General features: G+C 46.6%; 93 protein-coding genes and 1 tRNA gene (1 of these 94 running past the window's edge). 48 read left to right on the top strand and 46 right to left on the bottom strand.

What is annotated here, in order from left to right; translation table 11 throughout:
* The 6 genes from L3C95_RS35150 to ggt form a co-directional block, all read right to left on the bottom strand.
* Window positions 1–2,751, bottom strand: partial view of a translocation/assembly module TamB domain-containing protein gene (locus L3C95_RS35150; protein ID WP_236394442.1) — the 5' portion only. 1,965 nt of this gene lie to the left of the window's left edge; 2,751 of the gene's 4,716 nt are visible here — the first part of the coding sequence; it begins with the start codon at window positions 2,749–2,751; the stop codon falls past the left edge of the window.
* A gap of 209 nt (window positions 2,752–2,960) precedes the next feature.
* On the bottom strand, window positions 2,961–3,839 hold the full coding sequence (locus L3C95_RS31140) for a TraB/GumN family protein (protein ID WP_236394440.1): 879 nt from the start codon (window positions 3,837–3,839) through the stop codon (window positions 2,961–2,963).
* Window positions 3,840–3,841: 2 nt separating this feature from the next.
* Window positions 3,842–4,888, bottom strand: coding sequence for an aminotransferase class I/II-fold pyridoxal phosphate-dependent enzyme (locus L3C95_RS31135; RefSeq protein ID WP_236394438.1), 1,047 nt, complete (start codon window positions 4,886–4,888; stop codon window positions 3,842–3,844).
* A 4-nt stretch (window positions 4,889–4,892) separates the two neighbouring features.
* Complete coding sequence (locus L3C95_RS31130; RefSeq protein ID WP_236394436.1) at window positions 4,893–5,321, bottom strand: hypothetical protein; 429 nt, start codon at window positions 5,319–5,321, stop codon at window positions 4,893–4,895.
* Between the two features lie 9 nt (window positions 5,322–5,330).
* On the bottom strand, window positions 5,331–5,861 hold the full coding sequence (locus L3C95_RS31125; RefSeq protein ID WP_236394434.1) for a DUF1572 family protein: 531 nt from the start codon (window positions 5,859–5,861) through the stop codon (window positions 5,331–5,333).
* Window positions 5,862–5,882: 21 nt separating this feature from the next.
* A complete protein-coding gene (gene ggt / locus L3C95_RS31120) occupies window positions 5,883–7,583 on the bottom strand; it encodes a gamma-glutamyltransferase (RefSeq protein ID WP_236394432.1) in 1,701 nt (566 codons plus the stop codon).
* Window positions 7,584–7,743: 160 nt separating this feature from the next.
* On the opposite strand from ggt, the gene L3C95_RS31115 reads away from it, so the two are divergent.
* The 3 genes from L3C95_RS31115 (at window position 7,744) to L3C95_RS31105 (ending at window position 13,645) form a co-directional block, all read left to right on the top strand.
* The gene (locus tag L3C95_RS31115; RefSeq protein WP_236394430.1) at window positions 7,744–10,518 is read left to right on the top strand and encodes a TonB-dependent receptor; all 2,775 of its coding nucleotides are present in this window, start codon (window positions 7,744–7,746) and stop codon (window positions 10,516–10,518) included.
* 182 nt (window positions 10,519–10,700) lie between these two features.
* Complete coding sequence (locus L3C95_RS31110) at window positions 10,701–11,081, top strand: toxin-antitoxin system YwqK family antitoxin (protein ID WP_236394429.1); 381 nt, start codon at window positions 10,701–10,703, stop codon at window positions 11,079–11,081.
* A 50-nt stretch (window positions 11,082–11,131) separates the two neighbouring features.
* The gene (locus L3C95_RS31105; protein ID WP_236394427.1) at window positions 11,132–13,645 is read left to right on the top strand and encodes a M14 metallopeptidase family protein; all 2,514 of its coding nucleotides are present in this window, start codon (window positions 11,132–11,134) and stop codon (window positions 13,643–13,645) included.
* Between the two features lie 224 nt (window positions 13,646–13,869).
* Here L3C95_RS31105 and L3C95_RS31100 read toward each other — a convergent pair whose 3' ends face one another.
* The 15 genes from L3C95_RS31100 to L3C95_RS31030 all read right to left on the bottom strand — a co-directional run bounded on the left by L3C95_RS31100 (window position 13,870) and on the right by L3C95_RS31030 (window position 27,705).
* Entirely contained in the window at window positions 13,870–14,472 is a 603-nt protein-coding gene (locus L3C95_RS31100) for a redoxin domain-containing protein (RefSeq protein ID WP_236394425.1), read from the bottom strand.
* 121 nt (window positions 14,473–14,593) lie between these two features.
* On the bottom strand, window positions 14,594–15,565 hold the full coding sequence (locus L3C95_RS31095) for a YihY/virulence factor BrkB family protein (RefSeq protein WP_236394423.1): 972 nt from the start codon (window positions 15,563–15,565) through the stop codon (window positions 14,594–14,596).
* Between the two features lie 10 nt (window positions 15,566–15,575).
* The gene (gene mltG, locus L3C95_RS31090; RefSeq protein WP_236394420.1) at window positions 15,576–16,637 is read right to left on the bottom strand and encodes an endolytic transglycosylase MltG; all 1,062 of its coding nucleotides are present in this window, start codon (window positions 16,635–16,637) and stop codon (window positions 15,576–15,578) included.
* A gap of 69 nt (window positions 16,638–16,706) precedes the next feature.
* On the bottom strand, window positions 16,707–17,045 hold the full coding sequence (gene secG / locus L3C95_RS31085; protein ID WP_236394418.1) for a preprotein translocase subunit SecG: 339 nt from the start codon (window positions 17,043–17,045) through the stop codon (window positions 16,707–16,709).
* 10 nt (window positions 17,046–17,055) lie between these two features.
* Window positions 17,056–18,240 (bottom strand): hypothetical protein, encoded by a 1,185-nt coding sequence (locus tag L3C95_RS31080; protein ID WP_236394416.1) that lies wholly within the window; start codon window positions 18,238–18,240, stop codon window positions 17,056–17,058.
* 47 nt (window positions 18,241–18,287) lie between these two features.
* Window positions 18,288–18,803, bottom strand: a complete 516-nt coding sequence (gene lptE, locus L3C95_RS31075; RefSeq protein ID WP_236394414.1) for an LPS assembly lipoprotein LptE — start codon at window positions 18,801–18,803, stop codon at window positions 18,288–18,290.
* 55 nt (window positions 18,804–18,858) lie between these two features.
* Complete coding sequence (locus L3C95_RS31070) at window positions 18,859–20,112, bottom strand: sigma-54 interaction domain-containing protein (protein WP_236394412.1); 1,254 nt, start codon at window positions 20,110–20,112, stop codon at window positions 18,859–18,861.
* A gap of 68 nt (window positions 20,113–20,180) precedes the next feature.
* Window positions 20,181–21,602: a tRNA (N6-isopentenyl adenosine(37)-C2)-methylthiotransferase MiaB gene (gene miaB, locus L3C95_RS31065; protein ID WP_236394410.1), complete on the bottom strand. Its 1,422-nt coding sequence runs from the start codon at window positions 21,600–21,602 to the stop codon at window positions 20,181–20,183.
* A gap of 85 nt (window positions 21,603–21,687) precedes the next feature.
* Complete coding sequence (locus L3C95_RS31060; protein WP_236394408.1) at window positions 21,688–22,314, bottom strand: response regulator transcription factor; 627 nt, start codon at window positions 22,312–22,314, stop codon at window positions 21,688–21,690.
* Window positions 22,298–23,167 carry a sensor histidine kinase gene (locus L3C95_RS31055; protein WP_236394406.1) on the bottom strand — a complete coding sequence of 290 codons (870 nt, stop codon included), beginning with the start codon at window positions 23,165–23,167 and terminating at the stop codon, window positions 22,298–22,300. Before L3C95_RS31055 ends, L3C95_RS31060 begins: the two co-directional genes overlap by 17 nt.
* A gap of 1,191 nt (window positions 23,168–24,358) precedes the next feature.
* Complete coding sequence (locus L3C95_RS31050; protein WP_236394404.1) at window positions 24,359–24,940, bottom strand: histidine phosphatase family protein; 582 nt, start codon at window positions 24,938–24,940, stop codon at window positions 24,359–24,361.
* 59 nt (window positions 24,941–24,999) lie between these two features.
* Window positions 25,000–25,668, bottom strand: a complete 669-nt coding sequence (locus L3C95_RS31045; RefSeq protein ID WP_236394402.1) for a response regulator transcription factor — start codon at window positions 25,666–25,668, stop codon at window positions 25,000–25,002.
* Window positions 25,669–25,731: 63 nt separating this feature from the next.
* The gene (locus tag L3C95_RS31040) at window positions 25,732–26,472 is read right to left on the bottom strand and encodes a sensor histidine kinase (protein ID WP_236394400.1); all 741 of its coding nucleotides are present in this window, start codon (window positions 26,470–26,472) and stop codon (window positions 25,732–25,734) included.
* 37 nt (window positions 26,473–26,509) lie between these two features.
* Window positions 26,510–27,172 carry a hypothetical protein gene (locus L3C95_RS31035; protein WP_236394398.1) on the bottom strand — a complete coding sequence of 221 codons (663 nt, stop codon included), beginning with the start codon at window positions 27,170–27,172 and terminating at the stop codon, window positions 26,510–26,512.
* 23 nt (window positions 27,173–27,195) lie between these two features.
* Complete coding sequence (locus L3C95_RS31030; RefSeq protein WP_236394396.1) at window positions 27,196–27,705, bottom strand: hypothetical protein; 510 nt, start codon at window positions 27,703–27,705, stop codon at window positions 27,196–27,198.
* A 283-nt stretch (window positions 27,706–27,988) separates the two neighbouring features.
* Between L3C95_RS31030 and L3C95_RS31025 the strand changes: the two genes are divergently transcribed.
* Window positions 27,989–28,597 carry a MarR family transcriptional regulator gene (locus L3C95_RS31025; RefSeq protein ID WP_236394394.1) on the top strand — a complete coding sequence of 203 codons (609 nt, stop codon included), beginning with the start codon at window positions 27,989–27,991 and terminating at the stop codon, window positions 28,595–28,597.
* Window positions 28,598–28,727: 130 nt separating this feature from the next.
* Here the strand turns inward: L3C95_RS31025 and L3C95_RS31020 are convergent, their stop codons facing one another.
* Entirely contained in the window at window positions 28,728–30,185 is a 1,458-nt protein-coding gene (locus tag L3C95_RS31020) for a PLP-dependent aminotransferase family protein (protein ID WP_236394392.1), read from the bottom strand.
* Between the two features lie 65 nt (window positions 30,186–30,250).
* Here L3C95_RS31020 and L3C95_RS31015 point away from each other — a divergent pair, with 65 nt between their 5' ends.
* The 8 genes from L3C95_RS31015 (at window position 30,251) to L3C95_RS30980 (ending at window position 37,429) form a co-directional block, all read left to right on the top strand.
* Entirely contained in the window at window positions 30,251–30,607 is a 357-nt protein-coding gene (locus L3C95_RS31015; protein WP_236394391.1) for an ArsR/SmtB family transcription factor, read from the top strand.
* A 76-nt stretch (window positions 30,608–30,683) separates the two neighbouring features.
* Window positions 30,684–31,292, top strand: coding sequence for a TetR/AcrR family transcriptional regulator (locus L3C95_RS31010; protein ID WP_236394389.1), 609 nt, complete (start codon window positions 30,684–30,686; stop codon window positions 31,290–31,292).
* A gap of 52 nt (window positions 31,293–31,344) precedes the next feature.
* Complete coding sequence (locus L3C95_RS31005; protein WP_236394387.1) at window positions 31,345–32,586, top strand: TolC family protein; 1,242 nt, start codon at window positions 31,345–31,347, stop codon at window positions 32,584–32,586.
* Between the two features lie 18 nt (window positions 32,587–32,604).
* A complete protein-coding gene (locus L3C95_RS31000) occupies window positions 32,605–33,537 on the top strand; it encodes an HlyD family secretion protein (RefSeq protein WP_236394385.1) in 933 nt (310 codons plus the stop codon).
* A gap of 2 nt (window positions 33,538–33,539) precedes the next feature.
* Entirely contained in the window at window positions 33,540–34,463 is a 924-nt protein-coding gene (locus L3C95_RS30995; protein ID WP_236394383.1) for an ABC transporter ATP-binding protein, read from the top strand.
* Window positions 34,456–35,199 (top strand): ABC transporter ATP-binding protein, encoded by a 744-nt coding sequence (locus L3C95_RS30990; protein ID WP_236394381.1) that lies wholly within the window; start codon window positions 34,456–34,458, stop codon window positions 35,197–35,199. Before L3C95_RS30995 ends, L3C95_RS30990 begins: the two co-directional genes overlap by 8 nt.
* 11 nt (window positions 35,200–35,210) lie before the next feature.
* The gene (locus tag L3C95_RS30985; protein WP_236394379.1) at window positions 35,211–36,317 is read left to right on the top strand and encodes an ABC transporter permease; all 1,107 of its coding nucleotides are present in this window, start codon (window positions 35,211–35,213) and stop codon (window positions 36,315–36,317) included.
* Window positions 36,314–37,429 carry an ABC transporter permease gene (locus L3C95_RS30980; RefSeq protein WP_236394377.1) on the top strand — a complete coding sequence of 372 codons (1,116 nt, stop codon included), beginning with the start codon at window positions 36,314–36,316 and terminating at the stop codon, window positions 37,427–37,429. The genes L3C95_RS30985 and L3C95_RS30980 overlap by 4 nt, the downstream gene beginning before the upstream one ends.
* 68 nt (window positions 37,430–37,497) lie before the next feature.
* Here the strand turns inward: L3C95_RS30980 and L3C95_RS30975 are convergent, their stop codons facing one another.
* The gene (locus L3C95_RS30975; protein ID WP_236394375.1) at window positions 37,498–38,925 is read right to left on the bottom strand and encodes a PLP-dependent aminotransferase family protein; all 1,428 of its coding nucleotides are present in this window, start codon (window positions 38,923–38,925) and stop codon (window positions 37,498–37,500) included.
* Between the two features lie 574 nt (window positions 38,926–39,499).
* Here L3C95_RS30975 and L3C95_RS30970 point away from each other — a divergent pair.
* From L3C95_RS30970 to L3C95_RS30920, 11 genes are all read left to right on the top strand, one after another.
* Window positions 39,500–40,030 (top strand): ArsR/SmtB family transcription factor, encoded by a 531-nt coding sequence (locus L3C95_RS30970; RefSeq protein WP_236394373.1) that lies wholly within the window; start codon window positions 39,500–39,502, stop codon window positions 40,028–40,030.
* A 70-nt stretch (window positions 40,031–40,100) separates the two neighbouring features.
* Window positions 40,101–41,039: a DNA-3-methyladenine glycosylase family protein gene (locus L3C95_RS30965; protein WP_236394371.1), complete on the top strand. Its 939-nt coding sequence runs from the start codon at window positions 40,101–40,103 to the stop codon at window positions 41,037–41,039.
* Window positions 41,040–41,354: 315 nt separating this feature from the next.
* Window positions 41,355–41,864 (top strand): methylated-DNA--[protein]-cysteine S-methyltransferase, encoded by a 510-nt coding sequence (locus tag L3C95_RS30960; protein ID WP_236394369.1) that lies wholly within the window; start codon window positions 41,355–41,357, stop codon window positions 41,862–41,864.
* A gap of 572 nt (window positions 41,865–42,436) precedes the next feature.
* The gene (locus tag L3C95_RS30955) at window positions 42,437–42,847 is read left to right on the top strand and encodes a hypothetical protein (RefSeq protein ID WP_236394368.1); all 411 of its coding nucleotides are present in this window, start codon (window positions 42,437–42,439) and stop codon (window positions 42,845–42,847) included.
* A gap of 179 nt (window positions 42,848–43,026) precedes the next feature.
* Window positions 43,027–44,433, top strand: a complete 1,407-nt coding sequence (locus tag L3C95_RS30950) for a pyridoxal phosphate-dependent decarboxylase family protein (RefSeq protein ID WP_236394366.1) — start codon at window positions 43,027–43,029, stop codon at window positions 44,431–44,433.
* A gap of 40 nt (window positions 44,434–44,473) precedes the next feature.
* Window positions 44,474–45,391 carry an EamA family transporter gene (locus tag L3C95_RS30945; RefSeq protein ID WP_236394364.1) on the top strand — a complete coding sequence of 306 codons (918 nt, stop codon included), beginning with the start codon at window positions 44,474–44,476 and terminating at the stop codon, window positions 45,389–45,391.
* Window positions 45,372–46,307, top strand: a complete 936-nt coding sequence (locus tag L3C95_RS30940; RefSeq protein ID WP_236394362.1) for a GNAT family N-acetyltransferase — start codon at window positions 45,372–45,374, stop codon at window positions 46,305–46,307. The genes L3C95_RS30945 and L3C95_RS30940 overlap by 20 nt, the downstream gene beginning before the upstream one ends.
* A gap of 108 nt (window positions 46,308–46,415) precedes the next feature.
* Window positions 46,416–46,973, top strand: coding sequence for an NUDIX domain-containing protein (locus tag L3C95_RS30935; RefSeq protein ID WP_236394360.1), 558 nt, complete (start codon window positions 46,416–46,418; stop codon window positions 46,971–46,973).
* A 38-nt stretch (window positions 46,974–47,011) separates the two neighbouring features.
* Window positions 47,012–47,803, top strand: a complete 792-nt coding sequence (rlmB, locus tag L3C95_RS30930; protein WP_236394358.1) for a 23S rRNA (guanosine(2251)-2'-O)-methyltransferase RlmB — start codon at window positions 47,012–47,014, stop codon at window positions 47,801–47,803.
* Window positions 47,804–47,817: 14 nt separating this feature from the next.
* The gene (locus L3C95_RS30925) at window positions 47,818–48,663 is read left to right on the top strand and encodes a hydroxymethylglutaryl-CoA lyase (protein ID WP_236394356.1); all 846 of its coding nucleotides are present in this window, start codon (window positions 47,818–47,820) and stop codon (window positions 48,661–48,663) included.
* A gap of 9 nt (window positions 48,664–48,672) precedes the next feature.
* A complete protein-coding gene (locus L3C95_RS30920) occupies window positions 48,673–49,671 on the top strand; it encodes a GSCFA domain-containing protein (RefSeq protein ID WP_236394354.1) in 999 nt (332 codons plus the stop codon).
* A 1,295-nt stretch (window positions 49,672–50,966) separates the two neighbouring features.
* Here L3C95_RS30920 and L3C95_RS30915 read toward each other — a convergent pair.
* A complete protein-coding gene (locus L3C95_RS30915) occupies window positions 50,967–52,451 on the bottom strand; it encodes an MFS transporter (protein ID WP_236394352.1) in 1,485 nt (494 codons plus the stop codon).
* 166 nt (window positions 52,452–52,617) lie between these two features.
* On the opposite strand from L3C95_RS30915, the gene L3C95_RS30910 reads away from it, so the two are divergent.
* The gene (locus tag L3C95_RS30910; RefSeq protein WP_236394351.1) at window positions 52,618–54,858 is read left to right on the top strand and encodes a patatin-like phospholipase family protein; all 2,241 of its coding nucleotides are present in this window, start codon (window positions 52,618–52,620) and stop codon (window positions 54,856–54,858) included.
* On the opposite strand, the gene L3C95_RS30905 is transcribed toward L3C95_RS30910, so the two are convergent.
* Complete coding sequence (locus L3C95_RS30905; RefSeq protein ID WP_236394349.1) at window positions 54,855–55,451, bottom strand: tRNA-(ms[2]io[6]A)-hydroxylase; 597 nt, start codon at window positions 55,449–55,451, stop codon at window positions 54,855–54,857. The genes L3C95_RS30910 and L3C95_RS30905 overlap by 4 nt on opposite strands.
* Before the next feature lie 26 nt (window positions 55,452–55,477).
* Between L3C95_RS30905 and L3C95_RS30900 the strand changes: the two genes are divergently transcribed.
* From L3C95_RS30900 to L3C95_RS30890, 3 genes are all read left to right on the top strand, one after another.
* The gene (locus L3C95_RS30900; protein ID WP_236394347.1) at window positions 55,478–56,587 is read left to right on the top strand and encodes an aminotransferase class I/II-fold pyridoxal phosphate-dependent enzyme; all 1,110 of its coding nucleotides are present in this window, start codon (window positions 55,478–55,480) and stop codon (window positions 56,585–56,587) included.
* A gap of 51 nt (window positions 56,588–56,638) precedes the next feature.
* Window positions 56,639–59,062, top strand: a complete 2,424-nt coding sequence (locus L3C95_RS30895) for a penicillin acylase family protein (RefSeq protein WP_236394345.1) — start codon at window positions 56,639–56,641, stop codon at window positions 59,060–59,062.
* A gap of 75 nt (window positions 59,063–59,137) precedes the next feature.
* Window positions 59,138–59,210: transfer RNA gene (locus tag L3C95_RS30890), tRNA-Lys, on the top strand.
* A gap of 50 nt (window positions 59,211–59,260) precedes the next feature.
* Here L3C95_RS30890 and L3C95_RS30885 read toward each other — a convergent pair.
* A complete protein-coding gene (locus L3C95_RS30885; protein WP_262915994.1) occupies window positions 59,261–59,449 on the bottom strand; it encodes an SMI1/KNR4 family protein in 189 nt (62 codons plus the stop codon).
* Between the two features lie 437 nt (window positions 59,450–59,886).
* Here L3C95_RS30885 and L3C95_RS30880 point away from each other — a divergent pair, with 437 nt between their 5' ends.
* Both L3C95_RS30880 and L3C95_RS30875 read left to right on the top strand, forming a co-directional pair.
* Window positions 59,887–60,285, top strand: a complete 399-nt coding sequence (locus tag L3C95_RS30880) for a hypothetical protein (protein ID WP_236394341.1) — start codon at window positions 59,887–59,889, stop codon at window positions 60,283–60,285.
* 9 nt (window positions 60,286–60,294) lie between these two features.
* Window positions 60,295–61,002, top strand: a complete 708-nt coding sequence (locus L3C95_RS30875; RefSeq protein ID WP_236394338.1) for a hypothetical protein — start codon at window positions 60,295–60,297, stop codon at window positions 61,000–61,002.
* A gap of 5 nt (window positions 61,003–61,007) precedes the next feature.
* On the opposite strand, the gene L3C95_RS30870 is transcribed toward L3C95_RS30875, so the two are convergent.
* The 3 genes from L3C95_RS30870 to L3C95_RS30860 all read right to left on the bottom strand — a co-directional run bounded on the left by L3C95_RS30870 (window position 61,008) and on the right by L3C95_RS30860 (window position 63,725).
* Window positions 61,008–61,982 carry a hypothetical protein gene (locus L3C95_RS30870; protein ID WP_236394337.1) on the bottom strand — a complete coding sequence of 325 codons (975 nt, stop codon included), beginning with the start codon at window positions 61,980–61,982 and terminating at the stop codon, window positions 61,008–61,010.
* A 187-nt stretch (window positions 61,983–62,169) separates the two neighbouring features.
* Window positions 62,170–63,210 (bottom strand): hypothetical protein, encoded by a 1,041-nt coding sequence (locus tag L3C95_RS30865; RefSeq protein ID WP_236394335.1) that lies wholly within the window; start codon window positions 63,208–63,210, stop codon window positions 62,170–62,172.
* A 98-nt stretch (window positions 63,211–63,308) separates the two neighbouring features.
* Window positions 63,309–63,725, bottom strand: a complete 417-nt coding sequence (locus L3C95_RS30860) for a bacterial transcriptional activator domain-containing protein (RefSeq protein WP_236394334.1) — start codon at window positions 63,723–63,725, stop codon at window positions 63,309–63,311.
* Window positions 63,726–63,953: 228 nt separating this feature from the next.
* On the opposite strand from L3C95_RS30860, the gene L3C95_RS30855 reads away from it, so the two are divergent.
* Window positions 63,954–64,355, top strand: a complete 402-nt coding sequence (locus L3C95_RS30855) for a response regulator (RefSeq protein ID WP_236394333.1) — start codon at window positions 63,954–63,956, stop codon at window positions 64,353–64,355.
* Here the strand turns inward: L3C95_RS30855 and L3C95_RS30850 are convergent.
* Complete coding sequence (locus tag L3C95_RS30850; protein WP_236394332.1) at window positions 64,352–66,793, bottom strand: PAS domain S-box protein; 2,442 nt, start codon at window positions 66,791–66,793, stop codon at window positions 64,352–64,354. The genes L3C95_RS30855 and L3C95_RS30850 overlap by 4 nt on opposite strands.
* 300 nt (window positions 66,794–67,093) lie before the next feature.
* Between L3C95_RS30850 and L3C95_RS30845 the strand changes: the two genes are divergently transcribed.
* The 3 genes from L3C95_RS30845 (at window position 67,094) to L3C95_RS30835 (ending at window position 69,756) form a co-directional block, all read left to right on the top strand.
* A complete protein-coding gene (locus L3C95_RS30845; RefSeq protein ID WP_236394331.1) occupies window positions 67,094–67,840 on the top strand; it encodes a carbonic anhydrase in 747 nt (248 codons plus the stop codon).
* Window positions 67,841–67,987: 147 nt separating this feature from the next.
* Complete coding sequence (locus L3C95_RS30840; protein WP_236394330.1) at window positions 67,988–68,920, top strand: GlxA family transcriptional regulator; 933 nt, start codon at window positions 67,988–67,990, stop codon at window positions 68,918–68,920.
* A gap of 65 nt (window positions 68,921–68,985) precedes the next feature.
* Window positions 68,986–69,756: a DJ-1/PfpI family protein gene (locus L3C95_RS30835; protein WP_236394329.1), complete on the top strand. Its 771-nt coding sequence runs from the start codon at window positions 68,986–68,988 to the stop codon at window positions 69,754–69,756.
* 69 nt (window positions 69,757–69,825) lie between these two features.
* On the opposite strand, the gene L3C95_RS30830 is transcribed toward L3C95_RS30835, so the two are convergent.
* Window positions 69,826–70,425: a hypothetical protein gene (locus L3C95_RS30830; protein WP_236394327.1), complete on the bottom strand. Its 600-nt coding sequence runs from the start codon at window positions 70,423–70,425 to the stop codon at window positions 69,826–69,828.
* A gap of 423 nt (window positions 70,426–70,848) precedes the next feature.
* On the opposite strand from L3C95_RS30830, the gene L3C95_RS30825 reads away from it, so the two are divergent.
* A complete protein-coding gene (locus L3C95_RS30825) occupies window positions 70,849–72,219 on the top strand; it encodes a DHA2 family efflux MFS transporter permease subunit (protein WP_236394325.1) in 1,371 nt (456 codons plus the stop codon).
* 128 nt (window positions 72,220–72,347) lie between these two features.
* Here L3C95_RS30825 and L3C95_RS30820 read toward each other — a convergent pair whose 3' ends face one another.
* On the bottom strand, window positions 72,348–72,992 hold the full coding sequence (locus L3C95_RS30820; protein WP_236394323.1) for a DUF4919 domain-containing protein: 645 nt from the start codon (window positions 72,990–72,992) through the stop codon (window positions 72,348–72,350).
* A gap of 401 nt (window positions 72,993–73,393) precedes the next feature.
* Here L3C95_RS30820 and L3C95_RS30815 point away from each other — a divergent pair, with 401 nt between their 5' ends.
* Entirely contained in the window at window positions 73,394–73,939 is a 546-nt protein-coding gene (locus tag L3C95_RS30815) for a hypothetical protein (protein WP_236394321.1), read from the top strand.
* Here L3C95_RS30815 and L3C95_RS30810 read toward each other — a convergent pair.
* Entirely contained in the window at window positions 73,882–74,568 is a 687-nt protein-coding gene (locus tag L3C95_RS30810; RefSeq protein ID WP_236394320.1) for a hypothetical protein, read from the bottom strand. The two genes, L3C95_RS30815 and L3C95_RS30810, sit on opposite strands and share 58 nt — an antisense overlap.
* Before the next feature lie 191 nt (window positions 74,569–74,759).
* Here L3C95_RS30810 and L3C95_RS30805 point away from each other — a divergent pair, with 191 nt between their 5' ends.
* Together L3C95_RS30805 and ppsA are read left to right on the top strand one after the other, a co-directional pair.
* Entirely contained in the window at window positions 74,760–75,215 is a 456-nt protein-coding gene (locus tag L3C95_RS30805; protein WP_236394318.1) for a MarR family winged helix-turn-helix transcriptional regulator, read from the top strand.
* Between the two features lie 26 nt (window positions 75,216–75,241).
* Window positions 75,242–77,869, top strand: a complete 2,628-nt coding sequence (ppsA, locus tag L3C95_RS30800; RefSeq protein ID WP_236394316.1) for a phosphoenolpyruvate synthase — start codon at window positions 75,242–75,244, stop codon at window positions 77,867–77,869.
* A gap of 173 nt (window positions 77,870–78,042) precedes the next feature.
* Here ppsA and L3C95_RS30795 read toward each other — a convergent pair whose 3' ends face one another.
* Entirely contained in the window at window positions 78,043–80,295 is a 2,253-nt protein-coding gene (locus L3C95_RS30795) for an ATP-binding cassette domain-containing protein (protein ID WP_236394315.1), read from the bottom strand.
* A 331-nt stretch (window positions 80,296–80,626) separates the two neighbouring features.
* On the opposite strand from L3C95_RS30795, the gene L3C95_RS30790 reads away from it, so the two are divergent.
* Window positions 80,627–82,426 carry a c-type cytochrome gene (locus tag L3C95_RS30790; protein ID WP_236394313.1) on the top strand — a complete coding sequence of 600 codons (1,800 nt, stop codon included), beginning with the start codon at window positions 80,627–80,629 and terminating at the stop codon, window positions 82,424–82,426.
* Between the two features lie 111 nt (window positions 82,427–82,537).
* Here L3C95_RS30790 and L3C95_RS30785 read toward each other — a convergent pair whose 3' ends face one another.
* Window positions 82,538–84,706 carry a xanthine dehydrogenase family protein molybdopterin-binding subunit gene (locus L3C95_RS30785; protein WP_236394311.1) on the bottom strand — a complete coding sequence of 723 codons (2,169 nt, stop codon included), beginning with the start codon at window positions 84,704–84,706 and terminating at the stop codon, window positions 82,538–82,540.
* 75 nt (window positions 84,707–84,781) lie between these two features.
* Window positions 84,782–85,507 carry an AAA family ATPase gene (locus L3C95_RS30780; protein WP_236394309.1) on the bottom strand — a complete coding sequence of 242 codons (726 nt, stop codon included), beginning with the start codon at window positions 85,505–85,507 and terminating at the stop codon, window positions 84,782–84,784.
* Between the two features lie 311 nt (window positions 85,508–85,818).
* Between L3C95_RS30780 and L3C95_RS30775 the strand changes: the two genes are divergently transcribed.
* Window positions 85,819–87,363: an IS1182 family transposase gene (locus L3C95_RS30775; RefSeq protein ID WP_236394307.1), complete on the top strand. Its 1,545-nt coding sequence runs from the start codon at window positions 85,819–85,821 to the stop codon at window positions 87,361–87,363.
* 168 nt (window positions 87,364–87,531) lie between these two features.
* Here L3C95_RS30775 and L3C95_RS30770 read toward each other — a convergent pair whose 3' ends face one another.
* Both L3C95_RS30770 and L3C95_RS30765 read right to left on the bottom strand, forming a co-directional pair.
* Window positions 87,532–88,548, bottom strand: a complete 1,017-nt coding sequence (locus tag L3C95_RS30770) for an endo alpha-1,4 polygalactosaminidase (RefSeq protein WP_236394305.1) — start codon at window positions 88,546–88,548, stop codon at window positions 87,532–87,534.
* Window positions 88,549–88,881: 333 nt separating this feature from the next.
* Window positions 88,882–89,337: a hypothetical protein gene (locus L3C95_RS30765; RefSeq protein ID WP_236394304.1), complete on the bottom strand. Its 456-nt coding sequence runs from the start codon at window positions 89,335–89,337 to the stop codon at window positions 88,882–88,884.
* A 120-nt stretch (window positions 89,338–89,457) separates the two neighbouring features.
* Between L3C95_RS30765 and L3C95_RS30760 the strand changes: the two genes are divergently transcribed.
* The gene (locus L3C95_RS30760) at window positions 89,458–89,682 is read left to right on the top strand and encodes a DUF2905 domain-containing protein (protein ID WP_236394302.1); all 225 of its coding nucleotides are present in this window, start codon (window positions 89,458–89,460) and stop codon (window positions 89,680–89,682) included.
* Between the two features lie 242 nt (window positions 89,683–89,924).
* The gene (locus tag L3C95_RS30755) at window positions 89,925–90,872 is read left to right on the top strand and encodes a hypothetical protein (protein ID WP_236394300.1); all 948 of its coding nucleotides are present in this window, start codon (window positions 89,925–89,927) and stop codon (window positions 90,870–90,872) included.
* A 74-nt stretch (window positions 90,873–90,946) separates the two neighbouring features.
* Here the strand turns inward: L3C95_RS30755 and L3C95_RS30750 are convergent, their stop codons facing one another.
* Complete coding sequence (locus L3C95_RS30750) at window positions 90,947–91,711, bottom strand: hypothetical protein (RefSeq protein WP_236394299.1); 765 nt, start codon at window positions 91,709–91,711, stop codon at window positions 90,947–90,949.
* A 396-nt stretch (window positions 91,712–92,107) separates the two neighbouring features.
* On the opposite strand from L3C95_RS30750, the gene L3C95_RS30745 reads away from it, so the two are divergent.
* Genes L3C95_RS30745 through L3C95_RS30730 form a run of 4 tightly spaced genes read left to right on the top strand, consistent with a single transcriptional unit; the run spans window position 92,108 to window position 100,554 of the window.
* Complete coding sequence (locus L3C95_RS30745) at window positions 92,108–95,578, top strand: hypothetical protein (protein ID WP_236394297.1); 3,471 nt, start codon at window positions 92,108–92,110, stop codon at window positions 95,576–95,578.
* 25 nt (window positions 95,579–95,603) lie between these two features.
* On the top strand, window positions 95,604–96,719 hold the full coding sequence (locus tag L3C95_RS30740; RefSeq protein ID WP_236394295.1) for a DUF6443 domain-containing protein: 1,116 nt from the start codon (window positions 95,604–95,606) through the stop codon (window positions 96,717–96,719).
* Between the two features lie 18 nt (window positions 96,720–96,737).
* On the top strand, window positions 96,738–100,094 hold the full coding sequence (locus L3C95_RS30735) for an RHS repeat protein (RefSeq protein WP_236394293.1): 3,357 nt from the start codon (window positions 96,738–96,740) through the stop codon (window positions 100,092–100,094).
* 1 nt (window position 100,095) lies between these two features.
* Window positions 100,096–100,554: a hypothetical protein gene (locus tag L3C95_RS30730; protein WP_236394291.1), complete on the top strand. Its 459-nt coding sequence runs from the start codon at window positions 100,096–100,098 to the stop codon at window positions 100,552–100,554.
* 908 nt (window positions 100,555–101,462) lie between these two features.
* Here the strand turns inward: L3C95_RS30730 and L3C95_RS30725 are convergent.
* Complete coding sequence (locus L3C95_RS30725; protein WP_236394289.1) at window positions 101,463–101,816, bottom strand: DUF488 domain-containing protein; 354 nt, start codon at window positions 101,814–101,816, stop codon at window positions 101,463–101,465.
* Between the two features lie 303 nt (window positions 101,817–102,119).
* Between L3C95_RS30725 and L3C95_RS30720 the strand changes: the two genes are divergently transcribed.
* Together L3C95_RS30720 and L3C95_RS30715 are read left to right on the top strand one after the other, a co-directional pair.
* Window positions 102,120–102,422, top strand: a complete 303-nt coding sequence (locus L3C95_RS30720) for a hypothetical protein (protein WP_236394287.1) — start codon at window positions 102,120–102,122, stop codon at window positions 102,420–102,422.
* A gap of 87 nt (window positions 102,423–102,509) precedes the next feature.
* A complete protein-coding gene (locus L3C95_RS30715; RefSeq protein ID WP_236394285.1) occupies window positions 102,510–103,403 on the top strand; it encodes a DUF6263 family protein in 894 nt (297 codons plus the stop codon).
* A gap of 226 nt (window positions 103,404–103,629) precedes the next feature.
* On the opposite strand, the gene L3C95_RS30710 is transcribed toward L3C95_RS30715, so the two are convergent.
* Window positions 103,630–104,592 (bottom strand): hypothetical protein, encoded by a 963-nt coding sequence (locus tag L3C95_RS30710; RefSeq protein ID WP_236394284.1) that lies wholly within the window; start codon window positions 104,590–104,592, stop codon window positions 103,630–103,632.
* Window positions 104,593–105,061: 469 nt separating this feature from the next.
* On the opposite strand from L3C95_RS30710, the gene L3C95_RS30705 reads away from it, so the two are divergent.
* Window positions 105,062–105,823: a hypothetical protein gene (locus L3C95_RS30705; protein ID WP_236394282.1), complete on the top strand. Its 762-nt coding sequence runs from the start codon at window positions 105,062–105,064 to the stop codon at window positions 105,821–105,823.
* An 81-nt stretch (window positions 105,824–105,904) separates the two neighbouring features.
* On the opposite strand, the gene L3C95_RS30700 is transcribed toward L3C95_RS30705, so the two are convergent.
* The 5 genes from L3C95_RS30700 to L3C95_RS30680 all read right to left on the bottom strand — a co-directional run.
* Window positions 105,905–107,428, bottom strand: a complete 1,524-nt coding sequence (locus L3C95_RS30700) for a S41 family peptidase (protein WP_236394280.1) — start codon at window positions 107,426–107,428, stop codon at window positions 105,905–105,907.
* 151 nt (window positions 107,429–107,579) lie between these two features.
* Window positions 107,580–108,809 (bottom strand): MFS transporter, encoded by a 1,230-nt coding sequence (locus tag L3C95_RS30695; protein WP_236394278.1) that lies wholly within the window; start codon window positions 108,807–108,809, stop codon window positions 107,580–107,582.
* A 345-nt stretch (window positions 108,810–109,154) separates the two neighbouring features.
* Complete coding sequence (locus tag L3C95_RS30690) at window positions 109,155–111,356, bottom strand: GDSL-type esterase/lipase family protein (RefSeq protein ID WP_236394277.1); 2,202 nt, start codon at window positions 111,354–111,356, stop codon at window positions 109,155–109,157.
* Between the two features lie 421 nt (window positions 111,357–111,777).
* On the bottom strand, window positions 111,778–112,470 hold the full coding sequence (locus L3C95_RS30685; protein ID WP_236394274.1) for a T9SS type A sorting domain-containing protein: 693 nt from the start codon (window positions 112,468–112,470) through the stop codon (window positions 111,778–111,780).
* 426 nt (window positions 112,471–112,896) lie between these two features.
* Window positions 112,897–115,343: hypothetical protein (locus L3C95_RS30680; RefSeq protein WP_236394272.1), on the bottom strand; the 2,447-nt coding region annotated here is incomplete at its 5' end.

Here is a 115,343-nt window from a genome sequence, read left to right as displayed (position 1 = left end):
CGTGCCATCTGCAAAACCCTCTATACGCATGCTGGTCAGCTGGTAGGGTATCACGTCCGACAGGTTCAGGTTCTTCAGGTTCACGATAAATTTAGACTCGTCCGGGTTGAATTCGTTCGTCTCTACCGTAATACTCTGTTCGTTCCTCGTTACCTGCAGATTATGGATAGTCAGGAAGTCCTTGCTCCAGTAGATTTCATTGCCTGGCGTCACATTCCATTGCCGCTCGTTGACCGTAAACGCACTGTTGAGGAAGCTCACCTTCACACCCTCCGCCACTGTTATAACCCTGGCATAAAAACCATCCATGGTGGAAGAGTCTGCCGCCTGCAGGTCCACTTTGATATAGGAAGTATCCCTGCCGGAATTGGCGAGGATCAACGGATGCTGCAGCCATACCTTGTCGCCGGAAGATACCTTCCCGATGCTCGTGCTGATGTCTATCTTGTCGAAGGTCCCTGTGCTTTTCAGCTGAAGATTTTCGAAATGATAGTTCCTGTAAGAGGCCAGCGGCACGTTCACATTCAGGGCAAGGTTTCCTTTAATGGTATTCAGGTTGCCTTCTATGGTAGAGTTGTCAAAGCCGGAAATATCTTTTGAGAAGCCACGGATCAGTTTATCTACCTGTCCCAGCTGGAAGGCGAAAGAGAAATCCTGCTGGATATTGTCTTTCGGCGCAGTAGGGAAGTAGCTGGGGTAATATTTGTTCAGCAGGAGGCGGAACGCATCCGGCAGCTGCATGAAGCTATAGTTCCCTTTTACATATCCGCCTATCTCACTACCCTGGATGGCCAGCACCTTCACATTATTTTCCAGGTGGGTGGATACGTTGAGCGAGTCAAACTCCAGCCTGCGCTGGTCCTTGAACAGCGATACATTGTATACCCTGGCGGAACCGTTGAAGTTGTCTATGTTGTCGCCGGCAAAGTTGAGGGCCAGTTTGGCCTGCAGCACGATGGAATCGCTTGTCAGTTTTAAAGCTCTCAGGTTGCCATGGCGTATGTCGGAGTCGAAATCGAACACCGGTACATCACCGTTGAAGTCAATGGTACCGGCAAAATCCATATCCAGGTTGGGATCATTGACTGTCAGGGCGCCGTTGAAGAATTTACGGTTCATGTCCCCCTTGGTCTTGATATTATTGTAGCTGTAGCCGTTCAGTGTAATTTGCTGTACATCGGCGTCTACTGCCGCCTTCAGGGTCCTGAAGTTGAAGCCTTCCCCATTCAGTTTTGCGCTGAGGGAGATGGTAGATATCTCAGGCACGCCCATCAGGGCGCCTACATTGAAAGCATCTGTGGTGAGGCTTCCCGAATATACCGGCACATCCCTGTTCGTTTTGAAGTTAAGGTCGGAATTCAGGTTACCCAGGTTGGTCTGGAATTTACCATATGCTACGAAGTCATTTACGAAACCCGTAAAGGTACCAGCAAAACGGATGTTGTTCAGTCTTTCCAGTTGTACGGGGTCTATATTCCGCAGATCAGGGGCAATGCTGATGATATCAGCCCCTGTGGTCAGCAGTTCTTCTGCATTAAAGTCAATGTAGGTATCGTTGATATCCGGAAGGCCACGCATTTCCAGTCCTCCTTTCAGGCGGGTGGTAGTGCCGGCTTCCAGCCGGATATTGGATGCTTTCAGGTTGCTGACCGGCCCACGGGCGTCGCCGCTCAGGGAGATCTCTTTTTTCCAGTCGGATAGTTCGGGTGCAAAATAGGCGATATCGTCAGAATGCAGGCTGCTGTTCACAATATGCGCACGCATATATACCTCATCAATGTAACGGTTCATGTCACTGATATCAGCATACTGCATGGTATAGTAGTCGCGCAGGTGGCTGCGGTTGGTGAACAGGTCCATGTGGGAGAACTCCATCTCTACGGGCGACATTTTGAACTTTGCCGTCAGCTTTTTAACCTCGAAGCCACTGCGCTCTTTAGTGCTCATGGTCAGGTCGCCGATGATGCTGTCTTTTACCAGGCTGGTATTGGTCAGCGACAGGTCGATCTTATTGAAGCGGATATGATTGGGCGCAAAGTAACCTTTTTCTACCGGCGTCGGGTCTTCCAGATCATCCACCCCCAATGTACCATCCTTGATGGTTATTTCTTTCACCAGCAGCTTCCAGTTGGCACTGTTCCAGCGGAGGGCAGGAATGGCGGCCGTATCTGTCAGTGGGGCTGCCGGTGCAGGACGACGTTTCTTACGCAGGGGAGAAGCCGGGTACCGGGAAATGATAAACGTAGGTTTATCCAGCGTCAGCTCCTGTATATCAATGTTATGCAGGTTAAGGTCAATATTCTTGGCGTCGAGATAAATGCGTTTAGCCGCCACGCGCATGTCTTCTCCGACCCAGGCATCTATCTGGTTAATGCGCACATTGCGCAGATCCGTCTTGCGGAGGTCAAAAGACACACCGCCGCTGCCTTTGCGGGGCTTCAGGCTCGTATCGGGCGGAGCGCTGAATTCATCGACGATGAATTGATAGTTCCATACAGAATCATTCCTGTGGCGTATCAGGTTCACATCCGCATCATCCAGTCCGATAAACTTGATAACAGGTTTGTCCTGGAAAAAGAACCAGTCAGTAATGCGCAATTGCAGTACACGGGCATACAGCAGGGTATCTTTATGACGATCTTCTATCAGTGTGCCTTCCAGTCGGAGGCTGTTAAACAGGCGGATATTGACGTGATCGATCTCTACCCGGGTTCTCAGTTGTTCTGACAGGCGTTCGGTGACTTGATGCACCAGGAAATTCTGTATCGCCGGAATGTTCACCAGTACACCGATCAGGATGATCAGGCCCAGGATACTCAGGAAAATAACAGATAATATTTTACGTACTTTTTTCAGACGGCGATATTTAATCCGGCAAAAATAGTTGAATTACTTGATAGAACTATAAGAGAACGCAGAACTGCCGGCTATCGTCTGTGAGTATTGTATGAGTAGTGTAGTTATAACACAGGTTTAACAGTATATCCTTCTTTCCGCAACAGTTCAATTACCCCTATGTTTCCACCCAGATGTCCCGCGCCTACCGCGAAGAAAGTGGGCGCTTTTGCCGCTTCACTGCTGATGATACTTATCCAGTTACGGTTACGCCTGTCCAGCAGCAGCTCCTTGTACCTGAGCATATCTTCCATCTGGACGATCTGGTTGTATAATAACCGGATATCTCCCTGCTTATATGCACTTACCATCCTGCGATAATCTTCCCTCGATTTCGCCGTATCTGTAATGCTCTTCAGCATCATTGCGGCTTCTTCCGTATCGGGAATGCTGTCAAACATGGCCAGCTGGTCCAATATCGCTTCAAGTCCTTTGATCGGTAGCTGCTGCGCTTTGGCCAGTTTCACAAGTTCTACTTCTGTAGATACCGGCCTGTCGCAGGTAGTGGCGGCGAACTTCTGTAGCATGATGGAATAGATGATCAGTGGCTTCAGCTTATCCAATTGTGCCAGTTCGATGTTGAGACTATCATGGAACCAGGTGGACATTTTCGCATAATCAGCTGCCGCAAACAGCGCCTTGAAGGAATAGGGCTCCGGCATAAGTGCTGCGGACTGTATACGGCCTACTTCCTGTTTATCGTCGATATTCACCTCCAGGTACAGCGCTTTGGATTGCTTCAGCGCATCCAGGGCAGCGGAAGAGAAATGATGATCGTCCGGACAGATGGCATGAATGGTGCCATACAACCAGGACGGACTTTGCAGGCCTTTGCCGGATATTTCCCAGAGCAGGGAAGACTTTTCGGGGGCTGTCTGCTGGCCTTTGGCGGTTAACAACAGCAGGCTGCAGGAAAACAACAGGGAGATCTTTTTGAGTAACATGTCTATCTGTTTAAGAGTAACTTATGCAGTACATACAGGTCCTCCTCCGAATGCTGCGCAGAAACAATGATCCTGTTTACAGGAGGGCTATCCGGATTGGGATAGCCAAATGAGGAGATCATGATATCATGCTCCAGCAGGTATTTTTCAATACCGGCATTATCCTTCAGCAGGAATACCGGCAGATGGAAGGGGTTGTGCAAATATCCGATATTTCCCGTCAGTGATGTAAAATAATTGATCCGCTGCTGTAACAAGGCCCTTTGTTCAGCATGCAGAGAAAAACTTTGCAGGAAAGCCCAGGCATTGGCCGGCATCATGGGCGTGGCGCCGGTGAACAGGGGCAGCTTTTTAATGGCGGCAATATCTGCTGCATGTCCCGATACTACCCCTCCCTGAGCACTGTAAGCCTTGGCAAGGGATGCTGCAAGCAGATAACGTACGGGAGGATGCTGCGGCAGTGTATGTACGATGCCGTTGCCATTTGCACCGATCACCCCAATACCATGTGCATCGTCAATGAGCACGAGCACCTGCCGTTTCAGTTGTTGCAGCCAGGAGAAATCATTGATGGTGCTCGTAAGCGGATTCACACTGTCTGCCACAATTACAAAGCGCTCGTCCGGATGCGCATTGACCTTGTCGACCGTTGCTGCCGCCCAGGCAGACCAGTCCTGCACAGGAATGTGCGGCTGCCCTTTCCATAAAGCCGGATGTGCGGAGGGGGCATACAACAGTTCTCCCCTTGTCGCGGCATATTGCACTGCCGACTGGGAGGCCAGATAGCCGGAAGAAAAGGTAGCCGATGCCTGTTGCTGCAGCAATACGGCCAGCGCATGTTCCAGTTCATCATACAGCTGCAGCCTCGTGTTGGCGATACGCGAGGAAATAAAAGTCGTCCCGTATTCATCAATGCCCTGTTTCAGCAGCTCCTTAAAAGCAGGAAGTGCATGTAAACCCAGATAAGAAAATCCGGAAAAGAAGAGATATTCTTTTCCGGAAATGCTCGTTCTGCTGGTAGGCGTTGTATGTGTAAATTGTGCCTGCATGTCCTCATTCAGCTTTCGTCTTCAGTATAAAATAGTACTCCCCCGATTTCACCTTCATATCAAAATGCGTTTCATCAAGCTTCACAACGGTCACCAGGTTCTCTGCAGACCGCAGGCCATTGGCCGCAGTGACAGAGATGATCTTACCGTCACTCAGTAGTTTGTACTTGCCGGAATCCGGTTTATTGTCAATGGTGGCGATGAACAGGTTATTGTCAAGGAACTGGTAGTACACATTGGTATAATATCCTCGTTTCAGGTCAGTGGCCTGGTTGATCTGTGTAATATCGTAGGCCGATCCCGGTGGGACGACCACATCATACACCCGCCATTTTTTGTGTACCAGCAGTTTGTTGGTACGGCCGCTGTTACACGCGCTGAATGCAAGGGCCAGTACGACTGCACACAGAATGGCCTGTAATCTCATCTTCATGGTATACGCTTATTGTTTTTTTCCGAACATGTCCTGGTTGAAGGCCTGCGATTGTCCCTTAGGGATCGACAGGCTTTTCCAGTCAGACTTTTTGATCATTTTACCAATGTACACAATTTGCCCTACATGGTAGGGGATATGGCTTAGCTGCCTGTTGATGGCGTCCAGCACAATATGCGGCTCACTGCGGATGTAAACGGTCTTCTCCAGATCATCGGGTGTTAAGGCACTGATAGCATCCAGCATACATTTCCAGCCGGCTTCCCACAGTTTGATGATCTCTTCTGCGGATGCCTGGTCATCTTCAAACTCCACGTCCCTGTTGCGCCAGGGCTTTTCACCGTCGGAGTGCAGGAAGTCTGTCCACCGGGAATGCATGTTACCGCTGACATGTTTCACGATCAGGCAAACGCTGTTAGGCTCTCCTTCCGGCTGCCAGTGCAGCTGTTCGCCGCTGAGTATTGCCAGTGTCTGGTCGCCGAGTGATTTATAGTATGCGAATCTTTTCAGCACACTGTCCAGGAAGATCTGTCCTATCATACGTAAGTAGTTTAGTAATGATCAATAACCGGCAGCACTGTCATCGCCTCTTTTATCGCCTGCCGCTTCCAGCTGCCCTTTACTATTCACCTTAATGACCTCTGTACGTCCGATAGCGCCGCGGCGTACGATCTTATATCCTTTCTCTTTCAGATACTGTAAAGGCATCTCATCAAAGTCTTCCTCTACATCCACCTGGTCGGGCAGCCATTGGTGATGGAACTTAGGCGCATCTACCGCCTGCTGGGTGGGCAGGTTGAATTCAATGATATTGAGCAGGGTCTGGAACACGGAAGTGATGATGGTAGAACCGCCTGGTGTGCCCGCTACAATATAAGGTTTCTCCTTCTTCAGCACGATGGTAGGCGTCATAGAGCTCAACATACGTTTGCCCGGCGCAACAGCATTCGCTTCCGTTCCTACCAGGCCATACATGTTAGGCACACCGGGTTTTACACTGAAATCGTCCATTTCGTTATTCAGGAAAAAGCCTGCGCCGCCTACTACCACTTTGGAACCGTAGCCGCCATTCAGGGTGGTGGTCACCGATACGGCATTGCCCTCGCTGTCCATGACGGAAAGGTGTGTGGTCTCATCGCTTTCATAATAAACAGTTCCTGCGCCGGTCTGTTTACTGGAGCCGGCACGGTGTGGATCATAATCTTCCATGCGGGTGTGCAGATATTCGGGAGAGGTGAGCTGTTTTACCGGTACTTTCACAAAGTCAGGATCACCCAGGTATTGCGCACGGTCGGCATAAGCGCGGCGTTCTGCCTCGATCATGAGCTGCATGGCGTTGACAGAATGAAAGCCCCAGGCAGCCAGCGGATATTTTTCCACCATACCCATCATCTGCTGCAGGGCGATGCCGCCGCTGGAAGGTAATGGCATGGTAACAATACGGTACTTCTTATAGTAGAAGGATACGGCCGGGCGCTCTTTCGCTTCGTACGTCTTCAGGTCTGCCGCGGTGATCAACCCTTTGCCGCGTTTCATTTCAGCAATGATGAGGGCTGCAGTTTCCCCTTCATAAAAGCCCGCCCGGCCATTGGTGCTGATCCTTTTCAGGGTAGCGGCAAGGTCTTTCTGTAAGAGGGTATCGCCCGTTTTCCAGGGCTTTTTTCTTACAAAAGCGTTCGGCTGTGTATTGAGTTTGCTGAACAGTTCCTGTGTTGCATTCAGACCAGCGGCTTCCTTTTCGGTGATAGCGAAACCCTTTTCTGCCAGCATAATGGCAGGCGCGATGAGCTGCTGAATGGTCAGCTTTGCATAAGGGAGGGATGCAAAGATACCGGCTACGGTACCTGGTACGCCCGATGCCAGGTGACCATCCTGGCTGAGTTTTGTATTGGCATTGCCGGAGGCGTCGATGTACATATCGCGGGAGGCTGCTGCTGGCGCCTTTTCCCTGTAGTCGATGGCCAGGTCCTTCCCGTTTTTCAGGTGTGCTACCAGGAAGCCTCCACCTCCCAGGTTACCCGCTGCGGGATATACCACGGCCAGCGCCAGCTGGGTGGCAATCGCCGCATCTACCGCATTACCACCCTGCTGCAACATCTGCAGGCCGGCCTGACTGGCCAGCGGATGGGCTGATACCACGGCGCCATGACTGGCGGTAACACTTTTTTTAACTTGATAACGATAGGCATTAATCTGAGTTGGCTGCTGTGCATAAGCTGTGCTGGCAAGGATTAGCGCCAGTAAAACCGAAATCGTGCGCATGCGTTTATGAGTTTAGTCGACAATTGAATCTTGACAAGTTGTTCTAAATGCGCTGTCAAATTAGTATTTTAGATAATAGACAGACCAATTTGTTCTTGTAGCAATAACATAACCAAAAGAACAACTCAAAATCTAAAAACCCAAATCTAAATCGAATCTTATGTTACACCCGGTAACCTATCTGAGAGGCCTTTTGCTTCTTGTCTTCCTTACTTTATGTGTATCAGCGTCTTCGTATGGTCAGACCGGCACCATTACGGGCACCGTTACAGATGGCAAAGGACCACTGGCCAATGCCACCGTACACATTGAACACACCAATAAAGGAGGATATACCAATGCACAGGGACGTTTTACCCTGGAAATAGTACCCGGCAATCATACAGTGCTGATCAGTTATGTCGGGTATGCCGCCCAGCGTAAGTCAGTTACCGTTAGCGCCGGACAAACCACTACCGTGGATGTGACAATGGAAGCCAGCACCACCATGAATGAACTGGTAGTACTAGGCTCCCGTAGCCTGCCGCGTACGCAAACGGAAACGCCTGTACCGGTAGACGTTATCGATATCAAACGTGTTGCTGCCGACGCGCCACAGGTATCCATCAACCAGATCCTGAACTATGTGGCGCCATCCTTCAGCTCTGGTACACAAACCGTTGCCGATGGTACGGATCACATTGATCCTGCTTCCCTGCGCGGCCTCGGGCCCGATCAGGTACTGGTGCTGGTGAACGGCAAACGCCGGTACAATACCGCCCTGGTGAATGTGAACGGTAGCTTCGGCCGTGGCGCCGTAGGTACTGATATGAATGCTATTCCAACATCCGCCATCGACCGTATTGAGATACTGCGTGACGGCGCCGCCGCCCAGTATGGTTCTGATGCTATCGCCGGTGTGATCAACATCATCCTGAAAAGCACCGTGAACCGCCTGAATGTAAATGTGACCACCGGCGCCAACGTTACCTCGCAGGCAGACGATAATGTGGATGGTCAGACCGTGCAGACCGGCGTGAACTATGGTATTCCTTTAGGTGCAAAAGGAGGATACATCAACTTCGGCGGCTCTTACGATTACCGTAATTATACCAATCGTTCGGGCCCGTGGACCGGTGCTATCTACCGCGCCTATCCCGGCGGAGTAGATAAAACAGACTCTTTCCTGGTGGCCAACAAAATCACCCGCAACGACATCCGTATGCGCGCCGGCCAGTCCAAACTGCGCAGCGCACAGTTATTTGTAAATGCCAGCATCCCACTGGAAAACAATGCGGAAGTCTATTTCTTCGGAGGTATCGGTTACCGTAATGGAAATGCTGCAGGTGTGTACCGTTTGCCGCACGACAGCAGGAACATCCTGGACATCTATCCACTGGGCTTCCTGCCGGAAATACACAGTGATATTTACGACCGTTCCTTTGCTGCTGGTATACGTGGGAATCTGGGCGACTGGAAAGTGGATTTCAGCAATACCTATGGCCGCAATGAGTTTGGTTTCAAAGTGGAAAATTCATTGAATGCATCCCTGGGGAAAGCATCTCCGACACGCTTTACCTGCGGAGGACCTATCTTCACCCAGAACACCACCAACGTCGATTTCTCCCGCCGTTTTAATGTGCTGGAAGGATTGGATGTGGCCTTTGGTGCTGAACACCGCTTCGAGCAATACCAGCTCATAGCCGGAGCAGAGAACTCGTACACCGACTATGGACGCGCCAGGAAGATCGGGGTGGACGCTAATGGCAAAGACATCCTGATACCAGACCCGCAAGGCTCTGTCAATACCGTGTTCGGACCTGATGGTTCACCCAGGGCCGGTGGTGCGCAGGTATTCCCCGGCTTCCGTCCGGAAAATGCCATCAGGGCCACCCGTAGTGCCATCTCCGGTTATGTGGATGTAGAGGCCAATTTCTCATCCGCATTCCTGCTGGGAGGCGCCCTGCGTTTTGAGAACTATAACGATTTCGGTAGTACGCTGAACGGCAAACTCACAGCCCGCTATAAGCTGAGTGAGAAAACCGCCCTCAGGGCGTCTGCCAGTACCGGCTTCAGGGCGCCTTCCCTGCACCAGCGCTTTTATTCTTCTACTTCTACTTTGTTTGTGGACGGCGTGCCTTATGAAGTGGGTACCTTCACGAACGACAGCCGGCCTGCACAGCTGCTGGGCATCCCACAGCTGAAACCGGAAAAATCCAAAAGCTTCAGCGCCGGTTTTACCAGCACCTTTGGCAAGTTTAACCTGACGCTGGATGGTTACTTTACACATATCGACGATCGTATCGTATATACAGATCAGTTCTCCGGTAATAATGCTGATACAGCCTCCGCTGTCGACAAAGAGATCTACCAGCTGCTGTCACTCGCCAATGCCAACAGGGCAGCTTTCTTTGCCAATGCCATCAATTCCGAGACCCGCGGTATAGACCTGGTACTGACCTACAGCACAAAGCTGGGCAGGGGAACACTGCGTGCAGACCTTTCCGGTACCTACAGCTATACCCAGCGTGTTGGTCCCATCAAGGCATCTGAAAAGCTGAAAGGCAAAGAGAACATCTATTTCAGCCGCACCAGCAGGATCTACCTGGAAAGGACGGTACCTCGTGAAAAAGTGAACCTGACATTGACTTACAACATTGGTAAGTTCAATGCCTTCCTCCGTAACGTTCACTTTGGTACTGTGGAGGAAGCTACGAACGATCCGGCCTTCTTTCAGACCTATTCAGCTAAAGTCGTGACCGATGTGGCAGTGGGCTATAAGCTGACGCCCGCCCTGAAACTGAGCATCGGTTCCAACAATGTATTCGACGTATATCCGGACCTGGTAGCCAACCCTGCCAATACCACCAACAACCAGTTCAGGTACAGCAGAAGGGTAACACAGTTCGGTTACAATGGCCGTTTCCTGTTTGCAAGGCTGGAATTGAACCTGTAAGCGATCACTGTAACTAAATAGATATCAATGGAATGAATGTACCTGTCCGTTCATTCCATTGATATATTCATTTTTCCTGCTTTTTATATTATTATATTTTACTATATTGAGTATGCCTTTACAAGATTTTTATCTGCATCAGCATGTCCGGTGAACGAACTTCTATAAACAAATACAGCACATTGCTTCCAGGATTTCTTCTGTTACTGCTCGTGGTGAACGGGTCTGGTTGTATGGCGGCAGAGGAACACAAGAGCGAGCTGCTACGCCAGGTAATGCGGGAAGAGAACGGGCATATCCGGTGGAAGGTATATGGCTTTACTGACGATCCCTGCAAAGAAAGGGTAGAGATCTACTATGAGAACGGTACGCTGAAAGAAGTGTATTACCGGAAGGCGGGAAGAATGGAAGGTGTCAGGACTGTTTTCTTCGACAATGGCAAGCCCTCGGAAACAGGCCACTGGCATGAAGATAACAGGGTGGGGGAGTTTCGTTATTATCGCCGGGACGGAGCACTTGAATGCGTACAGTATTTCGGGCTGATAGGAGAAAGTGTAGAGTAGCAAAAACCCTTTCAATTGTTTATCTTAGGTAAATAAATTGAAGGTTCCATATGCGCAAATTGCTGTTATCGTCCCTTATACTGCTCATCGTACAGACAGGGTTCTCACAAGCGCTGCCAACGCCGGAACAGTTTCTCGGTTATGCGCCCGGAACACAGTTCACGCCCTACCACCGCGTACTTGACTACTTCAGAGCCGTTGCTGCTGTTACACCCAACATGCAGCTCACGCAATACGGCACTACCTACGAAGGCCGCCCACTGATGCTGGCGGTCATTTCTTCTTCTGAAAATATCAGCAAAACTGAACAGATAAGACAACATAACCTGGAACTGGCCAGTGGTAGCGGTAAGCCTGCCGCCGGCGATCCGGTAATTGTCTGGTTGAGCTACAATGTACATGGCAATGAAGCTGTTTCTACCGAAGCCGCCATGGTCACCCTGTACATGCTGGCCAACAAAGACAACAAAGAGCAGCAGGAATGGCTGAAGAATACGGTCGTGATCATCGATCCCTGCCTCAATCCCGACGGACGGGAACGCTATGTGAATTTCTACAACCAGGTGCATACACGTTATGCAGACCCTTTGTTGTTTGCCAGAGAGCACAATGAACCCTGGCCGGGCGGAAGGGCTAATCACTATTATTTTGACCTGAACCGCGACTGGGCCTGGCAAACGCAGATAGAATCACAGCAAAGGGTTATCCAGTATAGTCGCTGGATGCCGCAGGTACACGTAGACTTCCATGAACAGTCCATCGATGCCCCTTATTACTTTGCACCTGCCGCCGAGCCTTTCCACGATATCATCAAACCCTGGCAGCGCAGCATGCAGATGCTGATCGGTAAGAACAATGCCCGTTACTTCGATAAAGAAGGCTGGCTTTATTTTACCAAGGAATTTTTCGATATGTTTTACCCCAGCTACGGCGACACTTATCCTACCTACAACGGCGCCATCGGAATGACCTATGAACAGGGTGGAGGAGGACGTGCAGGACTGGCTGGTTTAAAACAGGATGGTGATACCCTGACCCTTACAGAACGTATTGCGCACCACCGCACCACGGGTTTGTCCACCATAGAAATAGCGGCACAACAGGCGCCGCTGTTGCTGAAAGAGTTCTCCCGGTATTTCTATGAGGCCATTCATGCGCCGGAAGGCCCTTACCGGTCTTATGTGGTGAAAGCTGCCGGCAACAACGAGAAACTGGCCTCCCTGGGCACTTTGCTCAACAGGAACGGTATTCGCTTCGGTTATGGCGCGGCCGTGAACCAGGCTAACGGATTTAACTACTTCAATGGTAAAACGGAGAACTTCAGTATAGACAAGGAAGACATGGTGATCAGCGCTGCACAGGCCAGGTCTAACCTGCTCAAAGTATTATTTGAACCCGATTCCCGTTTAGCCGATTCCGTCACTTATGATATCACTGCCTGGTCCCTGCCTTACGCCTATGGCCTGCAAACCTATGGTGTGCGCCAGCCGTTGACGCCGGCAAAAGACAGTCTGCAGACTACCGTGAACACTTACCTGGCGGCAGCAAAGCCCTACGCCTACCTGGCCCGCTGGAACAGCATTAAAGACGTACGCTTCCTGTCCGCATTGCTGCAGAAACGTATCAGAGTAAGATATGCGGAAGGCGATTTTATTGCCGGCGGCAAATCCTTTCCCGCAGGTACGCTGATCATTACCCGCTCAGGCAATGAAGCCGCCGGTGCTCAGTTTGATGAACAGGTCATTGCACTGGCCAATACCTATAAAACAGGGCTGGACGCCGTGAATACCGGCTTTGTGGAGAAAGGAGTGGACTTCGGTTCTGAGAAAGTGCGGTTTATCAAACCTATCAGAGTGGCGGTAGTAATGGGAGAAGGCGTCTCGTCTCTCGCAGCAGGAGAAGTGTGGCATTTCTTTGAACAGCAGATCGGTTACCCGCTCACTATCGTAGATGAAAAGCAATTGCCGCGGGTGAACTGGAAAGCCCTCGATGTATTAATACTTCCCGACGGTAATTATAAATTCCTGTCAGAAAAAGACAATGCCAATAAACTGAGGGACTGGATCTCCGGTGGCGGTAAATTAATCGCCCTGCAGGGCGCATTGGCGCAGGTGTCCACGCTCGACTGGGGCATCCATCAGAAAAAGGAGGAAGAAGAAAAAGAGGAAAAGAAAGATGAATATGCCCTGCTGAAACCTTATGCCAACCGTGAAAGGGAAGGCGTCAAACAACTCATTCCCGGCGCTATTTACAAAGTACAGCTGGACAACAGCCATCCGCTGGCCTTCGGATTTCCGGCAGTCTATTATACCCTCAAACAGGATGGCAGAATATACGACTACCTGGACAATAGCGGCTGGAACGTCGGTATACTGAAGAAAGACAACTACCTGAGCGGTTTCGTAGGCACGGAAACACGCAAGAAACTAAAAGACGGCTTACTCTTCGGTGTAAAGGAAATGGGCGAAGGTAAGATCGTACTGATGGCAGATGATCCGCTGTTCCGCTGTTTCTGGGAAAACGGGAAACTGATGTTTGGGAATGCGCTGTTTATGGTGTGGTAATGCTTAAATGTCTTTGAACTGACGCAATAGGTTTACACCATAGGATCTTGTAGTGCTTTAACATCTTATTTAACCTGACGCAAGAGCTTTACATCATTTGATATAATAGTGCTTAAGCAACTTATCTAAATTGACGAAATAGCTTTACCATTGAATGTGGCTGTGCTTAAAAATGCTTATTTGATTATAATGCGACAGCTTTCTACCGCTGGCTATTGTAATCCTTAAAACCTTTTGATATTACATCCCAGCGCCTGTGTAGCGTTTACCCGCACCGCCTTGCCTGCCAGCAGATCATTGATCGCATTACTCAGGTGCCGCATCTTAACTGCTTCCGCATTGCCCGGACTATCATCAATAGCGCCCTTATAAACGAGTTTTGCCTGCTGGTTGAACAGATAGCATTCAGGCATATGATTGGCCTCAAAAGCGTCTGCTAATTCGGTTTTTTTATCTACCACATAATACCAGTTGAATTGCTGTCCGGTGGCATAGGTTTTCATTGCGGCCAGCACTGTTTTTTCGTCTGCACCGGCAGTGTTGGAGTTGATCAGCACCACGCCGATATGGTTGCTCAGCGCATATTTACAGATCTCCTGTGTGCGTGCCTGGTTCCTTTCAATATAAGGGCAGGTATTACCAGAGAATATCACCAGTAATCCGTTGTTTAATCTTGCTTTATTGAGTGTGATCTCTTTGCCGGAGAAATCCTGAAGTACAACATCTGCTTTAGGTAAAGGCGCTCCGATTTCCAATGGAGGGGTGACAGCCGGCTGCATCGCCACCAGCCAGGAGCATAGGATCAATAGACAGTATACGCTTCTCATAAATATAGGTTTCAGGTTAACGCTAACCCTTTGCATATCTGCTGCTTAGGGATTACAATGAAGGAACCGACCTGTGGTTCCGTCATAAAGATACGAATATGTGTGATTTTTATCTAATTTATCAGGAGAGGCCGCGTACTTCTTCAGGGAGGTTTTCCTTACGCACTTCCGCTGTTTCCTTCAGTATCCGGATGCTGGCGTTCAGCTCAAAACCGATCAGCAGGATGAAGGAATAGAGGTAAATGGACAACATAAGAATGAGGATGGTACCAATGGAACCGTATATCTTGTTGTAGTTGGCGAACTTGTTGACAAAGATGGAGAACAGGATCGTCACCACGATCATCATAATAGTAGCGAAAGTGGAGCCTGCGGTAATGAACTTCCATCGCTTCGTCGTGGCCGGCACAAAGCGGTAGATCACCGAAAGCATGGAGAAGAACAGTAAAGTGATGAGTACCCAGCGGGCCACATCAGCCAGGGATAGTATGTGGGGATCGGTGATGCCCAGGTAGTTGAAAATAAAGCTCAATACAGTACCCTGCGCAATGATCAGGATGACGGTCAGCAACAGGAGGAAGATCAGTATCAGCGTCAGCTTCAGGGCCATGAGCCTTTTCTGCCACCATTTTCTGCGGCGGAAGCCGGGCGATTTCTTATTGAAAGAACGGGCCAGTCCCATGACCGCGTTGGAGGAAGCAAAAAATCCCATCAGGAACGCGATAGACAGCAATCCGTTACGGTGTGTATACAGGAAGTCATGGATCATGTCCCGTATAATGATGTACGTATTGTAGTTGGGCGTCACATCTTCTGCCAGTTCATACAGGGTAGCCTCCACATTTTTCATGGGAATGTAGGGTACGAGGGTGAACATGAAGATGAAGAATGGGGGAATAGCCAGCAGGAAGTTGAATGAAATAGCTGCTGCCCGTTCCCCCAGGCTCCGGTTACCCATTTCCTTCAGAAAGAATTTGATCACATCGTACAGGGGCACGCCTTCAAAACCGGGCAACACCAGTGTTTTGCTGATGTTTACCAGTTTACGGAAAGGCCTGGATGTAAGAATGATCTTTTCTGGTCTGAACGGCATTGTAGTGTTGTTATATCCCTCTCGCATTTAATGCAGCATGGAATGCGTGTGCATTTTTCATGTGCTCTGCGTAGGTGGCGGCAAAGGCATGATATCCGGAGAAATCAGCTTTAGCGCAAAAATAGATATAATCAGTTTCCGGCGTATTCAGTACCGCTTCGATGGATTTGATGGAAGGCGTACAGATAGGGCCTGGCGGCAGGCCGGCATTCTGATAGGTGTTGTAAGGCGATGAGAAGGCAATATGTCCTTCCCTGATCCTGCGGATGGAGAAGTCCTGCAGCGCAAATTTCACGGTAGGATCTGCCTGCAGACGCATGCCTTTGCGGAAGCGGTTGATGTATACGCTGGAGATCAGCGGCTTCTCGTCGTTTTTATTGGTTTCCTCTTCCACGATGGAGGCGATGATCATCACCTGTATCGTGCTCAGGTCCAGCCGGCGGGCAGCTGCCTTACGTTCTTCTGTCCAGAAAGCGGCGGTTTCCTTTTCGATCTTTTTGAAGGCTGCTTCCGCAGTGGTGTTCCAGTAGAACTGGTAACTGTTCGGAATGAAAGCGCACATCACGGTGTTGGTGTCCAGTCCGAACTGGCGGAGGTACACCTGATCTCTGAGCAGGGCCAGGAAGGTGGCAGAATCGGCTTCCAGGTTGGAGCTGATCTTCCTGACAAGGTCCTGTTTGGTGCGCAGTTTGGTGATGGTCAGGTTCACCGGCGTTTGCCGGCCGGCGCGCAGCAGCTTCACAAGGTCGAAGTTGCTCATGCCACGGCTGATCTTGTATTTACCGGCTTTGACACGTTTCGGATACCCAAGTTCGCGGGCCACCCAATCGAAGCTGGTACGGCTGCGGATGATCTGTTGTTCTTCCAGGCCATCCAATACATCGGCATAAGTGGAGCCGGTACGTACGTAGAAAAATTTACTATCCCCAAAAGCTTTGGTGGTATTGGGGCCAAATACACGATACCCTATGTATACGAGCAGTCCTGCCAGGATAGCGCAGGCAACTACCAGTATACGTTTGATCCACACGTTCTTCTTCTGACTTTTTTTTGCTTTGCTTTTTTTTGCCATAGGATGGTATTCAATAAAAAACCTCGCTTGTGACGGCGAGGTTCTGAAATAGCTTTAACAGCCGGAATATTATTTTGCCGGAGCCGGAGCTGGAGCCGGATTTACCGGAGTAGCTGGCACCTGCGCTGGAGCTGTAGGAACGCTCTGCTCCATCACGCCTTTTCTCATGTCAGGAGCCTGACCTCTGTTCACAAACATAGAGGAGGTAAGGCACAGCACGGCGATGATAGCAGACAGGATCCAGGTACCTTTTTCAAGCACATCTGTGGTCTGGCGTACACCCATCACCTGGTTTCCAAAACCACCAAAGCTACCGGATAAGCCACCACCTTTCGGGTTTTGTACAAGTACGAAAAAGCCCAATAACACACAGGCCAGGATGATTAATATGCCGAAAATCAATAACATAGTATATAAGTTAACTTTTTTCTGTTAGTAACTGAAGTTCCTTAATCTTTTGCGCAAAATAAGCGCTTTTGTTGGGATTAAGCAAACTTAATTTTTGATATATGTGGATAGCTGTCTGGTACTGGTGCTGGCGTGCCCAGATCTCCGCAAGCGTCTCCGAAACGATGTCGTCATTCAGCGTGATGGAGTCCATAGCCATCTTTTCCACCTGCTCAGATACTTCCGGATCAGCATCTTCATAGCTGCGGTGCATTTGCTGATGGTACCATTGCTTGCTGGCTTTTTCGGCGAAGGTATGCTTCATCTCTCTGAGCCAGGATGTAAAACTTTTCATTTCTGCTGCTCCTTTTTCACTGAGCTCTTCTGCCTGCTCAGGTTCTTTCAAACGTTTGTAAGCGAAATAATCATCGGTATACAAGGGTTGGAAAGTCAGAGACGTTTCGGTCTCGGAAGTATCCAGCGGGAATATTTTAATAGGCTCGGTTTCTGCATCTGCCGGTGCAGTAGCTACCGGGCTCCTGGTTGCAGGTGGTACTAATGGCTCCGCAGGTGCAGCCGGTGGTTCCGGTGTCTGTACAGATGCTGCCGGTGCTGCCTCCCGGGCAGGTGCCGCTGTTGCCGGCGTTGCCTGGGAAGGCGGAGGAGTGACTGGTGTTGCCACAACATCATCCGCAGTAACGGTCAATTCCTCTTCTATATTGTTTGCAGGAGCAGTATAATTAGCTTCCGGCGTAGCAGTTTGCTCTGCCGGCGCCTTTGGTACGGTAACATGGATCTTGGATTCCTGTACAGGCTGTGGCGCAGGCGCCGTTGTTTCCTGCTCGCCGGGGAATACGCTGGCAGGGACCTCAGTTACAGGAGCCGCAGCAACTTGTACCTGGGCGGCAGCAGTTTCAACTTGTATAGGATCAGGAGCAGCTTCAACCTCTACCGGCGCTACGACCTCAGGAGCCACGCTTTTCTCGTCGGTGGTCACAAAGCGGTAAAAGTAATGCATGTTGGTACTATACTGCTGTGCCTTCTTAACCGCCGGCGCCAGCAGGTTCTTTTGCACACTGTATTGCTTGCGTGCCAGCAGCAGGCGGGCCGCCGTAAAGTAGGGATATGACGATACCAGCCGTTCCAGTGCTGCTTCATCAACCTGTTTAATATCAGGCTGCTGGAAGATATGTTGAATGATCCTGTTTGCGGTCATGCTGCTAAAGTATGAAAAAAAATCAAATACGAAAGCTTTTGTAATACTTACCAGTTAGCGAACGCTTTATTGAAAATATCATCTACTATCTGTGGCAGAATTGTGTTCTCCAGCAGGCCATTTTCCACTGCACTTGGCAACTGGGAGGCAGAGAAGTCGGCCGAACGGGTAAATGATTGTGTATACCCCTTTTTATCGCCTATTCTCTTGATGAACGTAATATTGATGGTAACGGTCAGCCTGGAAGTAGCAGCCTGGTCCACATTGGTCACAGCGGCATTACTAAAGGAGTAACCGGTTACTGCGCCCTTAAATTCATAGTCAGCACCCTCTTCATTGATCTGTACCAGCTTGGTCTGCGCCTGTACTTTGGTACGCAGCTTTTCCGTCAGGTTCTGGCTCAGCGTCGGGTTGTTGATAGGCGCCCTGTTATCAATAAAACGCACATTTACGGTTTTTGCACCCGGTTCAATGCTGGCGCCGGTGGCGGAATAATGAACGGAACAGCCGCCCAGCATCAGCAATAAGCTAACGGTCATTATCCCCTGGATTAATCTGATCATCTTAAAAGTGTTAAGGCTGTCTGCCGGGAAGGTACATCATCCCGGCAGGCGCCTGCTATTCGTTAATGTTGTATTCTTTTAGTTTCCTGTATAAAGTCCGCTCGGAAATGCCCAGGTCAAGCGCTGCGTCTTTTCTTTTGCCTTTGTGTTTTTTCAGGGCCTTGACGATCAGTTCTTTCTCCTTGTCGGCGATAGACAATGTTTCCTCTACTTCTTCGTGGTGGTCTATTTTGTTGCTATCCTGTAAGATAATCGGCTGCGGTGAAGAAATGGTTGCAGGCACCGGGCTCGTGCTTACACTTACTTCCGGTTGCGGGTGGAAGCTGTGCATCAGGTGACTGTCCTGGAAATTGCCGGCATGGGCAATATTAGGGTTCTGCAGGATGTCGAAGAACATCTTTTTCAGTTCCGTCACATCCTTCTTCATATCGAAGAACAGTTTATACAGTATATCCCTTTCGTTGGAAAAGTCGCCGTTCGGCTTCGCCTGAGGCGCCGCGATCATCGGCAGCCTGGAAGGCTCGTTCACTTCCGGCAGAAAACGTCTCAGCTCATGGGCGTTGACCAGTTTGTCCTGCGCCAGTACGGAGATCTGCTCCGCCATATTCTTCAGTTCACGCACATTACCTCTCCACGGATAGTTGACCAGGATGTTACGCGCCTCGTCATCCAGCTGGATGCTCGGGGTCTTGTAACGCTCTGAGAAGTCCACACAGAATTTACGGAACAATAAGGGAATATCCTCTTTCCTGTCCCGCAGGGAAGGTACCCTGATAGGAACTGTATTCAAACGGTAGTACAGGTCTTCCCTGAATTTCCCCTGCTGGGTATGATCGAGCAGGTCCCTGTTGGTAGCAGTGATGACCCGCACATCTGTTTTCTGTACTTTGGAAGAACCCACTCTGATAAATTCACCGGTTTCCAATACACGCAGCAGGCGCGCCTGGGTACCCAGTGGCATTTCCCCGATCTCGTCCAGGAAAATGGTACCTCCGTTCACGGTTTCAAAATATCCCTTACGGCTATCTACCGCACCGGTAAATGAGCCTTTTTCATGGCCGAAAAGTTCTGAGTCTATGGTCCCTTCCGGGATTGCGCCGCAGTTCACGGCAATGAATGGGTTGTGTTTACGGGCACTCAGTGAATGGATAATATTGGAAAACACTTCCTTACCAACGCCGCTTTCTCCAACTATCAACACGGTCAGATCCGTGTTGGACACCTGTGCTGCCACCTGCAAGGCATAATTCAATGCAGGTGAGTTCCCGATAATGCCAAACCTGTTTTTAATGGACTGTATATTATCCATATCCTCAATTTACCCCCTTACAGACCGTGTAAGTCTGTAAAAGGTGCTGTGATCCAATAATTTGTCTTTTATGCTCTCCCTGTCGATGTTCCCAATAAAGTGCCGGCAGTACAATCCTCCACCTTCACCCATACATATTCACCTTTGCGGTAATCCTCTTTAGGGAAGATCACCACTTTGTTCTGGTCTGTTCTGCCGAAGAGATGATCTTCAGAGCGTTTAGATGTGCCTTCGATAAGCACTTTAAACGTTTTGCCTACATCCTGCTGCATGCTTCTGAGCGATTGTCCGCGGTGCAGCTCTACCACTTCGGCCAGCCTCCGTTTTTTTACTTCTTCTGGCACATCATCCTGGTAACGGCGGGCTGCCAGTGTACCGGGGCGTTCGGAGTAAAAGAACATGTAGGCAAGGTCGTATCTGGCATAGTCCATCAGGCTCATAGTGTCCTGGTGATCTTCTTCGGTCTCTGTGCAGAAACCGGTAATAACATCCGTGGACAGGGCACAGTCGGGTAATATTTCACGGATGCGGTCAACTTTTTTGATGTACCATTCCCGGGTATAGGTACGGTTCATCAGCTGCAGTATACGGGTACTGCCGCTTTGCATAGGCAGGTGAATGTATTTGCAGATGTTCTCGTACTTCGCCATGGTGAACAGCACTTCATCGGTAATGTCTTTCGGATGGGAGGTGCTGAAACGAACCCTGAGCAATGGGCTGATAAGGGCTACTTTCTCCAGCAGATTGGCAAAGGTGGTTACAAGGGTAGCATCCTGCGGGTCAACCCAATAGTAGGAATCCACGTTCTGGCCCAGGAGGGTCACCTCGCGGTAGCCCCTGTTGAACAGGTCTGTGGCTTCCTGCAGGATAGACGCTACGTCTCTGCTGCGCTCACGGCCGCGGGTAAATGGAACCACGCAGAAAGAGCACATGTTGTTACAACCCCGCATGATGGACACAAAGGCGGTCACACCATTACTGTCCAGCCTTACCGGACTGATGTCGCCATAGGTCTCTTCACGGCTGAGCAGTACGTTCACCGCCTTCTGGCCGGTTTCTGCCTCTTCGATGAGGGCCGGCAGGGTTCTGTAAGCATCAGGGCCTACCACCATATCCACCAGCTTCTCCTCTTCCAGCAGTTTAGCCTTCAGGCGCTCAGCCATACACCCGAGCACGCCCACCAGCAGCTCCGGGTTACGTTGTTTTATTTTACGGAATTCTGTTAGTCGTTTACGTACGGTAGTTTCTGCCTTTTCCCTGATAGAGCAGGTGTTGAGCAGTACCAGGCTGGCCTCTTCCACATTACGGGTAGGGCCAAAACCTTCTTCCTTGAGAATGGATGCCACGATCTCGCTGTCGTTAAAGTTCATCTGGCAACCATAGCTCTCTATATAGAATTTTTTGGTATAAGTCTGTTTTTCTCCGTCCAGGGGGGCGTAAGCTTCTCCCTGGCGACTTTCGTCATGCACTTTTGTAACCTGTTCCAGCATCCTTTGCAAGTAATTTTAGGAAAGCAAAACTACGCAATAAAATCCGAAAATGACAGAATGGCATGGTAGGTAGTATGGCCGGTGCTTACAGCCCTTTCTCCAGGAGAAAACGGGTAAGGGCAGCTGGACTTTTCAGCTGGAGTTTCTGCATAATATTCTTCCGGTGAGTTTCTACGGTATAGATGCTCAGGTACAGGTGTGTGGCTATCTGCTGGTTGGTAAGCTGCTGATTGATCAGCTGAAGGATCTCCGTTTCGCGCCGGGTCAGGTTGAACTCCCTGAAGGGCAGACTTTCGGATTCCTGCTGGTAGATGCGGGCCATGGGAGGGAAGCATTGTTTCCCCTTGCTGACCTGCCGGATGGTTTGCAGCAGTTCTTCCTTATTGCAGGTTTTCAGCAGGTAGCCATCGGCCCCATAGCTGAGGGCGAGGGAAATAAGATGGGGATCACTATAACTGGAAAGGATAATGGTCCGGATATGGGGAAAATCCTGCCGGATGAGCTTTGTAACTTCCAACCCGTTCAGTACAGGCATATTGATATCCAGGATGACGATATCCGGCTGATGGCGTGGCAGGAGCTCCATTAGTTCCTGTCCGTTGGCGGCAATAGCCAGAACGGTCACATTAGGGACCTGTTGCAGGATGGAATTGATACCGTCGGCAAAGAGTGTGTGGTCATCAGCAAGGATGACATTAACAGGTAGCTGCATGTTGCGGAATTACGGGGATGTGAATGATAAAGGTGGTACCGGAAAAGCCCGAATCGACGTGTAATTTCCCGCCTAACGATTTTACGCGGCTGCGTACGCCCGATAATCCCATACCCTCCCTGCCCGGAACGACCGGTAATCCTACCCCATCATCTTCCACTATTATTTCCAGGTAGTCCGGGTAATACAGCAGTTGGATAGTGGCAGCTGAGGCATGGGCATGCCTGATAATATTACTGGTCAGTTCCATGATGATGCGGTATAGTATCAATTCCTGCCTGGGATCGAAGCAGGTCTGGTATTTATTGCTGCAGAAATGGAACAGGATATTGGAGGAGTTGAGCAGCGAAAAGTAAGATTGCAGTATATCAGTAAGTGGAATATTGCCAAAAAGGGGAGGAACCAGGTTATGCGCCGCCCTGCGCACATTCTGGCTGGTCTGGTCTACCAGCTGCAGCAGATTCCTGGCTTTCTGTTCGTCCTGCTTTGTTCTGTAGTGCAGGTTTTGCAGGTAGACCCGCATAGCAGCCAGGTTGCCGCCTATCTCATCGTGGATATCGGCCGCAATACGTTTGCGCTCCGCCTCCTGTATCTCCAGCTCGTGGTTGGTCATCATGGCCTGCTGCTCCTGCAACATCTGCACCAGCTCCCGCTGTTTCTTCTTGTAGGTGTCCAGCCTGCACATCATGACCAGTATCCAGACAGTCACACTCCATATGCAGGTAAGGGGCAAAATACCGGAAGACACGAGATAAGTTGTAACGGTATAGGTAAACCGTAGCGAATGACTATGTACTGGCCCCAAAAAGGCCGGCGTAGAAGGGATGAAGTGCATGAACAGTTCCTCGCTCATAATAGTACAGAGAATAAGGGGTATGAACTTATTACTATGATAAACTGATAATAACTGATGATAACTGATTAAAACTGACAGATTAGCTATTGGGGTAGTGCTGAAAAAATTGTCCCTGAATTACATCACAAGTCTACAAAAAAAAGCGTTGCCATGATGAAACTACGGTCAGTTTGTTAAAAAAATTAACAAGTTGAACGGGATGCAGTACACGTTAATGGAATTCAGCCGGAATTTGTCCGAATTACCACCCTGAGGGGTCTGTTTCAGCACCTGGTTAAGACATGGGTATGAGCATAACAAAGGCATGGTAAGGGCATGGTAAAGCATAGTAAAGCAAAGGCATAGGCATAGTAAGGCCGGCAACGGCATGGTAAAGTATAGTAAAGGCATGGCAAAGACGTGGTAAGGCAGGCAAAGGCGTGACAACGGTATGGTAAAAGCATAGTAAAGGCAGGGCAAAGACATACTTAAAGCATGTGATAGCAGCATCCCCTCATCGTCCTGATAAGCAGGGTGCAATATACTACAGGGGGAGAGCGAAAGTAGCACCGGTTTCAGATGGGAATGGCGGGCCTTCGGCTCTCCGGTGACGCGACCGGTGCGGTCAAATCCAGATGCCAGCACCAATTCGCCTGACAACGCTCAATAGTCATTCAGAGAGGCGCCGACCGCCATCCCATACTGAAACCGAAGCTACTTAGCGTGAGTAATCTTCCCTCAAGATTCGCTCAAGATTCGGTGAAGGCTATAGCCTACAGGCTCTCTACTATAGCATTATAGCCTAGATAAGGCACCTAAGCGAATCTCTACTATATCTTAAGTATGTCTTAAGGTGGTTACAATGCCGCTTAGATACCGCTTTGATACCGCTCATCCTGCGTTGATCCTACGTTCATGAACGTAGCATTAACGTAGGATGAGCGGTATCAAAGCGGTATCAAACCGAACCGAAACCGGGGAAATCAGGTACGCCCGGAATATAATATACCAGGAATCTGTAAAGTATTACTATGCTTTTCTGGAAGTAGAGGTATACACGTTTCTGCAGTTCGTCCCCTCATTTTGGCGTCCTATGCACATGATTTTGCGTCCTGTGGACATTGTCCAAAAGCGCCTTGCGTTCTTCGCTAATATTGTATTGCGCCCAACGTTCTTTGACATATGGACCCTCAGCAATCATCCGGAGCATTATACCTCGCTCAGGTGTGCAGTACAATTGTACAGCTCACATTCCCATTGGTCGTCATTCACAGTAAAACGGGTAACGGAGGTATTTTTCAGGGTGGCTTCCTGTACAAGGGTAGGAGCCAGTTTACGCAACAGATGACGGATAAAACTGCCATGGCTCACCAGGAGGATATGTTTGCCGGCATGTTCTTTCAGCAGCTCATCCAGGAAGCTCAGGCCACGGGTTAGTACAGACTGCTCCGTTTCCATGCCCAGTTCCAGCTGCCGCCAGTTGGCGCCCCAGCGGGCAATCCTGTCGGCCTCAGTAGTACCCTCGGTTTGTCCGCCGGATACTTCCATGAGACGTCTGTCCTGGCGGATATCAGTAATACCCAGCCCGGCAGCAATGATCTCGCCGGTTTGTTTTGCGCGTGATAATTGGCTTGTGTAGACCAGGTCCCAATGTTCGTCAGACAGGCGGATAGCCAGTTTGCGGGCCTGTTCAAGTCCTTCTGTATCCAGTGGGATATCTGTGCTGCCCTGCATTTTTCCTTCTTTATTCCATGCAGTACTTCCGTGACGGATCAGGGCTATACGTGTCATAGGCACTTTTATCAGTTAGTTGCCGCAAATATACGCACAGATTGCCAGTAATGAAAGCCTCAAAGCAGTTCCGCCTCGCTGATCAGATTGTTTTTCAATGCAAAAACTACCACGCCGGCTGTATTTTTAACATTCATTTTTTCCAGTATGCGCGTGCGGTGGCCCTCTACTGTACGCTTGCTGAGGAAGATCTTTTCACCTATTTCCTGGGCCGTGAATTGCTGGCAGATGAGACGGATGATCTCTTTCTCACGATCGGTGAATAAAACAGTGGCATTGTCGCGCGAAGGATTAAAACGGCTTCTGACGATCATGGAAGCCAGCTTGGCAGAGGTTTGTTTGCAATAGAAGATATTATCCTCGTATACACTGTTGATAGCCTCAATGATCTCCTGTTTGTCGGCATTCTTTAACAGGTAACCTTTGGCGCCGGCTTCCAGCATTTCCACGATCAGTTCTTCTTCATCGAACATAGACAGTGCGATGATCCTGATATGGGGCAATCGCTGTAACAGCGTACGGGTGGCCGTAATGCCGTCCATTAAAGGCATCTTCAGATCCGTCATGACTACATCAGCTTCGACGGTTTCAAGCAGTTCCAGTAATTCCCTGCCATTGTTGGCTTGTCCCACAAGGGTAATGTCAGGTTGCCTCGAAAGCATTAGTGCGAGTCCATCACGGAAAATTTCATGATCGTCAGCTATCACTAATCGGATGTCGTGATTCATTTGAATGTAAGAATTGGGGTATTGGAGTTGTCTCTCTGAAATCTCAGTGTGTGTAAAGTTACGTTATCCCACGGGAATTTTTACGAAATAGTTGGTACCCTGACCAGGCACGGAATCAATGGATAATGAGCCGCCTAGAATGTCTGTGCGGATGGCCAGGCTTTTCATTCCCAGTCCGGACGATTCGGTCCGGGCTTTTTTAACATCAAATCCGATCCCGTTCTCCCTGATCAATACGAGGTAAAAACCATTCTCACGGGTGAGTGCGATCTGCAGTTGTGTGGCCTGGGCATGTTTCAGCGTATTGTGAGTGATCTCCTGGATGATGCGGAAAATATGGATCTGTTTTTCCGGAGGAATATTGATCTGTCCTGCAGTGTGGAACTTTATTTCCAGCGGTTGCTTATCGGATAATTGTCTGATGAATTCATGCAATGCTTCTGTCAATCCTTTACGTTCCAGGGTGGCGGGCAGGAGATTGTGTGAGATCTGCCGGAGGCCGCGGATCACTTCATCAATGTAGCCGGACGATTTCGCAATGACCTGCTGGTCGCGGTCATCGGCTACGGTAATACTGTGAATGTTCAGTTTGATGGTAGACAGTAGTGGGCCCATGCTATCATGCAGATCTGTTGCGATCCTTTTCCGCTCATTCTCCAGGATGGTGATCTCGGCTGTAATACGTTCCCGTTGCAGCTGTATGTAACGGCGGTGATACAATATGATAGATACCACGAAGAAGAGGATGATCACAGCTATCAGCACTGAAATAAATATCGTGATATAGAATATTTTATCGTCCATGGGGCATTATCATTTTGAGGCATCAGGTGCCGGCATGCTATGCATCAAAATGTTTGTTAAAGTAGTAGGATGATTTAACAGGTATGCATAGAACTGCTATAGCATAGATCAAATTTACAAAAGCATTGATATAATTAAACATAAAAATGACCCGTAAAGACAGCACGGTGTCTGACCCGATGAACAGGGACGCTTCATAGATGATCTGGTAAATGAAGATGATGATAAACCCCAGGCAGACCAGGAAACGCGCATTGCGGAAAAGCGACTTGTTATCTTTTACGATCAGGTAGTTGATCTCGTTGATGCTGAGCAACACTGTAACAAAAGCATAGGTGACGCGGAAATAGGGACTGAAGGTTTCGATCTTGTTGAAGATGATATTTTCTGTGGTCCATACAGCGGCAAACCCGAATAACAATCCGATGAAAAGCAACCGCTTTCGTTTCAGCGCTCCCCATACGAAGAACTGGTAGATGATCACGATAGATTCAGCCAGCCCGTAGAGATTCGACGGAACGGCATTGCTCGTTTCCAGCAGGCTGATACAAATGAAGCTGATGGTCTCAGAAAGAAAGGCCAGTGAAAGCAGCAGGAGAAAGGGCTGAAAGCTTTCAACGGTCCTGTTGAAGCGTATCAGCCCTATCACTAAGGGAATAATAACCAGCTGACTTACCAGGAAAGCGCCTAGATTATTCATCAGGAACAGGATGATAACAGTAATTATAATACGGCTTTGCAGAGTGGCGGACAGCGTTGGCCGCTTTCCATTGCCTGTTCAAGAGCGGCAGCTTTGGCCGGTTGTACGCCTGGTATATTGGCTGCTTTATCGCGCGATACCAGTGTAGTGAGGATGTCGGCTCCTGAAGAATCAACCGGCAGTAGTACCATCCGTACCAGGCCTTTTTCATCCTTGCCCAGGTAGATGCGGAGGCCCGTAGCGCCTTTGGCATTGAGGATGGCGGCAATGGCATGACGGTTAAACGTTTCCCCATCGGGCATGTTAAATGCGCTATCAAGATAGTTAGCGGGTAATTTGCTCTGGAGTTCTTTTCTTCCGGCAAGGAAACCCTGGCGCAGGCGGCGGGCTTCATCGACCGGGATCACATGTTCAAAGGCTCTGGCTTTATCGAGCGGAATGTCTCTCTGCTCTTCATGATGAGGGGTACATTTAGTAAATGCTGCAAGGAGAATGGCAGCAGCAAAGAAACGTAGAAAATTACGATGCTTCATAAATAGCAGTTTTATGATGATTGAATATGTAAACTACCAGATAACACCGGAAATGGACCGGGTAGAAATGCTGAAAATAAAACGTATAAATACCTGATATATATTCGTGCTTGTGACAGTGCGTGAAATCATCGTGATGTAATGGGGTAATGCTAATGGCGCTAAAGATAAATCAAAAAAGCGTACCACCGGAACCGGGCCAGAATATTGAAAAATTTTTAATATCTGGTACTTATACAAGTAATGGCGGTGAGCTATTTTTGCGCTCCTTTTTACATTGACAATGAAAAAAACATCAGGGATCAGTCCTGAGCAGCAACTGACTTCGCTTGATGCGCGGTTGTTATTATCCTTACAAAGGCTCAGCGACATGCTAAAGGCTATCCAGTGGGAACAGGCAAGGATCCTGGGAATCACCCCTCTACAATTACAGATATTGCTTTTTACCGGGCATCATACGGCAGCAGTCAACAAGGTAGCATACATTGCTATGGAACTGCAACTGAGCCGTCCCACCGTGAGCGATGCCGCTGCGGCATTGGTTAGTAAGGGGCTGTTGCGCATAGAAGATGACCTGCGGGACAGGCGTAGTTATTCCTTTCTCCTCACAGATGCCGGTCTCGAAGTGCTGGAACAGGCAGAGAAGTATACAGCAGATCTGTACGCGATCGTAGGTAAGAGACCATCACGGGAAAAAATGAGCCTGTATCAATCTGTCTTTACGATCGTTGCCGGACTAAGTAACGAGAAAGGAGGGATGCAGCGGATGTGCTACAACTGCTCCCACTATGAAGGAAATAAGAAAAGACAACACGGATGCCGCCTGCTTCAAAAGAAACTGGCATCAGCAGAATTACAGATAGACTGTTTGTATCATTCTACGCTATCGTAAACCATTAAAAGAGCAATGTCATATTTATATCCGATAGCGGATAGTTATAATTGATGTCTCACCTTGCTCTCTACTTTTAATCGCAGCTATAAACAACAGTAATACCATATCAATATCTGATAGAGGATACTTATAACTGTTGTATCACCTTTGCCAGTTTGCCCAACCCTTTAATGATCAGGGGCTCTTCGAGCGATGCATATCCCAGTCTCAGACCTGGTGCGCTACTGTATTGTGGTGTATAATAGCTCAGGGGATTGACGAGGTTCATACCGGCAGATTGTACTTTCCGGAGCAGCTGTTCCGCTTCGACTTCTTTATGTAACTGCAGCCAGATGGCCAATCCTCCCTGCGGACGCGAGTAATGCGCCTGTCCGGCAAAGATGGAATGTATGATGCTATTGGCCAGTTCCAGCCTTTTCATATATACGTAACGGGTATTGTGGATATGCCTGCGGATGTCGCCCGTTGCCATCAGATTGGCGATGGCCTGTTGCAGCACCGGGTCGCCTTCATGATTCACAATACTACGGTAGGCGGATAATGAGCTGATAAAGGCTGCAGGCCCGCATACAAAGCTAACCGGCAGTGTATGCATGACCGATCCTATATAGATCACATTGTCTGCATGGTCCATACCCGCCAGGGGAATATGATGTAAATGGAAGTGATACTCGTGGTCATAATCATCTTCAATGATCACGAAGTTGTATTGTTTGCTCAATGCCAGTAACTGCATCCGCTTTTCTACCGACAAGGTAGTCGTGGTAGGATATTGGTGATGCGGCGTGATGTACAGCGCTTTTAAAGGTCTGGTACGGCAGCAAGCTTCCAGCGCATCAACATCGATCCCGTACTGATCGGAAGGTATGTAATGCAGTTGTGCGCCGGCTATCTTAAAGGCCTGCCAGGCCGGCTGATAACCCGGATGTTCAACAGCCACATGATCTCCCGGCAATAACAACGTTTGCGCGGTGAGGTATAAGGCCATCTGCATACCATGGGTGATGCAGATATTATCCGTAGTAACTGCCAACCCACGGTCATTGTTCAGCATTGTATTCACTTCCTGTAACAGCAGTTCATTCCCTCTTTCTGTGATGTTGGTAAATATCTGCCGCTGGTTTTCCTGCTGGAACAGTCGCCGGCACTCCCGGCTGATCTCTGTAACGGGAATGAGGTTCAGATCGGGACGACCATCGTCAAATATGATATCGTAATTACCGCTGGGATTGGATGAAGAAAGGGAGATGTTCACATGACGGAAAGGGATATGCAAAGAGGGCTTCCGGGGCGCTTCCTGTCCGGGAGGTCCTTTTTGTCCTGCCGGCATACTATCGCTCACACGGGTACCACTCTTATACTGAGAGGTGAGCCACCCCGCAGCGGTGAGTTGGTCATATGCAAGAATAACGGTATTCCTGTTCACTTTCAGTTGCTGGGCCAGCACGCGCGAGCCCGGCAGTAAAGCGCCGGGAAGCAGCCTGCCCCGCATTATTTCATTGATAATATAGGCTTTGATCTGTTGATATATTGGCTCTTTGCTGTTAAACGACAGCTGGATCTGCACGTGTCTGTAACTCTTCATGGCTGGCAATAAGGTATTTTGTCATATACGCAGGTGTTGCCCCGGACGGTTGTTAATTTTTGTTAATGAAAAAAAATAGTTATAAGTATGAGTCCGCTAACAAGCCGCCTGCTAATTTTTTACAGACATTGAAAAATATCTATTTTTACAGAATGGATGCAGTTACGATAGAGAAAGCAGCAAACGCAATAGCTGATAAGCACCGGTTATCCATCATACTGGCAGCGTCCCGGCAGTCCGCCATTCAGTGCTGTGAAATTACAGAACTCACTGGTTTGTCTCAACCCACTGTGTCTCACCATATTAAGATTCTGGTAGATAGTGGGCTGCTCATATATGATAAGACAGGCCGGAATGTGCAGTTAACCATTAACAAGGAGATGATGAAGCATCTCTCTTCCTTTTTCGGACAGCTCAGCTGATTTTTATTTTTGTTTTGGTAGATTAAAATCCCCTCATTACCTTTGTTTAACCAGATGGTTAAATCAAGTAGTTTAAATGGCACAAGAAAGAAATACAGAGGAATTGATCATAGAAGCAGCCAAAAAGATCTTTGTAAAACGTGGTCTGGCAGGCGCGCGTATGCAGGACATTGCAGACGAAGCGGGTATTAATAAGGCGATGCTGCACTATTACTACCGGAGCAAGGAGAAGCTGTTTGAAATAGTGTTCAATGAAGCCTTTTCCAAAGTGTTGGGCAGGTTGGGCAATATCCTGAATCAGGAAATGCCACTGGAGGAGAAGATCAGAACACTGATCGCGCATTATATCACCAACATCGCTGAAACGCCGTATCTGCCAATATTTGTACTGAACGAAATAAATCAGCAGCCGGAGATGATGGTGAAAAGGGTCAGCTCTCAGCCTGCATTTCCCGACATTATGCTTTTTATGAAGGAAATAGTCGAGGCCGGGAAAAAAGGGATCATCAGGGAGGTCAGTCCGGTGCAGTTATTCCTGAACATCGTATCCATGTGCATCTTTCCTTTTGTAGCGCGGCCGCTTGTACAGGGCGTTTTCCTGCAGGACAATGTACAGTTTGATATGCTGATAGAAGAACGTAAAAAACTGGTAGGAGATGTTATAATTTCCTGGTTAAAGCCTTAGGGCTTTTTTTTGAACTGTAATTAACCAAATGGTTAAAATAAATAGTTAGCAAATGATGAAGTATCTCGTATGGGCCCTGCTGTTATGCACAACGCCCGTCATAGCGCAAACACCCCTGACTTTAGAGGATTGTTACCAGCTGGCGCAAAAGAACTACCCGCTTATTAAACAGCGGGAGCTGATCAGCAGGACTGGCAATTATACCGTGGCGAACGCCGCTAAAGGCTATCTGCCGCAACTCAACTTCTCCGGACAAGCTACTTATCAGTCGCAGGTCGTGGAACTTCCCTTTCCCGGCGCTCCTCAATTAAGTAAGGACCAGTACAAGGTACAGGCGGAAGTAACGCAGACCATCTTCGACGGAGGGAACATTCACTATCAGAAGGAGCTGAGTAAGGCCAATACGGCTGTTCAGCAGCAACAACTGGAGGTAAACCTGTACAACATCAGGGACAGGGTGAGCCAGCTCTTTTTCGGCATTCTCCTTATAGACGAGCAACTGCGGCAAAACGAGTTGCGGATGGAAGACATCCGGAGCGGAATACATAAAACAGAAGGAGCGGTGAATAATGGCACTGCGCTCCGCAGCAACCTGGACGAGCTGAAAGCGGAATTACTGAACACCGAGCAGCTGCGCGTTCAGTTAAAGGCCAGCCGGCAGGGCTATTTGCAGGTACTGGCGCTGTTCATCAATCAGCCGCTGGACGATCAGACGCGGTTGACCAGACCCGCGCCTACTACAATGCCAGCAGAGATCCGCCGGCCTGAATTGCTCTTGTACGACTACCAGCAGCGCAGTTATGATGTGCAGGAAAAACAGCTGAAGGTGAGTTACCTGCCTAAGGTCAGCGCTTTTGTACAGGGCAGTTACGGAAGGCCAACGCTGAACTTTGTCAGTAACGATTTTGGCTTCTATGGCCTGGGAGGCATCCGCTTCAGCTGGGGATTGGGTAGTCTTTATACCAATAAGAACAGCCGGCAGATGCTGCGTATCAGCAAACAGGACGTGGAAGTGCGTAAGGAGACCTTCCTGTTCGACACCCGGCTGACTATGACGCGTCAGCAGATAGAAGCAGCCCAGTACAGTGATCTTATCCGTCAGGATGAAGATATCATTGCCCTGCGTACTTCCGTAAAAAAGGCGGCTGTAGCACAACTGGAAAATGGTGTGATCACCTCACATGATTATATCAGTCATGTGAATGCGGAAAACCAGGCCAGGCAAAACCTCATCCTGCACGAAATTCAGCTGCTGCAGGTTCAATACAATAACAGAAACACATCCGGTAACTAATAAATCGTCGTTTGATATATGAAATACTTATCTATTTCCGTGCTCATTTGTTTGCTGGCTGCCTGCTCAGGCAGCGAAACCGAGGCAGATGCTTCGGGCAACTTTGAAGCAGATGAAGTGATCGTGTCTGCGCAACAGAACGGACAGCTCCTGTCATTCACCGTACACGAAGGGGATACCCTCCGCGAAGGTGCAGTAGTAGGACAGATAGACGTCAACGGACTGGCCTTACAGAAGGAACAGGCAGAGGCAACTATCAACGCTTTAAGAGAAAAAACAACAGATGCGCAGCCGCAACTGGCGCTGGTACGTAAACAACTGGCGGTACAGGAATCACAATTGAAACAGTTGCTGCACGAACAGCAGCGTACTGTGAACCTGGTAAAGGCAGATGCTGCCACACCCAAGCAACTGGATGATATCAACGCACAGGTGGACCAGTTAGAGAAACAACTGATCGTCACCCGCCAGCAGCTGACAGTAAATGAAACCAGTGTTGCCGACAAAAACAGGAGTGTGCTGAGTGAAAGGGCACCATTGCAAAAATCACTGGCACGTTATGATGATGAGATCAGGAAAGGTGTGATTGTCAATCCGGTGAAAGGTACTGTCCTGGCAAGATACGCGCTGCAGGGCGAGATGGCGGTAATAGGAAAAGCGTTGTACAAGATAGCCGATACGGATACGCTGCTGCTGAAAGCATACATCACCGGTGCCCAACTGCCGGAGATCAAACTGGGACAGGCCGTAAAGGTATTGATCGATGCAGGAGAGAAGAATTATAAGACTTATCCTGGCGTGATCTCTTATGTTTCCAGTAAGTCGGAATTTACGCCTAAGACCATCCAGACAAAGGAAGAACGCGCCAATCTGGTGTACGCTATCAAGATCCGTGTTCCCAATGATGGTTATCTGAAAATCGGCATGTTTGCCATCACTCAATTCCATTGATCATGGACACTGTTATACTGCAGCATGTCAGTAAATCGTACGTCAAAGATGGACCGCCTGCCTTACAGGATATATCATTCTCTGTAAAAAAGGGAGAGCTGTTTGGGCTGATAGGTCCTGATGGTGCGGGCAAGTCGACCATCTTCCGTATTCTCACCACCTTGCTGCTGTCAGATAAAGGGACCGCTACTGTGGCAGGATATGATGTGGTAAAGAATTACCATGAGATCCGCAGCTGCGTGGGTTATATGCCGGGAAAGTTTTCGCTCTACCAGGACCTGACGATCGAAGAGAACCTGCATTTTTTTGCCACGCTATTTGGTACAACGGTGGAAACCAACTATGCGCTGATCAAAGATATTTATGAGCAGATAGCTCCTTTCAAAAACAGGCGTGCAGGGAAGTTGTCGGGCGGTATGAAGCAAAAGCTGGCGCTCTGTTGTGCACTCATACACCGGCCGGAAGTGCTTTTTCTCGATGAGCCTACCACAGGTGTAGACGCTGTATCCCGCAAGGAATTCTGGGAGATGCTGCAACGCCTGAAAACGGAAGGTATCACGATCGTAGTGTCTACTCCCTACATGGACGAGGCCAGTCTCTGTGAGAGAATTGCGCTGATACAGACCGGGCAGATATTGTCTATCGATACGCCTGCCAATATCATCAAAGCATATCCGGGTCAATTGCATGCGCTAATGGCGCCAAAGGTACATCTGCTGTTGAAGGACACCAGGCAGTACGCAGGCATCGCGCAGTGTTATGCTGCGGGAGATAAACTGCATCTGTCGTTCGAAGAAGAAGGGAAGGATCATCCGGCAGGATTGTTATCCTGGCTGGAAAATAAAGGACACAAGGGTGTTCACATTGAAGCGATCACACCAGATATAGAAGACTGTTTTATTGCTAAAACCAGCATCCATGAGTGAAAAGGCAATCGTCTGTAAAGACCTGACAAAACGTTTCGGCGATTTCGTGGCGGTGAACCACATATCTTTTGACGTTGATCAGGGGGAGATCTTCGGATTCCTGGGTGCGAACGGCGCGGGAAAAACAACTGCCATGCGTATGTTGTGTGGTCTGTCTTATCCAACCTCCGGAGAGGCTGCTGTAGCCGGTTATAACGTGTTCAAGCAACAGGAAGAGATCAAACGTAACATCGGTTATATGAGCCAGAAATTCTCTTTATATGAGAGTTTGACCGTAAAGGAGAACATCCGGTTTTATGGCGGTGTGTATGGCTTGTCGGACAAGCAGCTGAAAGAAAAGGGAGATGAGCTGATCACGAAACTGGGCCTGGAGAAAGAAGCAAAAATGATGGTGGGTAGTTTGCCGTTGGGATGGAAGCAGAAGCTGGCATTCTCAGTAGCTATTATTCATCAGCCCAGGATCGTATTTCTCGATGAACCGACAGGCGGTGTAGATCCTGTTACCCGCCGGCAGTTCTGGGACCTGATATACGATGCTGCCGCCAGTGGTATTACTGTTTTTGTGACCACGCACTACATGGATGAAGCGGAATACTGTAACCGTATTTCGGTGATGGTGGATGGGCGCATTGATGCACTGGACACGCCTGCCAATCTGAGGAAGCAGTTTAATGCCACCTCTATGAATGAAGTATTTTATGCACTGGCGAGAACGGCAAAACGTTCAGCCGATTAAACAATATATACATGAAACAGTTCATGGTATTTGTCAGAAAAGAATTTTACCACGTATTCCGGGACAGGCGCACCTTGCTGATCCTGTTCGGATTGCCGGTGATGCAGATCCTGTTGTTTGGTTATGCGCTGACAACAGAAATAAAGAACGCGGAGATCATCGTGGTAGATCATGCCGGTGATGCCGCTTCACAAAAGCTGACAACGATGATCGCCGCCAGTAAATATTTTGACATCAACGCCAGTGTATTATCTGATGCAGACATTTACAAGGCATTCAAAAAAGGTAAGGTTAAATGTGCGGTGGTATTCCCCATAGGCTTCGGTAACGATCTGCTGCATGGACAGACCGCGCAGGTACAGATCATTGCAGATGCTGCTGATCCGAATACGGCGAAGACCCTGACCAATTACCTTACTGCTATCATCGGCGATTATCAGCAGCAGATCAATCCGACAGCCAATATTCCCATGCGTATTGAGCCAGTGACGCGGATGCTGTACAATCCGGAGATGAATGGTTCGATGAACTTTGTGCCCGGTGTAATGGCCCTGGTGCTGATGATCATTTGTACCACACTGACCTCAGTGTCTATTGTGCGGGAGAAGGAGATGGGGACGATGGAAATATTGCTGGTGTCTCCCTTTAAGCCTACCTATGTAGTATTAGCGAAAGCAGTGCCTTATCTGGCATTATCGCTGATAGATCTCATCATTATTCTGCTGCTGAGCGTATATCTATTGGATATGCCTATCAGGGGAAATATCGTACTGCTGTTCCTGGAAAGTACCTTGTTCATCATCTGCTGTCTTTCACTTGGACTGCTCATTTCCAGTGTTACCCGAACACAGCAGATTGCGATGATGGTATCTATGATGGGTATGATGTTGCCGACCATCTTATTCACCGGCTTTATCTTCCCGCTGGAGAACATGCCATGGCCTTTGCAGCTCATCTCCAACCTGGTGCCTTCCCGATGGTTCTATGTGATCATTAAGGCTGTCATGCTGAAAGGGCTGGGAATGGGGGTGGTCTGGAAAGAAACGCTGGTATTGGCAGGGATGACCACTGCGCTGTTAACGATCAGTATTAAGAGCTTTAAAACACGTCTGTCATGAGAACACTGCGACTATTACTTGAGAAGGAATTTAAGCAGATATTCCGCGATAAGGGGCTTTTACCTATCCTCTTTATAATGCCGATGATCCAGTTGCTGATCATGCCATTGGCGGCCAATTTTGATGTGAAGAATATCAACCTGGTGGTGGTAGACAGGGATCATTCTACCTATACACAGCAGATGGTAACGAAAATAGCTTCTTCCGGATATTTTCACATCACCGGCTATTATACTGATTATGCGCCGGCTATGCATGAAATAGAAAGGGAAAAGGCAGATATCATCCTGGAGATCCCTGCACATTTCGAAACAGATCTCGTGCGGGAGAACAAGGCAGATGTCTATCTTGCTGCCGATGCCATCAACGGTACAAAAGCAGGACTGGGCACTGCTTATCTCAACACCATCCTGGGTGATTTTAACAACGAGATCCGCATGAGATGGTTACCGGCGAAGACTGCTGCGGCAGGCACGGTGGATGTGACTTATTCCAACTGGTTCAATCCGGAAATGAACTACCATCTCTACATGGTGCCGGGCATCCTGGTATTACTGGTGACGATGGTAGGCGGTTTTATTGCGGCCTTGAATATTGTAAGGGAAAAGGAGGTGGGTACTATTGAACAGATCAATGTAACGCCTATTAAGAAATGGCAGTTCATCGTCGGAAAAATGATCCCTTTCTGGGTGATCGGTATGGTGGATTTTACGCTGGGATTGCTGCTGGCGAGGTTTGTGTATGGCGTGATTCCGCTGGGCAGTCTGTTGTTGTTATACAGTTTTCTGGCGATATATCTTGTAGCGTTGCTGGGGTTTGGTCTGTTGATCTCCACGTACAGCGATAATCAGTTACAGGCCATGTTCGTGGCTTTCTTCTTCATCATGATCTTCATGCTGATGAGTGGCTTGTTTGTTTCGGTGGATAATATGCCGCCATGGGCGAAGATGATCGCGCAGCTGACACCGGTTACGCATTTCATTGATGTGGTGAGGATGATCGTACTGAAGGGCAGTCATTTCAGCGATATAAAAATGCAGTTCCTGTATGAGATAGCGTTCGCCGTGGGGTTGAATGGCTGGGCCATCTGGAACTACCGTAAAACAGCATAAATTTTATACAGTATATACAGTTGTAGGTTAAACAGGTGGCCGGGATAGTCTTATCCCGGCCTCACTATTTACGACATCTTTCTGATCAGTCGTCCTAATGTCTTTAAACCTTCATCTATCTGTTTACTCCAGGGATTGCTGAAGCTGATCCGCATACAGTTGTTATAGCGTTCCTGCAGGGAGAAGATCCTGCCTGGTGCGAAGGACACTTTATGTTTTATGGCCTGTTCGTATATTTCGTAAGTATTCACTTTAGGATGTAGTTCTACCCACAGCACAAAGCCTCCCTGCGGGCGTGATACGCAGCAGTCTTCCGGGAAGTATTCCCTGATGGCCTGCAGGTGGCGCATATACTGTGTGTGCAGGTTCTTTCTCATGCCTCTGAGATGGTGCTCATACCTGTCATTCTCCAGGAAGCAGGCGATAGCGGCGCTGGGTAGCGATGGGGAGGATATAGAGTGATGTCTTTTCAGGTTCAGTACTTTCTCTTTATATCTGCCTGGCACCGTCCATCCTACGCGATATCCCGGTGCGAGTGATTTGGAGAATGAATTGCATAGCAGTACCAATCCGTTAGTGTCGAATGTCTGGCATACGCCGGGGCGTTCTTTACCGAAGTACATGTCGCCGTAGATATCGTCTTCGATGAGCGGGATGTTATATTTTTCGAGCAATCTGACGAGTTCCTGTTTGTTGCAGTCAGGCATGCAGGCGCCCAGCGGATTCGTGAAATTGGTCACGAAGAGGCAGGCTTTGATTTTAAATTTCGGGATCGCTTTGTCGAGGTATTCCAGGTCTACGCCGGTACCAGGATGCGTGGGGACTTCCAGCACTTTTAATCCCAGGCTTTCTGCCAATTGCAGGGAGCCGTAATATGCAGGGCTTTCCAGGGCGATGGTATCGCCTGGCTGTGTCACTGCGGAGAGGCAGAGTGTCAGGGCGTCCATGCAGCCGTTGGTGGTCACGATATCGTCTTCGCTGATAGCGCCGCCCCAGAGGATAGAATTCCGGGCGATTTGCCGGCGGAGGTCTGGGTTGCCTTGTACGGGTTCATAGGCGATGCCGGCGTTGGGCGACTTGCGGAGTGCCTGTATCAGCGCTTTGGAAATTTTAGCTGCGGGCAATAATGCTTCCGGTGGTGCTGCTGACGCGAGCCTGGTGATATTCTGCAGGCTCATGTCCTGGGATACCTGTGTGATCATTTCATGCAGCGTCACTTCCGAGGGCTTTTTTACCGCTTCGCAGGCTTTGGGCATCTCCGGCATTCGCCGCGGGCTGAAGATGACGTAATAGCCTGATTTCGGGCGGGATTCTATCAGTCCTTTTGCTTCCAGGTGGTAGTAGGCCTGGAAGGCGGTGCTCATACTCACGCCTTGTTCTTCGCTCATGGTGCGGACGGATGGGAGTTTGTCTCCGATCTTCAATACATCTTTGGAGATGAGTTGTTCCAGTTTGTCGGCGATCTGGAGGTAGAGATGTTCGGCTGTTTTTAACATGATTGATCTGATATGGTTCAAATGTAAGGAAATTACGTCTGATATGGTTGGGGATTTTGGGAGCTACTTTGTGGGGTACTGTGGGGAGGGGTTGTGGGGGATTCGTTTTTTTGAGTAGCTGGCGGTTCCAGGTGGGACCACGGGCTGTATCCCTTTTCGAGTCTTGCTATTGGGCTTTGTCAATCGTGGTTGGCTTTGGGATGGCTATTAAACTCCCGTCAAGCGTGTGAACACTCTACAAGGGATAAGGCCCTTTGGTCTCCACCTGGAAACCGTCGGCTACTTTCGGGGGTACTGTGGGGGAGGGGGAGTACTAGTGTTATTGGCTGTATTTAAAACCTTCAACAATTATGACCATAGCTATGACAATAGTTATGACAATAGCTATGGTAACAGGTGTGACAATAGCTGAGACAATTGCTGTGTGTATTAGCGATATTGTTAGAAAAACTGTTTTCTTTTGTTTCGTATTTATATAGGGACTACGTTTTCTTGCTAAGTTTCTTTATCAAGTGAAGAAATATTTTGCGCAACTAGAAAATTGCATAACTTTATGCAACTAAAAAATTGCATAATGGATGAACTATTTAAAGGTGTAGCTGATCCGGTGCGTCGGGAAATCCTTTCCCTATTACGTTTGCAGCCCTTAAATGTGAATCAGATAAATGAACATTTCGGCGACATCAGCAGGCAGGCGGTATCCAAACATCTGCAGTTTCTGGAGGATAGCGGTTGGATAAAGATCTATCAGGCTGGCAGAGAACGGTATGGATATCTCAATAAAACTGCTTTTTATTCCCTCAAGGAGTGGCTGGATGCTTATCTGAAATGGGGACAGCAATCACTGGAAAATGATCATGGCGTATTCCTGGAAGCTACTGCATATGAGAAAGGCGCTCCCCTGACCCAGCCAGTAATGTTGCAGGCTATGTTGAGTAAGGATAAACAATTCGATGGCCTGTTCTATAATGCTGTACGTACAACAGGTATCTTCTGTAAACCGTCCTGTTCTGCAAATCCACGGCCTGATAATGTGACTTTCTATCTTACAAGAGAAGAAGCGCTGAAGAATGGTTATCGCGCCTGTAAACGTTGCAAGCCGTAAAAGCAGATGAGCGACTATCTTGCTGCATTTGTTTGCCAGTGTTTAAATATCTGATTATTAATAACAATTCATGAGTCAACAAACAGTTGTCAATATACCGGTTACCGATCACGATAATTTTTCTTTTGCAGAATGCCTGGTCTTTCTGGGACGCTCAGAGAAAGAGTGCCTGCATTATGTAGAGGGAGGCGTGGTACAAAAAATGATTGTGTCCAATGGTCAACCCGTATTGATAGAGATTAGTGATGATGCAGCGGCAAAAGGATTGCGTGCTACAGTCAGGAGTGCGGATGCGGGTGAGCGTGAGTTGAGTGGATCGAGCGGAGCAATAAACATCGACGAGGCATACATTCGCCGGTATATCAGTCACTGGTTACATCTGGATGCAGATCTGCGGCCATTCTATGATTTTGCTGCAAAGGATGCTGTATTGGCTTCTCTGGCGGTACGCTATAAGGGATTGAGGCTGATAGGTATACCCGACCTATTTGAGGCCCTGACGTGGAGTATTACAGGACAGCAGATCACATTGGGTTTTGCTTATACGCTGCGCCAGCGATTTATACAGGCATTTGGACATCATGCTGTCATTGACGGGAAAGACCATTATGTATATCCTCATCCATCAGTTATTGCAGCGTTAGAGCCTGCTTCTTTGATTAGTATGCAGTTTTCCCGTAGTAAGGCGGATTACATCATCCGGCTCGCACAATCGATGACCGACGGACATCTGACTGCAGAACAGCTGGAGAATATGGATTATCAGCAGGCCAGAGAGCATCTGATATCCTTTAGGGGCATCGGAAACTGGTCAGCTAATTATGTACTCATGAAATATCATCGCCATCATCAGGCACTGCCATTGGAAGATGCTGGTTTACATAACGCATTGAAATATCAGCTGCAATTGCCCACAAAGCCTTCTCTGACAGATGTAAAGGCATATACACAACATTGGAAAGAGCATGCAGCGTATGCCACGTTTTATTTATGGCGTTCACTTTATTAGTTGACGTGTACTTAAATCAATATCGGAAGCGATATCGGGTGATATTGTTGAAGGAGATAACGGGGGGATAAAGTTGAAGATACAGCTCAGGATATAGTTAGAAGAGATGGTTGGAAGAGATAGCTGAAGGCATATAACAGGCCGGTATGAGCTGACTGCTGTAATCAAATGTGATACAGCGTGATATAATTTACAACGAAAGGAAGACAGGATAGCCGACTAACCGTCTAGCTGGTTGCAGATGTTGAAACCAAAACATTAAACAGATAACGTATAATACAGCGCAATATGATAACATCTCACATACCACCAATAATGTCATCAGATGCCGGACCGGAGATGCCATCGCACATACATACAATGGAAACTCCGGTAGGACCACTTACTATTATTGGTGATACGCGTGCCATCAATACATTGACTTTCAAGGAAGGGTTATCCGCTACACATGATCCTCTACCAGATACATTATTATTATGCAGGGAAGAGCTGGAAGCATATTTTGCAGGAAGTATCCAACAATTTACTTTTCCTATTGCACAGCCTGGAACAGCGTTTCAACAAACAGTGTGGCAACAACTGACGATGATCCCCTACGGCCAGACCATATCATATCTGCAATTGGCAAAGAGGATCAATAATCCTAAAAGCATCCGGGCAGTGGGCACTACAAATGGTAAGAACAGAATAGCGATCGTAGTACCGTGTCACAGGGTGATAGGGAGTGATGGATCGCTTACCGGTTATGCAGGAGGGATCTGGCGTAAGAAATGGCTGTTGGAACATGAGATGAAACAGAAGTTTGGGTCATTGGAGTTATTCTGATTAGAGAAGGTACATGAATGAGAATCGAACCAGGAGCATCAGATATCAAAGAGGGCACTGCCAAGCGGAATTGGGGATGATCCATCCAAATTGTGAACCCGCAAATTGTGTAGAGATTGGGAGTACTAAAGCAGATGTGGTACAGGTGGAATCAAAAGCAGTATTATCAATTGAAAAAAGATTAGGAGTGCTAAAAGTAGAGGATAAGAATGAAGTGCTGAGGAGACTGAATATCAAAGAAAGATAGCGGCATAGAACGTTGAGATAATGAATAAATGTTAGGTGCTGCGATAAAGCAGATGGATATTCAAATGCGATAGACCCGCGATATATGAATTTGGTGCAGAAGGATTGATAGAGAGAGCAAGAGCATTGAAATTCAGCCGGAAATGGAGGCGTCAACATGCAATGATTGCCATTGTCCTAATTATAAAGTAGTCTTACTATTAAACGGAACATTGTGTAGCGGCGGTTTCAGATGGAGATGCAGGGCCTTATCCCTTTGAGCTGCCGATACGCTTGACAGGGGTTTAATAAAAAAAACCAATGCCAAATACGACTAACAAAGCTTAATGGTAGGGAAGCGAAAAGGGATACAGCCCGGAATCTCTCATCTGAAACCGAAGCAACAGCTCCACGTTCAAGATGCTCGATCGCCAAGGAAAAAAGAAGTACCAGCCGAGGTCTCTCATCTGAAACCAAAGCAGCAGCTCCATGTTCAACAAACTCAATCGCCAAGGAAAAAAGAAGTACCAGCCGAGATCTCTCATCTGAAACCAAAGCAACAGCTCCATGTTCAACAAACTCAATCGCCGAGGAAAAAAGAAGTACCAGCCCGAAATCTCTCATCTGAAACCAAAGCAACGACTCCACATTCAAGAAAATTCAACAACCCACTCAAAAAAATATTCCAGACCTCTGGAACAAGCAACCGCACAAAGAAAACAGCCTCCACTCCAACACTGATCCAACTCCAAAAATAATCCGTAAGGAAACAAAACTGCCAAACAAAATAAAACAAAACATTCCGAAACTCTAAACTAATCAAGCTCCGAAATTCCCAATCTGATCTGGTCAAAAATTACAAAACTGAATCTGTTTTATATCCCGAATTTATTCCAATTTTGAAGTCTCGTTCCCATAACAGTTAAATCAACCTCAGATGAATCAGTTATTACGCCAGGATCTAAACCAAGTTGATGCCTTCCTTCAGGAAGTGAAAGACTACAGCGTAGCTTTTTTGTCAAAGATAGACGCACTGCCGGTGAAGGCTGCCAGCGCTGATTTTGAGCGTTTAGAACTACCACGAAAGGGAATGGGAGCACGAAACACATTGTTACAATTCAGCGAACGGTATGGACAACACCTCGCTGGCAACAGCGGCGCAAGGAACTGGGGATTTGTAACAGGTGGTGCAACAGTACCGGCAATAGCCGGCGACTGGCTGACAGCAGTTTTCGATATGAATGCCGCGGATAAGGATACGGCGCCATTACAGATAGAAACGGAAACCATTGCAATGCTCCGGCAGCTGTTCGGGTTGCCGGAAGCATTTTCCGGATGCTTCGTCACAGGAGCTACGATGGCCAATTTTGCAGGCCTCGCCATCGCGAGACAATGGCTTGGAATACAGTTGGGCGTGGACGTAGCCCAGGAAGGAATGGCCGCTTTAGCAAACGCAAAGATCGTCTCCTGCACGCCGCACTCCAGTACGATCAAGTCACTCGCCATGCTCGGATTCGGAAGAAATGCGATCGTGAAGTTATCCAGCTTGCCGGAAAGAGAAGCAATAGACATTGCAGTATTGGAAAATTATCTGAAAACGCGCAAAGGCGAACCACTGATCGTCGTAGCCAGCGCAGGCACCGTCAATACCGTAGACTTTGACGACCTCGCAGCGATCGCCAGACTGAAAAGCGAATATGGCTTCTGGTTACATATAGATGCAGCATTCGGCGCCTTCGCCACCTGTGTGCCGGAATACAGGCATCTGCTGAGTGGCTGGGAAGCGGCAGACAGTATCACTATTGATGCACATAAATGGCTAAACGTTCCTTATGACGCCGCGATGATCTTTACCCGCCATCCGCAACTGCAACTCGATACATTTAAGAATGCAGGCGCTGCTTATCTGGGAGATCCGGCGAAGGACTTTAAATATAGTAACTACACACCTGAGAACTCGCGACGATTGCGTGCGTTACCTGCCTGGTATTCGCTGATGGCATATGGTGCAGACGGATATGCTGATATCGTACATAATAATATTGAGCTGGCACGTCAGCTGGGAGAACTGATACAAGCACATGACGCATTCCGTTTACTAGCGCCCGTCAGACTATGTGTGGTTTGTTTCACATTGAATGTAGCCGACGCAGAGAAGCAGGCCGCGACAGATGCGCTGCTGAAGGCCCTGGATGATAGCGGAAAAGTGATGATGACGTCTACTGTTTACCAGGGAGTGCCAGCTATCCGTGCAGCGTTCGTGAACTGGCGTACAACAGAGAATGACCTCGCTATGGTGTGGGAGGAAATAAAGCAGCAAACAGCAGCGCTGACAGTAAAATAATTGTATAGATATCATTCGTCAACCAAAACAACTTCAGAGTATGAAAAAGTCAAACACGAATGCTTATATGGCATTGGTGGTAGTCAGTATTTTCTGGGGTACCACTTACCTGGCCTCCAGGATCGGTGTACGCCACATGCATGGTCTTATGCTGGCAGGAATCAGGCAGACAATTGCCGGTATGCTTTTAACAAGTTTCTTTCTGCTGAAGGGATATAAGTTTCCGGAGAAGATCGTGCTGTCACGATTGTTCGTTATCGGTGTGATGATGCTCTGTCTGAGTAACGGATTGATCACTTGGGCGATGCAATATATACCCAGCGGACTCTGTGCGATCATTGTAGCAACAGTGCCGATCTGGATCACCATCTTCAGTTATTTCCTGGTGCAACGTACGAAGTTCACCATCCTGCTGGTGGCAGGAATGCTGATCGGATTGCTGGGTGTAGGAGGGATCTTTTACGATTATCTAGCCAGTCTCACGAATCCGGAATTCCGCTTTGGGATCTTTCTGACACTGGTGGCCTGTATCAGCTGGGCGATAGGATCTGTGCTGACCGCTCGCTGGGCGCTAAAGATCAATTTTCTTTATGGCGCAGGATTCCAGATGTTATTCAGTGGTATCGTGATGACGATTGTGGCAACAATGATGGGACAGTCGTTACCGTTGGACGGTTTCAATATTGAATTGTGGGGCAGTCTGCTGTACCTGATCTTTATTGGATCGATATTGGGATATTCCTCTTATGTGTTCGTGCTGAATAATCTGCCGCCTTCCCTGGCATCCGTGTATGCTTATATCAACCCGATAGTAGCCGTGCTGCTGGGCTGGTTGATCCTGCAGGAGCACCTGAACTGGGTAACGGGTATTTCGTGCCTGGTAACGCTGGGAGGCGTGTATATGGTTAACAGAGCGGTCAATAAAAACAAAAAGCAATATGGCACCACTACAAAATAATGAAGTAAGACTGGTTGACTATATACCGGCTTATCAGCCGCATTTCGAGCGACTGAACAAGTGGTGGATAGAAAGGTATTTTACGGTAGAACCGGTAGATGAAGATGTACTTGGCAAGCCTGACCAGCATATTATTGCAAAGGGTGGAGATATCATTTTTGCGATGGTAGGCGAAACAATTGCGGGCACTGTAGCGTTAAAATCAATAGATGCAGAATCGGCAGAAATGACCAAGATGGCTGTTGATGAGGCTTATCAGGGGCACCGGATAGGCTGGAAGCTGGCAGAGGGTATTCTCGACGTCGCCAGAAAGAAGGGATTGAAGAAAGTTGTCTTGTACTCAAATACTAAACTGGTACCGGCACTGAACATGTATCAGAAACTGGGATTCCGGGAAATACCGGTGGAAGAAGGGCGCTACGAGCGCAGCACTATCAAGATGGAGATAGTGTTTGATGAAGAAAACAGACATTATGCGATCGCCGACGGATTAATAAATGCTATAAATACTGCAGTTCCGCTTTTGAGACAAATCCCTGAAACCGTAGCAGCAGAGCGGATTACCCGAGGTAAGTGGAGTCCGAAAGAGATCATCGGGCATCTTATTGATTCAGCAATTAATAATAATGTTCGTTTTATACGATCCCAACAGATATCTTTGTTGGAGATTCCTGGATATGCGCAGGATTTTTGGGTAAAGGGACAAGCCTGGCAGTTCAGCAGCTGGCAGGAACTGATTGATTTATGGGCGGGGATGAATAAACATCTGGCGTTGACTATACGCGCCATACCCGCGGAGGCACTGCAACATCTGATAAAAATTAATGAGAATGAACCTGTCACACTGGAATATGTGGTGACGGATTATTTAGGGCATTTAAAACACCACCTGACTCAGGTGAAAATAATATTATAAAGATACGATTTAGATTTAGGTATGATGTTCAAAAGGTATTTACCGCCGACATCTGGTTGACACCGTCTCGTTTCCAACGAGGCGGTTTTTTTTTGCTTTCTTTGCGATATGGATACACAAACAAATCCCTGGACGATCTTATCCAGTGAAAGGAAATATGATAACCCGTGGATAAGGGTAACAGAACACCAGGTACTGAACCCTTCCGGAGGAAGAGGCATTTACGGCATCGTACATTTCAAGAACGCTGCTATTGGTGTGGTAGCCCTGGACGAAGAAAACCATATCTACCTGGTAGGGCAATACCGGTTTGCATTGGAACAGTTTTCCTGGGAGATCCCCGAAGGGGGAGGCCCCCTGGGTGGTGACCCGCTGGTGAGCGCCAAAAGGGAGTTACTGGAGGAAACCGGCCTGGTAGCCAGTGACTGGACGCCGATCGTGAAGATGCACCTGTCTAATTCTGTTTGTGATGAAGCCGGGGTGGTGTACCTGGCCCGTGGACTGGAGCAAAGAGAGGCGGAACCGGAAGAAACGGAGCAGTTGTACGTGAAAAGGGTGCCTTTCGAGACAGCCTATCAGATGGTTAAAAACTATGAGATCACCGACTCCCTGTCCATTGCCGCCATTCAGAAGATAAAACTGATGATGCTGGAAGGAGAGATATGAATTCCCCAATTGGTATTAAATTCCGTTCTTTGCAGATAATGGAACAAAGAAGATTTAAAAAGCCTGGTGGATTTCGCCAGCATGCCCCCAGACCAAAGGCATCGTCTATGGTGATTGGCAGGCAGCCGGTTGTGGAAGCGATCAATGCAGGAAAGGCAATAGAGCGTATTTACATGTTGCGTGGAGCAACGGGGGATATCATCCCCCAGATCAAAAAGTTAGCCGATCAGTACAATATTCCCGTGAACCTGGTTCCGGCGGAAAAGCTGAATGGGTTGACGTCATTTAATCACCAGGGTGTTATTGCCATTACAGGGCAGATCAACTATCTTGATCTGCAGGATGTGATATCACATGTGACCGAACAGGGGGAGACGCCTTTGTTCCTCATTCTCGACGGGATCACGGACGTCCGCAATATAGGCGCTATTGCCCGTAGTGCTGTTTGCTGTGGCGCCCAGGCCATCATTATCCCCGACAGGGGAATAGCTGCGCTGAACGAGGAAGCCATCAAGTCTTCCGCAGGCGCGCTGGAAAGGATCTCGGTATGCCGGGTAAATAGCCTGCTGAAAGCGATCGATACCCTTCACCTGAATGGTATCAAGGTGATTGCCAGTGAAATGGAGGCGGAAACCAAACTGTATGATTGCCAGCTCCAGGAACCGGTAGCAGTGATCATGGGATCGGAAGACAAGGGTGTATACCCCGCCCTCCTGAAGGCATCGGATACCCTGTTTCACATTCCTATGGCCGGAAACTTCGAATCCTTCAACGTATCTGTTGCTGCAGGCATCATCCTGTATGAAGCCATGAAGCAAAGAGGCGCATAAAAAATCACCAGTAAATGAAACTGATCGAATGTCCACGTGATGCCATGCAAGGCTGGCACAGACTGATAAGCACGGATGAAAAGGTAACATACCTGAATGCGCTGCTGAAAGTGGGTTTTGATACCCTCGATTGCGGCAGTTTTGTATCTCCTAAAACCATCCCCCAGATGGCAGACACCGCCGAGGTGATACCCCGTCTGGATATGGCCGGTACAAGAACCAAGCTGCTGACGATCGTCGCCAATCAGCGGGGTGCAGAAGAAGCCGTGGTGTTCGATGAGATCGCTTACCTGGGATATCCATTCTCGATATCAGAAACTTTTCAGCTACGCAATACCAACAAGACCATCCTGGCTTCCCTGGAGCTGATAGATACCTTCCAGGAACTGTGTATTAAGAACAGCAAACAACTGGTGGTCTATATCTCAATGGGGTTCGGCAATCCGTACGGAGATCACTACGACGCCTCCATCGCGCTACGCTGGGTGGACGAGCTGGTACAGCGGGACATCGGGATCATTTCACTGGCAGATACGGTGGGTGTGGCCACTCCTGAGATCATTACCAAACTGTATTCAACATTGATACCTGCTTATCCTTCGGTGGAATTTGGTGCGCATTTTCATTCTGCGCCTCATAGCTGGGAGGAAAAAGTAGCGGCGGCCTATGATCAGGGTTGCCGGCGTTTTGATAGTGCGATCAAGGGAATAGGCGGTTGTCCGATGGCGCACAATGAACTGGTGGGTAACCTGGCAACCGAGCGTCTGCTGGATTTCAGTGTGGGACGCCATGAGCAGCTGGGTCTTGATATCACAGCACTCTGGGCCGCCCAGGAGATTGCGGAGCGTATTTTTTATTAGTCTTGTATCATGACAAACTTTCGTCTGACATTTCCGGTGTCTCCCATTGCAACACCTGTACAGTATAGCGATAAAATACTGCTGATGGGCTCTTGTTTTGCAGAGGAGATAGGGGAGCGTTTACAACAATATCATTTTGATGCCCTGGTAAATCCCCATGGCATCTTATATAACCCGATCAGTATCACTCAGGCGCTGCATACCTATCTTGATGGGAAACAGTATACTGCAGATGATCTTTTTTCTCACGGCGACTTATGGCATAGCTGGGACCATCACAGCCGCTTCTCAGGTATGCAGATGGAACAGGTACTTGCCGGCATTAATGCAGCGCAGGAATCGGCTGCCAAACGCCTGGAAGAAGCCGACTGGCTGATCATCACACTTGGATCTGCATACACGTATACACTCGCTTCCGGCAATCAGGTAGTAGGCAATTGCCATAAAGTAGCTTCCGCTCATTTTCATAAGAAATTACTGTCCCCACCAGATGCCATTTCTGCTTTAGACAATCTGATGCATCGTCTTTTCTTCCGCAACAGGAAGGTGAAGATCCTGTTTACCATCAGCCCTGTGCGTTATGCCAGGGATGGCGTAGTGGAAAATAATCTCAGCAAGGCAGTACTGATACAAACCGTACATCACCTGGTCAATAAATTCGACCGGCTTTTCTATTTCCCTGCCTACGAACTGGTAATAGATGACTTGCGGGATTACCGTTTTTATAAAGAAGATCTGGTACATCCCAATGAACTGGCTGTTAACTATGTATGGGATCATTTCACTGCCAGCTGCGTATCTGAAGAAGGGCGCCGCCTGTTACCATTAATTGCAGATATCAATCGCGCAAGGCAACATCGTCCATTCAATCCCGCCAGTAGTCAGCATCAGCAGTTCCTTCAGACTTACGCCGGGAAAACGAGACAGTTAATGAAACAATATTCATTTTTAAGGCTGGAGGAAACATTGGCTTATTTCGAAGGGGCGCTGGTTTCAGGTATTGACTGATTAGGGGGTTGCTCTGGTTTCAGGTGATATTGAATCGATTGATAGAGGTATTGCTTTGGTTTCAGATGAGAGATTCCGGGCTGTATCCCTTTTCGCTTCCTTACTATTAAGCTTTGTTAGTCGTATTTGGCATTGGATTTTTATTGAACCCCTGTCAAGCGTGTGGGCAGCTCTAAGGGATAAGGCCCTTCATCTCCATCTGAAACCGCCGCAGGTTAAGTGTTCCTCTTATAGTAGGACGTTTTGTAATCAGGAATATAAAAGATTGGTTTACGAGCTCTAAAGCGTCTGGCAGTCTCCAGATAAGGCCCTTCATCTCCATCTGAAACGCCATAGGTTAGGTGTTCCTCTTATAGTAGGGCGCTTTGGAATCACGAATATGAATTTGATCTGCGAGCAATATAGCATGTGGGCGATCTCCAAGGGATAAGGCCCTTCATTTCCATATTAAACCGCCACAGATAGAAGAGTTCCTCATATTAGGGTGCTTTGTAATCACAAATATGAAACATTGATCTGCAAGCTGTAACGCGCTGGACACTTGAAGGGATAAGGCCTTCATCTCTATCTGAAACCGCCACACGGTAAGTGTTCCTCTTATAGTAGGACGCTTTGGAATCACGAATATGAAACATTGATCTGCGAGCTGTAACGCGTGTAAGCACTCTCCGAGGGATAAGGTCCTACCTTTCCATCTGACACCGCCGCAGGTTGGGTGTTACTCCTAAATAGTAGGTTGTTTTGTAGTCGCAAAAATAGAAGAGGGAGGTACGGAAGTTATCACGTACATCCCTCTTGAGTATTTTTAATCACATGTCAGTCGTGCAATGAGATGAGCTCTTAACAGGAGCGGGTTTCAGATGGAGATGCAGGGCCTTATCCCTTGGAGCTGCCGATACGCTTGACAGGGGTTTAATAAAAAAATCCAATGCCAAATACGACTAACAAAGCTTAATAGCAGGGAAGCGAAAAGGGATACAGCCCGGAATCTCTCATCTGAAACCAGCGAAACGCCCTAATCGATACAGTCGGCGCCTTTCACCTGAAATCAGCGTAACCCGCGAAACGCCCTAATCGATACAGTCGGCACCTTTCACGTGAAATCAGCGTAACCCGCGAAACGCCCCAATCGATACAGCCGGCGCCTTTCACCTGAAATCAGCGTAACCCGCGAAACGCTCCAATCGATACAGTCGGCGCCTTTCATCTGCAATCAGCGTAACCCGCGAAACGCCCCAATCGATACAATCGGCGCCTTTCACCTGAAAATCAGTACAATATCTCTGAAGCCAACGTCAATCCTGGCTGATCATATTCCCCTTAATCCCCACTACACCGACTACAAAGCATATCAACGCAATAATGATCGGATACAGCAACCCTGCCAGATGATCATGCGTCTGTGTCACGAGTATGGTGGATACCGTCGGTAATAATCCTCCGAAAACCCCATTGCCAATGTGATAAGGTAAAGACATAGAAGTATACCGGATACGCGTAGGGAAGAGCTCCACGAGGAAAGCCGCTATCGGACCATATACCATGGTAACGAAAATGACCTGAATGAATACCAGCAGGATCAGCCACCAAAGCTGCGCATTGCTGACAATGATCTCTTTCACTACTTCAGATTTACCATCCGTAACAGTGATCGTTTCCCTTGCCTTTGAGCCATCAGTAAAGGTCCTGGTCTTAATTGATTTTTCAATATTCTGCATCTTATCGTTCCGGGAGATGGAATTTTCGATGCTGTATTTAGCCGTATCTTCTGTTTTGAGACTGAGATCCGCCACGCGGTCCATGCCCGCATAGATGGGGTAGTATGCCAGCGCAGCTATCAGCATACCCGCCATCATGATCTTCTTACGACCTACTTTGTCAGACAGTTTACCAAAGTAGATAAAGAACGGAGTACCCAGCACAAGGGCAACGGCGATAATGATGTTGGACTGTATGAATTCCACCTGCATCGTCTTCTGCAGGAAAGAGAGGGCATAGAACTGGCCGGTGTACCAGATTACGCCTTGGCCCATGGCAGCACCGAAAAGCGCCAGTAATACCAACCGGAGATTCTCCTTTTTACCGAAGCTCTCTTTAATAGGATTGGTGGACGTTTTGCCCTCTGATTTCAGCTGGAGGAAAAGAGGGGATTCCTGCAGGCGGATGCGGATATAATATGACATGATCACCAGTACGATAGACAGCCAGAAGGGAATACGCCATCCCCAGCTGTTGAAGGCATCAGTGGTAAGACTGGTCCGGGTGATCAGTATAACGGCGAGAGAAACGAACAGACCCAGGGTAGCGGTTGTCTGGATAAAACTGGTGTAATATCCGCGCTGGTGATGGGGCGAATGTTCGGCTACATAGGTGGCAGCGCCGCCGTATTCGCCGCCGAGGGCCAGGCCCTGTAATAACCTCAATACCAATACGATAATAGGCGCGAGAATGCCTATGCTGTCATAACTCGGGATGAGACCGATGGCGAAGGTGGAACCACCCATGATCATGAGGGTGAGCAGAAAGGTGTACTTACGACCAACAAGGTCTCCCAATCTGCCGAATACGAGGGCCCCGAAAGGCCTTACAATGAATCCCACAGCAAAGGTGGCCAATGTGGCAATGTAGGCCAGATCAGGGTTGCTGGGCGGGAAGAACTTTTGTGAAATGATGGCGGAAAGACTTCCGAAAATGTAGAAATCGTACCACTCAATAAGTGTTCCTGCGGACGAGGCCAGTATTACCTGCCAGATGGATTGTGTAATTTTGCTGTTGTTCATACGTGGTTACTTGGTTAATACGAATGTATAATATAGGAAAATTGTTGTAAATGTTATAGAATTTACATATTTCTATGGGGGAAAGGGTGGAATAAGGCGTCTGATATTAGAAGTATTTCTATTAACTTTATTTGGGACTTCAGGATTGCACCACACAAGAACACATATGCGTCAACGCCAGGCTTTAGTTTATATCTTCATAATATTCCTTTTACCCGCAGTTGTTTTTGCGCAGGAGGTAGGGAAGAGGCCTAAGATCGGCCTTACCCTGAGTGGTGGTGGTGCTAAAGGACTGGCGCACATCGGCATTCTCCAGGCGCTTGACAGTGCGGGCCTGAAAGTGGATTATATCACCGGTACCAGTATGGGGAGCATCATCGGTTCCCTGTATGCCATGGGATATTCCGGTGATGCGATAGAGAAAATGGCCCGTGAGATGGACTGGGATAACCTGTTTTCCAATCAGCCGGTACTGACCGACATCTCCTACGAGGAAAAGCGGGAATACAATAAATACCTGATAGAGATACCTTTTGAATACGGAAAACCCAAACTGGCGTCCGGCGTAATTGCCGGCGAGCAGTTGTGGCTGGAACTGGCCCGCTTGTGCTGGCCGGTGAACGGTGTGAGGGATTTCTCACGATTCAACATCCCCTTTAAATGTATTGCAACTGATGTCACTACCGGCGATATCGTCACGCTTGACACCGGTGATATCGTGACCGCTATCCGTGCCAGTATGGCTATTCCCTCCGTATTTACGGCGGTAAAGATTGGCGATAAGAAGCTGGTGGATGGTGGTGTGGTGCGTAACTTCCCCGTGATCACCGCAAAAGAGATGGGAGCGGATCTCGTTATCGGTTCCAATGTGAGCGGCGGATTGCGGAAGGCTGATCAGCTGGTCACCCCGCTGGATATCATCTATCAGCTGGGTTTTTATAAGGATGCGGACGATTTTAAACAGGCGAAGAGGCTGACTGATATCTACATCCAACATCACCTGGATAATTATAATGCGGCCAGCTTTGGCAGTGTAGATTCCCTGCTTGACCTCGGAAAAGAGAAAGGGGCGGAGATGTACCCGGTATTCAAACGGATGGCCGATTCATTGAATGCATTATATCCACCGGAAGTGCCTTTCCGGAAGAATCGTTTGCCCTTTACGCCGGACATAGAGCTGGTGGATATCAACGTAACGGGACTGCGGCATTCTGATGAGAGTTTTTTCCTCGGAAGACTGGGGTTGGTGAAAGACGGATGTTATACTCCTAACGATATCAAAGATGCGGTGCTGAATGTATTTGGTACGCGTTTTTATAAGATGATCACGTATCAGCTGGAACCTAAAGGGGATGGCAAAAGTGAGATGAATATTACTGTGGAAGAAAATCCGCTGACGTATGTAAAATTCGCGCTGCAATACAATAGTTTCACAAATGCCAGCGCTATTGTGAATATCACGCAGCGCAACTTCATTGTGCCGAACTCCCGCGCTTTTGTGAGTGTGGCGGTGGGAGAGAACCCGAGGATATTGGGAGAGTATTTTAAATACCTGGGGCCGAAAAGGAATTTCGGATTTGGGCTGGGCGTCTATTTTGAGGATAATGCGCTCACCTTATACAAAGATTTTAAACGGCAGATGGAATATCATCTGAAGTACCTGAACGGGGATATCCGTTTCCAGTATACGCTGAACAGTATGATGGCGATAGGTGTAGGTCACCGGTATGAGTTCCTGAATATCAATCCGCGGTATGAATCCGTGGAAGTGCTGAGGGGAAATGGCAATCAGATGAACAGTTATTTGTACTTCGGCGTCAACTCCCTGGACCGGAAGATCTTTCCGCGCCGCGGACTGGACCTGCAGCTTGAATCGGGCTGGGTATACCGTCAGCAGCAGGGCTATCGTTTATACAAGGATGGTGTTGAGGTATCGCCGCAGGACTATAACTATAAGTTCAACAATTACCAGCGCACGCTCATGCAGCTGAAGTACAACATTCCTTTCAACTATAATGGCACCTTGCAGGTACAATTGGGTGGAGCAGCTAATTTCAGTCACCAGCAGGGACCAATTAACGCATTCTTACTGGGAGGATTGAACAATGTTATCCGCAATCAGCTGCCGATCGTAGGCATCAGGGAAGGAGAGATCACCACCTCCAGTGCAGCCACCATCCAGTTGTCGTACCAGTATGAGCTCATGCGTAATACTTACGCTATTCCTCGGGCGGGCGTGGCCTTGTATGATTTCCTGGGAGATGTGTCCTCGAAATACAAGTACATGAGTGGTTATGGTGTAACGGGTGGATATTCTTCCTTCCTCGGGCCGATAGAAGCATCCCTGATGTATTGCGATCAGGATGGACGTTTACGGATGTATGTAAACATCGGCTTCAACTTTTAGTGCATCCGGTCGCCCCGCACTTCCAGGTTGTTAATGATCTCGGCCTCTATGGTGAGCCATTCCTGCCAGCGGGCCTTTACCTTGTCTTCCGGTATATACTCGTTGGCCAGGTCTATAAACAGGCGGTAGTGACCTGCTTCAGATATCATGAATTTACGGTAGAATTCGCGGAGGTATTCATCTTCCAGGCCCTCGCTCAGTAAACGAAAACGCTCGCAGCTACGGGCTTCAATCAGGGCAAAGATGAGGAGTCTGTCCAGCAGCACTGACTGCGGATCGCCGCCTTTCTCCTGATGTGCCATCAGGGCGTTCACATACATATCTTTCCGTTGTCTTCCCAATGTAAAACCGCGTTTGCGCATCTCTGCCAGCACCTGGCGGAAATGTCCCCATTCTTCTGTTACAATAGGGGCTAATTCCTGTACCAGTCTGTCCTTTTCGGGATAGCGCTGTATCAGTGATATGCAGGATGTCGCGGCTTTTTGTTCGCAGAAGGCATGGTCTGTGAGAACTTCTTCCAGGGAAATAGCTGCCAGGTTTACCCAGCGTGGATCGGTAGGAAGGTGCAGACCTAAAATGGACACTTTACTCATAGGGCAAAGTTACTTAGCTTTGGGAGATGAAAGAAGATTTTCTTTTAAAGCAATTGGCGCAGCGCCAGGAGCAGCACGCATTCCGGCAGCTGAGGCTCCCGGCTCCGGGTGCTGTTGACTTCTGTTCGAATGATTACCTGGGGTTGGCGCATAGCGCTGCCATGCAGGAAGGCGTACATACTCTGCTGCAGGCAAGACCGTATATGCATGGAAGTACCGGCTCCCGTTTACTGGCGGGGAATTATGCCTGGATAGAAGAGGCGGAAAGTATGCTGGCCACTTTTCATCAGAGTGGGGCGGGACTGATCTATAATTCCGGTTATGATGCGAACCTGGGCTTGTTTTCTGCTGTACCACAGAAGGGAGATACGATTATTTACGATCAGCTGATCCATGCCTCTATCAGAGATGGCATCCGGCTATCGAAGGCGCAGGCTTTCTCTTTTTTACATAACGACGTGGACGATCTGGGGAAAAAGCTGCAGCATGCTACCGGCAATATCTTTGTAGCGGTTGAATCTGTCTATTCTATGGATGGAGATATGGCGCCCCTGAAAGAGATAGCAGCGATGTGTGAACAGTACGGAGCGCATCTGATCGTGGATGAAGCGCATGCTACGGGTGTAGTGGGAGCAAGAGGAGAGGGCCTGGTGCAACATCTGCAATTACAGCAGGCATGTTTCGCACGCGTGAATACCTTTGGTAAGGCAGTAGGTTGCCATGGCGCGGTAGTGCTGGGAAGCCCGCATCTGCGTGATTTTCTGATCAATTTCTCCAGATCATTCATTTATACCACGGCCTTGCCTCCAACAGCGATTGCTGCTATTGTAGCCAGTTATGAGTTGTTTCCGTATATGCATTCGGCACGTGAGCATTTGAGGGCGTTAATTACTCATTTCAGGAAAGGAGTGGCTGGTCTTAGCACATTGTATAGTGAGACACCCATCCAGGTAGTATTGACGCCGGGAAATGAGGCTACACGCAGTCTGGCCACAAGTTTGCAGTCAGCCGGCCTGGATGTAAGGCCTATCCTGCATCCCACGGTTCCCAAAGGGAAAGAACGCTTAAGGATCGTATTGCATAGTTTCAATACGATCGGGGAGGTAGACCGGTTGATAACAGCGTTGGTAGAGTAGTGATAATATCGCCGGTATATTTTACGTATATTAGCAGATAACCTAGCACGTATGAGATTTGTTCCCTTTACCGTTAGCGCGGTGATAACCATTGCATTGATAGTATGTCTTGATCGCTCCTGGGGTTCGCTACCACCGTTAGGAAGGTTGTTAAGTCCGCAGGAAGGCTTCTGGCAGAATGCCACATCTATCAGTAAAGACTATAACGAAGACCTGCAGGTTCCCGGCCTGAAAGGGAAGGTAGAGGTTTGGCTGGATGACAGAATGGTACCTCATATTTTTGCAGAGAATACTACAGATGCTTACTACGTACAGGGATATATGCATGCCCGTGACCGTCTGTGGCAGATGGAGCTGCAGTCGTTTGCTGCGGCAGGCCGTTTGTCAGAGATCCTGGGAAGCAAAATGATTAACTATGACAGGCAGCAGCGCCGTTTGGGCATGCTGTACGGAGCAGAACAGGCGCTGAAAGCGATGGAAAGTGACCCGGTAGCCGGGGCTGCCATCAATGCTTATGCTGATGGTGTTAATGCTTATATCAGCACGCTTACGAAAGCAACACTTCCACTGGAATATAAACTGCTGAATTATAAACCAGAGAAATGGACGCCGCTGAACTCAGCGCTGTTGCTGAAGATGATGGCAGCAGATCTGGCGGGAGGGGCTAATGACCTGGTGTATACCAATGCCCGTCAGCTTTTCAGCAAGGAAGATTTTGCTAAGATGTATCCGGATTTTGGAGATAGTATTGATCCGATCATTCCGTCGGGTACACAATATCCTGCGCCGAGTGTAAAGGTTAGCACACCTCCGGATAGTATCCTGAAAGCGGCAGGGGTAGTGCTGCATTTCAAGGAAGATAAACCTGACCCTGATAATGGGAGTAATAACTGGGCGGTAGCAGGTTCGAAGACGCGTTCCGGCGCGCCTATTCTGGCTAATGACCCTCATCTGGGACTGAGCCTGCCTTCCCTTTGGTATGAAGCACAGATCCATACACCTGAGATGAATGTTTACGGCGCAACATTACCTGGCGCTCCAGGTGTCATCATTGGTTTTAATGATCATATTGCATGGGGTGTGACCAATGCGGCGGAGGATGTGAAAGATTTCTACCTGATGCAGTTCCGTAATGGTAAACAACAATACCTGTTCAACGGCGCTTACCGCAATGCAGACCTGCGCATAGAGAAGATCAATGTGAAAGGGGAGAAACCGTACTATGATACGGTGGCTTATACGGTATGGGGACCTGTGGTGTATGACAATGTATTTCCTGATACAGCTACCGGCCATCAGTTCCTCGCCATGCGCTGGAAAGCACTGGATCCTTCCAATGAGATCAGGACCTTCCTGGAGTTGAATAAAGCACATAATTACAACGATTATTTAGCTGCTTTAAAATATTACACCTGTCCCGCACAGAACTTCGCATTTGCCGCTAAAACAGGCGAAATAGCACTCTGGCATAACGGGCAGTTCCCTTTGCGCTTTAAGGACGAGGGTAAATGGATCATGCCGGGAAGTGACAGCACTTTTGCATGGCAGGGATATGTACCACAGCAGGAGAATCCGCATATACTGAATCCAGCGCGTGGATTTGTCAGCTCTGCTAACCAGCATCCGACAGACAGTACCTATCCTTATCGCTATGTAGCCGACTTCGATCTTTTCCGTGGCAAACGTATCAACGAGGTGCTTGCGGCAGACAGCCAGATCACCATACAGCAGATGATGGACCTGCAGAATGATTTCCTGAATCCTTTTGCCCGTGCCGCACTTCCGATGATCAGATCTCATATGCCGGTGTCTCTGCTCACAGCTGAGCAGCGGACGTACTGGGAACTGCTGGACAAATGGAATCTGCAGAGTAGTCCGGATAGTAAGGCAGCTACTATCTTCAACATTTTCTGGGATAAATTACAATCTGCTATCTGGGATGATGATATCGTCCGTGAGAAGACTCCGTTGCAGCAGCCATGGGAAAAGACTACCTTACTCTGGCTTATCCGGGATTCTTCCATGAAGTTCATCGACAATATCCATACACCGGAAAAAGAAACGCTCTCTCAGACAATACTGACTGCTTTCGCCTTTGCGGCCGACAGCGCGAAAGTGCTGGACAAAGATCATAAATTAGAGTTTGGCCGTTTCCGTGGTACGAACATCCGTCACCTGACACGGTCCATTATTCCGTTCAGCGCTATGAACCTGCGTACAGGAGGTGGTCGTCATATTGTGAATGCGACCAAGCAACTGCATGGGCCTTCATGGAAAATGGTGGTGGAGCTGACAGGGAAGACAGTGGCCTATGGCATCTATCCTGGTGGTCAGAGCGGTAACCCGGGTAGTCCGTTCTATGACAACGCTGTGCAGGATTGGGTACAGGGGAAATATTATCTCCTGCATGTGTTCAATCCGAAGGAAGATACAGACCCGGCAGTGAAGTTTAAAGTACGTTTTAGCAAGGGATGAAAATTTTTCTAAAAAATATTTGGAAGGGAATATATAATTCCTATCTTTGCACTCCCAATCACAAAAAGAGGGAATGATTCCGTAGCTCAGTTGGTAGAGCAATACACTTTTAATGTATGGGTCCTGGGTTCGAGTCCCAGCGGGATCACAAAAGCCCGGCTTCGAATAGAAGTCGGGTTTTTTGTATAAAGTGCCCCGTTAGTTCTGCGACGAGTGCGAATAATGAATTAAGTTTTCCTTGCTGGTTGGCAAAGAAGTTTTTTTAGGGACTCCGCCATTATGCAACTTCATTAATTCAATGTAAGAGGTAGGTAGCTTAAAACCTAATTCTTCTTCAATAGTCACAATGAGATTGTCGGACGGTGTGTGGTCAACATATTCCTGCAATGCGTATTCGCAATCCTCCTGGAAATTACTTTCTGTTATTTTTTCTTCGCTGCTCGGTCTGAAAGCTTCGTAATGATCAAAAAAAGTGCTATCGCTGCACCGAAAACAGCACCGGATTTCTCATTAAATTCTACACTCTTATGTACTACAAACCCTGAACTTCCTATGAATAAAATAAATGCTAACATTGTTGTAACATAGTAATTTTTATTACTATGTTATCTCTGGGTAAAAGCCTGCCTCGATTTGTACAGAAAGCGCTATGTCAATGAGAATATTTCCAAAGCGAACGCTTGTTTTTATCTAATGCCATAAAACAGTTAGATCTTGTGTGATTTGGTTAGAGGTACAGTTACAAGAAATGCCCCATTAAGTATCCCTGTTCCTGTAAGAATTTCTGCTTATTTTTGGCGACGAACACTACCTTCATCTGAAGCATGGAAAATCTTATCGACAAATGGGCAACAATACCTTTGACGGAATTAAGGCAAAAGGCATTAAACACTTATGTGCATCCCGACGATTTGGAAAGCCTGGATCAGTTAGAGCAACCAGTAAATCTCATAATTGGTTGTGAGGATGACTATATAAAACTTGCAATCAATAGTGGTGTATCAATAAGACTGAAGCAAATAATTGTTAAGGAATCCAGAAAGCCAGAATATTTTATAAATGAAAAAGTTAAAACTGTAAACTCTAAAGGCTTTTTAGAATTTGGAGTGATAAAGGACTACTACTGGCATTCAAATGACAGCAAATACGTTTATCTGCTTGAAGTAAATGGCAAGATGAAAAGCAGAAGATACCATGCCGAAGATTTATCACTAATGATTTAACCATTACCTATGAATTACTTTGAAAAGATCAGACATCTGTACGGAATCCCCGAAAATGAAAACTTCGGATTAGAAGAAAGCGAGATAATTGCGTTGGAAAAGCGGTTGAATATTGAACTGCCTGTTACATTGCGAAAGTACTACCTTACTCTTGGGAGTCATGAAGCGCTTAACTATGCTTACAATAGATTGTTACGGCATGAAAAGGTATGGGTTTCACAAGACGGATATCTGATGTTTTATGAAGAAAACCAGGGCGTGGTTTCCTGGGGTATAAAAAAGGAGGATTTGTTACTTCCGGATCCGCCTGTATATGGTAACTATTCTAATGATGAAGCGAATCCTGATTGGCATCTGGAGTTCCCATTAGAAGCATGTTTATTAATGTTAGCCGTGTATAATGGCGTTTTAGGCGGATTGCTGTTCAATGGCAACTGCCTGGATGCAGTTGGACCGGAAGTGGTTAATTATATCAAAGATAACTGGCAGGAGTTGGAAGATATTTCAAGTAGCTCCCAACGGATCTATACCAGGGACTATGCCGAAATGATTAGCCTATCATTTGACAAAGACCAAAACTGTTCCGGTATTTTTATCGGTACTAATGACCGCGACCGGTTTAATAATATGTTAGACCATTTAGATATAGACTGGTTTTATTTATCTACTGAAGACATGGATGATGAAGATGATGACGAGGAGGAGGAGGACGAATAGCGCGTTTATCTAACCACCATCCCGGTGACCTGGCCTGTTATATCATCCAGAATTACGGGCTTTCCATTCTTCCAATATGTAGCTTTGCCATCAAGGTAGCCGGCCAGATAGACGTCATTGCCTGCGACAGCGATGGCCTTTACTCCGGCACCTGCTGCTTCTTTGCCACTGGTTAGCCTGATGGCATGCCCATTCTTCCAGTAAACAACGACATTAGCGCCTGCTTCATCTCTGTCAATTCCACCTACATATATATCATTATCGAATACAGCTATGGCGTTCGCCCTGCAACCATCCGGAAGGATGACGGGCGCCCCATTTTTCCAATACATCGCAGTTTCCTTCCCATCTGCATTAACTGTAAAACCCGCCACATAAACATCACTGCCGGATATGGCGACAGCATGGGCTTCTGCACTCCTTTTCCCGTCTGTCAGCGCTGATGCGTTCCCATTTTTCCAGCAGGTGGCAACATTTTCTCCCTGATCATTTGCCCGGTAACCGGCTATATAAACATCGGTTCCGCTGATTGCAATGGCAGATAATTTGGTGTCTTCACCAAACGAGGAGGCCGTTCCATTTTTCCAATACATGGCCTGCCTGCCATTATTTCCAATTACATGTACGTCCGGGCCGGACGCACTAATGCCATTTGCCTTTGCATAAGTTTGGCCATCCGTAAGTGTAACAGCCTTCCCGTTTTTCCAATAAGTGGCAACAGACTCTCCAGCCGTATTATTTTGATAACCGGCTACGTACTCATCATTGCCGGATACAGTAATTGCTAATGCTCCCGCCTCTGCTTTACTATCTATTAGTTGGATTATTTCGCCATTTTTCCAATAGGTGAGGCCTGATCTTTTGCCGGAATAGTCGTCATATATCAGTAGTAATGACGGGGAGGTCTGCGCCTTAACAGTGCAAGTAGTAAGAAATAATACGAGTAACGGGCTCGCTAATTGTTTAATCTTTCTGATCATTTCTTATTTTCTTGTTCAGATTTATTCCCGAACAAGATTCTTCAAAAATATGTTGACAGCCTGGATTGCTGTATTTTTTAACGACTACACACTTACTACATCCACATTACAAGGTGTCTACAAAATGTCTACATATTTCGTTTACATCGGGCAATTGCTGGCTGAGACGCATTACTATCCACATGGGTTAACGGTGGCGGGAATACGCTGCCAGGGTTAATGTGTCTCTGAATACGGCCTGTTCCTCAGTATATTTATCCTCACATTGTACCTCCAATATCAGTTCTCTGGCCTGCTTCCTGGATACGTTAACAGTAATATGGCACACCCTGTAGGGCCAGTATGTACTGTCATCTGCCAGTTTTGTTTCCGTATATTTCTCTTCTCCTACTGAACAACTAATCACCATATCTCTGAAGATACGGTCTGCGACAACTAATTTGATCTCCACGCTGCCATCCCTGAAGCTTCTGACCTCTCTATGGATGATGGGTGTGCCCTCCTCATGCCATATCTTCCCGGAAGATGTATATGTCCTGAAAAAAGTAGCGTTAACGGAATCTGCCCTGAGCACATAATGATGAATGCTGCCGCCTTCAAAAGACTGCAGCTCTTCTCCCGACGTACGACCCTTGACGAATGAACGGATGCCCACTATATTTTCACCTTTTATTGTGACCAGCTGTCCACTCAGATGGTGCGCGGTTATGTATTCCGTGGGCCGCATAGAGCTGTCCTGCAATATATCTTTTAAAAAAGGCTGTTCTTTACCCGCGGGGATGAATATTACCTGGTGCTGTGAGGACGGGGTATTACATGAAGGCAGCTCATTCCATGACTGTCCGTACCTGGCAAGAGCGACCATACAATCGGGAACGCGGGAGTGCTCAACCAGCCGTACCGTCTCCGGCTTATCGGGCAAGATCCGTAGATATACGTAGTCGCCTGTTCTGGGCCTGGAATAGTGCTCGGTATTAACCCATGCAGTATACTGCCTTGTCTTATATGCATAGACCACATCTGCATAAGGAACACCCTTGCGTGGTTTGCCACGTTTAGTGATCCTGGCAATAACATATACCCCCCTTTGTAATAGTGCGCGCTGCTCCCGGCCGTTCCGGATAGCTGAAACAGTCAAAATGCTTGCGGGAATCATAAAAAGGATAAACGGCGCTACCCATTGGGAAGACCAGAATCGCTTTATCCAGGTAAATAGCTTAAACCTCATAAAGCAATATTTAAAAGGATTTGCATTGGTATAGGCATAGGTATGTGTACGTTGTCAGGTGAAACGGGGCAAAAATAACTTAAATAGTGTGCTGCTTTTTAATTTCTTGCTTTCTTTTTCAGCCTTGCCTTTACCCATTCTTTTCGGTGATTCCATTTGTCAAGTATGGGATTATGATCTATCATAACACCGCTGGTATTCATCAATCCCAGGCTCTTTGCCAATGATTTAATCAAAGGAGCTGCTTTTTTATTTTTTTGCAGCCATTGCTGCTGTACTTCCCGGGAATGCGTTTCATAAGCTTTCAAAGCAAGATTAATAATCTTCAGCTCGCCTGCATAGTCCTTCTGCTTGCGATGCAATATCATCAAACGCTGCCAAGCCTGTTCCTGCAGTGGGTCATTTTTTACGGCTTGCTGGTACAATGTTATGGCCTTGCCGCTATCCCCCATGGATTCGGCCTCCTTTGCTTCTGATAGTATCAGGCGATTGGATATTCTTTTTTTATCAGCCATACATGATGTACACCAAGCCTCATGCCAATGCCATGCCGATGGCGTTTTGCCCTTTTTCAGCCAGCACGGAAAAAATGTAGCACTGAGGAGGCTTATCTTGAAGAGACTTTAAGTATAGTCGGCATCTGTAAGTTTCCGGGCGCTATTGTATCATTGTTTTCGTTTAATAAATATCTTTGCATATCTGAAAGTTGCCGTTCACAATTAACCATAGAATAACATAGGATCATGAGCTATAAAATCCTGATTGCGGATGATGATCTGGAAGATCTGGAGCTAATTGAGGAAGCTATTATTACGGTGGAACCGGAAGCCGAGTTGCACAAATTTACCAACGGATTTACGGCAATGGAATATTTAAATTCCCGGCAGGATAGTGAACTACCCTGTCTTATTATTCTGGATTATAATATGCCGGAATTGAATGGTTCGCAGTGGTTATCCTATGTAAAGAATCAAACCCGTTATAATAAAATACCCAAGATCGTGCTCAGCACCTCCAATGCACCATCTCATATCCAGGAATGTATCAGTAGCGGTGCTGCAGAGTATATAGTAAAGCCAGATACTTTAAAGGAACTGCAAAGTATTGCATACAGGTTGGTAGCCATGTGTAGAAAATCTGCCTAGTGTTTAGGCAGATATAATGTGAAACTGGCCCCTTCGTTAGGCGTTCCCGTTGCATAGATATACCCTTTATGATTCTGGACAATTTTTTTACATATGGCGAGTCCCACGCCAGAGCCTTTTGTGTCAGGAACGTTATTTAAACGCTGGAAAATTTCAAAGATCTTTTGTGAATGGGTAGGATCAAAGCCTATTCCGTTGTCCTGTACCGTAATCTTATAATATTCTTTAAAAGTCTCTATCGCGTTAAAATCGGTTATTTCATATCCCTGTAACAGCTCGTACGTTATTTTAATAACGGGATTTCTTTCGGGATGCCTGTATTTTATGGAATTATTGATCAGATTAAAAAGGAGTTGCCTTATCTGGAAGGGAACGGCCATTATAACAGGCAGGGTACCTGTTTCTATATATGCACCTTTTTGTTCAAACTCTTCTTTGTGCAGCATTGCTATCTCTTCAATCACCTGGTTGATGTTCACTTCTTCATAGCCGTCACTGTTGGAAGTGGTCCTCGAATATGTCAACAGATCGTCGATCAGCTGTTTCATCCTGTTTGCGGCGAGGATTGAACGGTTCAGATAGTCTCTTGATTTATCATCCAGCTGATTGTGAAGATTATTAGCGATGAAGTCACTATAGAAATGGATCTTGCGCAAAGGTTCCTTCATATCATGTGAGGCGGCATAGCTGAACTGCTCCAGTTCCTTATTCTGAAATTCAAGCTGGGACAAATAATCCCTCATTTTGTCTTCCGCCAGTTTCCTCTCAGTAAGATCACGTGTTACTTTTGAAAATCCTATAATATTGTTTTCTTCGTCATGCAGGGCGGTCAGTACAACACTTGCCCAGAAAAGGTCGCCGTTTTTCCTGCGTCTCCAGCCTTCGTGAAGCGTTTTTCCTTTTTCTGCAGCTTCATTCAGCAGTATGGCTGGAAGTTCCCGTTTCTGATCCTGTTCGATGTAAAAAATGCTGAAGTTTTTGCCTACGATTTCTTCTTCACTATATCCCTTTATCTTTTCTGCTCCTTTATTCCAGTTCTGTACGATACCATTCCGGTCAAGTAAAATAATGGCATAATCTTCCACTTCCTCCACCATTTTATGGTAGCGCTCTTCACTTTTTCTCAGCTCTGCTGTTTTCTCCTGCAGATCCATTGTTTTCGCTGCCACCATTTCTTCAAGTGAAGCATTGAGCGTACGGTATCTCGCTTCGCTTTCCCGCAGTGCATTTTCTGCTCGTTTTATATCTGTGATATCAAGTAACAGGTTGATGGCTCCGGTTATTTTTCCTGCGCTGTCAAAGATGGGCTGAGGATGTGGTGCCACGTGACGCACGGCCCCGTCCGGCCGGATTACGAGTATCTGTTCTCCATATACTGGGCGTTGTTCCTTTAAACATACTGCCATTGGGCAACTATCGAGCGGAAGTGGTGAACCGTCAGTGTTCATAATTTTATAAGAGCCACACCAGAGCGTTTTACCGACCTCTGGCTCCCGCCCCCACAGATCTGCGGCAGCCTGGTTGTACAACTGAATGCGTCCGTCTGCATCAGTGGTATATAATGGCGCCTGTAAACGTTGTACTAATTCCCGGTAACGTGCTTCGCTTTTTTCCAACGCATCAAAGAGCTGCTTTTGAGCTGTTATATCCACTGTAAAGCAACGGGTATGTACGAACTTGCCGTCGTCCCAGAAAACACTGGAATTGATATAAACAGTTTTGATACTTCCATCCTTACAAATCAGTTCAGATTCGTATTGGCACAACGTCTCATTACGGCTCAGCCGGGTAAGGATATCGTCGATCTTTATCCGGTGAAGGTGAAACTTTGAAATGTGCTGACCGATATATTCCTCTGCGGTGTAACCGAGCATCTGCAATTCTGCTTTATTCGCCCACTTTATGATGCCGTTGGCATCTACCCAGTGCAGGCCAATGACCGCATTATCCACATAATCCTGCAGCTCCATTGTTTTGTTCCTTAAAGTTCTTTCTGTTTCCTTCTGCTTTGTGATATCATAAAAGCAATTGATCACGCCGGTCTGAGTACCATTTGCATCCCTGACGGGGACTATATTTGCTCTTACATATACACGGGAATGATCTGGCCGTTCTATTATCAGCTCCTGGTCCCTTCTTGGCATACCATCTTTCAGGCATGCCGCTACGGTAGTTTCATTGTGGGGCAACGAGCTGCCGTCAGGATAATATAACTTGTAAGACCCACAGAAACGTTCATGGATGTCACCCGGAACAGGCCGTCGTCCCCATAGTTCCGCAGCCTGTTCATTATACTTTCTGATAACTCCAGACATGTCGCATACACAAACTGCTGACGGTAAGAGATTGAAAATATGACTCTCATCTAACTGATCGCCGGGCAATATTTCCTGCATGGACTTCATTAAGTTATTCGATTCTTCCGCTTGCTGCTGCATATGTCAAACACAATTATGTCATAAAGTTAGTTAAATTAAATCTTGCCCGTGGACTTAGCCTTTTTTGAGGGCCACGGGGAAGAAGGCAGCGACTGGAAGCGTTATCAGATTTAATATAGGAGAAGTTTGAATGTACATGGTTCAGATGTACTTATTTCAGCAGGTGGCCGGAATTTCCGTTGAACGACGGGTGGTGCCTTTTCATCGACAGTTTTCGCCTGCGGGGCTTCACAGCGGTGAAGCTGGCATGATAGGTAGTATGTTTGTAGCGTAACAATGAAATAAGTTATTATTCAAACCATGAAAGTACTAGCACTTATGCTGTGTACAGGCTTCACCTGCTATGCCGGTGTTGGCTTTGCACAGGAACACCATCTGTCTGTGAGCGAACATGAGGAATTGTATACTATGCCCGCTTCTGATCAGGGCAATCGGCAATCGCCTGTTAATATTGTGTCTTCAGACAGCAAGCACGCCACTATCCATAAAGTGACATTCAATTATCATCCTTCTACTAAAACGATCGTAAACCTTGGTCATGCCATACAGGTTAAGTATGATGACGGTAATACGCTTGGTTATGAGGGGCAAGTGTATGATTTTAAACAGTTCCATTTCCATACGCCATCAGAGCACCTTATCGATGGTATTACTTATCCCATGGAGCTGCACATGGTGCATACGTTGAAGCAGAAAGGTGATCAGGGGCCTGTTTACCTGGTGGTAGGTTTGTTGTTCAAAGAAGGAAAGGCAAACCCGTTCCTGGACAAATTTCTGAATGCCATTCCTGACAGTACGGGCGCAACCAATCATTTGTCAAATGAGTATATAAACATCAATGAACTGCTTGCCCAGGCGGGCGTCCTGCATTATTACCACTATAACGGGTCCTTAACAACGCCTCCTTATACGGAAACGGTGACCTGGCTGCTGGTGAAGCATATTTTTGAAGCTTCACCGGAACAGATAGAAAAATTGAACCGCCTGGAGGGTAACAATGCGCGCCATTTCCAGGAATTGCATGACAGGAAAGTTGACAATAATTAGTTCTTCATCATTTATTTGATGGAAAGCGATTCTTCCGGGGTGAGGCCTATTTAAGTATAGCGCCCACCCCGGATCCAAAATTGCCGGCAGGCAATCCAGGTGCCCCGGGGTAAGCAGAATAGGCGATTCATTGCCTATCTTAGTAGCATGGAAAAGAAACGTGTCGTATTTTTTCTGTTTGACCATGTACATTTGCTGGATCTGGCCGGGGCTGTGACAGTTTTTTACGAAGCGGGTTGTTGCGGACATCCGTATGAATTGCGGTATGTGTCGCCCTATACTGCCCCTGGTACTTCTTCAGGATTAGGGTTTACCCGCGTGGAACCTCTGGATGCTGTCAGCATTCAATCTGACGATATAGTGATAGTTGCCGGGATGGACATTTCGAAGTGGGACCGTACAGATGACAGTGTATGGATCCCCTGGTTACAACATGCTGCTGCGGTGGGCGCCACGGTATGTTCTGTTTGCACCGCCGCATTCGCGCTGGCGGTAGCCGGGCTGCTCGATGGCCGTAGCTGCACTACACATTGGGGCTATACCGCCGCTTTACAGCAACACTTCCCAAAGTTGCAGGTAATTGAAAACAGGTTGTTCGTGAAGAGCGACAACATTTACACGAGCGCAGGTATTTCCACAGGTATAGACCTGGCGCTGTTTCTGGTGGAAGAACAGTATGGCCCCACTTTCGCATATACGGTAGCCAAAGACATGGTGGTATACATTCGTCGCGACGGAGAGGCTTCCCAGCATAGTATTCATCTGCAGCACCGGCAGCATATCAACCACCAGATACATGAAGTACAGGATTACATCACTCATCATCTGCATACGAAACTAACGATCACCGAACTGGCGGCAATGGTATATATGTCGCCGCGGAATCTTACCCGTCTGTTCAAATCCACTACCGGCATTACCATTGGAGATTACATCCGTGATCTACGCGAAGAAAAGGCCACACAACTACTAAAAGATGGCCAGAAGCTGGCATGGGTAGCCAAAGCCTGTGGTATTGGCAGCACCCGGCAACTGAGCCAGCTGGCAAAGAAGGCGGGTGGAACAGCTAAAATGGCCTGATTAGCAGGCCGATTGTCCTTCTTTACACCATGCCGCGTGGTAATTTGCGAGAACAATAATAGTATATGAAACATCTCCTTATGTTATTGTTGTGCATGCCTTTATGGGGAATGGCACAACAAAAAGAACCCGATTATGTTTGTCCACCCTGTGGCCCATGCGACTCGATTGTATATCACAAGCCGGGTATGTGCCCGCATTGCGGTATGACGCTGGTGCTCCGTGATACCGCAAAGGTATCAGCGCAGCAGCCATACAGCATCTGCTTTTACCTGTATGATGGTACTGAGGTGCTTGATTTTGCAGGTCCGCTGGAGGTATTTTCCTATGCCGGGTTTAAGATATTCACGGTAGGTAAAACCAAAGCGCCTGTAACCGTACAGCGCGTATTAAAAGTGAATCCCGACTACAGTATACAAGATGCGCCGCCGGCAGATTTCTTCGCGATATTCGGTGGCGATGATGATGTTGCTGCCAAAGATCCGGAAGTGATCAGTTGGATCAAAAGCCGGGATGCCGGCACGAAAGGTTACTTCTCCGTGTGCACTGGCGCATTTGTATTGGGGCGTGCCGGTTTGCTGGACAATCTTACGGTGACAACTTTCCATAACAGCATCCAGTCATTGCAGAGGGTCGTGCCTTCCGCCAAAGTACTGGCCAATGTACGCTATGTGGATAATGGACGTATCATTACCACTGCAGGTATTTCCGCAGGCATAGATGGTGCGCTGCACCTGGTGGCGAAACTGAGGGGGGAGGCAGAAGCGATGCGTATTGCCAGGCACATGGAATATGACAAGTATGTGCCTGAGCAGGGGTTGGTAGTGAAGCCCTGAGAAGACAGCCCTCGTTAGCAAACAAGGGAATAAAGCCTGCCGCAAGACAATGCAGCAGGCTTTATTAGCTTATTTTATGATACCGGGTAGCTGGTTGTCCACCACTTTCAGGGACAATCTGCTAATTGAATCGTTGAGTGTTACATACTTCTCCCTCAGAAATTCCCTTCTTCTGTGATCCACATTTGACATAGTCAACGAATCGGCGATGGTAGATAGCGAAGTTTTGTATCGGTTAAATCGCTCGCGCTGTGTTGGATTATGCTGGCTCTCGATGTACTTCTGCAGCGTATCGAGATAGCTGTTTTGCCTGGACTGTACCTCAGCGATCGTCTGGCTATCTGTAGCTTTTGATACGCTGTCGGCAAGCAGTTTACTTTTCTGAGAGGTGGTCAGGATGTTCAATGCGGTGTCCTTGCTTTTGATCACAGCTTCCTGGTTGGAAATCAGGTCATTTTTGTAAGAGGTAGACATAAATGTAAATACGCCCACTGTTACGGTCATGATGAAACAAACCAGCATGTAACGATTGATCATTTTAAGAATGGCAGGGTTAACTTTGGGCAGGGTAACCAGGCTGGCAATCAGTTTATAAGCGAGATACATCAGCAAAAAACCAAATCCGGCGATACCAGTGCCTAAAATCTTCACGATGTCTAAAGTGTCCATAGGAATTTGAAATAAGACTCAAATATAGATTATTTGGAATATATTATACCGGTAGGAGTGACAACAGGCGATTTTTGAACGATGCTGGGGCAAAGCATTGATAATCGGGTGATAGGGCTTAGAAAGCCCTGGTCAACAAAAAGAGCTGAGGATCTTGTTCTGGATCGCCATAGATTTTTTTCTCCAACTGAGAACTGTCTTGCAGGTATGCTTCCAAGTCAGCGTTTGTTGCCCGAAGGAGCTTAACGGTCATGCTCATAGGATGGAGTTATAGTCTTTGCATTAAAAAGTAGTATTTTTTTAGATGAATTCAGAAGATACGGCGATGTTAAAGTGCAGAGTAGCAGCGATATGGGGTGTTTGAAATAAGGACCAGGCACGCTATCTTCGCAACAGAAATAGAAATCCCTTCCCTGCAATCCTATGGAACAATTGCCTTCTTTGGTTGAATATGGCTTTCGCCGCGCACTTATAACTCTTATTGCTATTATCTGCGCCTTGCTCTCGGTGATGGATATCTCAATCGCAAACGTCGCTTTTTCAGATATAAGATGGAACCTGGGCGTATCGCCAGATGAGGTAAGCTGGGTGATGACGGCTTATTCTCTTGCTAATATAGTGATAATGCCTTTCAGTAATTGGCTTTCCAGGCGGATTGGCAGGAGAAATTACTTCGCCATCTCAGTTATGCTGTTTACGGTTTGTTCTTTTTTCTGCGGTAATGCTGTTGGTATTCAGGAGTTGGTTACTTTCCGGTTTCTGCAAGGACTTGGCGGAGGTGGTATGCTGGTGCTGTCACATACTATTGTCACCGAAAGCTGGCCGGGCAAAAAACGGGCAACCTCGCAGGCGTTTTTTACTCTCGGTGTACTTGCAGCCGGAGCATTGGCATCACCTTTCGGAGGTTATATAACAAATAATTATTCCTGGCCGTTCATCTTTTTTGTCAACATTCCAGTAGGTGTTATTCTCTGTGTGCTGATATTAACTTGTGTGAGAAACGGATCTTACGAGAAAGGCGAAGATTGGTTAAGTACAATAATGCTGGCAGTTGGAACCTCTTGCCTGTATATTATCATTGCAAGGGGACATCGTGCAGACTGGTTCAGCAGGTTGTTCTTCATCGCATTATTAGTAATTGGCTTAACTGGCATAGCGTTTTTTATTTACATGCAGCTTATATTTAGATCCCGACTGGAAAAGGCAAGTGTATTGCGACGTGTCTCCCTACGTACCGGCCTGATATTGTCTTTTATTACAGCCTTAAGTGTCGCGGCTTCTTCCATTGTGTTTATGTCATTGCTGGGATGGGCAACGCAATTGCCAGCAATACCACTGTGGACGAATATCGGCTCCATTGTTGTCATGCTCGCAGTTACCGCTCTCCTCATAGAGAGAGAAAAAGCATTGAAATATCTGATAGCAACGGGTATGCTGTTTTTTGCCATTTATGCTTATATGCTATACAGGACAGCATTCGCGGATTTAAGCCCTGTATACGTTTTAGGATTACTAGTGATTCGTAACCTGGCCGTGGGGATATTATCCGTGTCGTTAAGTACCTTGACACTTTCAACGCTCGAAGGTAAGCAGGTTGGTCACGGGACAGCGCTTTATAACATTATTAAGCACCTGGGCGGAGCCCTCGGGATTGCACTATTCTCCGCTCGCTTAAACCAGCAAGTAGATCTGACCCGATTGGATTCTGCCTATATTACCATTCTGATTATAGGGATTATTTTCCTGGTATGTATACCGTTTGTACTATATTTCGTGAAAGAAGATGATCATTAATAATTACCCGGTGTGATGCGAGCCAATATATAAAAGCAATCCTTTACTTTCGGCTTATTCGTAGTTTAAAATACACAACAACAAAATCCGGCATTTACCTTTTATGATTTCATTAGTTAATGCATACTCTATTGTTCGAACAACTTCTTTTCCATTTCAAACACTTTGTTCGCCTCAAAGTAGTATGTTTCTGTTTTTCCCTCTGAGGTTTTTACAATCATTTTGTCGCAAGCATTTTTACCGGAGTTACTTATACTTTGGATTTGTAGTTGTGCGCCGATAATATTTAAAATGTAATATTCCTCTTCAATTTGTGTCACATGCCAACCTGTCTCGCAGGTCTTACCGTCACCACTTTTTATAATTGAATATATAAGCCCAAGTTCTATGTTCTGATGCTTCTTTTGATTTGCAGTGTCACCGATCATTCCGTATGCGTGATGCAGGTAACTATGGGCAGACATGCTTGTATAGTCAAGATCCAACAGATCTTTAGTTAATTTGATTACTTCCTGATAGTTGCTATTATTAATTTCTGAACGAACCTTTTGCTTTAACGTATAGTAGTTTGTTCGTTTACGCCCGAATTGCTCACTGTCTAAAAAACTATTTCTAAAATCAGTATAATCAATATTCAAGTCCCCGCCTTCAAGTTGTTTAATGTACTTCGAATATTTGTCCCTGGAACCTGCAGTTTCACTTTTATTATCTTGTCCCCAAGCGGATAGGGGAAAGAGGAGACCAATCAGTAAAAGTTTATTGATGTTAGTCATTATCTGATGTAGATATTTGGTTTATAATATATAAGCACTTGGTGTTATCTGGTGCCCTACAGCTCTGGAGTGTCTTTCTTCGGACATTGGGACGAGATGTCGCTTTACCGCGGAGTATATTGACTGCTGATTAGTTGTTTTGGTTTATTACGCGTGATAGCAATTTATCAATAAAAAGAGAGAAATGCGTTAACCCGTTGTTAATGGCAATTTTTCGTCTCTGTCTTCTCCAAATTACGGGGACAACGGGAAATTGATTTTTTATACTATTGGGATACAAACAACATACAAATGACTAATTTCGTGTCTGAATAGTCTGGACACGAAGTATACATGTGTTTAGCTTAATGTACGGGTAATACCCGCCACACTTGATTTTTTAAACCAACAGATGACCAACAATGACCTGGACAGAATTAAAGCATGAGATTTACTATCGGGATGGTTCTTTGCGGGACATGCTTGTTTTGCGTGCTGACAGGCAAGACTGGAAAAAGTGGATAGACTATGTGAATGAAAATTATCGTGTTAAGTGGTATAATGGTAAAGTTGACAGATATGAAGACAGGATTGACATCGGGATTATTGAAGAATATTGGAATGGCGAGCATGACCTTAGCTCAATTGCAAGTGTGTTCATAGATGAAATTGTAATAAATGCTTATTTAGCTGACGAGTCGGAAATAGAAAACGACATTTGTCCAAAAGAGTTTGATTCGCTTAAAGACCATGAAAAGTTGATGAAATTCATGACAGACCTGGCGCGTATACTTGACAAAGAAGTAATTCTGACACCTGAAAATGAAAAGGAAACGGTGCTCATCAGGATTGAACAAGGGGGCAAAGGATACACTATTGTTAGTGTGAATGCGCTGCGCGGTAGTACCCCCTACACAAACCTCGGCATAAAATCACCCTGTGTACATCCCGGAATAGGTATCAGTTGATCTCCTGTCTGATCCGTATGCGGGTGTTTCGCGAGCTCCTGGTACCAGTTCTTTTTAAACCGCTCTTCTACCGTTGAAGGATCAACAAGTACATGGTAGCCGCCCCTCGTTTCAATGAACTTCACATTCGCTGAATGGCCTACTCTTTCAAATACCCATGGCTTCAGGAATTGCTCATAATCCGATTCTTTATAATCAATATCAAAATCAACAAAACAACTTCTGCTTTTTGACCGCTGTATCTCATTCATCACTTCCTGGTGTGGATTGTGCGTTTTCTTCTGATGCTGTATGCATTTGGCAAGTGTGGTAAGACCACTGAACGTCGCGTCATACATACTACGGGGATTAGGCGTAATGTAGATGGCCAGTGATTCCTGCGGAATAGGAGTGCCTTTATGCGTGTAAGCACCTACGGGACATTCCAGTTGCCATATCTTATAAAACAGATCTTCCTTCCTGCTGGTGAATCTCTTTAGCTGCTGTTTGTCAGATTTAATGGTGTTGCCGTCTGTATACTTGCTTCTTGCCAATAACCCTACATAATAGGTTTCCCCATCTTCAAGATCAGGCAGCCATGCAATAAATTGTCTGAGAATATCTTCGTCTTTTATGATCTGATAGTTCATAGGTGTTGGCGCTAAATACTAATGGAATGCTAATATAATGCTTTTTGTTAAATCAATGTCGCCATTGCTGTGCCTTACACTGACACGGAAGTGCATGCCAGTGAACCGGATAAAAAAAACGACAAATTATTTGGACATTCTACCGAAATAATATTATCTTAGTAACTAAGATGTTTACTAAATAAGATAAAATGAACGCCGATCTGATCAAACGCGTAAGGAAACTGAGCCAGCAACATGCATATACCTCCATTCACATGCATGAAACCATTGCGCGAAAGGCTGGATTTTCTGGAACTGATCATAAGTACCTGGGATTCTTATTGGAAAAAGGACAAATGACAGCCGGCGAGCTGGCTGGTCTGACGGGGCTTACTACTGGCGCCATTACCGGTTTAATAGACAGGTTTGAGAAGAAAAAGCTGGTGAAAAGACGATTTGCTGAAGATGACAGACGGAAGGTTATCATTGAGGCAAACACTGAAAATATAATGGCGTTGTTTGAACCACTGTATCGGGATTTCCGGAAGGAAACAGAAAGCATTATCGCTTCATTTTCGGATAAAGACCTCAAAGTAATTGAAGCTTATTTTTTAAAGGCAATTGAAGTAATGAGTGAAACAACAAATAAGCTCAGCGAGAAGTAATTGCAAAAAAGTAAAATAGCATACATATGACCAATAAGAGTTCCTATGTGTTAGGGTTCCCCGACATTGACAAAACAAAACTCAGGCTTGTTGGTGGAAAAGGTGCGAACCTGGGAGAACTGACCAGGATTAAAGGGATCCACGTGCCCGATGGCTTTTGCATTTCTACTGATGCTTTTAAAAGGATTATTGGCGAAGCGCCATCCATTAACAAATTACTTGATCAGTTATCGCTGTTAAAGACGGAAGACCGTGAGAAGATCCGTCAACTCAGCACAGAGATCCGCAGGAGTATCGAAGAGATAACCATTCCTCCCGATATTCATAAAGAGATCATTCAAAGGCTCGTCGCGTCCGGTGAGAAAGATGCCTATGCAGTAAGATCAAGTGCAACTGCAGAAGATTTACCGACAGCCTCTTTTGCTGGTCAGCAGGATACCTATCTGAACATTATCGGCGCAGCGGCAATCATAAAACATGTCAGTAAATGCTGGGCATCACTATATACTGAGCGGGCAGTAATCTACCGTCTTCAAAATGGCTTCGATCACCGTAAAGTTCAACTGTCTGTGGTGGTTCAGAAGATGATCTTCCCGCAGGCCGCCGGCATCTTGTTTACTGCTGATCCCCTCACTGCTAACAGGAAAGTTCTATCCATTGATGCCAGCTTCGGATTGGGAGAGTCCCTGGTTTCCGGCCTGGTTAATGCCGATAGTTATAAGGTAGCTAATGGTACGGTCATTGATAAGAAGATATCCACTAAAAAGTTAGGTATTTATGCCTCAAAGGACGGTGGTACGAGAGAAGAGGAGATTGCATTTGACGACCAGAATAAGCAGGTATTGACAGACGATCAGATCCTGCAGCTCGCGCAAACAGGCAGGAAGATCGAAGCTCATTTCGGCCATCCGCAGGACATAGAATGGTGCCTGGACAATGACTCATTTTACATCGTCCAGAGCCGGCCAATCACCACTTTGTACCCGATTCCCGAAGCGCCTGATCACGAAAATCACCTCTATGTATCTGTCGGCCACCAGCAAATGATGACGGACCCCATAAAGCCATTAGGAATATCCTTTTTCCAGTTAGCTGCTGGCCGGCCTATGTATACAGCGGGAGGGAGATTGTTTGTAGATATAGCGCCCGACCTTGCATCACCTGCCAGAAGGGAAATTATGGTAAATGTGTTGGGCAAATCTGATCCGCTCATCAGGGATGCACTGACAACTATCCTGGAGCGGGGCGATTTTATAAAATTGCTTTCTGACGAAGGTCAGCAAATGAATTCTGGTAAAAGCAATGGAGGCCCACCACCCACAGATTTTTTAACACTGAAGGACTACGATCCGGCAATCGTTGCCGATCTGATAAAGCGCAGAGAGGCTATCATACACGAGTTGAAGCGCAACATCGAGGGTAGATCAGGGTTAGATCGGATCGATTTTATCCTGGAAGATATGCAGCGTGTAAGAGATTCACCAGACAGAGAAAGTTTTGGTGTAATTATGACGGCGATGAATGCGGCATCATGGATCAATGAAAAAATGAAAGAGTGGTTAGGTGAAAAGAATGTAGCTGATACGCTCTCTCAGTCTGTGTCAAACAATATCACTTCCGAAATGGGACTGGCGCTGTTGGATGTTGCAGATGTAATCCGCCCTTATCCGGAGATCATTAACTATTTACAAGATGTAAAGGATGACGACTTTTTGGATGAACTGCCTAAGTTCAACGGTGGAGAGGAGGTGCGGAACGCTATCAACGGATACCTAAACAAATATGGCATGCGATGCAGTGGGGAAATCGATATTACCAGGACGCGCTGGAGCGAGAAACCGGCTACACTTATTCCCATGATCCTCAGTAACATAAGGAACATGAAACCTGGCGCCAGCAGCCGGAAGTTTAAGCAGGGATTACAGGAGGCGCAGAGGAAAGAACAGGATCTGTTAGGGCGATTGGCGCAGTTACCGGATGGCGAACAAAAAGTCGCTGAGACGAAACGAATGATCGGTTTGATCCGGAATTTCACCGGTTATCGTGAGTATCCAAAATACAATCTGATCAATCGTTATTTCATTTACCGGCAAGCATTACTGAAAGAAGCCGAAGATCTGGTACAAGCCAATATTCTTCATGAAAAAGAAGACGTTTATTTTCTCTCTCTGGAAGAACTTCGGGAAGTCGTACATGCCGGTAAACTGGATTATCAGATTATCAGTGAGCGGAAGGAAGCATATAAATTATATGAAAAGCTTACGCCGCCACGCGTTATGACATCTGATGGTGAGATCATCAGGGGTGAGTACAAATGGGAAAATCTTCCGGCCGGAGCTATTGTAGGACTGCCTGTATCTTCCGGATTGGTAGAGGGAAGAGCGCGTGTCATCTTAAACATGGAAGATGCTAACCTGGAAGAGGGAGATATATTAGTCACCGCCTTCACAGATCCCAGCTGGACGCCATTGTTTGTATCCATAAAAGGGCTGGTCACCGAAGTCGGCGGACTGATGACCCATGGAGCCGTTATTGCACGTGAATACGGTTTACCGGCTGTTGTTGGAGTAGGCAATGCTACCAAGCTGATAAAAGATGGACAACGGATCCGCGTACATGGAACGGAAGGGTATATTGAGATTTTACCTGCGTAAAAAAAGCCTGATCATTTACCAATAACAAACAAAGGCATTAGAACTGATTAAACAACTACCTGACCGCCATCAGGTACCCAATGAAAGGGGCTGCATCATTTTTTGATACAGCCCTTCATTGTTTTTATCAGATCAACATTAATAAAATGTTCCGCTTTGCTTGAAGAAAACGTTTAGCTTAAAGCCCGTTTTAAATAATAACCGGTGTGTGAACTGCCATGATTGCACAATTCTTTCGGCGTTCCTTCAAAAATCACCTTGCCTCCGTTATGGCCACCTTCTGGTCCCATATCTATGATCCAGTCAGCATTTTTTATGACATCCAGATTATGCTCGATCACAATTACCGTATTACCACCGTCTACCAGGCGGTCCATCAAAGAGATCAGGCGGCCTGTGTCAGACATGTGCAGTCCTGTAGTTGGTTCATCCATAACATAGATGCTGCCTTTTTTATGTAGTTCACTGGCCAGCTTGATACGCTGGCATTCCCCGCCTGAGAGCGTACTTAATGGCTGTCCCAGTGTCAGGTATTCCAGGCCTACTTCCATCAATGTCTGGAGTTTCTTCGAGATTTCTTTTATAGTGAAGAATTCGCTGGCCTCTTTAACAGTCATCTCCAGTATCTGGGAAATGTTTTTGCCATCTAATTTATACGCAAGCACTTCCTCTTTATACCTTTTCCCCTCACATATCTCACAAGGTGTTTTTACACCTTCTAAAAATGCGAGATCCGTGTAGATAACACCTGTACCCTGACAATTCTCACAGGCACCTTTTGAGTTGAAAGAGAAAAGTGCTGCATTTACATTATTGGCAGTAGCAAATGCTTTTCTTATCAGGTCCATCACTCCGGTATAAGTAGCAGGATTAGACCTTGAAGAAGTGCCCACAGCCGACTGATCCACTACAATTGCCTCCGGGTGCTTTGACAGAAAAGCATGATGTATCAGGGAACTTTTGCCTGAGCCGGCTACGCCGGTAACTACGGTCAATATTCCTATGGGAATATTAACAGATACATTTTGCAAGTTATTATTAGATGCCTGATGAATAGCCAGCTGTCCTTTAGCCTTCCGGTATTGCTCTTTGATAGCAAATGTATGGTTCATGTACTTTCCGGTAAGTGTGTCCGATTTGAGTAGGCCCGCCAGATTGCCTTCATACATAATATTCCCGCCTTTTGCGCCTGCCATTGGCCCCACGTCTACTATGTGATCTGCAATTCTGATAACATCCGGATCATGCTCTACTACTATCACCGTATTTCCCTTATCTCTCAGCTTGGTAAGCAGTGAATTAAGCCTGTACACATCCCTGGGATGTAATCCCACACTAGGTTCATCAAAAATATACAAGACATCGATCAGGCTGCTGCCAAGATGTTTCACCATCTTTACCCGCTGCGATTCTCCGCCGGACAGTGTATCTGTGGCCCTGTCAAGGCTCAGATATCCTAATCCCATATCGACCAGGTGTTGCAGACGTTCTGTAAGCGTTTCTACCATTGGCTGCGCTACCGGGTCGCTGATCTTCTGCAGGAAGGGAATTAAATCTTCAGCTTCCATGGCTGACAATGATGCAATGTTATGGCCGTTTATTTTACAACTTAACACCTCCTGGTTTAGCCGGGCGCCTTTGCATAAAGGACATGGGCCATAGTGCAGATAAGCAGACACCATTTTCTGCGTACGTTCTGATAATGTTTTAAGGTCCCGTTTAATATAGGAACGGTTGAATTTTTCGATAATGCCCATGAAGGTGGCGTTCATCGTACCATTACCTATTTGCAGCTTAAACTTGGTAGGAGGACTGTAAAGCAGCAGATTCATTTCCTCTGGTGTATAATCGCGCAGCTTCTTATCGACATCAAAATAACCAGTGTTAGCATACATGTCTTTTTCCCAGCTGGCGAAACCAGGCACCTGTAAGGCGCCTTCCTTTAAAGACTTATCAGGATCATAGAATTTCGTTCCGTCAAATCCCAGCTTCTGTCCCAATCCGTTACATTCCGGACACATACCCTGTGGGTCATTAAAGGAAAATACATTTGAATATCCTACAAAAGGTTGTCCTATTCTTGAGAACAACAGCCGTAGTACCGGTGATATGTCAGTTACAGTGCCCATTGTAGAATGGGAGCCACCTCCCAGCCGCTTCTGATCAACGATAATGGCCATGCTCAGTTTTTCTATAGCATCAGCATTCGGCTGTGGATAACGAGGCAGCAGGTTCCGGATAAACATACTAAAGTTCTCATACAATTGCCTTTGTGCTTCATTGGCAATGGTGTCAAAAACAATAGAAGATTTTCCTGAACCAGATACGCCGGTAAAGATGTTAATCTTTCTCTTGGGCAAACGAACATCCACATTTTTCAAATTATTTTCCCGTGCGCCGCGTATTTCGATGTATTCCTGGGTCATAGCGTTAAATTGGGTTTTATTAAAAAATGGAGTGCAGGTACTCCGGATAAGCCGGTAAAATTATTATTTAAAATCTGATCAAACAGGGTTAATATATTCGATCTTTTCATGTTCCGATAAGAAATATATTTTGACTTGCATGCTATCGCTGCCCTTTTACACATCTTCCTGATAATTTTAGTCCTGGTTACATCAGCTATCCGCCGGTGGGCCAGGAGCTGTAATACGCCGCTCACTAATTAATTTGATATTCATATTAAAGCAGACAGATTCCGTATATTAGTATAAATGAGGGTTCCCTTTTTTGATTTTATATCAAAACGTAAAGATCATGCGCAAGTCCTCCTTTCCTTTCCTGGTATACCGTCCTCACTTCATTAAATGGTGTTTTCTAGCTTGTATCGCTATCAATGTATTTCAATGTAAAAGTAAGCCGCCGGCAGTACTGCCACCGGGAGATCCGGACAATGGCGGATTAATACTGCCCGGGAATTTCGAAGCGGTAGTAGTGGCAGACAGCATTGGCCGGGGCAGGCATATCGCAGTAAATGATAATGGCGACATCTACGTAAAGCTTGTCTATAACGATATCATGAAAGGGGGAGGAGGAACGGTGGGCCTCCGGGATGCTGACAATGATGGGAAGGCTGATGTCATTGCCTATTTCGGTGACTATAAAGATGAAGGAGGACTACCCGTTGGGATGGTGATCCATAAGGGCTACCTGTACACCTCTACGCTCCGCGAGGTGTTCAGGAATAAATTAAAAGAGGGGCAACTTATTCCAGACAGCAAAAGGGAGATCATCCTTACTGATGAAGATGAGCATGTTGAGCGGCATTGGCATACGGCCAAACCCATGGCATTTGATAACCGGGGTAATATGTATGTGCCATTCGGTGCGCCAACAGATGCTGCACAGGATGTTGCAAAAGCGGGGCCGGGGGGAATGCCAGGTGGTAAAGGCCTTGACCCTGCTCCTGATCTTGAATGGCATGGAGGGATATGGCGTTTTGATGCCGACAAAGAAGGACAGACACAGAAAGATGGCTATAAATACGCTACCGGCATCCGGAGTGTATTGGGTATTGTATGGAACCAGGACGATGATTGCCTGTATGCAGTTATGAATGGGATAGATAATTTTCATACCCGGTACCCTGATGTGTTCACCTCATGGCAGGCAGCAGTATTGCCATCAGAGCCCCTCCTGAAGGTGACGGAAGGATCGGACTTCGGATGGCCTTATGCCTACTTCGATCACATGCTGGGTAAGAACATGCTGCAGCCGGGATATGGCGGCGATGGTAAGATCATTGGGAGAGCGGCTAAGTTTGATGTGCCGGTCATGGGTTTCCCGGGCCATTGGGCGCCTATGGAGCTGTTGTTCTACAGGGGCAGTCAGTTTCCTGAGCGTTACAGGAAAGGTGTTTTCATTGCCTTTCACGGCTCAACGGACCGGTCCCCTTATCCCCAGGCGGGGTACATCGTATGTTTCGCTCCTTTTGAAAACGGGAAGCCTACCGGTAAATGGGAAGTGTTTGCAGATGGTTTTACCGGCGTGGATACTGTGGTAAATACAAGCGATGCCTTGTACCGTCCAATGGGCCTTGCTGAGGGGCCAGACGGCTCGCTGTATATTTCAGAATCCAATAAAGGTAAGATATGGCGGGTGATGTATAAAGGAGACAAAGCACGGTTTGGCGAAGCACAACTGGTAGCGATGGAAGCCCGTAAGTCGCGTTCTTACATAAAGACGCCCGACGAAGTAAAGGATAACCTCGGCAGGGGAGGAGAGATGCATGGCAATATGCTTTATAATACCTATTGCACCAGTTGTCATCAGCGTGACGGTAAAGGGGATAATAACCGCTATCCGCCGCTGGCGGGTTCTGAATTTGTAAGCGGCAACCGGGAACAATTGATCAGAATAGTGTTGTACGGCCTGCAGGGAGAGATCAAAGTGAACGGCAAGACGTACAATGGTGTGATGCCTGCACACGGCGATTTCCTGGATGATTATGCGGTGGCCTCAATACTCACTTATGTCAACAAGCGCTTTAATCAGAAGGACAGCGCTTTTACCTACGAAGAGATCAAAAAGGTACGTGCTGCCGGTCCGATGAAATAGCCGTCGTTGCTGTTTTTTCAGGATCGCGGCCGTTGCTTCGATAGCCTCCCTGAATACTTGCTTACCTGCGCCAGTGTACTCGTGGGTGGCTTTTGGGTGTTGATAAACGAGTTAGCGTAACAGCTTTTCCGGCAGTATAGGCAGGTCCCGCACGCGGATGCCCGTGGCATAGTAGACGGCATTGGCGATGGCTGCTCCTGCAGGACCCTGTACAGCTTCGCCGGCGCCGAGTGGTTCCTCATCAGGACGATCTATCAGTGCCACCTCCACTACAGGTACCTGTCCAAAAGGCAGTACCGGATAACTGATCCAGTCTTTACTGGTGATCCGGGTATCATACTTTACCTGCTCCCGCAGTGTCCAGCTGGCGGCCTGCACCAGGCCTCCTTCCGTCTGGTTCCGGATGCCGTCGGGATTAATGATCTCACCCGCATCTATCACTGCCCACATCTGCAGTATTTTCACTACCCCGTCTTTTACCTGTACCTGCGCAGCAACAGCCGCATAGGCAGCAGTGTTCTTATAACGGGCAAACGCGATGCCGATCCCGCTGCCATTGCCCCCGGGAGCTGAGGGCACTATCTCTTTCAGTTTTTCCACTACTGCAACAGCGCGCTTATCTTCCAGGTGCATGAGCCGGAACTCATACGGATCCTTCTTCGCTGCTACCGCCAATTCTTCCATGAAAGACTCGATCGCGAAAATGTTACCGAAGGCGCCCAGGCTGCGAAGCGCAGACACACGCAATGGGCCTTTGAAGGAATGCGACTTTACATCGAGGTTCGGAAAGTTATAATAAGGTGCTGAGTTCCTGTATGCACCACCACTGTATCCGTCGCCTGGCCGGGGGAATGGCTTTTCAATGTACCATGAAGGTAAGAGATTTGATGCCTTGCCACCGGGTCTGGTGCTGTGCGTATCTGACCATAAGGCGTATCGCCAATGGCTGATCTTTCCATTGGAGCTCAATATAGCTGCTGCTTCCATCAGCATGGCGCTGCCGTAGGGTTCCCAGCCGTGTTCTTCCTGTCTTGACCATTGCAGGCGTATATGTTTTCCGGGCAATTGTATAGCCAGCAGCGCAGCTTCTGCAGCTACATCATCAGCGCCGTTATGACCATAACAGCCAGCCCCGGGTACACCTTTGACATGAATACGTTCTGCCGGTAGCTGCAGCAGCTCTTTGAGCGATTCCCTCAGCGGATATACACCCTGGCTATGGGTCCAGATATGCAATTGGTTATCCTGATATAGCGCCACTGCGCAGGAGGGACCTGTAGCCCCATGCATGATATACGGTTTGAAATAGCTTGCCCGCACCGTAGCTGTACCTGAGAGCTGCTCTCCTTTTTGATCTACGGTCTGCGACTGAACAGGTAATTGTTTCAGATAAGCGGCGAGTTCTTTCCCGCCCTCCAACGGTTTTGCCTGCGACCATTTTGTATTTTCTGACAGTATCTTCTGGGCCTGTATGGCTGGGTATTCGCCGTTGGCAATAACAGCCAGGAAACTGCCATTAACGACTACTTTTTGCAGTCCTGGTACCCGTGCTTTTACCGGCTGCTCATTGAAGCTTTCCAGTCTGGCTTCATAAACAGGAGGGCGTACTATGCGTGCATGTAACATACCCGGGAAGCGCAGGTCATGTACAAAAAGGGGACCACCACTGAGCATAGCAGCAAGGTCTTGCCGGTGAACCGGCTTTCCAGAGATACGATAATCTTTTTTCGCTTTCAATGGTACCGGCATCCTGATCTCACCGCTTAGCTTTTTTCCATCCAGCACTTCGGCAAACGTAAGCGCACGATTTTGGTTCTTTGCAGAGATCTTACCGTCTGCCATTTCCAGTTCTTGCGCCTGTACGCCTAGGCGGGTAGCAGCCAGCTGCAGCAGTTGTTGCCTTGCAGCTGCGGCGGCATAACGCACAGACATAGCACTGGTTTCAATGGAAGCGCTGCCGGCAGTGTATGACTCATTAGGCGTTACGCCGGTCTCTGCCAGGGAAACGCTCACTTTATCAAGGTCAAGGTCCAGCTCTTCTGCTGCTACCTGGGCAATAGCAATACCAAGACCTTGTCCCAGCTCTATTTTGCCGGTAAATACACGTACGCTGCCATTGGCCAGTACCTCAAGCCAGGCGTCTATGTTTGGATATCTTTTAAGAGAACCGGGTAACTCCTGCAGTGGTAAGGCGGAACCTGCAATGTAAGGAGCGCTGAAGGAGAACCCTATTGTCAGGCAGCCGGCTGTTTTCAGGAAATCTCTTCTGGACTGATCCATAGTGAATGGGTTTTGATAGCCACATTCAATATAAAGAATAAGTGGGTAATGGCAAGGCGGAATATTTCTCCAGGATCAATTTGATGTACTGAGCTCCTGTCTCGCCTCCAGTTCCGCTATTAATCTGGTTTTGATACTCGTAAATGAATAATCTCTTGCTTCAGCAAATGATATATTGTATCTGCGTTCTATGTCCTGCATGTGTATTGGAAAACGGGACAATAATTTATCATAATACCCATCGAGTATTTCAGTCGCCGGTAGTTCAAACTCAATCCTCAGCTGAAAGCGTCGTAACAGCGCGGTGTCGATAATTTCAGCATGGTTAGTGGCGCATAACAGCAGGGCCTTTTCCGGATAATAATCTATCAGTTGTATGAGTGTATTTACCAGCCTTCGCATTTCGCCCACGTCTTTATCGTCATTTCCTCTTGCTTTTCCTATCTGGTCAAATTCATCCAGGAACAGCACCGCATTTTCCCTGCCTGCTTTGTCAAACACCTGCTTAATATGCTGTGATGTTTCACCGATACGTGAACTAACTATATTGCTTAGGTTAAGTATCAGTATGTTCCTGCCCAGGGCTTGCGCAATGGCTTTGGCAGTCATTGTTTTACCACAGCCGGAACTGCCGTGAAGCAGTATTTTATTGTCTGCCGGTAGCCCGTAACGGTGTAATTCCTCTATATAGGTGTGCTCTTTGATGAGCTGTACAATTTTCTGCCTGTTGGTTTCTTCAAGAAATACATCATTGAATGATACCTGCTCTTTGTCGTTAATCAGAAGATCAAATATGTTCATTAGTCTAGCAAAATAACCTGTTATATATTAAGCCGTTTTATTGTCCCTAATAGGATCGCGTTCCTATAAAGCAGGCAAAAGTAGGCAATATGTGGCTGATCTGAATAGGCCATTTTTAAGAAATGTGGTAGTCCGATAAAAATACAGGTATTGAAAAGAGAGAGAATAGTGATCTGCCGAGAGGGGAGATGCAACAAAAAAAGATGGGGCTGTCTCAAAAGTAATTGGGACAGGCCCTTTTTTTATGGAGTTTTTTCTAATAAAAGGCGCCTTTTTGTTAACCAAATGATGCTTATTGTGTTATAGGGAGTATGGCAAGAGGCAAAACATTATCAGTTGTATTTAAAAGCAATCACCAACATCAGGGGATGCTATTACCACCAGATCTAAATGATCTGATTCCAGCCAATCATCCAGTCAGAACCGTGAATGAGATTCTGGATAAGGTGGATATTACAACGCTACTGCAACAGTACAAGCCAGGAGGGACAAGTAGCTACCATCCTCGAATGTTATTAAAGGTCCTGGTTTATTCCTACATTAATAATATATATAGTAGTCGTAAAATAGAAGATGCCGTTAATCAGCATATACATTATATGTGGTTAAGTGGAATGAGCACCCCTGACCATAATACTATTAACCGCTTCCGCGGCAAGCGTCTTCAGAAAACGTTACAACCTATTTTCACCCAGGTAGTATTGCTACTATGCGAGGAAGGACTTCTAAGTCTTAAAGAACTTTATACAGACGGGACCAAAATAGAGGCGAACGCCAATCGATATAGCTTTGTATGGGGAAATGCCATTAAGAGGAACCGGGAGAAGATAAAGGAGCAGTTAAATGAGCTATGGCAGTATGCCCAGTCGGTAGCTGCAGCAGAGATGGATGATACAGATCCTTCTGGTTTTGATAAAATCGATAAAGAGAAAGTGACTGCAACCATCGATAAAATAAATGAAGCATTGAAGGATAAGCCCGTCAGTAAGGAAGTGAAGCAGAAGCTGAATTATGCGCGTAAACACTGGCCGGCGGCACTTGACAAGTATGAGCAGCAGGAAGCCCGGATAGGCGATGGCCGAAGCAGCATGAGCAAAACGGATCCAGATGCGACGTTCATGCGGCTCAAAGAAGATCATATGAAAAATGGTCAACTGAAACCATCCTATAATGTTCAAGTAAGCACCAATAATCAATACATCGTAAACTACAGCCTCCACCAACAGAGTACAGACACTAACACATTGATTACTCACCTTGAACAACACATCAAGACTTACAAAGCTAAACCAGCTAATATCACAGCAGACGCTGGTTATGGCAGCGAACAAAACTATCAATGGCTTGAATCCAAACGGATCACGGCTTACGTAAAACATAACCAGTTTGACAGACAGCAACGCAAGCGTAACAAAGAGAAGAAACCATATTCAGCCGATAAATTAGCATACGACCAAAACAAAGATCAATATGAATGCCCTAAAGGCAAACCGATGCATAATGTGGGAACTCACACCAAGGCAACAAAAACAGGTTATCTGCAAACAATTACCAAATATGAAACTGAAAGCTGTAAATATTGCCGGCTAAGGGATCAATGTCATAAGGCAAAAGGCAATAGGGTGATCGAAATCAATCACAACTTAATACGTCTAAAATCTCGGGTAGATAAGCGATTAAAAACAAAGCGAGGCATAGCCAAACGCAAACAACGGTGTTGTGATGTGGAATCCGTGTTTGGGAACATCAAACATAATCACCACTTTAGGAGATTTATGCTCCGTGGAATCGAAAAAGTGGAAATAGAAACTGGTTTATTAGCTCTGGCGCACAATCTTAGGAAGAAGATCGCCTAAAACCCTAAAATCGACATCCAAAGTATCACTTTGATACTAAAAATATCCTTCGAATACATAATATACCATATTGGCTGGTATAGCGATATAAAATTGAAAAAGGGGCGTCTCAAAACTTTTGAGACAGCCCCATCTTTTCTATATCATGTTTGTAATGGATAATGCGTCTTAGTTGCCCTCGAAATATTCGAACCCGTCGATAATGTCGAGATAAGCACCATCAAAGTGACTGTTTATCAGCTTTTTCGTGTAAGACGAGTCATTACCGAAAATAACTTTTTTCCAGTCAGTGTTCCAGTACTGCACCTTGTAGTTGCCCGGCCAGTCAGGATTTACGGCTACGATAAATGGCGGGTTACCTACTTTCCAGGTACTCTGCCAGTAGTAACGGTAATCTTCTGCCTCGCCGATGGACATATAACAGATCACCAGGCGTTTACCACCATTTGCTTTTGTTTTCAGCTGATCAATCTCTGCTGCAGTAAACGCGGTACCATTCAGGAACAGGTCCATCAGGATCACATCGTAGTTCTTTGTCTTTACAGAGTCAATGAACTGTTTTTTGCTGGAGAATTTCTCCGGGTTGATCAGGTACAGGAAATTCTTTGCCTGTGACAGACTGGTAATGTTGTTGCTGTTCACGCCATAAGGCTGGGCTGGGTAAGCAGGGATGTTAAACAGTTCTCTCTGGTCAGCGGCAAATGAAATATAGCCGTTGGTGTTGTTGGAGCTGTAAGACTTATCCATGTTCGTCTTACCTGAACAATAATCCGTTACCATTACCTTTTTGGTGGTTTTGATCCGGTTGAGGAATTCCCGTATATACAGGTTATCTTCGGAAGGAGTCGGTACGTTGTCATCGTCATAACCGAAGAATAAGTCTTCCTGCCCTACGCCGTCAATGGCGTTGACATAAGCCTGTGCAAGGGTACCGTCGGATTCTCCGTTGGTGGTGATCAGTTCTATTCCGTTCTGCGGAATAATGGCAAACGCCGGGTTCTGCGCCTTCGCATATTGGCTGATGCCGATTACAAAGTTGCGCATTTCCTGCCTGTAGTCAGTTGCAGCGGCAGCCTGCTTTTCTTGTTCCTGTTCTGTTGATGGATTGGCGTTTTCGGTTTTGGAGCATGATAACATGCTCAACACCACGGGCAATGCAAACAGTACGTTGTTTCTGGTTTTCATTAGCATACAATATGGTATAATCAGGATAAACGAAACATCCATCGTGTTTATTTTGTGTAGGGGATGCCTCGCATTTTCACGGCGAAGGTATTAATTGGAAAGATATAAATGTCGGCAATACGTTTTAAAAATACCTGCAAGCGTAGATGTCGGTTGATAAGGTGCTGAATCATAATTCAAGTTATCCTGAAAATAGTGAGGTGACACATCTGCGAGATACGGATTTCTATGAGGGAATATTGCGTTTAGACGCAGGGGTATTTAAAATATGTTATGTGGGAGGTGAACGCTTGTAGTCTTTAAAATTGTGCTGTATGTAGCAACGGAATATTTTTACTTTGTTGATTCTATTTCGCGTATTCTATCCCCTGTTTTAATTCTACTCGTTTGATCTTTAGCGTTTCGAAAGAACAATGTGTCACTACCATACATACCGGATATGGACTTTATGGTTAGGATATCTTTATTCAGTTTTAGTATTTGAAATTCTCCAATTACTCGTGCGCCGGCCAGCTGAAAGATCGTATCACCTCGTAAAGCCCACCGGCTGTAAGAGATCAAAACATCACCATAGTCCGCCTCTACGCGCATACCATCGCGGTAGTGGTATGCAGCCAGGTCTCCTTTTGTATCGAGACGCCAGGACTCCCCCTTTGCAGCATCCCAATATTTTACATGCCCATTTGTAAGCAGCGTTATAGGATCGGCGCCCGACTGCCAGCTTATGCAAAAGAAAGCAAACAAAGGGCTAATAGCCCACATTTGTAAGTATCGGGTTTTTAATTTCATAGTTGGGGATTTATGTTTGAATGCGTAAGATAGAGATTGTTTCTGTAAAGTTGCTGGAAATTGGCGGTGCTGAAGGCGAGAGAGTACATCTGAGAGCGGAAAAAAGCATAAATTCGGGATATGGAACGTATTGGCAAAACCATAGTGCTCATTGGCGTTATTATACTTGTCGTCGGGTTAATCGTATGGTTCCTGGGCGATAAGCTGCGTTTCCTGGGACATCTCCCCGGAGATATCAAAATTGAGCGCGAGAATTACCGGATATATATTCCTGTCACAACAATGATCCTGGTGAGTGTGGTGCTGACATTGATCTTGTGGGTCATACAGCGGTTTGTGAGGTGATTGTGCACACGAGCCACCCACATTGCCTCCGATATGAGAAATCATACTCATTTTAAATAAATACGAACAGACAAACTTCCCATAGAACAACCTTTTGCCAACTTCGCTGTTATCTAACCTGGAACGCTTCGCGCCCGAATGACCATTAATATGCTTGTTTAATACCCTAAGTACTGTCTGGTAGTGAATAAAATTACATACCACATTCATTATTCATCATTCATCACACTTAAACCCACATTATGAAAAGGATTGTATTAATAGGCAACAAATCCTGGGAAGTTGAACCTATCTTAAATGCGCTGCTGAATGTGAGGATGCGTCCTCAGGAACTCAAAGACCCTACACTGCTGAACTATCCATGGACGTTTGCACAAGGCACTGCAAAGCCACGCGCCGTATGGGATTCATATGAGCAAATCACCATAGAGCTGTGGTGTGTGCAGGACATTATGGACCCTAAATGGAATCCCTCCAGCTCGCAAGGTAAACATGAATCTCTGCCGAAGATATTGCAATATCGTCCTGAGAAACCAGACCTGGTAGTGGCGTTAGGTACTGCAGCATTGGGCCTCAATGGCGGTAACAACAACGGTTGTGTCGTATTTGGTAGCAATATCTTCATTCACAACTACCATCCAAATGGAGAAAATCCGCAAAGTCAGTGGGATGATCCGGCGGACTTCGAAAAAGTGCTTAACTCTGCTGTCAACGCAAATATTTTCAACCGCCTGGATGACGCAACCATCAAGTTAATTGAGCAACGGTTGCTGAAGCCTTACCTGAATCCTTCGGACAATATCGGTGTGATGTCTGATAAAGATTACATTGGGGTGAGCGTGGTAAACATTACCAACTACGCTGATTACGAGTATTCCGATGAGAGTGGGCTGAAGGCGCTCGCGGATACCGGTAACAAGCTGCCGGTAGGCTCGGTAGAAACAACTCATGGTGTTATACGCCTGATGTGTGATGCGCCGTTCCTTTTTATCTCGGGTATAACCGACAGGGTAGGGTACTTTGCTGATGATGTGGATGGAACAGATGGAAACGGTAACATAAAAACGGAAGCGCAGAATTTTACTGCCGCGTTTAATATCGGCGTTTGCTTAAGTCATCTGATTCCGAAAATGGCGGTATTTGTAGCCCCTCCATTGACGAAGACATCAAAAGTAACAGAAGAAGCATAAAAAGAAAAACCGGGGCGAGTAGCCCCGGTTTCAGCTCCCTGAGCGGATCAGGAATATATTATTTCAGATAGCGATCAGAACTTAATCTGCAGTTTCTGAGAAACAAGTTTGCCATCCTTATAGTACTCATAAAACCATTCACCATTGTTTTTGAAGACAAGGCCATTGTATGCTCCTCCCTCAGTTATGTAATAATCAGGCACGGAAGTTTTGAGTAGTGTTAATACCTTTTTCGGCGTAGTATCAATTAACTGATATCCGTTGGTGGTTGCCTGTGCATATAATGTACCTGTACTTTCAGTAATGGCTGCTGATGCCGGAGCAGGAGTAGGTGCGGCAGCAGCAGGAACAGGCGCAGAAGGTATCGGCGGTTGCGCTGCAACAACGGGTTGCGGTGGCGCAGATGAGACACTGTCATATTTGTAAGGCAGATCGTTCAACGTTGAAAATGCATCCCTTAAAGCAAACTCGTAGGCGACCTGGTAGTCCTTCTCCCTGCTTTTACCTTCCTTGGTCTTGAAGATGACGTTACCCTGGCAGTCTTTGAGTAACAGCGTAAGGTTTGTAACGAATAACCCTTTTTTCTGTACTATTTCGGTCTTGAGTGCATTACACGGATTGGCTGCCACGTCCGCTGGTAATTGCTCGCTACCCATAATAGCAGTGAATCCCTTTTCCTGGAGCAGGAATTTGGTCAGCGTATTCAATCCGTATTGATTGTCCATCTTGAGGAAGTCGAACCTGTCGGGTACGAGTATATATTTATAATTGTTGATGGTTTTCTGCGAATAAGCAGTTCCGGCAATCAATAAGAAAATCAGTATCGCGTATGTTCTCATATAGTGTTCTGTTTCAAATTATAGTGAAAATATGCAAAAAAGCTTAAAAAATAGTTATTGTGCGGCTGATGGTATTTCCGCGGAGGAATACTTTGCACCAGCTATTCTCAACGCACATACAATGCGGCATGAGTAGTTTTCTTTGCGATGATATGTTCAACTAATGATTTATAACATGCATACAACTAATGTGTTATGTGTTTTGTCAGGTGGTTTCACCACCTTTGCGACTGATTGAAATTTGATGTTGCCCTGTATCCTTTGCCAGGTTTCCTATACATTGTTCGAGCAGTCACAATTCTCAATTTAGATCTTACTCCATAAGGAAGGCGCTTTTTTAGTTGAGGGCCGAAATTCTTATGATATATTAAATGACTTGTTAATCAATCTCTACCTATGAGACGATTTCTTTTGCTGCTTTGTCTGATAGCAGGTATAACTGTGAATGGCCAGATAAGGTCGGGTACTACCTTCCAAAGTATCATTGATGTTTCCCCCAAGTCGCCGGAAGTTGCCAGTCTGGGTAAATTTGGTGATATACCAGTGAGCTATGCAACGGGTGTCCCTTCTATTACTATCCCCGTGTTTAATGTCAGCATAGGGAAGATCAATTTGCCGGTATCGCTGGACTATCATGCTGGCGGCGTGAGGATAGACGAAGTTGCTTCCAGTGTTGGTTTGGGATGGGCTTTATCAGGCATTGGTTCCATCAGCAGACAAATGGTAGGGATACCTGATGAGGACCAGTTCGGATTTCGGAATGCGCCATCTCCTGATTCAGTGTCCGGTTCTCCAGCAACGTTTTATACTTATTTGTACGAGGTACAGAAGGGGCTTCGTGATGCAGAGCCGGATATATATTCATATAATATTAATGGTGCGTCAGGTAAATTCATTTACCGAAGGAATAGTTCTTCCTTTATGCAGATACCTGTTACAAACAATAAGATTGAGACTGGTGTTGGAGCTAATGGGCAGTTCTATAAGATCACTGATGAGAACGGGGTTGTGTCTCTGTTCGAGAAGACCACTTCTACGGATATGTCAGTGGCGTCAGGGTTGTATACTTACATCAGTTCCTGGCGGCTGACAAAAATGGTAGACAGCAATGGTGCTGATACGATATATTTCAGTTATGAAAACGCCTGCAGTAGATCTTATCAGTTGAGTACCAATTTTACCCATTATATAGGACAGACATTTACAGAGTGTGGACCGGCTCCGGTCATACAGTTTAAGAATGAACAGGAAACCAGAACGCAGACTATCACGCTAAATGAGGCGTATCCACGGGAGATCAGCTGGAGAGGAGGACGGATCTCATTCATCAATACGTGTGACCGGCAGGATGTGACCGGATCTGGCATGCGGCTAAGCGAAATCGTTGTCTACTCAAATCTGAACGGTCGTTTGAAACAGGTAAAGCGGATGAAACTGTATCAGTCTTACTTCAATAGTATTGGGTCAGGGAATGTTTTTACAGCTGCCAGCGCGGAACAGAAGAAAAGACTCAAGTTAGACTCCGTCGCCATATTGCCGGTTAGTGGTGCACTACCACCCCAAACTTACCGGATGACCTACGATACGTCAGCACTTGCCCCGCGGGAATCTTACGCTCAGGACCGCTGGGGATATAACAACGGGGCCTGGAATAACGTTACGCTGATTCCCGCTCAGACTATCTTCTTTTGGAGCGCTTATTATAATATTGGAAGTGCTAACAGGGAGCCGGATTCAGATAAAATGAAGGCTGGAACTATGACATCGATAGAATATCCTACGAAAGGCCGGACCGTATTTGAATTTGAACCGCACGCCTTTGAAAAGTATGAGACGCAGTCTCAGAATATTACGCGGCATGCCAGTTGTGTCGGGGGCGTGCAGTCGACGACTACAACGACATTCACTGTAAATGCGGACGACGAAGAGTTTAAATATACAGCATATATCTCGGCTTTTGCCGGTCAGCAGATGAACGGTCGGCCAGAGATAATACTTAAAGATCAAAATACGGGGTCCAATGTTTTATTTCTTTATATTCAGAACGGACAAGAGTCTTCTTCTTATTTTGTTAACGATGTAGGACTCTCCCTTATTGCCGGGCATACGTATAATTTAACAGTAAATATCTACACTTCCAGTCCAAGTGTTTCGGCCTACTGTGATATCTCGTATAAAAAAAATCTGGGAGACGTGCTTGTTACCGAAAGATCTGGGGGACTGAGGGTCAAGACTATCACAAACTATGACGTGAATGGTAAGTTTTTAGGTCGGGAGAAATATGAATATTCGCCGGGAACTATGCTTACATCTCAATATTACCGGGATCTTAACTATGAGGTGATAGTACCGCGGGGTGCCGCCGCCAATTGCCATTATTTGACTCCACCTACACCTCCTAATGAGGCATGGATATACCATGCAAACAGTGTGTTGCCTGTATCACAGTTTAGCGGGAGCCCATTATTATACAAGCTCGTAACAAAATATGAGGTGGATAGTATGGGAGTGTCGAATGGTAAAACGGAGTATGGATATGATGTTTATACAGAGGAACCGGAAATTGCAAATTTACAGGTGATGGGTGTTGTTACTTACAATAACATCGGCATATTTCTCACCTCCAATTCCTGGAAGAATAATAAGCTGAAATACGAGAATACCTATAAAAGTGTAGGTGCGAACTATTCACTTATTAGCACTAAGCAGTTTAAATATGATGTTTACAGGGCTACTTTGGAAAATTCACTGAAGATAAAAAACCTGTATCTGACTACCTGTTGCCAGCAAGTTAATAGTACTACAGTTTATGCGGCAACAGATTTCTTGCTGACCTCATACCCTAACCGTTCTGGTGTGATGTTGCTGAGCAATCAGTCGGATACTACCTGGGATGATGCGGGCAACAAGATTTCAACATCTACTGAGTATAGGTATGATGACCTCTTGCATACACTACCAACGCTACAAAAGTCATGGGCCAGTAATGGAGAGTTGATTAGTGATTCAAGTGTTTATCCTTCCAAACTGGCCGCTTCCGGGAATGTATATCAGAAAATGGTGAATAGAAATATACTATCACATGTGGTGAAGAGTATACGACAGAAAGGAGGCAGGCCTGTTTTATTGGCCAATACCAATTATACTGACTGGAACAATGACAGCAAATTATTGCTGCCAGTGAACACAGAGTTGCAGCTCGGATCAAACGCCCTAGAGACACGTATTCGCTACAACAAGTTTGACCTATACGGTAATATACAGGAACAGCAGAAGGACAATGATATTAAGCAGAGTTATGTCTGGGGGTATGACACGTTGTATCCGATTGCTACGGTAAGCAATGCAGCGCAGAACGATATCGCTTATACAAGCTTTGAGCCGGATGCCGCGGGTTATTGGACCATTCCGTCTGCTATACGGGATACCACACAGGCAGTTACCGGGAACCAATGCTATGCTTTAGGGAATGGAGCGGTATCCAGATCAGGGCTATCCACCACTAATGGTTTCATTGTCTCTTATTGGAGCAAATCCGGTTCAGCAAGCGTGAACGGAACAACTGGTACGCTGGTTACAACCAAAAAAGGTTGGAATTATTATGAACATAGGCTAAACGCCGGGATTTCAACAGTCACAGTAAGTGGTGCCATCACTATCGATGAATTAAGACTTTATCCGGCAACTGCACAGATGGTCAGTGTCTGTTATGAACCATTGGTGGGAATGACCAGTCAATCCGATGCCGCAGGTAGGATCACTTATTACGAATATGATGGATTTGGACGTCTTAAAGTTATAAGAGACAATGACGGACAGGTGCTGAAAGTATTCGACTATCAATACTCCCGGCCGATCACACAATAGTTGCCTATCCTTGAAAAGACATTATATGAACAAAATTTCCTTTTATATATCTAGCCTGTGCCTGCTGCTGAACTTAACACTGCAGGCGCAGAATAAGCCTGGAGGTGCATCCCGGCCTGCCGTGACTCCGGTGACCTTACCGACTCCTTACACAAGTAGTACTATCAACTATGTACGTACCTGGGAGCCGGATATGCCGCTGACGGATACAAATACGGTTGTTTCTTCTGCAAGGAAAATCAGGGAAGTGAAGCAGACTACCCAATACTTTGATGGTCTTGGCCGTCCGGTACAAACGGTTTCAAAAGGTATAAGTAGCAGTGGAAAAGATTTTGTGGCACCAGTGGTATATGATAGCTATGGAAGAGAGCAATATAAGTATCTTCCCTACGTGCAGCAGTCGGGCAATGTAAACGATGGTAAGTTTAAAACCGACCCGTTCAATGCGCAGAAAGCATTTTTTCAGAATGGAGTACTCAATCGGGGCGTAGTGGGAGAAAGTGTTTACTACAGTCAGCAGACATTTGAACAATCTCCACTTAACAGACCGCTTAAAGGCTACGCACCCGGTAATAGCTGGGTGAGTCATCCTGTAGAATCACGATATCAGGTGAATGCTGTTGCTGATTCGGTAAGACTGTGGAATATAGGAGCCGGGATACCCGCCAGTACAGGCAACTACGCTGCGGGACAACTACAGGAGAATGTAACTATTGATGAGCAGGGAAACCAGGTGATTGAATATAAGGATAAGCAGGGCCAGGTTGTATTGAAAAAGGTGCAGATTTCAGGTAATCCCGGTACGGGACATATAGGTTGGTTATGTACTTATTATGTGTATGACGATTTGGGAAATCTCCGCTTTGTTATACCGCCTTTGGCTGTAGACGCTATTAAGGGTTCCTGGACAATAAGCACTGCAGTTGCCGATGAATTGTGTTTCCAGTATCAATATGACGGAAGGCAACGTATGGTGGTGAAAAAGGTACCTGGTGCAGGAAGGGTATTCATGGTATATGATGTGCGCGACAGGCTTGTATTTACCCAGGACTCCGTTCAGCGGACCAAATCTCCTATGGAATGGCTGGTTACTTTCTATGACGAGTTGAATCGCCCCACTATGACAGCCATCTATAAGTGAACATCTACCAGGGATACTTTGCAGGCAAGTATGAACGCTGCTTCAGCATCCCGATCTATCTCTTATGTAGCTCCCGCAGAAGCTGATCTGGCGGTTTATAGTCATGATGGCAGCAGGCTGTATACCGCAACCAGCAGTGTAACTATGTTCGACGGGTTCGACTCCGGTGTTGGGGGCGAAACTGAGGCAAAGGTTGATCCTGCTGCAGCTGGTGATACGACAGCAATAACTGCAACTAATCCATTACCTGGCATCTCTGCTTCGGCATTGACCCCTCTTACCTATACATTTTACGACAACTACAATTACTCGGGTAAGCTGGCTTTTGTTGGCACAGACACCGGTAAACTGCTGGCTGTAGATACCTTGTATCCTGAAAAGCTGCCGGTGAGTAGTATGACCACGGGTTTGGTGACCGGTACTAAAGTAAGGGTATTAGGAACCAATAAGTGGTTGACAACAACTACTTACTACAATGACAAGGGCCGAGCCATTCAGGTAATAAGTGAAAACAATCTGGGAGGAAAGGATGTGTTGACAACGCTGTATAATTTCAAAGGAGCCATACTGGCGACTTATCTCCGTCATCAGAATCCGAAAAGCGTTACGTTACAAAGCACCTTGCTGACAAGTATGACCTACGATCACGGTGGCCGCTTACTTACAGTCAGAAAGCGATTAAATGATGATGTTAGTCAGGAAAGATTGGTAGCGGCAAGCAGTTATGACGAATTAGGGCAATTGAAATTGAAGCGTCTGGGTGTAGCATCTTCTGGCAGTGTGATCGACAGTTTAAATTATACTTATAACATCCGTGGCTGGTTACAGGGTATCAATAAGAACTTTGTGAACAGCGGTAGTAGTACTTCGAATTGGTTTGGTCAGGAATTGAGCTATGATTATGGATTTGATTCCAGTCAATATAATGGTAATATATCGGGTGTTAAATGGAAAACCCGCGCAGATAGCGCCTGGGCTTACGGGTATAGTTATGATAAGGCTAACCGCTTGACAGGGGCTTACTTTACACAGAAAAATGGAGGTAGCTGGGCACAGGACAAAAAAGATTTTTCCGTCAGCAATCTGAGTTACGATGCAAATGGAAACATCAGAACCATGTTACAAAAGGGCATGATCGGTACGACAAGCAAGACGATCGACAGCCTTGTGTACACTTATAGTTCAAATAATATTAGCAATAGATTAAGAGGGGTACGTGATATAGATTCGTCAATTACCAGATCGGCGATGTTGGGCGATTTCATTGACGGTAATACATCAACAGATGATTATGCCTATGACGGAAATGGTAATATGACCGTGGACCTGAATAAAAGAATTGCGTCAATCACGTATAATCACCTGAATCTTCCTTCGACAATAATTATTACTGGTAAGGGTACCATTACTTATCAGTATGATGCTACCGGGAATAAGCTAAGCAAGACTGTACTTGATAACACGGGTAGTTCTTCCAGGACAACTGTGACCGACTATGCAGGAGCATTTGTATATAAACAAGACAGCCTTGAATTGATCAGTCATGAAGAAGGTCGGATCCGTCCTATTTATAAAAGTGGGCAGCCGGTGCAATATGCTTACGATTATTTCGAGAAGGATCATCTCGGGAACGTAAGAACGGTGTTGACAGATCAGACTGATTTGACCATGTATGCGGCGACTATGGAAACGGAAGTGGCCGCCCAGGAAGTGGCGTTATTTAGTAATGTGGAGGAGACACGAACTGAGAAACCATCTGGCTATCCTGAAGATCAAACTACAGAAGAGAACAAGTTTGTAGCGAAGTTAAATGCGAAGACAGGAGGAAAGAAGATTGGTCCTTCATTGGTGTTGAGAGTAATGGCCGGCGATACGGTTCAAATCAGTGCACGAGCGTTCTATAAGTCTCAGGGACCAACAGATAATAATAGTAAGGCTCCTGTAGAAGATATGGTAGCGGGTCTGGTGCAGGCATTTGGAGGTACGGCAACTGGTAATGGATCGCATGCATCTGAGGCAATTGCTAACAATACGCCTTTTAATGCCGAGTTCTATAATATTAATTATCAACGTTTAAAGGAGAAGAACAATGATAATGGGCAGTCAAACCGACCAAAAGCCTATTTGAACTTTGTTTTATTCGATGATGATTTTAAATTAGTGGAGGGTAATAGTGGGGTACGGCAGGTGAAGGAGAGTCCGGATGAGTTGCAGGAATTAGAAGTTGAGAAAATGGCGGTGGAAGAAAGTGGATTTTTGTATGTTTATACCAGTAATGAGAGTCAGCAGGATGTGTTCTTTGATAATGTCGTGTTGGGAGTGAATAGTGGGCCGTTGCTGGAGGAGACGCATTATTATCCGTATGGGTTGACGATGGCGGGAATTAGTTCTAATGCGCTCAAAGGACCGAATTATGCGGAGAACAGGATGAGGTATAATGGGAAGGAGTTGCAGAGTAAGGAGTTCGGAGATGGAAGCGGGTTCGAAATGTATGACTATGGAGCGAGGATATACGATGTACAGGTCGGCAGATGGGCTGCAATAGATCCACTATTGGAAGTGTCAAGACGGTGGACGCCATACAACTTCGCGTACAATAATCCAGTAAGATTTATTGATCCGGATGGTAGGTTGACTTATGACCCAAAAAATAAAAGATATGTGAATGATGCAGGGGAAGAAGTGCCAATGGCAGATGCAATAGCAGAAATTCAGTCAAAAGGTACAACAATCTATCGATCCAGTGAAGATGGTGATGAAGATCCTAATAAAGCGGCAAATAATGAGGGGTTCCAGTTTAAAAATCCACTCTGGTATAAACCATGGATACAGCAAGTCGAGTATACGAAACGGTCGAAGTCTAAGTATTTAACGTTTGATGCAAAGAACATTAAAACATATAGCAGAAAGCCAACAGGAACGGATTACTGGAGATCAAAACTTCTTCAAGTGACATTAGGAGTTGCCGCCGGACGAGGTGCAGAGTATTTGGTAAACTTATTGCAGGGCGCAGGTCTTATTTCGTCAGAGGGTAGTAATGCTGGAGATTTAACTGCTGCACTGGGAGTTGCGTTTGGAACAACGGCGCTCACGGATTGGGGCATTACAGTTGAGGAAGTTGGTGAATATGTTGAGGCTGAAGCTTGGTACGGAGTAGCTCAGATTAATGGCCGAACCGGGAAGGTTGACGCAGTTGATTATTATGGTTCAGAAACAGTTAGAATACAAGTTGGATATAAGCGGATCGAGCGAATTGTAAATACAGTGACCAATAGGGTGGTGTATACCCATACTACACATTATTCAATGTCCCCAGGACTGATAAATTCATCTCAACCTGCTCTACCTAAACAAGACGTTGGAAAATTATATTAATATGAAAATAAGGGTCAAAGTTCTTTGGATTGCGGCATTGTATATTTTATTTGTTGGCGTTATCGTTGCATTGTACCAGGGTAAGAGTATATTTTACATTACCCAAAATTTTTCTACAATTTCGTATCAGGATAATTTAAGTAATGTGAATTGGTTTGCAGTCAAAAGCTGGGTGCTGATTTATGGCATTGTTGCTTTTTTTGTTACCAACTCCATACTTGGTAAAACCGATAAAATTAAATGGTTCCCACTATTCATCTGTAGTGTTTATGACATCGCAGTATATTTTGGTAGTATCTTTTTAATGGTGATTTATAACAACATTAGATTTGAACCAGATACTGTTGTCCCTATCACTTCAACGGATAGTGTATTTGTGCTTGCGTTATTTCAAATAGCTAAGCGAGTGATTTTAAGATTGTATTATAAAAATACATTTTTATCATCTGAAGGTCTTTGAATACTGTCATGAGTAGATCTACAGAATATATCTCGAGCAGTAACGCTTATTTGCGACGTCTACCTATCATTGCGCCAAGTGCAGCCATTCACAGAGAACGATGACTATGTGATTGTTGAATTTTTAACACTGTCAGAGAATTATTTGCTGTCCGGGCGGGGTTCTGAATGCTATTTCTGGGTGGCGAGTGGCAACACTTGTCAGTGTTTTTCCAAGGAATGTTGTTAAGAGCATAGCACTCATCTTCTAGGATTTCGTCCGCGACTTTTATTCCAGGAGGTAAGCACGTTTCACATTGTTGCCTGAAAGGCGGAGGGAGTAGAAATGATGAGAGTATGAGTTCCAAATAATACCGTTATAAAAAAAAGTTTAGATATCTGCTATGCGTCATTTGAGTGTTTTACTATTACTATTCTTTTTCGGCAACAACGTCTGCGCTCAATTTAAATTCGAATGCGAATGCAACTATTATTCTTCATTCGATCTTAAATCGTACCTGTCAACTGTAGATAGTTTTGTCAATAAAGTAAGACTCGACAAGAATGAAGTCGTCCAGGTAATTGGCAATCGCGCCTTTGCGACAGCGGCAGTTGTGGTCGTCGTTAATAGAGATAATGTAACAAAAGCATTCAGTTATAGTCTTAGAACAAAAAAATTAAGGGTTGTGACGGGAGAATGCATCAATATGTGGGTGCAATGTATGACCCGGGATAGTGCTTTCAGGCGCGTGATTAATACAGATCCTTTTATGAAACCAAGCCATGATTGGGCTTATTTTGTTTCGCTCCGGTATCCTGTGGTGCCCTTAAAGGAGATATGTCGCTCGGAGATCTTGAGCAACAGGCAGCGGCCTTTCTCTGAATGTCTGATGTCATTTATGAATTATTTTGAAGAATAATTTTTTGCCGCTATCGGACGTCTCCGACCAACAACTCCTCCAACACTGCCGCCTGGTTATGCTCCTCATCCTTCGCCCCATACACCAGCGTAACCTTCTTCTTTTCCTTCGCCAAAGCCTGCAGCTCCTCCCATGCTTCATTATCCTTTAACTCATCCTTGTATCTCTTTTTGAACTCCTTCCACTTGGCCGGATCGTGCCCAAACCATGTTCTTAGCTTTGTAGATGGAGCCACTTCCTTCAGCCATTGATCAATCGCTGCATCGTCTTTTTTGATGCCCCTCGGCCATATCCGATCAACGAGGACGCGGTAGCCGTCCTTTGGATCGGCAGGATCATAAGCTCTTTTAATCGCAACTTGCATAACTGGTTTTATGTTGTTCGGAAATGAATTCCAATAGTTACCTATGAAAGTTATGGAAGCACAATAAGTGCGCCATTCAGGTAGGTTTGGTCTCTTGTCTGTGAAACGACTGCTTTGGAGCGCGAGCAACGTGGCTTATTTTTGTCGTACGATTCGCTCGCTCGTCACGCCTGTTACTGAACAATCGTCGACCAGGAAAGTACTAACACTCACTCACTTTGTTAAATTTCCCTTATAAATTTCCCGATAAACCCATTAAAAACAACCTTTTACTTAACTTTTGGGCTTAATTCAGCACATTATATGGCTAACGGAAGCAAATCGCCACATATCCTCAATACATCTACCAATCTGCTTGGTTTTTGCCTGATCGTGCTGACCTCAATCAAAGTCATGCATTTCAACCATGGAACGCTGATTGATGATAGTACCGGCATAGCCTCATTACTCTTAATGGCCAGCTGTTTTCTTTCCTTCCTGTCCATGCGGGCGGAAGATGAGCGGAGAAGTGAGCGCCTGGAAAAGGTGGCTGATTATGTCTTCCTGGTGGCGCTGATCTGTGTGAGTGTCACCATTGTGCTCGTATCTTTTAACCTCATCTCATAACATCCGGAACTACCGGTGGTCACATGTTCCTTTACTTTATATAATCATTTTAATATATTTGTTTCCTTAAACTAATCGCATATACCTATGACCAATAAGAGTACTGTCCTGTTGACGGGCCTTATCTTCTTTTCAACAATCTTATCCGCACAGGTAAAGAGGACAATCATGCCGGTATTAGCTCCGGGGGAGCAATACGTTTTCAGAAACACAGCCATTTCCGACATTCACGACGAGGGGGTACGTACTATCAATCAGAACTTTTCAACCAGCTGGTTCCTGCGTGTAATAGGAAAGACGTCCGAAGGCAAGTTGATGATCAGGGCAACTTACCTGAAAATTAACCAGCGTACAGAACACCTGTTTACACATGACCTTACAGGGTTTAACTCGGACGACTTTAATGAGTTTGTAGTAAAGAGCATCGGCGATGAACTGCACACACAGAATGACCACCTGCGTAAACTGGGAGAGGGGATGCTGGGAAAATCATTTACTGTTTACATAAACCCTGACTGGCGTGTAGAAAATGTAACGGGAGTAGATACACTTGTTAACGTTGCGCTTGAAAGCATGGGAGAGGATGACCCTGCTGTTAAGGCCTTTGGTAAAACAACCCGTGTTACCGTTAACAATGAAGAGATCCGGAAGATCTTTGATGCAGCGTTTTCTTATATCCCTGAAGAAGAAGTTGGCGTGGGAGATAAATGGTATAAAGATGATAATCACCATGTAGGTCCATTGAGGGCAGAATATACCGTGAAGGCAGAGGAGGGAAATGAGATGGAGATAGCTGTATCCTCAGCTACGGCTGTTAATAACGATATTCAGGCCTCTTATTCCAGGAAGGGAACGATCCATGTGGATATTAAAACAGGACTGCTGCTGAGATCTTCCGTGAAGGATGATATGAAGCCGAGGGCTGGTAATATCACGCGATTAGTAGTGAGGACCGTAAAGAACGAGCTGCAAAAGAAGTAGCCGGTATATTACGTGTGTGCGATGTTATTGCATATGGGAAACCATGTTTTGGGAAATATTAAACCGTTATTGAATCGGACGCCGGCGGAATATAGCTTCCGGTGGGGGCATAAAAGAATTGTAAGGCCGCTCACAGAGCGGCTTTACTTATTATATGGGCGTAAAATTACCTGATTGTCACAGTGAGTAACAATCGACAGATACCGTCAAAACAGCAATAAGTTGATCAGACTAGAAACTGGTCACAGTCGTATTGATGAAAGACTGTTAGTGGTGGACCTTCTTCTGGTATAGCTACCCATTCCCTTTGAATGATCTGTTCCCTGCTTTCCCTGTGAAGGGGCCTAGTGACCTGGTCTTGCCCGGCGGTAGCTCTCAGCATATCCGCTGCGGAGCGGCTTTTCTTTGCAATCCGGGATGTTTTGGCTGGTTGCTGCGGATGCTTTGCTTTTTCTTCCAATGGTAATACCGGTTCCAGCACAGCTGTCACAAATGCCTGCTCGCTGCTGGCTTTATGGGAGGTATGGATCCCTGTATTAGTATGCAGAAAACGGATCTGCAAAAGAACGATCGTAGCAGTGGCCCTCGCCGGTGCAACCGGCAACAGCAGGGAGTGTTGTTTTTCCCCCAGCCGAACGCAAATGGCGGCCGTTGTGGTCCCAAGACAGGTCTGCTGCTCGAGGTCCATGTCCAATGCCACGGCCTGGAGCTGTATATAACGGGCATCTTTCGGCGGTTTCAGCCAGTTTTGCCAGTTAGTGGGCAGCTTCACCACCACCGCGCCATTGTCCTGTCGGATGGTGTCTATCCCGCCGATGGTCATGACGGCCTTCTTGTTATACCGGAAACCTTCGAGGTGTTGATGCAGGGCTGCGGCATTGAATACACGTTTGCCTCTCGGATGCAGGGTGTCCTCTCTCAGCGCCGCATAAACGGCTTTATTTAGCCTGAATACGGTCGTTTCGTCCCGCGCGGGAGTCCATATACCGTTCAGGGCAGAACGGATCGATTTTGCGGCCTTACTGGCCTTGGCGAATTCACGGCTGCTTTGTTTGCTGGCGGCAGACATGCTGTCCGGGCCATACTGGGGCATTCTACGGCAGAATGGTTTGCCGTTCCGTTCGTAAAAGATAAGGTCTCCGACATGGCCAGAAAGACCCTGGGTAATAATGTTGAAGTTTTGGGCCATAACATGCAATAGATTATTGTGCAATTTACGAAGAAATCGGCATTAACAAGCTGATAGATAGCTTCTTTGTTCGCTTATGTCCTTGTTCTTTACCGGCATTATAAGGGAACTAAAGGTGCTTTTCCATATCTCTATAATGCTATTATAGTGAGCTTATAATCAGCCTATAGTGAACTGGAAGAATAGAAGTTGAACCGAACATGAGTAGGACATGGGTTGGACTTGATCAGAGAAAATGGACGGAAAATGGTTTTCGTTGGGCGTTTGAGAGGTAAGATAGCTGTCGGTGAGGGAAACCTACATTTAAAGCCACTAATTGTTTGGATCTGCCAGGCAGAGGTGCTCCCGATATGCTTTAAAGAAATAGCCCGCATGGATCGGGATCTGCAGCCACAAAATAGAAAAAAATACGCGCAATGTAAAGACATTCACGTTTTGGTATCTTTGCTGCTAAATGATTTTTATCAAAATGAAAAAGCCATTCATCATCACATTACTGTTAACGCTGTATTTCCTTCCCGCTGCCTTCAGCCAGACAATCACTGCTGAATATCAGGCGCTTATTTCCAAATTTATCGCCGATGTAAAACGTCAGGATAAAGAGGCTTTATCCAGGAAGATTGTTTTCCCGTTAAAAAGAGAATACCCGCTCCCACCGATAAAAAACAAACAGGAGTTTTTAAGCAGATACAATGAAGTGTTTGATGATTCGCTGGTTAAGTCGATAGTTACTTCGGCTCCCGGGAAGGACTGGCAAAAAATGGGATGGCGCGGATTGATGCTGCGTAACGGACAGCTATGGCTGAATGAAGATGGTAAGCTGATCGCAGTGAATTATCAGTCAGCTGCTGAAGGCAAAAAGAGGGCCCTTCTGGTAGATAAAGACAGAAAACTGGTTTACTCATCTCTAAAGGACTTTAAGCGGCCGGTATGCCTCGTGGAAACAGGAAAGTTCAGGGTCAGGATAGATGAGATGAGCGACGGAACTTACCGTTATGCTTCCTGGTCTTTAAAAAATAAACAGAGCGATAAACCTGACCTCATCATAGAAAATGGAGAATTTATACCCGAAGGTACCGGCGGTAACCACAGATATGAGTTCAAAAATAACGGCTACGTGTATAACTGCTCTTTTACCGTACTGGGAGTAGGGAACGAACCTCCCGCAGAGCTGCGTATTTATAAAGGAGAAAAGGAAATTTTGTACCAACCCGCTACAATAGCGGAATAGCAAGGAATCTTGTACCAACCTGCCAGGGGGTGGAATAAAGGAAATATTGCTGACCCGCTACAATAGCAGATTGGTGCAACATCATTTTGCCCCGGTAGCCGGTGTGAGTGAAAGCGCCTTATTTAATTCCTGATCAATTCCTTTACTAAAAGCCTCGAATGAAGGGCTGACTTCAAAGTCTGGGATCACGCCACGGCCAGGAATACCCTTATGTACTGCCAGATTAAATCTGAGTATGGGAATGGAGATGCTAAGCTTTGTTACGGGCAGCGTAAGCTCCAGTAAAGTTCCGCTGGTATTGCCATAGTACCCGCCACCGGTTTCCTGTCCGATAAATACGGCGTTCGTATGCTCCCTTACCAGACTGCAGAATTCTGCCCCTCCGGAATATGTCCAGCCACTCGTAAGAATATACAGGCGACCTTTGAAAGGATGGACCCTGGGAGGTGTCGGGGTATAGATCCCTTTCTTGCGCAATATTCTTCCACTGGCCGTCAATTCGTTTTCATCACGGAGCTCCTTATATAGCGCTATTTTCTCACTGTCCACGGCATAGTCTGTATGATCGATGAAGCTGAATTCAAATCGGGATAACTCCACACTGTCATACTTGATGTATGGTTTGTCTGTAAGCCAGGAAAAGAGATAATCTTCATTTCCCTCAGAACCGCCGCCATTTTCACGCATATCAATAATCAGCGTCCCAGCCTGCGCTTTTAACAGGATATTAAAACAGGAATCTGTAAACCGCCGGAAATTCATATTATGCTTACGAAAGCTGCTATTGCTGAAGGTATTAAAGGTAAGCAGTACGGTATTTCCATCGAGATATCTGAATGAGGCAGGTAGTTTACTGGTATTCGTCTGATAGGTACTGTTTACTATTGTTTCTATGTTTTTAAGCGTTGTAAATGCTACCGGCTTGACTGACACTGTTTCCTTCCGTTCATTTGAAGGAGACATTAGTGTCATCTCAAAGCTTTCCGGCTGACCAATTACCTTAGCATATTCAACGGCGAAGCGGATCCCATCCAGGAATGCAATCCTGGAGCTCATGATGTCGCCGTCTGATCCAAAAGTCCGGTAGATCTTTTCTTTGATCGTTTTAATAGGCAAGCCATTGATTTCAACGACATGCGCTCCTTTGAAAGACCGCCCGGAAACACTATCATTTAAAATAAAGGCATCATCACCGGAATTGAGTACTGACAACGGCAGGAACTTTCCTTGTTGCCGTTGAAAGGCTTTCAGTTCTTCTGAGAGACTGATATCACAATGATCTTCTTTGGTGAAAGCCACGATCGGGGCAACGATGTTGTAGAACTGAAACCCGTTCATACTGTCTTTTATCATTGCACGCTGGATGCTTACCAGGCTGTCGAATGATTGAACGGAGGAATACCAGTATATGCCGGTATGTGCCTCTTTCAGACTGCTGACGAGCAGGTCGAAATCGCTTAAAAGCCCATTGATCGGATATTTAGGAAGGGCAGTAAACGCTGCTGAGCTAAATGCGTTCTCCTGCTGTTTTTTGGGCTGGCCGCAGGAAAGGACGGCGATGGCAAGGGTAAGGTGAAAAAGGTGTCTTCTTATTGGGTTGAGCATGGTAACTTTAAATATGGGATATAAAGTAAACTGATTTCACGGGATTTGGATAAAGAATCATTTTGTACTCCCGTAGTCAGTGCTCTTAAAAGGAGTGCTCTGGATGGTGAGCCAACCCCATACAATGTTACTTAATAACAAGGAGACCATATCATCTCACCGTCTCCCGCATCCGCACCCACACAAATACACCCGACAAAAACGTGATCGCGCCCGCTACATGCACTGCCCATATCAACCCCAGCATATTTGCTACAACACCCGACATAACCGCTCCTACGGCATAGCCTATGTCCCGCCAGAAGCGGTACACGCCCAATGAAGACGCCCGCCAGGAAGGGTGAGCGACATCGCTTACCGCTGCCAGCAAAGAAGGATACACCATCGCAGTTCCTATGCCCAGCAGTACAGATCCTGAGATGCCGGAAGCAAAGGGGGGCAACATTTCCGTACCGATCACCACATGTCCCACGGCCTGTATGATCATGCCCCATACAATAAGCGGTTTTCTGCCTATACGGTCTGCTAGCGGGCCGGTAATAATCTGACCCACTCCCCAGACAACAGGATAGACGGCCTTTATCCAGCCTACGCCCTGCAGACTAACACCGGCAGATAAAAACAACAAGGGGAACACGCCCCATGACATACCATCATTCAAATTATTGATCAAACCAGCCTGTGAAATAGCAAACAGATTTTTATTGCGGAAAGAGGTCTCCCTGAAAACCCAGAATAAGTCAGGCTTGTGGGCCGGAGAGGTAGTTTGATGCTGCGCTGATTCGAATTGCGCATGACTACGTGTATCCCTGACTACAAATCCAGACAATAGCAGGCCTGCAAGGGTATAAAAAATACCAATATAGAATGGTTGAGGCCTCAGGCCATAGCGGGAAGCGAGATAGCCGGTCAGCAGGGCGGTGAGGCCAACAGCGCCATAACCCGCGGCTTCGTTGAGGCCCATTGCAAGACCTCTTTTCCCCGGACCAACAAGATCAATTTTCATATTCACCGTCATAGACCAGGCCAGGCCCTGACTGATGCCCAATAGCACATTTGCGGCGATGATCCAGTTCCAGGTAGGGCCCCATGCCAGCAGAAAGGGGACGGGAAGACCGGCCAGCCATCCAAAGATCAATATCCGCTTACGGGTATACCTGTCAGCAAGTACGCCCGATACCAGGTTGGTGAAAGCTTTTACAACGCCAAATGCGATGATAAACGAAAATATCAGCAGGTCAGATCCTATTTTAAACTCTTCTGTGCCCACCAGCGGCACCACCGTTCTTTCCAGTCCCACCATGCCACCCACGAACATGTTTATCAGTACCAGCAGGGAGAATTGCTGCCAGTTCTCTTTTAACCCCAGTTTGATTTCCACGATTATAATTTTTGCGATAGCAGCTACACATGCCCGCTACTCGTCATCAGACGTGAAAATAACGAAAACAGCATGTATCACAAATAAACGAAGCCGCCGGCAGTGCTTAAACAAGGACTGCGCCTTCTCCGATGAAAGATGCTGAAGATGACATGGTGATGTTTCGTGGGAACCCTGAAGAGATGAAGCTTCTGGCCTGCTTTCCGAAGAAAGAGAGGATGTTAGCATAAATGAACGTCCTGAGAACTGCTGAAACAATCACCTGTCCCCATCAGCTACTCAAATGACGAGAGCCTGCATCACATGTGATACAGGCCCCCTTTTTACTGACAGAGAAGCTATAAGTTACTGTTTGATAATCCTCAACCGGTATTTCCCTTCATCGATGATGATAAGATAAACACCGCGTGTCCAGCGACTGCCTTCTATTTTCTTGCCTGCCTGGAACTGTGGATTGTAGTAGATCTGCCGGCCGGAGAAGTCGAAGATTCTGACGGTATGGTTGCCCGGAGGTAGTCCGAGTAACTGGCTGCTTTCCTCTATCGGATTAGGCGCCAGCCGTACAGGTTCGAATTCTCCTGTAAAAGGAAGAAGAGGTGTCCGCCGCGCGCTCATGGTGAGTGTGGCCGGGAAAGTGAATTTTACCGCTTTGCTGAAGAAGCGCCTGTTATCATGCGTCAGCATGTTGAGGCGATAATATACAGTGCCTGTCAGTGTAGCGGTGTCACGGAAACTGTAGGAACGGGTAGTAGTTGAATTGCTGGCTGCGTTAACAGTACCGATAGCCTGCCATGTCAGCGTATCTCTGCTGCGTTCTATTGTGAAGTTCTTTGTGTTTTTCTCTGCACTCGTGGTCCAGTTGAGCTGTGCTTTGGATTGCTGCAGCGTAACGGTGAAAGTAGCGAGCCGGAATGGCTGCGTATACATGGTGTCAGGCATGCCTTTTACGACAGCGCTATAGAAATGAAGGTTGGTAGTGGTTACCATGTCGAGCCGGTAATATTGCACCCGGTAATAAATATTAGGATCAACGAAGTTGTAGAAGCGCGAGCCGGTGTAATTGCCTGCTGCGGCTAATGTTCCTACAACATTCCAGTTCAGCGAATCACTGCTGCGTTGTATGTTAAACTGCTTAGTGCTTTTCTCATTGTGGCTATACCAGAGTATCTGTAACTTATCCTTATTGGGCTGTACCTGGAGATTAGTAATGTTGAAATAAGTGTTGGTGCCATAGGCGGTGTCGGGTATGCCCGATTTAATGGCGCTGTACATATAATGCGTGTCTGCCACTATAACATCCAGCCTGTAAAACTGTTTCACTTTACGGATCACCGTGTCGAGATACGTGTATGAGCGGGCGGCGGTGGCGCTTCCTGTTGCAGTTACCGTAGCGAGGGCGCTGAAATTAACAGAGTCTGTACTGCGCTGTACGAGGAAACGTTTCACATTCTTCTCATAAGCCGTGGTCCAGTTGAGCTGTAGTTTGTTGGTGTTGTTCGTAACAGTGAAGTTGCTTAACGCAACGGGCAACTGTGGTGTGGTGCCATAGGCGGTATCGGGTATGCCCGATTTAATGGCACTGTACATATAATGCGTGTCTGCCACGATAACGTCCAGCCTGTAGAACTGTTTTACTTTGCGGAGTACGGTGTCGAGGTAAGTATATGATCGCCCGGTACTGTCGTTTCCCGTCGCAGTGACGGTAGCGAGGGCGCTGAAATTGACGGAGTCAGTACTTCGCTGTACGAGGAAACGTTTCACGTTCTTTTCATAAGCTGTGCTCCAGTTGAGCTGCAGTTTATTGGTATTGTTTGTAACGGTAAAGCTATTTAACACAACGGGTATCTGCGGAGGCGGTGTCGTACCGTTGCAGAGTGTCTGCGGGATGTTCCTGGCAACTACCCGGGTGTATAATACATAGTGTCCTGAATCGTTGAAATGAATACCATCCCCATAACTGTATGCCCACTTGATAGAATCATTGGGTTGGTGCATGCCTGTCCAGAAGTCGATGGATTTATCGCCAAAGTAAGAGAAGGTCCAGTCGCGCATTGCTTTGAGATTCGCGACCATCTGTGCGGAATAGTCGTTACGTGGTTGCGTAGTACTTACCCAGACCTTCACACCCCGTGCTGTAGCTGCAGCAACAACGCGCTGGTAGTTGGCTTGTTGTTCTGTCAGGGTGTAACCGCGGCCAACATCGTTGGTGGGCAGATTGATAATAATAGCGTGTGGCAGGAGGGACAAAGCTTTAGTGATGTTATGCGCTGTATCCGGATATGGCCGGTCAGCTGGCGCAACATAGCCGGTTGGATTAATGTGGTAGGTGGTATAACCGCCTACAGCCAGGTTGTATACCTGGTAGTTGGTGTTAATGCCTTTCAGATACTGTGTATAAAGGGCTACCCAGCCGCGATTAGGTGTTGCACCTATTCCCTGCGCAGTAGAAGAGCCTAATACAACAATACGGTAAGGTGTAGTACAGGTTTGCGCGTGGGTAAATGCGCCGTAAAAGGCTAGAAACAGGAGTAGAATTACTGTTCGCATAGTTAAGGAGTTAAATAGATGAAAAAAGTGCTGTCAGTACGTAACGTATCCGGAAAGGAAAAGCCTGAAGTAATGTTTCGATGTAGTTGGCGTCGGGTGGCTTAGACGTAGTTGGTGAACTAAAGGTACAGAAAAGCGGGAAAAAAGAGCGTTAACGGAGATAAAAAATGAGGCTTGTTCCCGGAACTACTGATGAGGTAGAACGGGGGTGGGGAGACACCAGGATCGCCGGAAGTGTAGTCCAATTTCCCGGGAGAGGGGTATTAGCCGTCGACCGGTAGGTATGCCCTCCCTGGAGTTGATGATTAGCTAATAGCGCCGTGTTTTCCGTGGAAGAGTATTACCTGTAGGTAGTTACAAAAGGGAGAGTGCTCCAAAGGCGGAGCACTCTCTATGTGATTATCCGGGGTGGTTAAAGGTATTATTTCTTTGCAGGTATTGCTTTACCAGTTTTGAAGTATTCGCCGACATTTAATCTATACAGTAATATGTCTCTGTATTGAGATGGTACAAGATATTCAATGGTATGTTGAGTATCCTTGCCAACCATACCATAATTGAGCTGACCGATCTGCTGACCAAGAACATTGTAAACTTCCAGTTTAGTGAGTCCGGTAGTTGGCGCTATGAAGCGGAATACCAGCTTGTCATTGTACGGATTCGGGAATACGGTGACATCCAAAGTAGTCTTACCAGGTTGTGCTGCTACCTTCGGATCGGTGACAGGCGCTATGGTTGTTATACCGGGTGCCGGCTCTATATTGTCATGAACGGTAATCACCTGTGTTATGGTATCGGAAATATTACCACATGCATCCTCAGCCCACCATTTGCGGATAAGCTTGAAGTTGTTCACGTGGGTACTATCCACCACTTTCTGTTTGAAATAAACAGTCGGCTTCGAATCGCAGTTATCAGTAGCCGTGGCGGGTGCGACCGCAGGAATGTCTTTGGCGCTTGTTACAGTGGTATCGGCTTTGCTATCAGAGCGAACCGACTGTGCACCGGTCGTCAGTTGGAGCAATAACAGTAGCAAGAGGGTCAGCGCCAGCCCTACGCTCCATCTTTGTATGGCATTCAGCAAAACGCAAAAGGGTAAATGTACTGCATGCATAAATGGTAAGGTTTGTTTTGGTTGATGGATGCACCTTCAGGTAATACGTGGTTCTACATGTAATGTAGCCGGCGTTATTTGGGAAACCTGCTACCGAAAATGCGTAGCGTATATAGGCAATGACACTTTGTAACGGTGGTTTTAATTGCTCAGCACTCACGCGTTTTCCTTGATGACTACCAGACAGATGATAGGTCTTTATAGTATGTGGCTAAAAAAATCGGAGAGGTAGAAGGCGGTTGGACGTCCGCGGATAAAATCTAAGCACAGGTATCAACACAAAGGTCGAATTGTTTTGCACTAAAAACAAAAAAAAGATGTTAAGGTGGCCGCATCATAGGCGATATATCTTTCGGCAGGGTACAAAGAAGAGTGCCCCGGATCCCGGAGCACTCTCTGAAGGTATTAGAGATGGTTAAATGGTTACTATTTCTTTGCAGGTATTACTTTACCAGTTTTGAAGTGTTCACCGACATTTAATCTATACAGTAATACGTCCCTGAATTGAGATGGTACATGATATTCGATTGTATGCTGAGTACCCTTGTCAACCATGCCATAATTGAGCTGACCGATCTGCTGACCAAGAACATTGTAAACTTCCAGTTTAGTCAGTCCGGTAGTTGGTGCAACGAAGCGGAATATTACCTTATCATTGTATGGGTTCGGGAATACTGTAACATTCAATGTAGCCTCAACAGGCTGTGCTACCTTAGGATCGGTGGCAGGAGCAACAACCGGTTCATCGGATACTCTTGCAGTATTTACACTGGAAGAAGTGCCCCATCCAACAAGCGCTGCGCAACCATCGAATGCCCTGTTAATAGCATCTACAGCTTTACTTACGTCTGCAATAGCCACTCCTGCTACTGTCTGTCCTCCCAGGTACAGATTTGCCAGTTCAAACAGGCCAGCCACATTGGCTTTACCTACTGATTTCAGGTAGTTCAGTACACTAGGCGGTATTACAAACTTCTGAATTGTCTGGTTGAGCGTATTGCTGCCACAGGCGATTGGTTTCACTGTCATCAATGTATCTCCCTTCAACTGCAGGTCCTTGAGTGTTGGTGACAGGTGCAGGTTGAAGAACATAGACATTGTCTGAGACAACAGGATATTATTGATCTTTCCAAAATTGCTGGTGGTTGTCAGCAATGGTACATTAGCCCATGTGTTCGTCTTACTAAAGGTTGCATAACCTTTCAGTGCCACAGGCGTACCACCTCCAGGCAGCATCTTGAAGATGTTGTCGTTGGTGATGTCGCTCAGGAACAAAGTAAAGAACTTACCAGTGGCTTTCAGACCAAAGATGACTGAGTCACCAGGCTGTGCATCGACTGCAGCACTCATGATCTGCTTAGCAGTAGTTGTTGTGCCGGACGGTGTACATGCCGTACCATTTATGTTGCCATAGAAGCCCTGTGTGAAGCTACACTGAGCGCAGCATGCAACAATAATGCTCTGTTCAAATGTTACACTGTTTTTACATTTATCCGTCGCTGTCCATTTGCGGAAATGCTTGAACGGACATTCTGTACCTTCTTTCCTGTCTGTATAAGTTACTGTTACACTTCCACAGTTGTCTGAGAAGGTAGGCGTACCAAATACAACAGGTGATGTACAGGATATGATCTTGTTTGCTGGTTTGAATGTTACTACAGGAGCGGTATTGTCCTTAACATAGATAACCTGGCTTACGGAGTCCTTGTTACCACATGCGTCGGTGAATATCCACTTCCTGATAATGGTAGAGTCACAAGCGGTGCCACTACCTTTAACACTGAATACAGGCTGGATAGATCCGTTACAATTGTCGGTCGCAGTCGGCGTTGGAACAGCAGGGATGTCTTTCGGACACTGTACATTGACAACCTTGTCAAAGGTAGCTGTTATAACCGGCTTCACATCGTCGTAAACGGTGATCAGCTGAGTTATAGTGTCAGACTTATTACCACATGCGTCTACAGCCCACCACTTACGGGTAACCTTGAACCTGTTCACGCAGGTACTGTCTGTTACTTTCTGTTTGAAATAAACAGTTGGTTTCAGATCGCAGTTGTCAGTAGCGGTGATGTTTGCAGCCGCAGGTATGTCTTTAGCACATTTTACATTGACATTAGCTGCAGTACCGGCAAGTACAGGTTTGATATTATCCTTGATCCTGATCACCTGGCTTACAGAATCTTTATTGCCACATGCATCGGAGAATACCCACTTGCGGGTGATGGTAGAGTCACATGCAGTGCCGCTGCCGGTTTCACTGTATACAGGTGTAACGTTGCCGTCACAATTGTCTGTACCAGTTGGATTGGGCTTAGCAGGCACATCTTTCAGACACTGTACATATACGATCTTCGGGAAGTCTGCTGTTATAACCGGCTTCACATCGTCGTAAACGGTGATGACCTGTGTAATAGTGTCGGAATTATTGCCACATGCATCTTCAGCCCACCACTTGCGAATGACCTTGAACCTGTTCACGCAGGTGCTGTCTATTACTTTCTGACTGAAATGAACGTCTGGTGATTCATCGCAGTTGTCAGTAGCGGTAATGTTTGCAGCCGCAGGTATGTCTTTAGCACATTTTACATTGACATTAGCTGCAGTACCGGCAAGTACAGGTTTGATATTATCCTTGATCTTGATCACCTGGCTTACAGAATCTTTATTGCCACATGCATCGGAGAATACCCACTTGCGGGTGATGGTAGAGTCACATGCAGTGCCGCTGCCGGTTTCACTGTATACAGGTGTAACGTTGCCGTCACAATTGTCTGTACCAGTTGGATTGGGCTTAGCAGGCACATCTTTCAGACACTGTACATATACGATCTTCGGGAAGTCTGCTGTTATAACCGGCTTCACATCGTCGT

This window comes from Chitinophaga filiformis, from assembly GCF_021646545.1.
Lineage (GTDB): Bacteria > Bacteroidota > Bacteroidia > Chitinophagales > Chitinophagaceae > Chitinophaga > Chitinophaga filiformis_A.
The sequence above is the reverse complement of the archived record's forward strand: the minus strand, read 5'-3'. Positions and strand labels throughout refer to the sequence as shown.

Coding starts and splice junctions, on each gene's coding strand:
- L3C95_RS30745 (WP_236394297.1), top strand. CDS start 92,108: ATGAGACGATTTCTTTTGCTGCTTTGTCTGATAGCAGGTATAACTGTG.
- L3C95_RS30850 (WP_236394332.1), bottom strand. CDS start 66,793: ATGCAGCAGCAAGCGGAAGAATCGAATAACTTAATGAAGTCCATGCAG.
- L3C95_RS30810 (WP_236394320.1), bottom strand. CDS start 74,568: ATGAACTATCAGATCATAAAAGACGAAGATATTCTCAGACAATTTATT.
- L3C95_RS30995 (WP_236394383.1), top strand. CDS start 33,540: ATGGACACTGTTATACTGCAGCATGTCAGTAAATCGTACGTCAAAGAT.
- L3C95_RS30900 (WP_236394347.1), top strand. CDS start 55,478: ATGAAAGAAGATTTTCTTTTAAAGCAATTGGCGCAGCGCCAGGAGCAG.
- L3C95_RS30780 (WP_236394309.1), bottom strand. CDS start 85,507: ATGAACATATTTGATCTTCTGATTAACGACAAAGAGCAGGTATCATTC.
- L3C95_RS30740 (WP_236394295.1), top strand. CDS start 95,604: ATGAACAAAATTTCCTTTTATATATCTAGCCTGTGCCTGCTGCTGAAC.
- L3C95_RS30755 (WP_236394300.1), top strand. CDS start 89,925: ATGAAAAGGATTGTATTAATAGGCAACAAATCCTGGGAAGTTGAACCT.
- ggt (WP_236394432.1), bottom strand. CDS start 7,583: ATGCGCACGATTTCGGTTTTACTGGCGCTAATCCTTGCCAGCACAGCT.
- L3C95_RS30765 (WP_236394304.1), bottom strand. CDS start 89,337: ATGAAATTAAAAACCCGATACTTACAAATGTGGGCTATTAGCCCTTTG.
- L3C95_RS30840 (WP_236394330.1), top strand. CDS start 67,988: ATGGAAAAGAAACGTGTCGTATTTTTTCTGTTTGACCATGTACATTTG.
- L3C95_RS31010 (WP_236394389.1), top strand. CDS start 30,684: ATGGCACAAGAAAGAAATACAGAGGAATTGATCATAGAAGCAGCCAAA.
- L3C95_RS30690 (WP_236394277.1), bottom strand. CDS start 111,356: ATGCGAACAGTAATTCTACTCCTGTTTCTAGCCTTTTACGGCGCATTT.
- L3C95_RS30965 (WP_236394371.1), top strand. CDS start 40,101: ATGAGTCAACAAACAGTTGTCAATATACCGGTTACCGATCACGATAAT.
- L3C95_RS30910 (WP_236394351.1), top strand. CDS start 52,618: ATGCGTCAACGCCAGGCTTTAGTTTATATCTTCATAATATTCCTTTTA.
- L3C95_RS30705 (WP_236394282.1), top strand. CDS start 105,062: ATGAAAAAGCCATTCATCATCACATTACTGTTAACGCTGTATTTCCTT.
- rlmB (WP_236394358.1), top strand. CDS start 47,012: ATGGAACAAAGAAGATTTAAAAAGCCTGGTGGATTTCGCCAGCATGCC.
- L3C95_RS30975 (WP_236394375.1), bottom strand. CDS start 38,925: ATGTTAAAAACAGCCGAACATCTCTACCTCCAGATCGCCGACAAACTG.
- L3C95_RS30855 (WP_236394333.1), top strand. CDS start 63,954: ATGAGCTATAAAATCCTGATTGCGGATGATGATCTGGAAGATCTGGAG.
- L3C95_RS30715 (WP_236394285.1), top strand. CDS start 102,510: ATGACCAATAAGAGTACTGTCCTGTTGACGGGCCTTATCTTCTTTTCA.
- L3C95_RS31030 (WP_236394396.1), bottom strand. CDS start 27,705: ATGAAGCATCGTAATTTTCTACGTTTCTTTGCTGCTGCCATTCTCCTT.
- L3C95_RS30820 (WP_236394323.1), bottom strand. CDS start 72,992: ATGACTAACATCAATAAACTTTTACTGATTGGTCTCCTCTTTCCCCTA.
- L3C95_RS30935 (WP_236394360.1), top strand. CDS start 46,416: ATGGATACACAAACAAATCCCTGGACGATCTTATCCAGTGAAAGGAAA.
- L3C95_RS30970 (WP_236394373.1), top strand. CDS start 39,500: ATGGATGAACTATTTAAAGGTGTAGCTGATCCGGTGCGTCGGGAAATC.
- L3C95_RS31105 (WP_236394427.1), top strand. CDS start 11,132: ATGCGCAAATTGCTGTTATCGTCCCTTATACTGCTCATCGTACAGACA.
- secG (WP_236394418.1), bottom strand. CDS start 17,045: ATGTTATTGATTTTCGGCATATTAATCATCCTGGCCTGTGTGTTATTG.
- L3C95_RS31125 (WP_236394434.1), bottom strand. CDS start 5,861: ATGATAGGACAGATCTTCCTGGACAGTGTGCTGAAAAGATTCGCATAC.
- L3C95_RS30775 (WP_236394307.1), top strand. CDS start 85,819: ATGGCAAGAGGCAAAACATTATCAGTTGTATTTAAAAGCAATCACCAA.
- L3C95_RS30725 (WP_236394289.1), bottom strand. CDS start 101,816: ATGCAAGTTGCGATTAAAAGAGCTTATGATCCTGCCGATCCAAAGGAC.
- L3C95_RS31135 (WP_236394438.1), bottom strand. CDS start 4,888: ATGCAGGCACAATTTACACATACAACGCCTACCAGCAGAACGAGCATT.
- L3C95_RS31095 (WP_236394423.1), bottom strand. CDS start 15,565: ATGCCGTTCAGACCAGAAAAGATCATTCTTACATCCAGGCCTTTCCGT.
- L3C95_RS31080 (WP_236394416.1), bottom strand. CDS start 18,240: ATGACCGCAAACAGGATCATTCAACATATCTTCCAGCAGCCTGATATT.
- L3C95_RS31060 (WP_236394408.1), bottom strand. CDS start 22,314: ATGCAGCTACCTGTTAATGTCATCCTTGCTGATGACCACACACTCTTT.
- L3C95_RS30835 (WP_236394329.1), top strand. CDS start 68,986: ATGAAACATCTCCTTATGTTATTGTTGTGCATGCCTTTATGGGGAATG.
- L3C95_RS30845 (WP_236394331.1), top strand. CDS start 67,094: ATGAAAGTACTAGCACTTATGCTGTGTACAGGCTTCACCTGCTATGCC.
- L3C95_RS31045 (WP_236394402.1), bottom strand. CDS start 25,668: ATGAATCACGACATCCGATTAGTGATAGCTGACGATCATGAAATTTTC.
- L3C95_RS30805 (WP_236394318.1), top strand. CDS start 74,760: ATGAACGCCGATCTGATCAAACGCGTAAGGAAACTGAGCCAGCAACAT.
- L3C95_RS30750 (WP_236394299.1), bottom strand. CDS start 91,711: ATGAGAACATACGCGATACTGATTTTCTTATTGATTGCCGGAACTGCT.
- lptE (WP_236394414.1), bottom strand. CDS start 18,803: ATGATCAGATTAATCCAGGGGATAATGACCGTTAGCTTATTGCTGATG.
- L3C95_RS30825 (WP_236394325.1), top strand. CDS start 70,849: ATGGAACAATTGCCTTCTTTGGTTGAATATGGCTTTCGCCGCGCACTT.
- L3C95_RS31000 (WP_236394385.1), top strand. CDS start 32,605: ATGAAATACTTATCTATTTCCGTGCTCATTTGTTTGCTGGCTGCCTGC.
- L3C95_RS30785 (WP_236394311.1), bottom strand. CDS start 84,706: ATGGATCAGTCCAGAAGAGATTTCCTGAAAACAGCCGGCTGCCTGACA.
- L3C95_RS31040 (WP_236394400.1), bottom strand. CDS start 26,472: ATGGACGATAAAATATTCTATATCACGATATTTATTTCAGTGCTGATA.
- L3C95_RS30945 (WP_236394364.1), top strand. CDS start 44,474: ATGAAAAAGTCAAACACGAATGCTTATATGGCATTGGTGGTAGTCAGT.
- L3C95_RS30865 (WP_236394335.1), bottom strand. CDS start 63,210: ATGAGGTTTAAGCTATTTACCTGGATAAAGCGATTCTGGTCTTCCCAA.
- L3C95_RS30895 (WP_236394345.1), top strand. CDS start 56,639: ATGAGATTTGTTCCCTTTACCGTTAGCGCGGTGATAACCATTGCATTG.
- L3C95_RS30760 (WP_236394302.1), top strand. CDS start 89,458: ATGGAACGTATTGGCAAAACCATAGTGCTCATTGGCGTTATTATACTT.
- L3C95_RS30880 (WP_236394341.1), top strand. CDS start 59,887: ATGGAAAATCTTATCGACAAATGGGCAACAATACCTTTGACGGAATTA.
- ppsA (WP_236394316.1), top strand. CDS start 75,242: ATGACCAATAAGAGTTCCTATGTGTTAGGGTTCCCCGACATTGACAAA.
- L3C95_RS31035 (WP_236394398.1), bottom strand. CDS start 27,172: ATGAATAATCTAGGCGCTTTCCTGGTAAGTCAGCTGGTTATTATTCCC.
- L3C95_RS30830 (WP_236394327.1), bottom strand. CDS start 70,425: ATGGACACTTTAGACATCGTGAAGATTTTAGGCACTGGTATCGCCGGA.
- L3C95_RS31140 (WP_236394440.1), bottom strand. CDS start 3,839: ATGTTACTCAAAAAGATCTCCCTGTTGTTTTCCTGCAGCCTGCTGTTG.
- L3C95_RS31100 (WP_236394425.1), bottom strand. CDS start 14,472: ATGAGAAGCGTATACTGTCTATTGATCCTATGCTCCTGGCTGGTGGCG.
- L3C95_RS31055 (WP_236394406.1), bottom strand. CDS start 23,167: ATGAGCGAGGAACTGTTCATGCACTTCATCCCTTCTACGCCGGCCTTT.
- L3C95_RS30770 (WP_236394305.1), bottom strand. CDS start 88,548: ATGAAAACCAGAAACAACGTACTGTTTGCATTGCCCGTGGTGTTGAGC.
- L3C95_RS30860 (WP_236394334.1), bottom strand. CDS start 63,725: ATGGCTGATAAAAAAAGAATATCCAATCGCCTGATACTATCAGAAGCA.
- L3C95_RS31025 (WP_236394394.1), top strand. CDS start 27,989: ATGAAAAAAACATCAGGGATCAGTCCTGAGCAGCAACTGACTTCGCTT.
- L3C95_RS31070 (WP_236394412.1), bottom strand. CDS start 20,112: ATGGATAATATACAGTCCATTAAAAACAGGTTTGGCATTATCGGGAAC.
- L3C95_RS30940 (WP_236394362.1), top strand. CDS start 45,372: ATGGCACCACTACAAAATAATGAAGTAAGACTGGTTGACTATATACCG.
- L3C95_RS31015 (WP_236394391.1), top strand. CDS start 30,251: ATGAAAAAAAATAGTTATAAGTATGAGTCCGCTAACAAGCCGCCTGCT.
- L3C95_RS30985 (WP_236394379.1), top strand. CDS start 35,211: ATGAAACAGTTCATGGTATTTGTCAGAAAAGAATTTTACCACGTATTC.
- L3C95_RS30955 (WP_236394368.1), top strand. CDS start 42,437: ATGGTAGGGAAGCGAAAAGGGATACAGCCCGGAATCTCTCATCTGAAA.
- L3C95_RS31115 (WP_236394430.1), top strand. CDS start 7,744: ATGTTACACCCGGTAACCTATCTGAGAGGCCTTTTGCTTCTTGTCTTC.
- L3C95_RS30730 (WP_236394291.1), top strand. CDS start 100,096: ATGAAAATAAGGGTCAAAGTTCTTTGGATTGCGGCATTGTATATTTTA.
- L3C95_RS30980 (WP_236394377.1), top strand. CDS start 36,314: ATGAGAACACTGCGACTATTACTTGAGAAGGAATTTAAGCAGATATTC.
- L3C95_RS30915 (WP_236394352.1), bottom strand. CDS start 52,451: ATGAACAACAGCAAAATTACACAATCCATCTGGCAGGTAATACTGGCC.
- L3C95_RS30870 (WP_236394337.1), bottom strand. CDS start 61,982: ATGATCAGAAAGATTAAACAATTAGCGAGCCCGTTACTCGTATTATTT.
- L3C95_RS30925 (WP_236394356.1), top strand. CDS start 47,818: ATGAAACTGATCGAATGTCCACGTGATGCCATGCAAGGCTGGCACAGA.
- L3C95_RS30795 (WP_236394315.1), bottom strand. CDS start 80,295: ATGACCCAGGAATACATCGAAATACGCGGCGCACGGGAAAATAATTTG.
- L3C95_RS30905 (WP_236394349.1), bottom strand. CDS start 55,451: ATGAGTAAAGTGTCCATTTTAGGTCTGCACCTTCCTACCGATCCACGC.
- L3C95_RS31020 (WP_236394392.1), bottom strand. CDS start 30,185: ATGAAGAGTTACAGACACGTGCAGATCCAGCTGTCGTTTAACAGCAAA.
- miaB (WP_236394410.1), bottom strand. CDS start 21,602: ATGCTGGAACAGGTTACAAAAGTGCATGACGAAAGTCGCCAGGGAGAA.
- L3C95_RS31005 (WP_236394387.1), top strand. CDS start 31,345: ATGATGAAGTATCTCGTATGGGCCCTGCTGTTATGCACAACGCCCGTC.
- L3C95_RS30950 (WP_236394366.1), top strand. CDS start 43,027: ATGAATCAGTTATTACGCCAGGATCTAAACCAAGTTGATGCCTTCCTT.
- L3C95_RS30685 (WP_236394274.1), bottom strand. CDS start 112,470: ATGCATGCAGTACATTTACCCTTTTGCGTTTTGCTGAATGCCATACAA.
- L3C95_RS31130 (WP_236394436.1), bottom strand. CDS start 5,321: ATGAAGATGAGATTACAGGCCATTCTGTGTGCAGTCGTACTGGCCCTT.
- mltG (WP_236394420.1), bottom strand. CDS start 16,637: ATGGCAAAAAAAAGCAAAGCAAAAAAAAGTCAGAAGAAGAACGTGTGG.
- L3C95_RS31050 (WP_236394404.1), bottom strand. CDS start 24,940: ATGACACGTATAGCCCTGATCCGTCACGGAAGTACTGCATGGAATAAA.
- L3C95_RS30700 (WP_236394280.1), bottom strand. CDS start 107,428: ATGCTCAACCCAATAAGAAGACACCTTTTTCACCTTACCCTTGCCATC.
- L3C95_RS30790 (WP_236394313.1), top strand. CDS start 80,627: ATGCGCAAGTCCTCCTTTCCTTTCCTGGTATACCGTCCTCACTTCATT.
- L3C95_RS30875 (WP_236394338.1), top strand. CDS start 60,295: ATGAATTACTTTGAAAAGATCAGACATCTGTACGGAATCCCCGAAAAT.
- L3C95_RS30720 (WP_236394287.1), top strand. CDS start 102,120: ATGGCTAACGGAAGCAAATCGCCACATATCCTCAATACATCTACCAAT.
- L3C95_RS30710 (WP_236394284.1), bottom strand. CDS start 104,592: ATGGCCCAAAACTTCAACATTATTACCCAGGGTCTTTCTGGCCATGTC.
- L3C95_RS30920 (WP_236394354.1), top strand. CDS start 48,673: ATGACAAACTTTCGTCTGACATTTCCGGTGTCTCCCATTGCAACACCT.
- L3C95_RS30990 (WP_236394381.1), top strand. CDS start 34,456: ATGAGTGAAAAGGCAATCGTCTGTAAAGACCTGACAAAACGTTTCGGC.
- L3C95_RS30960 (WP_236394369.1), top strand. CDS start 41,355: ATGTCATCAGATGCCGGACCGGAGATGCCATCGCACATACATACAATG.
- L3C95_RS30815 (WP_236394321.1), top strand. CDS start 73,394: ATGACCTGGACAGAATTAAAGCATGAGATTTACTATCGGGATGGTTCT.